We start from the raw sequence: 115343 nt of genomic DNA, 5'->3' as shown, positions 1-115343 counted from the left end.
TGCTCATTCTTAGGTCCAAATATTGTACCTAAATCTTCCCCCTTTAAAAAATCTATCTTTTCTTTATATAAGTCTAAAGTCACAATCTCATCATTTGGATTATTTTTCCTATACTCTTCTATAAATTTATCTGAAATTTTAAAAGTTCGTGACTGCCCTTCTGGTTTATTATTAACCTTTATATACAATACTTTACTCATTTTTTATCTTCCTTTCTTAATTCATTAACATACTCTTATTTATACCTTTTTACACACACTTTCTATAAATAAGTGTGTGTATTTTCACTTATTTATATTATTAAAATATATGAAATTTTTTTAATAATCCTAATTTTTAAGAAGTTAAAATATTATTTACGTTTTAGTTTTAACTATTGTTAATTAATAATAATTATTTAAGAAAATTATACCACATCTTTCTAATTAATGTAAATATTTTTTATTTACATCTCACATCAAATAAGACTCATTCAATATGAGAATAAGTCTTATTTGAGATTTATATTTAAATTAATGATGAGTACTTTTTTATAATTTGCTCATTCTACTGATAGCTTTTAAATTAAAACCTATAACATTGTTAACGTTAAATATTATTTTAACCTTCTAATTAGCTTTCTCAAAATCATGCTGGAATATATTCTTTAAAAGCATATAGAGTTATTTCTAAATTTTTTAAATCTTGAATCTTAGTTCCAGTATCTAGTGCATTGTTAATCACTTCATAACTTGAACTTAATAAAATTATCGTTTTAATCTCTTCTTCCAAAATATTTCTATGATAATAATTGTTTGCCAATTCACTATAGATCCAATAATAACTTGTAAACTGATTTTTATAAAATTCTAAACTTCTATTGTTATCTTTAATTATACTAATTTTATCAGCATATTTGACATTTCTAAATACTAGTTCACAAAGCATTTCTGGTATAAAACTTTTTATTTCGTAAGCTAAATTTAAATCTCCAGTAATTTTATAAATATCATCATTCAATTCTCGGAGTTTTTCCTCTGAGTTACAAACTCCAAGAACCTTAACAGCCCTTTTCGTGAATTCTTTAACAGTTTCTTCTGAGAATTCATATTCACTATACGTTTCACTATGTTGCTTTATTAGAAAATATTGCTTTAAAGAGTAGATATCTCTATTACCCTTCCAAGTTTTTATATACTCCGAAATATCATCACTGATTTCATTATTATAAACTCCATTAATACGGCACTTAGAAATAATTTCACCATTTGAAAATTTGCCAATATATATTTTAATCCAATAAATTTTCTTATTTCCTAATCTAGCTTTTGCTTTTTCTCCAATTATACTCCAAATCCGTATATATTTTTTTTCTTCTTCATCGCTAATACCTTGAATAGAACCTTGAAACAACTGCCAGCCTTTTCTTTTGCCTAAAAAAGTAGTTTCAAAATTTTCGTTGCTTTTACCACTTATACAATTTTTAATAACATAGAGAGGTCCCACTAAGAAATGATCTACACATTGTTGAAATGCTTCCTCAAGATTTTTTCCTATTCCTGTAGCTGATTCTATAAAAGATTCACAAAATAGTTCATGTTTTATGTTAAAGAATAAATCCACTACCTTAGCCAAACTATTATTATCTATTTTTCCTATATGAGGCTCAATCGTCAGCTTATATTTGGATAAATATACACCATTACCATTAATTTTACTGCTTGGAATTGCTTTTTTTAAATATCCCAATATTTTTTCCTCGTTTGTCATAACTTGCTTCTTATTAAATAAAAACATTCATCCTGTGACCCTTTCCGCTTAATATCAAAATTTACAAATAAACTTCGTAATATACCTCTAATGCTAATATTTTATATAATTATATCATATTATTCTACTTTTTTACATTTTTGTTTTTATACAAATTTCTACATAAAAATTAATTTCTTTAATAATAAAAGAATAGCAGTTTCATTAATAACTACTATCCTTCTTCTTTAGTCTAAATTAAATTGTTAGTTATAAACTAATAATATATATCAGAAAATTCTATTTCTGTAGGTTTTATCGCATTTTTAGGTTGGTTAATTTCTTCAGTATTAGGTGTATTTATGGAATATTCAACTGTCGGAAATATTACTTCAAATTCAGACCCCTCATTTAATTTACTATTACAAGTAATAGTACCTTTATGAATTTCTACAAGCTGCTTTACAAGAGATAGTCCAATACCACTACCTTCTGTCCTTCTTGATAAACTATTATCTACTTTTAAAAATCTATCAAATATTTTTACTTTCATTTCATCCGGTATCCCTATCCCATCATCTTTTACGGAAATAGATATGCTGTTTTCACTGCTTTTGCATATATAAACCTCTATGCCGCCATTTTCTTTCCCATACTTTACGGCATTTGACAATAGATTTAACATAATTCTTTCAATTAAATCCGAATCACAACTTACATAAGCTTCCTCAACTTCGGTATCAAATATCAATTTAATTTTTTTACTTTCTGCATATTCAATAATTGACATAGTTATATCTTCTACAACAGAAACAATATTTTCTATTTTACAATTTGGTTTAAAAAAGCTTGTTTCAATTTTTGTAATATCTATAATATTATTAATCAATCTCATAAGTCTTAAACAATTTTGCCTAATAATCTTATTATATTTAAGAATCAATTTTTTAGCACTATCATCTTCTAAATAGTTATTCTCTACTTGGAGTGCTGAATATATTACATTTATTGGAGTTCTCAACTCATGAGATATATTGGCAAAAAAGTCATTTTTCATATTTTCTTCTTTTCTCTTTAATTCTAATAATTGTACTGCCTCCTCAGCCTTTTTTCTATCTTCAATATTCCTTATTGCTGAAATAATGTATTCTCCATCTTCATCATTAACAATTAATGATGTTGTTTCAACCCATTTCTTTCTATTTTTCCAAACAAATTCATACTCTTGCTGCCTCTCTAATACGCCTTTATCTGGTGAATTTATCCTATTCAAAAATATTCCATGATATTGTTTATCAAGAATCTCAATAAAGAGCTTATTTTTTAATTCATTTTCATTATCTATTTCTAACATATCTAAAAATCTTTTATTTGCAGATTCAATTTTTCTATCCCTCACTATCAAAAGCCCATCTGGAATCAAATTAATGAATCTTTCATTCAGTTTCTCTATATTTTGAATTTTATGATTTGCTTCATAAAGCTTTTCATTAACATTTTCTAATTCATAAGCTTTGTTTTCAAATTTTTGAAATAAATTGGTATATGTATCTATTACTATACCTTTTAACGTTGCTTTAAATGCATAATAACATGCTATAAGCTTAAACAAATTTCCTAATATATTACCTGCTCCATAGACATTACCATAAATAACAAACGATATACATGATAATATCTCAAATACTACTGCCATTAATAATCCATATTTATTATTATTTAAAACATTTACCTTACACTTCATAATACCCAGCAAGGTAACAGTAAAGCATATCGCAAGCAATCCTTTACTTATCTGATAAAATAAAGTCAAAAAATATTTATCCATAGAACTTATTATAATAAAGTTAAATCCAATAATGCCTAGAACTATAAAAATTGCTATTATTATATGAAGGTATAACATCTTATGCCAATAAATTTTTTTATTAATATAATTAAAGGATATAATTAACATAACACATTCATAGTATTCATCAAATATATTTAATTGAATACCTATATTATAATAACCTGAAAGTAATATATAAAATAAATTAATTATGCTGCCAAATCCAAAAATAATTGCCAAAATATGAAAGTAATTATTTTCACCAGTTTTAATTGTATTTATGGAAACTACTATTAGCGTAAAACCTAAAATGACAGTCATTATTTCTATAATATTATTAAATAATATGTAATTTTGCTTTCCTATAAAATTCAAGCTCAAAAATAAAAATGCTAAAATAAAAAACTCTATCAGTTTTTTCTGATTAATTGATAAATTATACATAATCGTCCTCCATTGTATATAATTTTATCATCTTATTGCATAAAAGTCTTCTATTAGTCGTATAATAACATTATTTTTATATTACTTTTCTATTTCATTATTTTCAAGTTACATCGTAAAATTATTTTTCCACTTATGTTTTTAAAAATATGCCCCCAAATTTTCGAAACAATAAAATAATAGTACTCTCACCATCAAGATATTTTCTTCAAAGAAATACCTTAACGATGGGAATACTATTATATTAGAGCTCTTAATCATTTAACTTTCCAATCACTATATGGATTTGGAATCAATGAAGCTTTTAGCTATTTCATCAGAATTTAAAATATTTATAAAAATATTTAACGAATAATATATATCATTTTCTCTCCAAACATAGTTCACTTGAGGGATACAACCTTCACTTAAATATTTAAAGACTTGATTATTGCTAATATTTAATTTCTCTGCTTTAATTTGTTGAATTGCATTATCTTCCTTATAAGACATTAATCCATTCTTACTTAGCTCCTCATAAATATTTGATTTTTTTTGTTCCGTAAAAATAATTGAACCATCTTTATTTGAATAAAAATTATTAAGTTTATACTCGGATATATCATCTTTTTTATTGCATTCTTTTGATATTCCAACTATTGCTCCAGTTATTTTTATATCTTCTCCAATATTTAATGGGAATTTAGGGTTAAAATCAAGTAAGGTCTTAGCCTTCTCTAAATCCTCCATATCATAAATATTTAGTGCAGAAATTCCTGTTGAAGCATTTCTAAATAATGAATAATCTAAGTTTTTGACTTTCTCTGGATAGTTTAAAGATTTTATTATATTTATAATATCTTCTTTTGATATGTTAACTAAAATGTTACTATTTTCTTCACTCTTAGAAGTTGAATTATATTCTAAGCTATACCATAACCCTTCATTTTTCCATATATAATAGTTGCTTACTTTTTGGCTTTCTTTTAAATACTTATCCCCTATCTTCCTCGCTGGTAAAGTAGTAATTATTGTAACATTTAATCCATTAATATCTCCTAATTTCAAAGGCTGTTTCTGACCATCAACTTTAATATTCCCAATAGCTTTTGTCCTATTATTTTCTATTTTTTTTAAGGTTTCTACAGGGTCACTTGCTGAAACTAAAAATGAAAAATTACTTTCAGAACCTTCAAATAAAACTCCTACTGCATTATCCTTATCAGATAGTTTTATTATTTCAAAGCCATTTACTTTACCTTCATCTGGTAAAAAATCAGGTACTTTAAACTTTATATTTGCTATTTTCTCTGTCTTTTTTATATTCTCATAAAATTTAATTGGCGGATCAATAATAAAATCATTTTCATTCACCTTATCATTTGAAATAACATTTGAGGAAGCGATATTTATTTCTGTACCTTTAGCCATTAGTCCATTCCCTAATGATATAATTATAATCATCATGCATATTAGTATAGTCTTTGATGGTAACTTAATCGAAGTTATTTTTAACTTCCTTATCATCTTATACCTCCTTTAATTTACTTTAATGCTAAATATATATCTATATTTTATGGAAAATTATTACAATTATTATATCATATTTTTATAACCGCTACCCACTTTTTCTATTCATACTTCTCTTTTTTATTAAGATTTTATATGCCCACGATAAACGTTAAATTTACTCTCAACTAAAAAGAGCTACCGCATTAAGAAATTCAACCACAATATTTTGTCTTAAAATTTAATACAATATCATTGTAGTTTTATTCTTTGTGCGACAGCTCTTTTTAGCTATGTTGCAGTGTTTACCATATCAAGTTCAAACCAAAAATTCACTCCATTCTGTATGTTTTCCACTCCGCAGGCATTATTATGAAGTTCCACAAGAGCCTTTACTATCGAAAGGCCAAGACCATATCCTCCATAAGATCTTGTTCTTGCTTTATCCACCTTATAAAAGCTATTCCATATTTTTTCTAAGGATTCATCTGGTATATGCTTTCCTGTATTAAATACATTTACCCTTACTTTTTCATTAATAACTACTTTATTTATATTAATAACTTTATTATTGTCTAAATGATTAATTGCATTATTAATATAATTAGTAAGTATTTGTTCAATTCTAGTCATATCTCCAGATACAATTATCTCTTCATTATTTTCAAACTGCACTTTAATATCTTTTTCTTCAAAAATTGATCCATATTTATTAATTACATATTCTATTAAGGCTGTTAAATTAAACTCAGTTTTTTCTATATGGAAATAACCCGATTCTATTTGCGAAAGATTTAATAGATCTCTAACTAACTTATTCATTTTATTCGTTTCATTCATGATAACATTACAATAAAAATTTCTATCTTCATCACTTTCGTTTACATTACTTGCAAGACCTTCTGCATATCCTTGTATCAAAGATAGTGGTGTTCTTAACTCATGCGAAACACTTGATATAAATTCCTTTCTCATTTCATCTATCTTTCTTTCTTTTTCTATATCTTCTTCAAGCCTTTGATTTTTTATATTTAATTCCGTAATTGCTCTATTAAGCTCTCCTGATAAATAATTAATGCTTTGGCCAAGCTGGCCGATTTCATCTCTACCACTTATTCTACACTTTTTGCTAAAATCAAATTTAGCCATATTTTGAGCAATATTATTTACTTCAAGTATGGGTTTTGTGAATCTCTTTGAAAACCAAAATGCTACTATACTTCCTAATGCTACAATTATTCCACCTATCATAAGTATAAATCTGTTTGCTACATCCACACTTTCCTTTATTGAAACTAAAGGAACCCTTAAGGTGAGTAAATCACCATTATTTAATTTAGTTACAAGAGTTAAAAAATCTATTTTTAACTGCATATCCCATCTATTTTCAAAATAAAACTTACCTTCATCATATTCATTTGAATCTTTAAGTTTATCCGTATCCTCTGGTGAATTTGGTGGTGGAACTATATTTCCTCTAAATCCTTTTTTCATATTGTCAACCACATTTTTCTCCATTGGTGCTCTTCTTGAAGATTTATAAACAAGCTTCCCGTTTTTATCAAAGATATCAATACTACCACCCGTTATATTAGCTGCCCTATCCAATTCATCTTGAATATCATCAGGATCTCCTGTATACATGCTAACCAAATTTTGTGCATTTTCTTTTAGTATATCTTCTTTATTTTGAATGTAATATTGCTGAAGATACAAATTATTAACCAGCCATAAAACTCCAATAAATAATATCAACAAAACTGTTATTGATAAAAAAAGCTTTGATCTTATTGATCTATTCATCCTCATTCCTCAAATCTATAACCGTAACCACGCACAGTTTGTATGTAATCACTTTTTTCATTTAATTTTATTCTTAGCCTGTTTATATGTGTATCTACTGTTCTTAAATCACCATAGTAATCATAGCCCCATACTTTATCAAGTATTTGTTCTCTGCTTAATGCCTTTCCATAATTTTCCGAAAGATAAGTCAATAGTTCATACTCTTTGGGACTTAAATCAATTATAGAATCATCAATTGCAACTTGATGTGCATTATGATCTATTGTTAATCCATTAAATTTTTTCACATCGTCATTCGTTAAGCTTGTTCTTCTAAGTACAGCATTTACCCTAGCTATTAATATGTTAGGGCTAAAAGGTTTTGAGATGTATTCATCTGCTCCAATATCTAATCCAAATACCTCATCAAATTCTTCTCCTCTTGCTGTTAACATTATTATTGGAACTTTAGATTTTTTTCTTATTTCTCTACATACAGTAAATCCATCATATTCAGGCAGCATTACATCAAGAATTATCAAATCTATATTTTCTTCCTTCCAAAACAATTCCATAGCCCTTTTACCATCTTCTGCCTCAATAGTACTATAACCTTGTTTTTTTAAAAAGTCAGTCACAAGCTTTCTTATTAATGGTTCATCATCTACTACCAATATCTTATTTTCCTTCATCCTATCCCTCCGCAAATTTCAATATATTAATTAATTATAAGTATTTTTTGTTACAACTATGTCACAAATTCTATATAAACGTCTTTTTATAAATATTGATTAAATTTAAGACATATGATTATCACATACGTAATCCCTATTAAAGCCATAATGCATATACAAAAATAAGATTAAATTTCATTTAAATTACCCCATATTTAAACATTATAAAGTTTATATATGAGGTAACTAATTCTTACAATTATATTCTCTTATATTAAAATTTCCATTTTACTCAATTCCAGTCACTGTTACATTTAATAATTTTACCATTTTTGGTCCTTCAAAATTATTATGCTTTTGGACTTCTTTGGATAAAAACATTTCATTTTGCAATTCATTTATATTTCCGGAAATAGAGCCACCTGTAACGGAAGTAGAATTTTCCCCATCGGAATACCAAGCAAGTCTTATCTCCCCACAAAAATCTCCAGTTAGTTCATCTACAGTAAAATCTGAAAATGCAGCTATTTCAATATGCTGTTCATTTTTTAATTCACTGATTGTTTTACTTCCACCCAAAACTATCATATTATCTATTGTTCCAGTCGGTTGTACATTCAAATAATGACCATATCTATTATCCGCAATGTATCTTTTTAATATACCTTTTTCTAATATAGTCACAGACTCTAAAGGAAATCCATCTTCATCAAAGCTTGCCGAACTAGTTGAATTTTTCATAAATGGATCAAGTATCATTGTTATAAGATCACCCGCAACATATTCACCTTGAATCTTGTCACCTATTTTCCATGTAGATTCATTTCTATAAACTGTAATTGCATTACTTTTTGAATAATAAAAAGAAAATATATCTTTAACTGCATCACCAGTAAGTAATACATTTGTTTTCTCAAGCTTAGGGGTGTTTTTTGCTATAGCTTTTTCTTTACATATATTAATTATCTTTTCAACCTCTTTAGCCACTTTATCTTTATCTAACTCAGAAAAATTCAAGCATTTATATAATTCTACTTCTTCACTTGCTTCTTTCCATGTAGTAATAAATTCAACCATACAGTCATAATTTATAGATTCTGTATCTACTCCTTCAGAATTTACAATATGAGTATATACTTTGTTCAAAAAAATTTCACAGGAATTAATTCCACCTTTTTCATAATTATCGTTTCTATAAACTGCTTTTGTTATTTCGCTCATCCAATATGGCAGACTTTCTCTTTCAAATTCACTTGTTTTCATTGTTTTATATTTTGATACTGGTTTCACTAAAGGATAATACGGATTCTTAGCATATTGTGCTGCAAATAAAGCATCATCAACTGACTTTTCTATTTCTTCATGACTCATTGTTGGATGTATATTTGTTGTTGCTGAACCTCTATATGTTTTTCCATTTTCATTAATATCTTTATAAACTGTTATTTTGAAATGATGTACATCTTTAGCTCTATCCATGTCAATATTCTTTTTTACAAAGAAAAGCTCATTTGACTCCACTTTACTTTCAATTATCCTATAGCCATCAATTTCTGTATTATTTATAAGAATTTGCTTTATTCTTTCAAGCATTAGCCTAACCTCACTTTCGCTTTGATGTATGGTCCGCCAGATGAAGTCTTTACAAATTCTTTGTAGCCTTTACCGCAATATCCTGCTCCATCTAGCTGAACCTCTTCAGAGACCATAGAAATTGATTTTAATAAATCAGGAACAAAACCTGTAATTACTACTGGGGATATTAACTTCCCAGTAAGTTTTCCATCTTCAATTTCTCTACCCAAAAGGACTATACATTGAATCCCCCAGTTTTTAGGGTCTTCCATTCCACTAAATACTCCTTCAAGGAGATAACCATATTTTATTGAAGCAATCATATCTTCGACTTTATCATTTCCAGCTTCAAAAAATGTATTTGTCATTCTTGCATAGGCTTTTCTTTCAAAGGACTGTCTCTTACCGTTTCCTGTTGGAATAGTTCCAAGTTTTATTGCAGACAACAAATCTGAGATGCCATTCTTTAATATTCCATTTTCTATTATTACAGTATTTGTTCCTATGGTTCCTTCATCATCAAACAAATATGAGGACATATGCTTAGCTGCTGCTGCTCCATCATGCATAGTAGTTGAAGCAGAAGCTACCTGCTTTCCTATATATTCTGCACCCTTAGCTCTATTCTTCACAAACATATCCATTTCAACCCCATGTCCGAAAGCTTCATGAGCAATTAATCCTGATACATCTGGAGCACATATTACATCATATTCACCAGGTTCTACCGTCTTAGCATCAAGTAACTTTATACTTTGTTCTACAATACTCCTATACTTTTCTTTAAGTTCATCAATTATTTCAAAGCCCTTTAATCCTGAAAAAGATTTATAGCAGTATTTTGTTTTCTCTTCTCTTCTCGCTACAGAAAATATATATCCCTCTCCCAGCATATATGATTGTTCCAATTCTTTCTTATTAGACATAAATAGCTTTGATATATGATAAGTATTATATATCACATCCACATTTACAATTAAATCTGAATAAGCTAAAGCATCATCTTTGATCTCTACTAAGGATTTTATAATCACATCAGATCCTATTTCTTCTGGATTTATCTTAACTTCACCTAAAAGGTTGTCTCTAATCTCGTCTTCTTCTATTATTTCATATGAATTTATAGATATATCCTCAGAAGCTTTATTGAGTTTATTATTAATATTTGTTACAATAGAATCCAATTTTTCCTCACTTAATTCATTAAATGAGTACTCTGAGTAATTTATTCCATTATGTATTCTTATAACAAATCCCCTTTCAACTAACATAGAATCATTCACATCTATTCCTGCTTTTGACACTCTAAAGCTTTTTCCTTTTGTATCTGTTCCAAGTACTGAGACATATTTATAATTTTTAGATAGCATAGTGATTAACTTACTTATAACTGGTTTACTGCTCACTAAAAATTTTGAGTTTGATACCTTCACTAAATCTCCTCCTTTTTTAACCAATCAAAATTTATACTTTAATTTAAAAATATCACAATTTAGTTTTTAATAATCACAATATATACCATTATACATATATTTTCTTAAATTTTATAGAATACAGAAAATTTTTCAAAGAACTCTAGAAAATCTTTTTTATTAGTTATATAAAAAAGGTATCTTTTGATTTTTCAAAAGATACCTCTCTGGTAATCATGACATTATTCTATTAACTGATCCACGCTCCATCTGAACCTACTTTATACCCATTAATTATAGTATTATGGGCCATTGCCCCACTACTAGTATATAAGTAATAATATTTACCATTAATATCTCTAAACCAGCCTGTAAGCATTTTCCCCTGTTTATCCAAATAATACCAACTTCCATTTACAAGTTGCCAGCCTTTTTTCATAGCTCCATCATAGCCCAAGTAATACCAATTTTCATTAATATACTGCCAACCTGTTGCCATATTTCCATCATAATTAAGATAGTAATCATTCTCCCACATATTCTTTACTGGTTTGCCTAAAGTATCATTATATTGCCACTGCCCATTTACTAACACCCATTGATTAGCTTTAATTATAGTTGCAGTTTCATTATTATTTGTACTATTATTATTTGTATTGCCTCTAGTTATATTTAATGTATATGTTCTTTTATTATCATCATCATCTTCAACTGTTATTTTTATTTCATTATTACCTTTATCTAATGATACTGTTTTTTTAAATTTATCATCTTCATCAACTTTTGATCCATCTATTCTAACTGTGTAATCGTCATATTCGTCACTATCACAATCGGGTTTTGCGGCAATTGAAATCTTATTTACTGATTCAGCTACATTTACATTATAGCTTGAAGTATTCTTTGAGAAACTAATATTACCATCACTTAAGGAAAGGCTCTTTAAATACACATCATCATATTCATCATCTTCATCGTCATTTGAAGAAGTCGCAGTGCATTTTACTTTTATAGTATATTGGCTAGTATAAGAATCATCACTATATTTCACAGTTCCAGGATCATCATCATATGTTCTTATAATGAGCGTTGTTGTTGAATCCTTTGACAAATCAATGGAACTACTTATCTTAATCCCTTTCGCTGAATTACTTTTGCTTTTAAATATTCTAACATGGCTTGAGCTAACACCTTTTGTAGTAACTTTTATTGTATCCGATGAAGTTTTTGCATAATAAATTCCATTATCTTCTAATTTATCATCATCTACTTCATTCTTACTTTTATAGTCATCCTCATCATAAGTTTTTATTGTACTTCCATCAGATGTTTTTAATTTTACACTAGTTAAATCTCCACTAGCTGCATATGCCTTTGTGCTAATTAAACCAAAGCTTGTTCCCGGTATAACTGCACCAAATGCACTAACTGTGAGTGCAATTGCAATCACTTTTTTTAAGTTTTTATTCATATTGTCACTCCTCTAACTTTATAAATATCAACTTATCTTATTACTCTTGCACCGGTGACTACTTTATAAGTTTCATTGATATGGTATAACTGTATTTCCACTATATAATACAATATAGAATACCACTTTTGGTACTTTTTTAATAACTCATTAGTAAATCAACTTAAAAATCCCGATAAATCCTGGACCTAGACATATTTTTCTAATTTCATTATAAAATTTTCTCGCATCTAAGCCTTTTTTATTATAAATAATAAAAAACTGCAAATTCATTTTTTTGAATATTGCAGTTTTTTAAGTATATACTCTATTTTAAGAATAATTCGTCTCTACAAATGGTCTTAATACGATTTCATCTAAAGCGACACTCGTATCTATATCCAGTGTCTTTAATATTGTATCTGCAGTATTTTCCGGGCTTAAATAATCCTCTCTTTCCTGAGCTCTAAATGGAGTATTTATTCCACCTGGATATACGGAACATACTCTTATATTATTCTTTCTCGCTTCTTTTCTAAATACTTTAGTCAAACCATCTAAAGCACTTTTAGCTGCCGTATAAGCTCCATTACCTTCATTTGAAAATAAGCAGCATGTTGAAAGTATATTTATAATTACCCCTTCTTTTTTCACTTTCATATATTTATAGCACTCTTCTATAAATACTAATGGTGCTATAGTATTTACCTTTAACATTAAATTCATATCTTCGATTTTAATGCTTTCCACTAAACCTCGTGCAGTGTTTGCTCCAGCACAATTAATTAGCACATCTATCGTACCAAATTTATCTCCTGCATTATTAACAAATGAAATAATCTTATTTTCATCTGCAATATCAAAATTTTCATAAAATATATTTTTTCTATCTTCCTCATTTATTTCATCTAAAACACACTTCATTTTTTCTTCTGATCTGCCACAGAACGCAACCTTAGCTTCCATTTTTATTAACTTTAAAACTAAGCTTTTCCCAAGACCCGAAGTGCCTCCTGTAACAACAACACATTTATTCTTCCAATAACTCATAAATAATCCCCCTTGATTTTTCCTTTGATTTTTTTGCTTCTACTAACGTACATTGGTATTTTTTATGCTATGTAAACTATACCATATTTTTATTATTTATCCTATACTAATAAAAAATTAATATAAAAAATCCACGTACTACTATAGTAATCCGCAGATTTTCTTTTTAAATATAATACTTTCTTACTCTACACTCATCTCTAGAGCTTACTTTTAATTTCTTCTCTTTCCATATTAGTTTCATCTCTTAAGCTCAAAAGATAATTTATAAAACCTTCTCTTAAGTCATCGCGTTTTAAAGTAAACTCTATATTTGCTTTCAAAAAGCCTAGTTTATCTCCAACATCATACCTTTTTCCCTCAAAACAATAAGCATATACTGCTTCATGCTTTGTTAATTCTTTTAACGCATCGGTTAATTGCACTTCTCCGCCCTTACCTGGTTTAGTTACTTCTAATATATCAAATATGTCTGGTGTTATTATGTATCTTCCAAGAATGGCTATGTTAGATGGAGCTTCTTCAATCTTCGGTTTTTCTATCATATCACTAACTTTATACAATCTTTCTTCTATTTCTATTCCCTTAACTATTCCATACTTAGATACATTTGATTCTTCAACTTCCTGTACTCCTAATATAGAAGTCTTGTATTGATCGTAACAATTTATTAACTGCTTAAGGCATGGAACTTCATTATCTACAACATCATCTCCAAGCATTACTGCAAAAGGTTCATTTCCAACAAAAGTTTTAGCATGCTTTATTGCATCTCCAAGACCTTTAGGCTCTTTTTGACGTATATAATAAATATCTACCATATTTGATACATCTTTCACAAGATTAAGTAATTCTTCTTTATGCGCATGCTCAAGCTCATCTTCAAGCTCTACAGACTTATCAAAATGATCTTCTATTGCTCTTTTATTTCTACCTGTAATTATTAATATTTCCTCAATTCCAGAAGCTACAGCTTCTTCTACAATATATTGAATAGTAGGTTTATCTACTATTGGCAACATTTCTTTGGGTTGTGCTTTTGTAGCTGGCAGAAATCTTGTTCCAAGACCTGCTGCCGGTATTACTGCCTTTCGTACTTTCATAGTGCTTCACTCTCCTCTTTTTCAAATCTTAAAGAAAATTTTTTAATAGCATTATCAAAAAGAACTTTTAATAAATATGCAACTAGAAATATATTTAATATCGAAGTAACTTCAAGACAATTGTTAAAAATTGTTGTATTGTTTCTAAATAAAACTGTAGAAATATTGATATAATTAGTGATACTGAATCCTATAGCCAATAGAAAAAATCTTCTGTCTTTCAGGTATATTAATGCTAATATTGCTATTGCTTCTGCTGGAAATAAATATCTTTCATGCATTCCAACTGAAAAGGTAAATACTCCTGATATTTGAAGTAAAGCTATGGCCGAAACATATTTTCTATCATTTCCTTTTATGTAAATGAACCAGCCAATTAATGTTGTTAAAACAATAAATATCATTCCTAGTGTATGATAACTTATCGAAAATAATTCAGTATTATAATCTTTGTAATTTCCTCCAATTAACCCAAAAAAATTAAACGCATTTATTGAAGCATATGGATATTCTGATATAGTCTTTGTGTACAAATTAATAATCCATAAAGGATTTTGAGAGTTTAATGAAAAAGGAATAATTATTATTAAGGCAGTAATAAATGCTGAAATTGCCGAATATACAAAGTTCTTTATTGTTCTTTGCCTTACTAATTCAAAAAAAAGTATTGGAAGAAATATTATTCCTTGTGGTTTCATAAGTATTGCAGCTGCAAACATTCCTGACGATAATATATATTTCTTTTCAGATAATAAATATAATGCTATAACAATTAGCAATGTGAAGAATGAATCGACTTGTCCCCAAAATGTAGAATCAATGAACACAGCTGGATTAAAAATATAAAATGCTCCTAATAAAATACTTATATATACGCTTAAGTATTTCTTTCCAAGTTTATATATAAAATATGATGTAATAATATCTGATATTATTGATGGCATTTTTAGTATCAACGTATAATATGAATTAACACTAGATAAACTTGCAATTTTTCCGATTAGCCCCAAAATATATATATACAATGGCGGATAATCTGCCTGCCTAGCACTAGCATAAAAATTAGAGAAACTATTTGCTGCAGACTGTGCCCAATCTCTAAATAATGCGATATCACCACTAAATCCCTGCATAAGCGTTGCTGCTGCAACTCTTAATAGAAAACCTACTGCTAATACTGTAAATACCAAGAATTTTTCATCTTTTAAATTAATTTCTATCCTTTTACGTCTAAATAGATAATACCCCAAACAAGATACTATTAAAAATATCCCTCCATATATGTTAAGCTCTAGGACATACTTAAAATTTTCACCACTGCCCCTTTGCATATTACCTCTAAACTGTGCTAATTGTCCATTTCCATTATTTCCTCTTTGATTATTATTAAAGTCACCTTGATTGTTTCTATTCTGCTGTGATTGATTATTATTTCTAGATCTTCCTACCCCTGGGATTCTCATATCCTTACTCCCATTTTCTTGGTTGTCCTGCATCTTATTACTACTATCTGTATTTGCTCTATCTGATGTTACAGCTTTATCTCCAGATTCACTTTTATCATCACTAGAAATAGAATTATTTCCGCCAAAATTCACCTGACTATTTTGCATAATTTCATTACTATTATTAATCTTATAATTCTGAAGAGCATATACACATGTAACTATTGATAATGCTAATACAAATATTAAAATAACTCTAAGTATATACTTCTTATATCTTCTATTTTCCATTATTCCTGTTTCCTTTCAGCAAAATTATTAAAATAAGGGGTTAGTTTTTGCTAATTTACTCCTAAGCTATAAGAGTTACAACAAATACTTCCCCTCACTTCAATAGTTTATATTCTAAATATGCTTTTACTTTAAAGTATCTGCTAAATCTTTCAAATCATATAATTGTTCTGAATTATTTCTACCAAAATTCTGCCCATTTGAGTTTGAATTTATGTTATAACCTTTATTATTTGATCTATCAGTACCCAAGTCTTCATTTTGCATATTTGTAGTAGTATCTTTATATTCACTTTCTGGAACCACTTTTCCATTTTCAGTTACCCAGTTCATAATCTCATTACTTCCACCTGGGCCTCCTCCACCTGTTAATACATATCTTACTTCTCCATTCTTAACCAATTCCTTAAATTCATCTAAAGTAAGTATATTATCTGAACCAGAGAAACCTCCAAGCGCCATAACTGATTCACCTGATTGTATTATTATGCTGTCAGCACTTTGTGACGAAGAAACTACAAGTGAATACTTTTCTGTTGTTATATTATTCTTTAAGAAATCAATAAGCTTTGAACTGCTTACATTATTTCCCCCACCAAAAGACATTCCACCCATACTCTTTTCTCCACTTGAAAGAAGCTCTAATCCTGCACAAGGAATTGTACTATTTACACTATGAGTTATTGCTGCACTTGCACCAATAAATGGAGTAACTAAAATCCCTATTGTAGCAATTCCTAGTAATACCTTTTCTAAATTCATATTCTTATTATCATCTAAATTAATATTATTTTTACTCTTAATGAATGTCCTTATATTTAATATTGCTAATATAGCAGAAGCTGCAAAGCATAATATTAATGATCCTAAAATCACATTTCTTATAACTGTTGATAAATTACTTGTGAAATATGATAACATCATCATATGAGTAATACCAGTTATAGCAAATGCTATTGGTAAAAGCCAAGCTTTCCATCTGCCTTCTTTATAAAGTTCCCACATTGTGGTAATTCCAATTCCAGCTAAAGCTGCTGCTGGAGGTGCCATCATTGTTAAATAATATGGATGGAATAACCCTGTTGTATAACTAAAGTATATAAATTCAGGAACTAACCAAGTAATCCATAATACTAGAGACACTTTTCTTTGATTATCTAATCTAAATCTTAATTTTTCTTTTATTGCACCTGCTAAAAATCCTAATAATGCAAGCGGTAAAAACCAAACTATTTGATCTGATAGACTGCTTTTAACGAATAATCTTGTAAGACCTGATTTTACTTGTGATCCAAAAGAACCTTGAATACCACCTTGACCTCCTCTTCCTGGTCCTCCACCTTGACCTGCTCCACCATCTTGACCTCCTGGTCCTCCACTAGGTGGTTGCATATTGCTGCCATCTTGGTTTTCTCCATTTGATGGTGTCCACGACATTCCTTGATTATTCTTATCACCTTGCGCTGCTGTTCTTCCTTGGTTATTTCCATCAGGAGCTCCTTGAGGCATTTGTTGGTTGCTATTATCCTTGCTACTATCGCTTAAATCTGTTGTATCTTGTGTTTGTCTTTTTCCATCATCTTTATTGCTGCCTCCACCAAAACCTTTATTTGAATTATTACTAAGACCAAGTCTCTCTAACCCATTATGTCCAATTATTAGTTCCATTTCACTATTATTTGTACTGCTACCTACATATGGCCTATTCTGTGTTGGCACTAAATCTACAATCATAGCCCAAGAAAAAGATACTGCTATTAATATAACGCTCCCAATAATAAGATGCCCAATCTTCTTCTTAAATGAAATAGTTGACGAAAATAGATATGTAATATAAATAGCTGGTCCAATCATATATGCTTCCAGCATTTTTATATTAAAGCCAATCCCTATAAGCACTAAACTTATGTAAAGATATCTGGCTTTTCCATGCTCTGCTGCCTTTGTAATCGCTAAACATGCAAAAAGTAATGTCACAACAAGTAAATTGTCTATAGTATTATTTCTGCTTGCAGCAACAAAAACTGGAGTTACTGCAAGGCATACAGCTGAAATAATGCCAGCTAGACTCCCAAAGGACATTTTAACAAGATAATATATTAAATATACTGAAATTACTCCTGCTAAGCCTTGCGGTAAAAGTATGCTCCATCCGCTGAAACCAAATATCTTAGCAAAAATAGCCTGTATCCAAAACCCCATTGGCGGTTTATCTATTGTTACAAAACTTCCGGGATCAAAGGACACAAAAAAGAAATTTTTAAGACTCAAAGTCATGCTTTTTACTCCAGCTGCATAATAGTTATTTCCATAACCTTCTATACCTATATTAGCAAAATTTAATATTGCAGATAATATTAAAATTAATGAAACACTTATATTTTCCTTAGTTAATTTTATCTTATTCCTCATTTATCCTCCTACAGCGTCTTTTGTTCTAAGTTAACAATTTTGAACTTTTTATCGCTTCTAGTGTAATTTTTTGTACTGTCAATTATATAAATAGGCCTTCCTTTACTTTCATCGAATATTCTTCCTATATATTGTCCCATTATACCGATACATCCGAGTATTACACCAAACATCATCATGTTTATTCCAATCATTAGTGTAAAATTTATAATGCCATTTTTATTAAAAATATCCTTCACAAAATCTGAAATTATTAAAATAATTCCTAGTATAAAAGCTAAAACTCCTAAATATCCTGCAATTACAAGAGGCTTATATGATAAAGCAGTTATACCATCAGAAGCCAATTTCAGCATTTTTTTCAAAGGATATTTAGTTTCCCCTGCAAATCTTTCTTGTCTTATGAATTCCACATAAGTTTGTTTATATCCAACCCAGCTTACAAGTCCTCTTACATATCTATTCTTTTCTGGAAGCGCAATTAAAGCATCACATACTTTTCTATCTATCAGTCTAAAATCCCCAGCATCTACTGGAACATCAACGCTTGTCATACTTCTTAGAAGTCTATAATACATTTTAGCTGTAACCTTTTTAAAGAAAGTCTCTCCTTCTCTTTTTACTCTTTTTCCATAAACTACTTCATAGCCTTCCTTCCACTTTTCAATCATCTTAAGCATAACTTCAGGCGGGTCTTGAAGGTCTGCATCTATTACTATGACGGCATCTCCAAGTGCTAAGTCCATTCCTGCTGTTATTGCAGCTTGATGACCAAAGTTCCTTGAAAAATTAATAAGTTTTATATTTTCATCATTGTTGCATATTTTTTCCGCTTTTTCTCTTGTCTTATCTTTACTTCCATCATTTACAAACACAATTTCATAATTCTCTTTTGTTGTATCCATAACTTCTTTTAATCTTCTATAACTTTCATCTATAACAAGTTCTTCATTATATAAGGGTACTATAATAGAATAAATTACTTTTCCATTCATTTTTATCACCTCAAATTATGTCATTATTTAAATAGAAATACTATCTCTAGCTTTCTCTAAGCTATATTTGTATTGTAATAGTTAATTGTCACAGTTCTGTTACAGTCCAATTACAACTCCTCTACAATTTTAATGTAAAAATTCAAGATTTGAACTCTCACTTTTTCTTATGAGATTTCTTCAAAAGTTGTTGACGTTGTGAACTGTGCATTGCAAATTGCAATATATATAGTTATCTATGATATAATTATTGAATATAATAATTTCTATATTTATGAAGGTGATATTTTGAAAATTGGTAAATTTGTTGAATCTAACAATCTAACTATAGATACAATAAGACATTATATGGATTTAGGCTTAATAGTTCCTCAAAAACTAGGAGGTCAATATGATTTTGATGAGAAATGTCAGGAGGATTTAGAAGATATACTTTCTTTTAAAGAATTAGGCTTTACTCTTAGCGAGATAAAATCTATTTTTCTATTTAAGCATTTTGCAAAACTCACCCACTACCAAGAAAAAGAATGTTATAAAGAATTATTTATAAACAAAGATAAGCAAATTAAAAATCAAATTAAAGACCTTACTGAAGTAAAGCAAAGACTTGAAGGAAAATTGGATGAGCTTTCACAAATTAAAACTGGAAATGAATCCATCATTGGTATTAATCTAAAATCACTTAATCTTTTTAAATGCTGTAAATGTGGTAGTGATTTAGAGCTAAGTGAAGCAAATATAATAAACAATCAAATTATTAACGGAAAATTATCTTGCCCTTGTGGCGAAGAATATTTTGTTGAAGAAGGAATACTTAAAATCGGAAAAAATACTCTATCTACCCAAATTAAATTTAATCTTAACTACATTATTGAATATATAACTGATACAGATATCCATTACCTCGATAATTTGCACAAAGGAATGGAATGGATATATAAAAAAGTGGATTTTTCAAGCTTCAAAAATAAAGTAATGCTCGAATTAGGCTCTGGTTTTGGCTTCACCCTAAGATATATCTATGACGATCTGCCAGATGACATGACATATATAGCAGTAGACCATGATATTAATAAGCATAAATTTTTAAAGAAAGTCCTTGAAATAGCTAATTGTAAAAAAAATATAGTCTTTATCTGCTCAGACTTTCTTCAAATTCCAATAAAAGATAAATCTGTTGACATACTATTAGATCTATCTGGTACGAGCAATTACAGCTTCTCTAATGAAGATTTCTTATTATCAAAAATAGATGATCTTATAAAAGATACTGCTTATTTTATAGGGGCATATATTCTATTTAAAAACTTTACTTTAAACAGCCTGATAGCTGATAAATATAAAAAGAACTTTATTTTAACTAATATCAAAGTAGAGATTTCTAAACTTAAGTATAATATTTTAGAAGAAAATAAATCTAATTATGTAGAAAAGGGGGGTAAATACGAAAATTATTTTAAAGTTGGTGAAAAAGTATATTCTTATTATATATTAGGACAAAGATAGGGTTACCCCCATCTTTGTTCTATTTTCATAGAATAAATTTAAAATTTATATCTTGATGTAGCCATATGACCATGATTTAGAATTTATTTATCTTTAAAACTAGAGAAATATTCATGCTAAATCTAAGCTATTACTTATTGATTTAGCATAAGTATTACTTTAACTAAAGAAATATTATCTTTTAAGGAATGATAAAATGCTCCAAACAAAAATTAAGTTCAACAAGGTTACTCAAAATAAAGATTTACTAAATATGTCTCTGTTTTCTTTGGCAAGTTCTATTTTCCTCTTTGGAACCTCTGCATATAATTTTGCCATAAGCCTACATGTATTAAAAATCACAAACTCTGGTTTGAATTTTGCAACGACACTTATACTAGGTGTTTTATCAGTCATAGCTGTAACTCCTTTTGCCGGAGTCCTTGCTGATAAGCTCAATAAAAAATTAATTTCTATCACCGCAGATATACTTAATGGCTTTTTACTTATGTTTATATATTTATTAATCAGTAATGGATACACTTTAGACCTTAAGATAATTTACATTAGCACATTTTTCTTAAACTTCTTTTCTACCATATATGGTATAAGTATTGAAGCTGCAAAACCAAACTTGGTTCACGAAAACAAACTTATTTCTTTAAATTCAATAAGTAAAGTTATTGAGTCCTCAGCATCTATATTGGGGCCAATGGTTGGTGGGCTATTTTTTGCGATATTAAATATAAAATATTTTATTTTCATTAATAGTATATCTTTTATTATTTCTGCCGCTCTTCAGCTGCTCATAGATTTCAGATTAAATTACTCTGAAGTTTCTAGTAATAACAAAAAACTTAGTTTTTACGCTGATATAAAGGACTGCTTTATTTACCTAAATAAAAGAGAAGATATTATTAAAATGACTATAATTTTCGTTGCTATAAACTTTTTTATTGGCCTTTCAATAAATATTCCAATGCCTTATATAATAAATAATATAATACAATTGAATACAAAACTTTATGGATTAATTCAATCGACTTACTCAATAGGGGCAATTTTAGGTGCTATTACACTAAAGAAGATTATAAAAAATTTCTCCTTAGAAAAAATAATAAAATCAGCAACTATATTACTGTCAGCCTGCATGATTGCTGTTGGCTTTTCAGTCATAATACAAACCAAAATATCTGATGAGACATTTATATTAATATATTTTGTTTTAGTAACTATTCTAATTGGATTTTCAATTTCATTTATAGATATTCCTATTTTTTATTTTCTGCAAAAAACAATTTCAGATGAATTTAGAGGCAGAGTCTTGAGCTTAGGAATAAGCATAGCAAAAATAGTTCTTCCAATTGCCCTAATTATTTCTGGATACTTGATAAATCAGGTTCCATCATATCTTTTATCTATAGTTGGAGGGATACTACTTTTTATTTTCACCCTACTATTTATTAGGACTGTTTAAATTTATAAAGTACTGCTCTTTTGATTCAAAATTGTAATTGTCTAACTTGTCTATAGTTTATTACAATTTTCAAATTGCCCTTCATTATACTTATGAAATTATACTAATACCACTTATAACTTTAAACAAATCAAGTGCAACTACTACTATTATTAAAATAGATGTAAAGAATTTTGACATAATACCGTCCTGCATTTTATTTGCCTGAAGCCATTTCTTAATGGAACTTCTATAATATAAAAGAAATATAATCAATATAATTAAGCCAATATTTATAAAGCTATAATTTACAAGCTTTTCTGTTTCTGAATTTAAGCCAATAGCCATTTGTGATATAATTTGAACAGAAATATTATTAATAATATGTAGTAATATAGTCAGCTTAATTGAGTATTCCATAGCTAAATATCCTAATACAATTCCAAGTCCTATTGCCATAAATATTTGAAAAAAGTTTCCATGCATTAACCCAAATAATATTGCTGAACCCAAGATGGCAACTTTTTTCCCATACTTTTCAAGACTCCTAAGAATTGCTCCCCTATAAATAAATTCTTCAATTACTGGCCCTAGTATGCATGAGTAAATAATCATTGGAATCGCTAATTCATTTAAAGATTCTAAATCTTCTAGAGCTGAATTAGCACTTAATCCCATAAAATTAAGTCCTAATTCTAGTATATCTGAAAAAAACACCAATAAGCTATTTGCTGATAATACTATAACTAGTCCTATTATTACAGTTTTCATTGTAAAATCTTTGTTTTTTATCTTCAAGTCATATTCAAAAAACTTTCTTCCTCTATAGATTAAGAATGGAATGAATGAAAGCATAACTGCAACTATACTCATTACTCCGCTATAAGTTCCATTGTTTAAAATCCCAGTTAATTGGTCATAGCTAGTATTGGGATTTCTTGCGGTCTGCACTGCCATAACAATCATTGCAAATACTATAGCAACTATATATACAATTATTTCTTTCATTAAAATTGTAAGTCCAAGTTTATTAAAATCTCTTTTAATTAATTTTTTGATTATTTGGGGTTCATTACTCACTTATGTCACTCCATTTCTTTTACTTAATTCAAATAAATTATATTCTGGAGATGACTAATAAATTCTTATTTTCACCTAAAAAAATAGATGATTTGAAATCATCTATTTTATAAAATAAAATTTAAAGTTTACTATTTTTCATTTAAAAATCTTTTAAATATATCCTTCCATACTCTCGATTCGCTTATATGAATTTTCTAAGATCTCTTTTGGATAACCTACATACTCTAAAAGTTTAATTGCATTTCTCGTTTTAGATATACCTCTTTTTAGTTTATAATCGAACTTAAGTCCATTTTTCTCATCAATTTCTTCACTAAAATAATAAAAATCATAATTTTCCTTTAGCATTTCTGAAAGTTCTCTATCATGAGTTGCAACAATACATATTGCTTTTCCTTTATTAATATAATTAAGAATCTCAGCTGAAGAAGAAATTCTTTCAAGAGGATTTGTTCCTCTAAAGATTTCATCAATTGGACAAAAGACAGGAATTTCTTTTTCTGATGCCTTAATTATTCTTAAAATCGCTTCTGCTTCTGCTAAATAATAGCTCTTTCCATGGATAATATCATCTTTTGGGCTAATAGATGATACAATATTTAATAAACAACCTTCATATTCCTTCGCTAAAGCAAAATTGAAAGTTTGTGCCAAAAGTATATTGGTGCTTACCATTCTTAAAAATGTAGATTTTCCTGACATATTTGTACCTGTTAAAACAATTCCATTTTTTGCTATATCAATAGAATTTCCAACAGGTTTCTTAAGAAGTGGGTGTATCCCATCATTTATTTTTAATGATGTTTCTTTAATAAATCTAGGACTAGTACACTTTTCTTTATTTTTATTTTCATAAATAGCAATAGAAATTAGTGCATCAAGCTCTCCAACCAGATAATATAAATCTAGTATTTTATCTTTCCTCTCCAATAACTTTTCATTAGTTTTATAATACGTAATTTCTTCTATCAAAAACGGAATGGAAATTAGTTCAAATAATCCATCAAAGGAATTTACTATACTAATTAAGCAAGTAGACTTATCAATACTTTTTATTTCTCGTAACACTTCTCTAATCCTAGTTATATATGATTGAATTTCCTCATTTTCAATTTTGGATAATTTCTTTGCTGCACTAATTAAATCTCTTAAATATATAAGACCAATAGCATTTATATTTTCATGCTCTTTTGTATGAATATATATTTGAACAAAAATATCTATCATTACCAACATCATTAAATCTGGTTGTTTAAGAATAATGGCAGCTGCTATCAATAAGATAGGCAATACACCCAAAAAAGAATAAATAAAGAACTTTGATTTATTCACGTGAATGATTCCATTCATCATTTCTATTAATCTATTTTTTTTATCATAAACCATATTACAAAATATCCTTCTTATCTCCACTGTCAAATCAATATTTTCTTTAAATATATCTATTAATTTCCCTCTTTCTTTTAATTCCATTTCATCTATAAGTGGATTTCTAAGCATTGTATATAATACAGATTCTCCTTCTGCTGAATAAGTTCTATCTAATTTATAAAATACTTCATCCATAATTAAGTCATCCCAAGTTTGATTATCTAAAGTAAATTCATTTTTGGCCTCTATATCAAATAGTGTTCTTATTTTATCAATATCTCTTTTTTTATTTTTATCTGCATTAAGATCCTTCTGTATAAAACTTCTACTAACATTAATATTCATCTCCTACTCTTTTCCCCCCTTATGTAAACTATATACCAAATTTAATCCAACATTATCTTCAAATTAAAATATAATATAATCCTTAAGCATTTCTTTCAATCTTCTTTCGTTTTTTATATTTATAGGTCAAACATTTCTTAATTATAGTTTTTATTCATAAATATGTCAATTTTAATGTTATTTCACTTTTTTAGTTTCTCAAAACAAAAGGACCTAATAAAATAGATAACTTTTTGTTTTCTATCTTATAGGTCTTTATAAGAATTTAAGAATTGTACTCTTCCAAAATCTTAATTAACAAATTAAACTATATTTATTCTCTTTCAACTACTAATGCAGTTCCTTGTCCTCCACCAATGCACAAGGTAGCAAGTCCTTTCTTTGCATCCCTTTTCTTCATGGCATGTAATAATGTAACTAATATACGCGCACCAGATGCTCCTATTGGATGACCTAAGGCAATAGCCCCTCCATTAACATTTACTTTATTCATATCTAACTTTAAATCTCTTGCTATTGCTATACTTTGTGATGCATAGGCTTCATTTGCTTCAATTAAATCTAAATCTTCAGCGTTTAAGTTTATTTTATCTAAAGCTGCTTTTGTTGCATGGAATGCACCATATCCCATTATTGCTGGATCTAGTCCTGCTGAACCATAAGAAAGGATCTTTGCAAGTGGTTTTATACCTAACTGTTTAGCTTTATCTGCACTCATTATAACTAAGGCTGCAGCTCCATCATTAAGACCTGACGCATTTCCTGCTGTTACTGTGCCATTTTCTTTGAAAATTGGTTTAAGTTTTGATAAAGCTTCAATTGTATTTCCGAATCTAGGAAATTCATCTGTATCAAAAACTACTTCACCTTTCTTTGTTTTTACAACTATAGGAACTATTTCTTCCTTAAATTGTCCACTTTTTATTGCTTCCTCAGCTTTATGTTGAGATGCTAATGAAAATTGATCTTGTTCTTCTCTTGTTACATTCCACTTTTCAGCTACGTTTTCTGCTGTCATTCCCATATGATAGTTATTAAAAGCGTCCCATAATCCATCTTGAATCATCTCATCTACAAATTCTCCATGTCCCATTCGTTGACCCCATCTTGCATTTTTCACTAAAAATGGAGCACCAGACATATTTTCCATACCACCAGCAACAATTATATCTGCATCTCCTGCTTTTATAATTTGAGCCGCTAAACTAACTGCTCTTAAACCTGATCCACATACTTTATTCAATGTTAAAGCTGGAATTTCTATAGGTAGTCCTGCTTTAACTGCTGCCTGCCTTGCAGGATTTTGACCCAACCCTGCTTGAAGAACATTTCCAAAGATAACTTCACCAATTTCTTCTGATTTTATATTTGCTCTTTTGACTGCTTCCTTTATTACTGCTGCACCTAATTCTACTGCTGGTACATCCTTTAATGTTTTTCCATATGCTCCTATTGCAGTTCTTACTGCACTTACTATTACTACATCTCTCATACTATTATTCCTCCATAATTCATGCTGATATTTTTAATAAATATTAATAGACTAGTTTGTTTATTTTTTATTTAAAAAAATATTTTTTTCTTCTTCACAAGATAAATATTAGACCAGTTCGTCTATTTTGTCAACTAGTCTAATAAATTTATTTATAATTATAAGAAGCTTTTATATCCTCTACACTAATTGTAAGTAACCCTTCTCTATCTCTTATATCATCTTTAATGATTCTATCTGCTTGTTTCATTTTTATTTTTTCATAATATTTTCTGACCAATCTTCCATTTCCAAAGTTCTTATCTTTATTACTATACTCCTCTTGAAATATACCCTTTAAATTTTCTTTCGCTTCATTCGAAAGAATATAGCTTTCTTTTTCGCATAATCCTTCGAATATTTTCATTAATTCATCAGGATTATAGTCTGAAAATTCTACTGCGAATTTCACTCTACTTTCCATTCCAGGATTTAAATTCACTAAATCTTCCATTTCCTTTGTATATCCAGCCATTATCACTACAAGTTTGTCTCTACTATCTTCCATCTCTTTTATCAATGCTGCTATTGCTTCCTTTCCGAAGTCACTACTAGTGCCCCCAATTAAGCTATAAGCCTCATCAATAAATAATATCCCTCCATAAGCTTCTTTTATTTTATTTAAAGTTTTAGGTGCAGTTTGGCCAACATATTCTCCAACTAAATCTGCCCGTGTAACTTCAACCATATGACCTTTCTTTAACACACCAATAGCTTTAAGAATTTTCCCTATAATTCTTGCAACAGTCGTTTTTCCTGTACCAGGGTTTCCCGTAAATATCATATTTAATGAGATATCCTCAGTATTTATTCCCATTTCCTTTTTTCTATGTTGAAGCTCCAAAGTATTTATTATTCCTTTTAAAATACTTTTCACATCGTCAAGTCCAACAAGCGCATCTAATTCATCTTGTAATTCTGACATTTTATCACGTGCGTAAAATTCAAGATTTATTCCAAAATCCTCAGGAGTAAGCGTAACTAATTCTTCCTTTGAAACTTCACTATCTCCAATTCTAAATGCTTTCTCCCTTATTGCAGACTCTAATATATTTCTAGCTGCTCTTGCATTAGAAAAATTATCATCTACCTTCTCTATCTTTATTTTTTCTAAAAAGGCTTTTTCTCCGTCTTCATTTATTTTATAATAATTTTCATTTGCCATACTTTTTACAATTTCAACCAATTCGACATCATTATAATCTTCAAATTCAATTTCTAAATTAATTCTGCTCCTAAGCCCTGGGTTTAACTTCATTAGATTTTTCATTTCTCTTGTATATCCTGCTAGAATGACAGTAAACTTAGCTCTGCTATCTTCCATTGCTTTAATTAATACTTCTATGGCCTCTGCGCCATAATCATTACTGCCTTCTCCCCCCTTTGCTAAGGAGTATGCTTCATCAATAAAAAGTACTCCCCCCATAGCTCTATCTATAGCCTTTTTTGTGAGTTTTGCGGTTTCGCCTATAAAACGCCCTACAATTTCACTTCTATCTACCTCTATTAATTGACCTTTTTCTAAAATCCCCAGATAATAAAATATATCTCCAATCAGTCTGGCAACGGTAGTCTTTCCAGTTCCTGGATTACCTAGAAAAGCAAAATGATAACTCTGATTGATATTCTTTTCGATTCCTAAAACGTTTGCTCTGTTGTTTTCATATTTAATAAGTTGCACAATTCTTTTTATTTCAGCTTTGACAGTATTTAATCCAATCAAAGCATCAAGTTTATCTAAAGCTTCCTGCAATAAAACTGAATTTTTATTTTTATCATCCTTCTGAACAATTTCTGCATTTGAAAAATTATTTTCTATATTTCGTTCTAAATTAACAGCTTTATCTTTCTTATATTCTTCCTCATGATTTTCACTTGTCTCATTTAAATCTTCATTTTTCAATCCCATATCTATAATATCATCTATTGATGATTTTACTCTGCTTTCATTAATTTGAAAGTCTTCACCAATACTAGGTTCGTTCTTATCTTGTTTACTATTAAGGACTGCCCCTTGACTAAGTTTAGCTTTATTAAGAACTTTTTCATATATTTTTGATACATATTTTGCCGCCTTTTGAGCAATATAGGAATCTGAATTTTCAACTATACTTTTCCTACACTCTTTTAAGCATTCAAAATAATCACCATTAATATATAAAAACTTTATTATATCAAATTCAAGTTCATCATCATTTCCTAAGGCTCTAGCTTTGTTTAATAACTTTAGAATCTCACGTTTATTTTCTCCTTGAGCTATGCAGCATTTACTTAATAATCTTATAGCTTGAAAAGTTTGGTTATCGATATTTACTGCTAAAGTTGCATACTGAAATGCTTCATCAAAGTTATGTCTGCGCAATTCAATCTTACCAAGAGTTATTATTGCATCTAAGTTATAATTATCAAGTTCATAGGCTTTTTTTGAATAATTATAAGAGTTTTCAAAATCATTTATCTCAAAAAAGCAGCATCCTATAAGACCTAGGTATTTATTATTATTTTCATCATAATAAATAGCTTTTTTTAAGCACTCCGTTGCTTTTAAATATTCCTTGCAATTATAATAAGTCAATGCTAGAAGATAATGTAGACCTGGATGATCATTAAAACAATTTATAGCATCAAGTAATATTTTAGTGGATTTATCATAAAAACAATTATTATTATATTGTTGTATTTCACTTTGAAATTTATGAAATTGCATTTTATCATGTAAGTTTGTAAATTCCATATTTCCCTCCTCACTAAAAAGCGTACTTATGTTAAATCAATTTAAATTTCCTCATCTCCAAAATTATATCATAAGTCCATATTTTTTCATATTCTTCCTTTAAACTTGATACTTTTTTGTAATGCTTCGTACATCTATTCAAATATTCATAGCTTTATATGATTATTGGAAATTTCTCTGCTTAAGCATTTTTATATTTCTATTAAGATAATATTTAAATAAACAAATAGGAAATTACTTTTTTCTTCATATAAAATAAGACCATAACAAGGACTTATCCCCCACTATGGTCACAATATACAATATTAATTATTTTTACTTTTTATTAGCTATAGGAAAATAAATAACAAATCCAAAGTTGTCATGGATATTTTTTCATCAGGCAAATAGACAAAGTGCCCTCCCAGCTGGTGTGTTAGGGAACATTGCTGCCACAGTATGACGAAAAGCAGTCTAACAAATTGACTTATTATTTTTTGATTTTGCCTTAAATCTATTATAGTTTTTTAATTTTTTAGAGAATTTATAGATAATGTTGATTTTCATTTATTATTAAAGAACTGTAAATATAGGAATTAATAACTACCGGATTAAATTAATATTCTATAATAATAAATGCCCTAAAAAATCAACATTATCTAATTTATAACTGACTATTATAAACCCCTTAACCAGTTATAAAAATCCTTTACCATAAAATCTCTCTTTACAAGAATTATTATACTTTAACATAATGAAGAAGTATATTATACAAAAGTATAATATTTTACGATTTTTAATTAAATTTTATACTAAAAATAAAGTACATATCCGAGCTATTTTCTTTTAAAAACACCAATACGCATATCTATAGTAATAATCATTGAATCATATGCTTCTAATTTTTCTTTGTTTTCCTGGGTGGACTTCCAATAATGAGGTGTCATCTTTAATAAGCTTAATATTTCCTCTTTGTTTAAATTAACATCAAAGGTAACATTTGCTTCCTTAATATAGTCATTATCCTGCTCGTCTGCTTTATACACTTTATCATTTAAATGCACTTCTGAATATATAATATTTCTTAACTGTATTAAATGATTTGTTCTAGGCAGTACTCTGACAAAAATTCCATTATTCTTTAGTACTCTATTACATTCATTTATATCTATAGGACTAAATACGGAAAGAAGGCAGTCTATGGATTTATCATCTACAGGTATATTAAAATTATTTCCGACTACAAAGATACATTCTTTATTAGCTTTACTAGCATACCTAACAGCCTCTTTGGATACATCCATGCCATAGAAATTCGCTTCTATACTTCCTTTATTCATATAATTTTTCAAATTAGTTAAATAATAACCTTCCCCACATCCTAAATCCATAACATTAAAACTATTATCATCAGATTTTTCTAAAGTTTCAACAATGATTTCATTAATTTTATCAGAAACTGGCTTATAATATCCTCTATTTAAAAATTCTACTCTCGATAGTACCATTTCTTTAGAATCCCCTGGATTTTTACTTCGTTTTTGATTACTGATTAATAAATTTACATAGCCTTCTCTTGCTATATCATATGAATGATTGTTATTACATCTATATGTCTTTTTTAAATCATCCTTAATTATTTTATCCTTACAAATAGGACATAATAATAATGCCTTATTATAAATATTATTCATAATGAATAAACCTCCTTGCCATCTATTCCAGTCTTTACACTATACACTTTTTATGCTTAATTCGCAACTTCTTTGCTTCTTAGATTCATATTAAAACATTTTTCTTAAATTAATTAAAATTTCTATATATTAATATAACTAACTGAAATAGCAGAAACCTCCTGTATTTCGGTTAGTTATTAAAAATTTAAACTTCACATAACTTTTATATTAATGCTGCATCTACTAAAATTACTTGACATATTCCGTAACTAAATCTGTAAAAAGAATTCCATCTAAATGATCTATTTCATGACAAAAACATTTTGCTAAATCCTTAGTTCCTGTTAGTATAATTTTCTTACCATTTTCATCAAGTGCTTCTACTGTTACCTTCTCTGGTCTAATTAATTTTCCAAACACATTAGGATTACTTAAACATCCCTCTATAACTTCCTGCCTACCTTCTGCACTTATTATCTTTGGGTTTACTAATTTTATTAATCCTTCCCCCATATCTATCACAACAAGCCTTCTTAATACTCCTATTTGTGGTGCCGCAAGACCACCACCATTTTCAGTATTATACATTGTTTCAGCCATATCATTTAGAATTTGTCTTATCTTATCGTCTACAACTTCGACTTCCCTGCTTTTTTTTCTTAATATCTCATCACCAAAAAGTCTAATTTTTCTTAATGCCATTTAAATCACACCTCTGCTTTGCTGTGCTCTTGATTTTCTTTCACTTTCTTCAAAAAGAAATATTTCTTCTATTTGACAATGAAATATTTGTGATAAATCGTAAGCCAGCCATATTGATGGTTCATATTTTTCAGTTTCAATAGCATTAATTGCCTGCCTTGAAGTTCCCACAAGCTCTCCCAATTGTTCTTGAGTTAAGCCAAAAGACTCCCTTAATTCTTTCAATTTATTTTTCATTAAACCAACTCCTGTAATGTTAACCTTACATAATTAATATAAACTTTTATTTTTTTCATGTCAAGTATACCTTACATAATGAAAAATTATTAAACTATACAGTTTTTGCATCATAATCTAGATGATTAGTATCATTTAATCCTATTAATGATGGACCTAACTCTTTATTAAAAACAATTGTGTTAATACATGTGTTTCCAAGTGCAATCTTATGATACATAGTCATATCCCACTCAAATATTCCTATAAGGCCTGCCTTAATAATCCCTCCATGAGCAACAATTACTATCTTTTCTCCTTTATGTTTTGAAACTATATTAAGTATGCAGTTTCTAGCTCTATTAGAAGCATTAAGAATACTAGAGTCTCCTCCACAAATTTTGCTTTCCTTTTTATCAGTTCTCCAAGTCTTGAAAACTTCTGGATATTTTTCTCTTATATCCTTCACTGTAAGACCTTCCCACTCCCCAAAATTAATTTCTCTTATTTCAGGCGCTATTATCACTTCTTTACTGGTATTTCCTACTAATATATTAGCTGTCTCAAGTGCTCTGCTTAACGGACTTGCATAAATACAATCGAAATTTCCCCTAATCCTATCATTTAACAATCTAGCTTGTTTAATACCATTCTCAGATAACGCGATATCTGTACATCCTTGAAACTTGCCTAAAGTATTCCATTCTGTTTCTCCATGCCTTATAAGCAGTACTGTTGTTTTCATATGTTACCTCTTTCTTTTAAATAATTTATATACATTATAGCTTTCAGATATAATTGTATAAATTTGATCCTTTATATTAGCTTTGTAATCTTCTTTAAAAATAAAGCTTTTTGTTAAAAGATGCTCAAAAAGCTTGTACATACTATAATTATACACACTATAAAAAAAGCGTACCATTTTAATGTATATATGTCAAACTACGCAAATATCTTTATATTTATAAATTAAAAGTGATAAGTATAGAATAAAAGATTAAATTACAAAAGCAACTCTCGTTAAATCCATTTATTCTTAAACCTATCACTTATTATTTCTAATTTATAAATAATTATATATTATCCTTCTTGAGGTGGATATTCTTTTTGTATTGATTCTCCTTTTTGTTCTGATAGTAGATCATCATAATACACAGTAATTATCTCTTGAATGGACTCATCGTTTGTTTTATAAGCTTTAGTTCTTATTTTATTTGCATATTTTCCACTCATGCCATCAAGATATATATTTTTTATAGCTTCTAATATTTTAGGATTGGCTCCTTTCATTTTATTAACATCATACCCCTCCATTCCACTCCATATTGCTATTTGTGTCGCGAAATATGCTTCATTTTCATTATCTAGATTTAATTCAGCTACAGACCTGTTAGGATATCCTGCTGCAACTATATTATTAATATTTTCACTAAGGGCCTCAGGCGTATTAAAAGTTTGACCTGATGGGTAATTCTTATTTATCTCTAAACAATATACAACATTATTACTTCCTTCTATTCTAATTCTTCCAGCAGTGAGATCATATCCATCATATTGAATTGTATATAATGGAGTCTTATCTGTAATAACTTTAAAAGATTCTTGGACATCAGCTCCAACTATAATTCCCATGAGTATAGTAACGCTTATTAAATAACTTAAAAATTTTATAAGTCTTTTCATAATATCATTTCCTCCTATATATCTATTTAGAAATAGTTTTCGTTTAAATTGTTCAATATATTCAAAATTAACTTAAAAAGTTAATTATTTATAATTTCGCTATACATTTTAGTTTTGTCTATTTATAAATTTACTTAATAATAAAATACCCTGTATAGTCTATTTAGCTTCTCAGCATAAATTTAATCGACTTTACAGGGCATCTTTATAAAAGGTTTGAAATTCATGAGAGTGAACTATTTTAAATTTTAAAATACTTCTTTAGTATTTTATCTCACAAATTTCACTAAGTTATGTCATTTCAAAGATACCTGGCATCTTTAAATGCTTCTAGTACATTTTTTGGAGATTTGGCTTATCAACCTAGGTTTTTATAGGCCTTGTTCGTAACTTTCTATCATTCTTTTAACCATTTCTCCTCCAACACTTCCATTTTGCCTTGAAGAAAGGTTTCCTTTGTCTGTGCTTTCATAGTTTGATAATCCTATTTCTGAAGCAACTTCAGTCTTTAATCTGTTTAAACCTGCCTTTGCTTCTGGAATTAAAGTTCTGTTATTATTTGAAGCCATATCTATCTTCCTCCCTTAAATTTAATTTTGCCTGGCAATAATATATTAACCATCATTTTTTAAAATACTCTATTAAAATATTCCCAAAAGTGACATTAAAATGTGATATTAGATTCCTTTAGACAATATTTCTTTATAAAAAAGAGAATATGCAACATCCTGCATATTCTCTATAAATCCTAATAATTTAATTTTATTAAATTATAAACTACATTATCTTATGATAAAGTACAGATATTTTATTCTGCTTCATTCATTATTCCTAATTTATCGAAAATCATAAAACATATACTTAGTACCATGGCCACTAAAGTAGCTAGTCCCATTCCAGTTATTTCAGTACTTCCTAAAGTTAATTTTATTCCACTTAACCCAACAATAAATATTATTGATGTAAGTATTAAATTTCTAGATTTAGAAAAATCAACTTTTTCTTCAATAAAAGTTCTAAGACCTGAAGTAGCAATTGTTCCAAACAATAGCAGACTAATCCCTCCTATAACAGGCGTTGGAATTGTACTAATAAGCGCTGACATCTTACCCGAAAATCCTAAAATTATCGAAATTAATCCTGCCCCACAAATTATATATACACTATATACCTTAGTTAATGCTAAAACTCCAATATTTTCACCGTAAGTTGTTGTAGGTACTGAACCAAACATTCCTGAGATAATAGTAGATAATCCATCTCCAAGTAAAGATCTATGAAGACCTGGATCTTTTGTTAAATCCTTTCCCATAATGCTTCCAGTAACTTTCAAGTGTCCAACATGTTCCGCTACTACTACAAACGTAGCTGGTATTATTGTTAAAATTGCATTTATATCAAAATGAGCAATTTTAATATTAGGGAGTAAAATGAAACTCGCATTGTTTACTGTGCTAAAGTCAACTAATCCCATGAATAATGCTGAAATGTACCCTACTACTACACCTATTAATATAGGTATAATCTTTAAAAAACCTCTCAATAAAACATTGCATAAAACTACTGTAACTAGTGTTATCATAGATACAATTACCCAAGGAACGTTTAATGTCTGAGTATTGCTTCCTCCTACTGGAAAACCTGCCATATCGGCTGCAGTATTGGCTAAACTTAAACCTATTATAGTTATTATAGCCCCCATTGCTGCTGGTGGAAACAATTTATCAATCCATCCTATTCCTGCATATCCAATAATTAATGCTATTATTGAGAAAAGTACACCTACTGCCACAAAGCCACCTTGTATGGTCTCGAAATTATAACCTTGGCTATATAAAAGTAACACTGGTGATATAAATGCGAAACTTGATCCTAAATAAGCTGGAATTTTCTTTTTAGTAAGAAATGCATATAATAATGTCCCTATACCGTTAAAAAACAAAACAGTCGCTGGGTCAATTTTAAAGATAAGGGGCACTAGAACCGATGATCCAAACATTGCAAACATATGTTGAAAGCTTAATGGTATTGCCCTCTTCAAAGAGATATTTTCTGTAAGTCCTATAAATTCATTTTGCTTTTCTAATACTTCATTATTTATCATTTTTTTCCCCCTTCTTAGTTTCTCTGAACTAAATTAAAAGTATGCCTTACACAAGGTAACATAAATATATAGACTTTGTCAATAACATTACGAAAATATTAAGTAATATCTTTAATAGTGCAAAATCATGTAATTTTACTAAAATTTTATTGTTATAATTTCTCTTAATATTGACATCGCTGGAATATTGAAGGTATAATATAATTGAAAAGTAGTTAAATATTATTTACCCCTTATTAACTTACTTTTTTTGAATGACTTATTCCCCTAAGTAAGTCATTCATTTTTTATACAATTATTTATTATCTAATACAAATTTACTCAAAGATGTATAAAACTAAAATACACAATGATTTGAATAAACACATCTATTAAAACCTACTTATATTTTCTTAACTTCCCTATATATAAGTATTATCATTCTTGATAATTAATTTTTAATTTAGTTTTGAGATTATAGAAAAATCAATAATGATAGAGATGTAAAGTGAATAAAGCTAGGGACTATTGAAACCCTAGCTTTATCTTTTCAGAAAGATGAGTGTACTTATGGGACTTTAAAATTATTTTCGGAGTAATCCTAGAATATTATTATTAAAATCATTGTCCATGAGAATCACCTCTTTCATAATTATTGTGTGCAAAACAGAATAAAATATACCTATAATCAATCATAATTATAATTTCTTATATTTAAATGTTATCTAAAGCTTAACATATTTTTTATCTTATCATAACAATTATATTTTATAATTATCTACATGATAAACTTTTTTCATTTATATTTCCTATTAGAAATATTTATATGTAACAGCTTATTACCCCAATAAGCTGTTTTTTATTAACCATTTGAATTATAGACATACTAAAACACTCAAACCTTAAATATCTTTTCGTATAGTTTTTACAAGCAATTTACTATAATATTATTTATCATTTTGATTTTGTTAAAATTTTAAGTAACAAAAAAACACTTTTAATATATTGGTTAAAAATCAAAAAATCAATATATTAAAAGTGTTTCTATTTACATATTTATAGGTTTAAAATTTATGCTTTCATATTCTGATACCAATAAACTAATGACTTTATTGGTATATTGCTTAAAGACGAATTTCATAACCACTCGGTCAAATTAGATGTCTTTATTCTTAAGTCTTAATTTCTCAGCTATTATAGCTATAAATCCACTATTTGGGGGCTTGCCTTTATAATTATGAATTGTATATCTAAACAATCTGTTAGTTTATCCCATTCGTTTTCTTTCCCATGCTTACTAGGTTTTAAAACTTTTAATAAAACAAATTTATTATAATTTTATAGTAATTTTTCTTAATAAAACTGAACTTGATCAGTTGGTTTCAAATATATCACTTTGCTGGACATACTTTTTATGTAATACTATATCTTTGTTTACTACAGTAATAAATTGCTGCATTATAAATATATTTCCTTTTCACTTCTCATTTCTTCACTAACTTCTTTTAATATCCTATTATTCATTTCTACAACCTGTTCTTTGGTAAGCCCCTTTCTTTTGATAGCATTAACAAAAGCATTTGTTATTTGTTCCCAATTATTAATATTATCCGAATGTAATTCGATATCTTTTAATAGTTCATAAATATTTTTATCCATTATTATCTTGCCCCCTATTAATTGAATATTATATACATCATTATAGCGAACTTATGTTCTTGTGTAAATATAGAAATAAAAAAATAAGGGTAATAAACAATATTTCTACTGTCTACTACTCTTAAAAATAATCATTGAGCTTGTAAGAATTCTTCATAGCTTTCTATCTTATCCTCTACATTTGTTTTCTTTAACCAACTGTTATATTTTTTAATGACTTCTTCTACTGTCTGTAAATTAAGTTCATTTTTCTTTTTACTTTCGTATTCAGCATACAAGTTAATCTTCATTAAATTTCCCATATCTATTTCACCTCACTTTATCAATAATATATTATTTTATGTAAATGATATCAGCTTCACTTTTAAAATAAGGATAGTAAAAATTTTGCTTTTAACTATCCTTATTTAAATTTAATGTTTAAGAAAAAATATATTGTAATTATCTTAGGAGTCTAACGCTATTGCTGTTAGCTTAATGTGTAAATTAATATTATCATAAATTCATATTTTATACAATACTGTTTTTATCGGATTTATTGGTTTTTTTAAAAATAGGAGCAATAAAGATTCCACGCTACTCCTCTTACTTTGTAAATATAGATGTTTTCTAATAGACTTAGGAATGCTCATTATTATTACTAATTTCATTTATGCAATAATATACCATTATTAAATATTTAATATATACTAATAATGATTATTAATTCTTTCAAATTAAATTAGAATCCTTTTCAAATAACAAAAGTTTTATTTTCAAATAATTTCTCTAATATTTCAATTTTATTATCATACTTATCAACTTTACGATAATGTTCTTCTATCTTTTCTGCTATTAAATCTTTTTCTCATTTATTAATCTTCATTAATAAACATGACATAATTCTCATGATAACTTATTACTCCCTGATAAGCTATCCTTTTTTTATTTATTTTTTAATATAAAGTTTATATAAATTTAACGAACTTATTATAATACCGTAACAATTGTCTCTTATAATAAGACTATAATAATGATTTAGTTTTTTCATCGTTATTTTTCCCTTAACACACACAGTACAGTAAAAAGGATAGCTCTTTTAATGGGTTATCCTTTTTATTTATAATTTAATATTGAATTAATATATTTGTCATAATACTGTCACAAACCAATAATATAATGAAATCATAAAATATTTAAGAATTATTATTTCCCCTAAAATAATAATATATATAACACAGTATTCAGGATGGCTTGTCAAGAAACAGGTTGTCCTTTTTATTTCTCAACCATTTGCTGTAACTTTTGAATTAAACTATATTAAGTTTTAACGTATAACTTAATTGTTTTAACAGCTAAATTTTTGTAACTCCAATAATCAAAAAAATCTTGAATTTAATCCATTATTTGTTTTGATTTTTTTATAATTCTTGGCAAACAAAAATACCTTTTGTATATTAGTCTTTAAAACAATATACAAAAGGTGTTTACCTAATAATTCAATTTAATAGTTATATACATAGATCAGTAAAATTTATAGCGATTTTTATTATGTTTATCGACATAAGATTTCTGCTAAATGGTACCATGAGGTCAAATTAGCTAACTTTATTCTTAAGTCTTAATTTATCAGCTATTATAGCTATAAATTCACTATTTGTTGGCTTGCCTTTATCATTGTGGATTGTATACCCAAATAGTCTGTTAATAGCTTCTATTTGGCCTCTGCCCCATGCTACTTCTATCGCATGTCTTATAGCCCTTTCAACTCTTGAAGCTGTTGTATTATACTTTTTAGCTATTGATGGATATAATTCCTTTGTTACTGCTGATAACAGCTCCATATCGTTTACTACCATAGTTATAGCTTCTCTTAAGTACATGTATCCTTTTATGTGTGCCGGAACACCTACTTCATGTATTATGTTTGTTATTTCTGTTTCTAAATCTACAGGTGCTTTTGATTTAGTTTCTGATACTGAAGACATCATTGTTGATGATTGATATGAACTTCTAATTGACGTTTCTCTAGTTATATTATTACTGAACATTTCTCTTATTCTCTTTGTAAACACTTCCATATCAAAAGGCTTTACAGTATAATAATCTGCACCAAGAGTTATTGCTTGTTGAGTAATCTTATCTATTAAATTTTTCACTCTAAAATTATATAGTTTTTCCTAATATTAGTTGGTATAACTTATAGATATTAGTTGCTATTATTATATAGCTTTTTTATAAGTAATTCAACTGATAAACTACCAATATATCTATTTTTATATAAATTAAATTCCGAATAATTCCACTAACTAATATTTCTTATTATTGCTATATTATAAGAGCAACTAATACAGCTTCTTAGGATAAAATAAAAAAGAACCTAGTAAAACTTATACTAAGTCCTCTTGCCATTTTCCTTTATCTATTTTTCACTCTTTATTCTTTCCACTGATTCAAGCCAATCATGCCAAGATGCCGTGTCTGCTGTTATCCCTTCACCTATAAGCATTATATCTCCTAATAACCCACCAATATCAACTGAATTAGTTCTTTGATAATATTTCTCTAAAAAATTCACCATTGATTTATAAGCTTCTTCAATTGTTAAATTCATATTATCTTTGTTCACATCTATAACCACCTTTTCTAGGTAATTCATTTTCAAAATCACATGAAGCAACAGCCTTATATCCTATTGACCATAAATTTTCTAGTAGGATTGCTATTCCGAAAATATACTCTTCTTGTTCTATGTTTTCCTTTGGTTCTATATCAAGATAATACCTCGAATAAAAGAAACCATCTTCTTTTCTTGATATTTCCCTTTTATTAAATTCTTCATTTTTTCTTAATTCTATTTCCATTGACTCTGAAATAATCGTCCATCTTTCTATAGCACCAGAAACAATGTCTTTAATTGAATTAAGTACCTTTTCCCTCTCTTCATCAGTATCAATAAATATCTTGCAGTATAAGTTATCATACATACTCATATTGTTATACCTCTATAATTATAATCATATTTTCATATGTTATCTAAAATCCCTTGTGAAATTTCAACTTTTATTTGATTTCTTCTTCAATCTCAATCCCTTTACATATAATATCGTACATACCATATTCATCAAAATATAACCTATAATGTTTTATCTTTTCTACTTCTCCGCCAAACGCTTCATCAATAGGTCTATTTCTTAATTGCCAAGATGTTAGTAAATCACTTTTCATTTTTGAATTATCAACTTCTATTAACCCAAAAGAATAATCCAAAGTATTTATATACTCGCATTCAGTATATGTGAAACTATAGACTGTTTTGAATTTAATTGACACTAGACTACTTATCTCTTCAAAGTCATCTTCATATAAATACTTAATTATAACTTGACTATTTTTCATCTCAATATGCGGTTGTTCGTTACATTGACTTGTTGATTTAGGTAATTGAATTTTCTTCATGTAAATTCCCCTTTTTAAATTTGAAGCGAGTTAATCTTGTCCAACTAGATAACACTCATATATCCATTTCATATATTTAAAACTAAAGAATTTCTTTTGAAAAACAAAACTTGTATTAGTTGGCAACAAAAATTCACATTCATTTAACAAATGATACTTGTCATAGAAATCAATATATGCTCCTTTTGTTCCTTTTGGTAAGTACAGCTTTAGTAAACAATCATACTTACGGCTTTTAGCAAAATTTTCAAGCAAATCAGATACTAGTGTTGTGCTCATAAATGCCTTATCTATGAAAGTATGACCCTTTTTAATTTTAGCATTCTCAAATAATTTTTTAAATTCATTTTTGGAAGTCCAACGCCACACTTGAATGTTTTCTTTAAGTTTCAATTTTGATATTGCATTGTTAATTATATTAATGTTTTCTATAAACTCTTTACTTTGGCTTTTAGGAAATTCTCTCTTTCCTCTTAACATTTGATTGTATACTCTATCCATATTTCCAGAATAACCAGATAATAAATCACTAACATTTTTACTTGCATAACTATATTGGGTTATTTGAATCTTTTCTAACCACTGACCATAATTTTCGTTTACCCACTCCTTAGCTTCATCTTCTGTTGAAAATTCTTTAAATGCTTTGTTATTTAACAATAACACTACCTCCGAGTTGAATATATTTTTTATGACAACCTACTTATAAAATTAAACTTTTACGAGTTCATATGCCTTTTTCATATGAATATTTAGCTTTTATTTATTTCATATCACTTTTTATCAATTTATCTATCTCATATAAAGTTATTTTTCCATCTAAATAACTCCTATTGACCTCATCATTAACAATATTACTGTTCTCTGTTTCCAATATAACTTTTAATCTATCATACTCAGATTGATTTATGTTTATAAGTTTGCTATTGGTCTTAATTTTAAGTCCTCTTTCATAATTGTATGGTGTTTTAAACTGTATTATCTGTATCAATTTTTTCGCAAAAATTATAATTGTCTCAAGTTCATTTTCTAATTGTTTAATATTTAATTTACTACTAATATTATTTTTCATATCATTTATGTTAAATATTAGCATTTCAAGTTCTCTTAATATAATTTTTTCATTTCCTTTAATTGTATCTCGTGTAAGAGTATAGCTATAATCATAAGTATTACAATATGCGATTTTAGAATGAGATAATGCTCTTATATATTTTTTCAAAAAATTCAAAAAACTTTCTTCACTATTTAAATTCCCTACTACTTCTAATTTATTGAATTTCCCCAAAATATGAATATACTCGCTTTTTGTTATTAACGGGCAATAATTCATAGTTTCAATAAACTCAACACTAATTTCCCTTATATTTTCAACTTCAAAATATAAATCTATCAGCCTAATTCGATTTTCTTCACTTACCTCCTTGAGATTAAACCCTTTGAATAATTCAATAAACCATGAAACTCCAAATAATTGTGTAGTTTCGTTATCAACTTCATCACTATCCAAATGAAACATATATTTTCTAAATTCCTTAAACGCACTAACTCGTTCATCTTCATCTCTAAGCAACACAAAATTAATCAATTTATTTGATTGATTTTCATAATTTGTATATTTTGATTTACCACTCTCTAATAAATTCCAAATAACTCTATCTTTTTCTTCATTTTCTATTCTTTCTTTAAAATTTTCAATTGGTTCATTATTTATTAATCGTAAACGTTCCTCGTCGCTATCCGAATCCATTGTTTCTTGTATATTGTAATTAAATATCCTCAACACAAAATAATTTAACTGATTTTGGTAGTTATTAACTATTTTTTCAACTTGATTTTCATCCAATAAATGCGAATTATACATTGATATTAATTCTAAAATTGTATATTCATCTTCTTCAAATTTAAATTTAATTGTATCTAAAACGCTAAATTGCACATTAAATTGTCTATATATCTCAATAAGAAAATGCTTTACAAAAAACAAACCTATTACAGTTTCTTTTGCTCTGCTATAAACATAGTCATTTAAAGCTATACTTATTTCCCCTATGAAATGTTCAATTTTTCTAATGCTAAAATTATTCAATTTGGAAATAGTTAATTCATTAAAATTAAATTTATCTCTTAAAATTATAAATCTACTTATTTGATTATATTCTTTTAGAAAATCAAAATCATTTAAACTCAATATCTCTTCATCTATATTACTTTCATTTAATTTAAATTTTAGAATTTCAAAAAAATTCATTTCAGTTAAATTCATTTTATACGGCATGTACTTCTCTAAATAATTATCCTTAAATCCAATTTTTTCTAAGTTTTTTTCATCATATTGGTATAAAATTTTTATGTTCTTACCAGAAAGTTTTTCTGATAATGCAAATATATTTTTTATAATTTTTTCATCAGAAATTCTATCTATATCTTCATATATTATAAGTATTTTTTTACTTAATTTATTTAATTCAACGCCAAATCCTTTTATTATTTCAGAATAAGAGAAATTTTCTGAGAAAGATATACTCCAAACTTTTTGGAAGCTTACTTCTTTACTCAAAAAATCCTTTAGTTTTTTTGAATACTTAGATAAAATTCTATTCTTATACATAATTTTTTCAATTTCATTTATTAAAATCAATTGCAATTCATTAAGATTACAAGATAAAATATCTATTTCAATAATTTCATACTCATCAGCTACACGTTTTTTAAGTTGATTTACCAAAAAAGATTTTCCATCTCCCCACTTTGAATTTATACTTACAATATTAAATGTATTTAAATACTTCAATAATCTTTCTAAATCAGCTTCTCTTTTAGGCATTAATTTTCTATTATCTGTATCTTCATCTCTGTTTATATATAATACACAAATAGCCACTAATGCACTTATAGTAATCGCTACTAAAATACCTAGCACTATGTTATCAATTAACGACAAATCATAATTAGAACTAAAATATTTTTTTATTATTACAAATGAGATTATATTACCAATTATGATTGATATAAGTGATTTATACATATCTAGACTTTTTTTAATACTAAAGTTTATAAATATTAAAAAATATACTATAGATATACAGATAAAATATCTAATTGTATCTATAGTATTTCCTAACATAAAAAAAATAATTGATGATATAAATGTAGATATAATCATTTTATTAACATATGGTCTTAATTTGTTTAATTTTCCCATGATATATTATTCCTCTCACTTCTAGAAATACTCAATTTTCAAAGTTAAACAAGCCATGTTTCTTCAACAATTATTGTATCATATTAGTACATAAATGCAATTTCATAAATTTTAATACATAAAAAAGGTTCTATCCTCTACAATATAAATATAAATTATAAACTAAATTAATAACATCCCTCAACCTTAAATAAACTTTATCGAAAAAACTTCATCACCTATAAGAATTTCATAGGTATCATCATCTACTTTTTTTATAAAATCTATATCTTCACTTGTTAAAAAACATTGTAATTCTATTGTATCAATGTATTCATAATTTAATAATAGTTTTGCTTCTTTGTTATACTTCTTATATTCTGTATCTAATTTCATTGTTCTATCAAATATTTCATTCCATAATTTTTTAACTTCATTGTCTAATGAATCATAAAACTCTTTATAAACCTCATCTTCAAATTTACTATTTACCTCCAATAAGTCTTCTGTCATTAACTCGTGGCTAGTATTCTCGATATATTCTACTTCTATTGGTTTTTCGTTTATTACTACATTATTATTCTCACCAAAAATAATGTTTAGTTTCACATAATTTTTGCTTTCAACTGAAATTTTCAAATCAATTTTCATGTAGTCTTTAAACTCTTCTTCTTTTCTTAATAACTTGTTATTCATTTTTATTCCTCCTAAATTGTTTTTAATAATTTATTTATGCGTTTGCTTTTCTTTGATATATAAATCAAAGAACACATCAGAAATAGATTCTGATTATGTATATCTATTACAATCTAGTTAGAAGAACAACTTTTTATTTTTCGCTTAACGTTCAATAATTTTTTATTGACTTTATGAAATATTAATAATATACTTAAATTAAGTGTATATAATTTTACTTTTTAGAATATAGTTGATATTATAACATAATATTTACAATTATCAAAGCTTTATATGTTCATAAATTTATTCATTTTTACTTATCATACGTAACTATCTAGTTATTTCTTAAATTCTTAGTATATTTCCTTTTATTTTTACACTTTCTCTTTGTTAGAATTAACCATTTTATTACATACATAAATTAATACTAGTTAAATTTATGAACCGATTCTGAAATATTACATCTGTTTTTAAATATAACAAATTATAGAAAATACCTAAAACTATTCATACCTATATTGTATATTTCCAAGCATAATAAAAGCACCTTCATGTTTAAAGGTACTTCTAACTTATTTATTCTTAATTTCAAATTTGCCACTTCTTCAATTATAATCACTTTTTACAAGTTAATTTTATTATCATAGATACATTTATCATTTTTAATATCAAAATCTGCTAATTTTACGTTACATACTCCTTTATCTTTTATAAAATCTGCAACCTCTTTCGCATAACTTATGTTTAAATTTTTCTTAACCAAATTATATATCTCACTTCCTATTGTGGTAAACTTTGCTATAGGAATATTTATCCTCTGTTCTGTACTTTCAATACAAATCACCTTATCTCCACAAACAAGATAAATTTCTTCATTTGGAGCTAGCTCAAGGCGTAAATTAAATTTAGCTATATTTAATTCCTCTAGTAGTATTCTATCAAGAAATTTAATACCTTTTTTATCCCCAAAATTGTCATCGCCAACTATGCAAGCTATCTCTTTACCACCAAAGCCTAATTCACAGAACTTGGTAACTAGCTTCGCCTCCTCCTTAGATAAATTCCTTATAGCCTCTAAAGTTCTTAATGAATATGATTTTGGCTCTTCAACCTCATCGGACAATATTTTAGCCCATAAATTCTGCATTTCCTCATCAGAAACATCCTGCGCTATATTAAAAAATCTTGTTGCCCAATCTTGGTCAACTGGTTCTGCTGAAACACTTTCTTTTTCTTGAATAAAATCTTGTGCTTTCACTAAAACATTTTCTATATTATCTTGTTTTTTTACTTCTCTAGCCATCATAGTTTCCAAGCTTCTTACTTCTATATTACTACTATCAAAAGCAATTTCTAATTCACCTTTCTTAATTACACAATTTCCTTTAAGCCCCTTCATAGCATCACTTAAAGTTCTTATCTCATCTCCAGTTGCTTTCGCCACTCTTCTTGTTTGCCAAGGTTCAAATGCACACCCCAACGCATTCGAAACAACTTCAATGAGTTTAGTCATCGGCGCGCTTAATCCTCCCAAATCAGATATCAATGATTTTTTTGTTTCTTCATCCATAACCTTATCCCCTTTTTTTATAACATTCTTCTATATTTCTAAAAGACCTGTCCTATCCTTAAATAAATCTATGCATTCATCAGATGTTATTTCATGATTTTTAAACATTTCAAATAGCTTAAGTAATGTATAAGTATCTATAATCAAACTTCCATTTCTAATAGCTAATGCAATTTGGTCTTTATTAATAGGTTGTCTATCCTTATATTCATAATTTCTTTGATGATTCATAATTAATAATGCTTTTACATTCTCATTTATATTTTGTTCTTCAAGTGTATCTTTATAATGATGTAAATGAACATCTAATTGAGATACATGTTCATACTTTACATTAGATGTTACACCTTTGATTTCTCCAATAAAAGTTATATCATCTTTTTTAATTAGAAAATCTTCTTTTTTTTCGTCTTTAAAATCAGATAAATCACAATCTATTAACTGTTCAAGCATCTCAAATACTACTTTTACTAATCCATCACTGTTTGTATGCAAAACTGATTTATATTCATTATTTTTTTTCATACTCTTCTTAGCATTCTCTATTTTCACCTTACATTCTTCTATAGCAATCGTATTAGCTTCAATAACTTCTTTCTGTTGAACATCATCAAACATTTCTAAGTCAGAAATCCATTGAGGAACATCACTTGTATCTTCTACAAATTTTGCAATTTTAAATAAATCTATCATCTCCTCATATGTCTTCAAATTCAATGTTGTTAGCAAAATGTCATTGTCAGTCATACCCTTATACATAATAGAAGTAGTTTTCGAACTTGCTTTTGATTTAGTTACTACATCATAAGTACTGAAAAAGTAAAAAGCCGACTCTATTTCTTTTCCATTAATATCTGTTCTTGTATTTTCATATATAACTCTACATATTTCAAAACCTAATAATTCATATAAAATATTTTTAACTAGTTCATCTAACATGTTTTTTAGTTCTATATAAGAAGAAGAACCATTTCCAAATACTCCATAGTCTCGAATTATAAAGCGTAAATCTTGTGGTAAAATTACAACTATTTTTGTCTTTTCAGAATTTTGTATCATTTTTCTCAAATTTTCAAAATCTGTTATACAGTCAATAGTATTATAATTATTATTACTATTTTCCCAAATTTCTTCTGAACTCAAATCAATAATATTTATTGAAAACTCATCGAGTGATTGTGGTTTTTCAAAACTACTAATCTTAATATTTTTACTATTAATTGAACTTTCTCCACCATAATTCATTAATTGAAACATAATACCACCCCTATATACATAATTATACATTATATCACTAAAAAACCAATTAAAAAATACTATTATGTATTCTAAATAGATTAATACCGTTGACACTCTTTCAAATCAAAATCTCTTTTTAAATTAATTTACAACAATTTTATTCTGGTGCACTTCTAATACACAAACTAAAAAAGATGCTATCTCCAGCATCTTAAATTTCAAAATTAAACTTTTATAGCTAATAAGTTATAAGTGTATTCAATTGATACGGTTCACCGTATCATTGGCAAGTGATATATGTTATTTATATTTCCTCTATTATATCCATTTGTTTCAATTTATTTATTAATTCTAATATTTCAGCTACATCAAAATTATCTGTAGGATATATTATTCGTATTCTTATGTCTTCTTTTGTATGCACTCCACTTCCTATAACCTCGTTCTCAATTACAAATTCATACTGTTTATAATTAAAACCTCCTAATCTTCTTTTACTTATTGAAAATTCACGATTATTTATTATTTTAGAAGAAACTTTAATAACATCGTTTAGTAATTTGTAATTATTTTTCGTTCTAACAATAATAAAATGTGAATCCTTTTCTTCATAACACATTTTTATAATATCATTTACTAAAGCAAATTGTTTAAAAAATCCTATTGCATCCATTTTAAATTCTAATTGATTTGATTGGTTATTAAGATATAGCTTTAATCCATTTGCTAAAACATTATTATTTTCACTAACAAATTCAACATTTTTTTCAGCTAAATAATCTTTAATTTGTTCAAACAACTTTTTGCAATCTATAGATACCTCTTTGTCTATAGTTTTATATGAAAATACGTTGGTAGTAATATAATCAACCGAATCTTTAATTCCTATTAAAGATTCAGTTTCATCACTTCTATAGTTAATTTGGTTAAAATCAGCTCTTGAAAAATTAGCTTTAATTGAATAGTCAAATTTCTTATTAATTATATGAATAATATTATTTATGCTTTCTTCTGATATTAAGTTAAATCCTTGTAGTAAGCTAATAGGTGGCTTAATGCTTCCAATATCTATATTTATTCCTATTGGGATTACTTCTATTCCCTTTGAATATGCATACCCAGCTTCAAAATATATCCATCCTGTATCTATCGACTTAGGTGTTACAAAAACGAACATTATTTTCGCATCTTTCAATCCTTCTTCTATCTTATACATCCAATTACTACCAAACGGAATACTTTGTCCATCGCTTGACATGAATATGTTTATTGTTCCACCAGTTTTTTCTTCAATTAATTCCCTTAATTTCATTAACGAATCTCTATCCTTAGATGAATGACTAAAAAATATTGTTGGTTTCATATGTAATCCCTCCATAAATATACTCTAATTATCTGTATCCCACATCTTAAATATCTAAACTACATATATTTTATCATATATAGTTATTTGAACCATAACTATATACAAATTTTTATATTTACAAGATTTATCATCAACATTCTTCTTGAAACAACAGAAAAAGGAGAACTTCCTCCATCTGGACTTGGTTCTCCTCCGTTGCTTAGATACATTATTAAGTTTTATTAATTCAATTTAATCTATTACAATAAAGCTTAATTTACCACCTATCCTTTATTTTCTCTATAATAGGCTCTATATTTTGCCCTAATTCATTTAACTTTGTTACTATCATTGTTGCTATTCCTATGTTCTGAGGAAGTTTAGTTATAAATCTTTTGATACCAGAGTATGCTTTTTTTAACTTTATATACTTTGGATTTTCGCTTTTAACTTGTTCTTGTATTACATCTAAATCATCCATTACTTCTTCTTTACTATCTTCTTCTATTTCATTAATTTCTTCTATATTTTTCTTTATATCTGATATCAAATTAATGATATCCTGTATGCTATTTGCATTTGAATTATTTATAGAGTATATGTCTCTTTCTGCAATATTAGCTGTTCCATAGTTATTATTTATACTTTGGTGTATGTGTGTTTCATTTTTTCCAGGTTCCATCGCAATCATCTCCATTGATAAATTATCTACAATAAAATCTACTAGCGGCTTAAACATCATATCTAAATATGACCTAACAATATCATTCCATGTATTACTGCTATGTTGAAAACTTGAAGCTATTCCTCTTAAATCTTTTTCTTCTTTTGTTATGTCAATTAAATAGTCATACATAGCCTTAATATGTTTAGACTCGTCTATTGGAATATTTATATAATTCCAATAATCACCATCAGGGCAGATTATAAAATCTTTTTTATAATCATATTCTATATCTTTAATCTTTTTACTTATTATTCTACTAATTATTTTATCTTCTTGGATAAACATCCTAAATCTTATTAACTGTATATTTCCTTCTTTGCAATCTGTTGTCAACATATTAGAAGCTACTCTTCTAAATGCAAGGCTTGTCTTTCTATATTCTATAATATCCATTATATATCTACCCCACAATATGAACAAAATACTTTAGATAATCCTGTACAATACAAAACTTTTTCATGGTTATTGCAAATAGGGCATTTCATTATTTGCTCTACAGTATCTACATTTTTTAATTCTTTTATATTAACTTTTTCCAACTTCTTATATTTAACTTTTACAAAATTGCTGCTAGTTGTATTTCGTGCAATTTCTCCAAACATTCTATTTAACTCATCAGCAATATAATTTTGGGCTATTACCTCTACTTGTTCCATTACTTCTTTTGTATAAAATGTACTAGTTTCATTAATCAATCCACAATATGGACAATATAATTCTGAAATTTCATTATCTTCATTTTGAAATTCATCAGCTTTTAATTTAAAATCAGACCCGCAAAAAGGACATTCAAAAGCAATATACCCTTCACTATCCCCTTCTATTCTTATTTCAAAACTTACATTACTCATAATATATCCCCCTTCAAATCCTTTTTATAATATATTTATCAATTATAAACATACAAAAATCTTATTATTTTCAGCTACACTATTATTTATGTATATTAATAATTTTTTTGTGTATCTCATTTAAATCATTTATGAAATCTTCCTTATATCTGTCATTGATATCTTTATTTGATATCTTACTTTTTAAATTACTAATTAAATCTAAAATTTCTACATTGTTATCCATATTTATTATATTCCCTTGTGCTACATTTACAATTCCATCATTATTACCTATATTTTGATATATATTAGTTTGATTATTTCTTGATTTAATTATATTTAATGGTTCTACCCAAAACCAAAGCTCTCTCTCTACAAAATTAAATATTAAGTTATTCTCATTTCCAGGTCTAAGTTCTTTTGTACAACTTGTAATTACATATTCATATTTATCATAATGTATAATTCTATTTTGTGGGTACTCGCTTCTAGCCGTACAAGCTTTTTTCGTTTGCCATATATAATATGGTATACTGAAATATTTCTTTTCTCCAAACCTATTAATACTACCCAGAGCTATATGTGTATATTCTTTTTTCTTATCAATATAACTTGATACTGCAATTAAAATTATAATAATAAATAATACAACTAGTATCTCAAACATATTTCTCCTCCAAATCAATGACTATTTATTACATTTTATCACATTATATCCCTAAATACATATTTTTATATTACAGGATTTATCATCAACTTTTTCCTACAAACAAAATAAGAAGTAGAACCTCCCCCAGTTCCATCTGGATTTGGTTCTCCTCTATTACTTAGGTAACTTATTAAGTTATCATTTATATTAAACCCCATTAATTCTATATCTCTAGTTTTGTATATGATTATTTAAGAAATTACTATATTGTATAAACTATCAATTTTATCATATAAGAAAAAGAAGAGGTATTAATCCTCTTCAATATTTCTAATCATTAATTAACTTTTATTGACAATATGGTTAATTGTAATTACTAAAATGTTTTTTTAATACCTATAAACCTGTAGATTTGAAAATATAATGTTATAATTTAAATGAAAATTCAATAAAATCACAAAAAAATTCACTAAGCATACTATATAGATACCATCTTTCTTCCATAGTTTATTTATATCCAATTTAACTCTATATAGTGTTGTATGTATTGGGATTAATTCACATTAAGTTCAGGAATATGGAATTTTTCAAGTGACTCGTCCCAGTTCGCACTTATAAAGTCTAAAACGCATTTTAATGTAGTATAACTAGAATTAAAATGTGGGTCATCATAATGAACATGCAAATGTTCTATATTCTTTTTAGGTGGATTCTTTTTTTGTACTTCTCTATCATATCTAAAGTAATAACACTCTATATTTTTATCATAATCCCATATTCCAAAATGATAACTGTACTCATATAAATATAACTCTTTTTCTTCTGCATCATATAACAGTAATTCTTTAATAGTAAAGTAACTTTCATCATTCAACGCAAGTCCAGCTGGCTTAGCTTTTTTTTCTTCAAGACTAGGTTGGCATATAAGTGTCGCTAAAAAATGTCTATCTTCAATCTTAACAGGATTTTCTTGAACATACATAGGTAACTTTGATTTTCCACTTACGCATGGCTCTAATTCCAACTTACATTTAGATATAATATCTGAGAGATTATTTAGATATTTATTGGGAATTATTCTTCCAAGTGAATGTAATTCAGAAATCTTTACATCTGCAACATCCTTCTGACTTAGAAAACTCTTCATATGTCAGCCTCATTCCTATTTTTTATAATCATTGCCCATAGCTGCTGTTCAACATTAACTTCCCCATTTTTATTTTCATAAATTTCTATAAATTCTTGACTATTCATATTATAAACAGTTTCACAATGTTCTATAAAATTTTGAGTTTCTATCTCTGAAATATCCTGTGCATCTTCAAGAATTAACTTATATGCTTCATCAAATAATTCCTTATTATATTCTTTTTTATCCATATCCAATACCTCATCATATATTATTCTTATAGGCATAGGATTGACATCTTTTTTATATTCTAAACAGCTATCATCATAGAAGTTATAAATATCCTGATTATTAAATAATAATTTATTCAATAATTGTTCTTTTTTTCTTCTATGACTTTGTAATCCTATACTATTCCATTTATATGAAGTAGGTATATCTAAAAATGACTCTTTATAACAAAAGTCCATTAATTTAATTTTAAAATTTCTTAATGCATAATCTTCCTCAGCACAACTTGTCTCGTAGTCATACTCACAATTATCATGAGCTAAGTTATTCATAAAAATCACCTTCTAACAATATCTGATATTATAGGAATTAATCTTGTATTTACACTTTTTCCAAGTTGAACAACACTATTTACTAAATCTAGTTTATTATCTAAATTTAAATTAGTTTTTATATTAGCAAATAATTTTTGCTTTTGTGGCACAATTGTAGTATACATAAATATATCATTTATACAATGTTTAAATCCAAAAGTTTCTACTTCAATATCCTCAGGTAAATACTTAAATAAATTATTAAAATTATGTTTTTCGTCTTCTAATTCTAATCTAATTGAAATAAGATTACTCTCATAAATAAGCTTGTCCTCAAAAAGAATTTTTTTTATAAATTCTTCAAACACTCCCATATTATCTAAAGATTTAGTTTTGAAAACTACATATTCTTCATCAATCATAATATTAAACTTATTATCTTTCTCTACTAAAAATGCAAAATTATCTTCTATGTGTATTTCATTAAATAAACTAGTTGCTGGAGATAATAACTGTTTTAATAAATCTTTTTCTTCCATTTGATAATTATGCTTTATTCGAAAAGTAAAGTTTACAATTTTCATAAATCCCACTTCCTTTCTTTTTGGTTATATATGTTATAATATACCACAATATGAAAATTACTTAAACATAACTTTCAAACATTATTACTTTATTTATTGATACCATACATAAATATTTTAATACGCTGTATTTATAATACGATATATTATATTAAAATGGATATAAAAACAAGAGGCTTTTATACTTACTGACCTTCAACAAATCCACCATTCCATATGTAAATATCCTTAAATTAGTTTATTGAACATGCCCTAAAAAACTTAACTTTGAGTTTTTTAACGTCAAGTAGAAACTGCTAAAATTAAATGTAATCTTTAAGATACCTTTAAAAGTGATTCTCTGAGGTTTTAAAATATCGATTTTATTGCATATAAAAAGAAGAGGGAAAGTCCTCTTCAACTATTTATCCAGTATAAATTTATATATATTTTGTATATTCTACTTATTTCACTAAATACATTTATTTAAAATATTTTTCACGAAGCCTTCTATCTACTTGAAGCCTAATCGACTCCATTTTTTTTAATCTCTCACTTATTTCCGAATCCCAAACCCCATCCTTTAAATATCCTATCCATTGTGCTGTAGTACACTTAGCTAATCTTATTCTCATATTATACTCAAATGGTTTTAAATTCTCTGGAATACTTTTGATATATGGGTCAACAATTATAATCTTTAACTTATTATTTATAAGCATGGCATTATAAATCCTATCATTTATATGTCTATCACCAAATCCATATCCAAATATAGTTAGCTCATCAACTTCATTTAATATTTCACTAAATAATTGTATTTTTTCCTCTCCCTCTTTAGGATTTAACGTAATACTATATTTATATCCTCCACTTAAAATAGAAGGTGTTAAAAACTGCATCTCTTTATTATTATCACTTATAACTATTTCATATTCATCCCTAATGGGATTACCATTTATAAAATACTGCATTTTATGCATAACTGTATCAATTTTCTCTAAATAGTCAATAGGTGTTTCGCATTTCTCCATGTCAATAAATAATATTCTTTTATCATCATCAAAACTAAATTCATTTAATCCTCCATGTATCTTCAAGAGATTGATACCTTTTTCATTCTTATAAAAATTCATATCATTCAACTTCATCTTAACTCTATCATGCATTAACAAACTAATCTTATTTGATAGTTCTATATTATTAATTGGAAACTGTATTTCTTCCTTAGTTCCAAATGTGAATGGAATTTTATTTTCAATACACATAAGCTCAATATTAACATCATGATTTAATGATAATACCCATAATTCATTTTGAGAATATTCTTTTAATAACCAACGATACATATCTAAATTTTTTTCTAAGATGTTATAATTTTCTTTTTGATATATCCAAAAAAATTCATTCAATATACTATTAAACTTACTTAATATATAGTTGTATGTATCACGATAATCTTGATTATTTCCACGTTCACGCTCATTCTTTTGCAATAACTTTATAAAATCCTCATAATTATTCATATCAGTTTCAATAAAATTACTATATAACTGCAAAAAAGTATCAAAAGCAGACTCATTTATTGGTCTATCATTTCCATAAGGGTTTGCTTTTTTCCACATAGATACAAACTTATCCATCTTACTTTTATTAAAAAACGAAAATAAATCCTTAGTCAATCCTTTTCCTAACGGAAATCCTAAATCATATGAGAATCCAGCTCCTATAAGAATCGCTTTCTTCAAAATTTCATCCCCCTCATTTATTACACTTCCATAATATCAATTAATTTATATAAAATATTGTATTACTTGTAATAAGTTTACGCCTTTTTTAATACTTTTTAAACCTTCTATTTCATTAAAAATTTCTCACTGTATCTCATTAAAATATTTTCTTATAAGATTTATACAACTCAAAATAATCCTCATATTTCATCACTCAACCACTGTTGAGGGATGCTGGTGGGTTTTAAGAAGCTTTGCTTCGAAAACACAGCTGAACAGGTATTGTAAGTTGTAATGAAGTTTATTAACTTAGATATTTACTTATAAAACAATGATTATAAAAAAGTTGACCATTACTGTATCCAGATAAAATAATATATTTGTAAACAGTAAAGGTCAACTTTTTGAACTAATCTATTTGGTTTAATTCTTCTAGCAATTCTTGCTTTATTTGCTCTTCTATCAACTTAACCTTTAATACCTTTTTCACTATATATTCAGCCGTTTTATCGATAGTTATATCAGCAATATTACGAATATCATTCAAGTATTTATCTTCACTTCTATAACTATATTTGCCTTTGCTATTATTAGCTTTACGTTTCTTAGCATTCTCTGTAATCCTCTTTTTTATGGCTTCATTCAGTTCAACTACATATTCTTCTTTAGATAGCTTATCAATCATATATTCTTCACAAGATTTTTTACCCTGTTCTATTAATTGCTTATCAAATCTAACGACATAAGTTGGATAATAACTAACCACATTATCATAGACAGTCATTTCTTTAAACTTTTCTATTGTTTTTTTATAAAATTCGCCTAGCTTACCTGCTTTATATACTACCCCTAAGTTATCTTCATTTTCCTTAATAAATCTAAGGTCAATTAAAGTTAATCTCTCACAATTTCTCATAATATTTTCTTCATCTTCGTTCAATTCAATGTGAGTTTCATTTATCTCAAAATCAACACTAGCTTTACGCTTTGTATTACCTTCAAAATCAGTTTTATCTATACTATCCCAAGCAATATTAACCATGTTACCAGTAATAATATTATAGCCCTTATGCCAAGATATTAATTTAGAATCAACTAAGCTATTTAATGCCTTTTCCAAGTTTTTTCTTATCATATCACGTGTACTATTCTTAAAATCAAAAACATTTTCAACTTTCAAATCTTCACTTTTTGCAAATTTATATGGGTGTTTCATACATTCATTATAATTAAAGTTCACAATATCAAGTTCGCTTAATAATCTACTTTTACTTAAAGCAATCTTTTCTTTGTCAGAACTAGCCAACTTATCCATTACAAACAGTTTTATAATTCTTACATAATCAACATTAGAACCTTTTCCAATGGTAGTTATCTTCTTAACTTTAAACACTTCATCAATAATAATCTTTTGCCCTTCTTTATGACATCTACATATAGAATTGAGTTCCTTTTTTCTAGCATCCATATAGTTTCCTCCAGTTGTTTTCCATCCCATTTCTTCACATAATTCTTTCCAGTTTTTATATTCATTCTTTGATAATGCCATGATATCATCATCCTTTCATCTTTAGTAGTTTATACAATTTGTTTTTTCATTTTTTACTGTATACTGTACAGTACATAACTATTCTGCTTTTTAGGTACTTTTTTACCTGTATTTTACAATTTTGTTTAAATAATTTTAGTTATCAAGAATCAATATATACTTAAACGCTATTTAAGGCTCTAAAATCTTCAAGAGCAACTACATTATTAAATCCTAAAGCCTTAATATGAGCCTATTAAATCATAACTACATAGCGTTATCTAACCCATCAAGGCTCAAGCATTTTTTTGTATTTTCCACTCTTAATAATAACTTTAAATATTCTTTTAAATCTTCGCTATTCTCAGGACTTATATTGTCTTCTAGCCAATCTTTCGTAAATTTGCTTATGCTTATATCTTTATCCTTTTCTAAAGCCATATGATAAGATTGATGCAATTGTTGATTATAGAACACCCATAAATTGCTTATTGAATTATTATGCTTATCCCTGTCGATATGATGTATTATATACTTCCCTAGTGTTTCCATAGGTATATTAAAAGCTTTATGCACATAATACTGATGCAGGTATACGTTTGCATAATGAATATCATTGGGACTTATTCTTTTATGACCATGCATTTCTGTTAGATATGTTGCTTTAGAATGTAGTATATATTCATCTGCAATATTTAAATCTTTTTTTATATACTCCATAATTTCGTATAAAGCGTAATGCTCTGTAAGGTCTAACGCCAGTAACCTCACTCTTATTTTATCCTTTCCTTTTATTTGTTCTTTGCAATAGTTATTAACTATCGCTTTGTCTTTGGTATTTAACATAGTTTATTTCCTCCTAATTTGGAGGACAATACATAATTGTTTAACTTGTTGTGTTAATTTTTAAATATTATCCTCCAGTTCATAAATTTTTTTAATTTAAATTCATTTACTTTTATAGCTTTCATAATAAAACCTCCTACGCTCCATTTAAGCGTTTAATATAACTTATATACCCTCTACAAGGCTAATTTTCACATTGTAGAGGTTTATACATTTATTATTGCTCCAATAGTTCTCTTTGTTCATATTCTCGCTCTTCCCTACTTTTAACACTTATCTCCATATATGTGCCATCATCATATAAGCAAGTAAATGTTTGACCCTCTTCTGACTCCAGTATTTGATATAATTGCCACTCGTTTTCTTCATATTCCTTTAAAAAGTCGTTAACGTCTTCAAGTTCACTATTGATAAATATTCCTTGCACCTCATATTTCTTTAATATTTTGATTAGTTGATTTAAATTTTTGTTCATTATAATTTTCCTCCTTGGTTTTTTATTAGTATTTTACTATCATTATTGTAAACGTTTACAATAATCAGCAGAATCCAGTTCGATTATTTTACTGCCTAATACCATTATAGCACGATTTTACTGATTTTGCCAGCAAATTCTGGAAATTTTTCAGTTATTTTGTAAATAATTGTTGATTTCATTAGTAAATATATAGTGAAATTTTTTTATAAATTATTAAAGCCATTTTTTGAAACTCAAGAACCAAAAAAAGTTTAAAACACTAACTTAAAACTCTACTCGTAGTTTTTTAATTCTGTGAGGTGTATGTACTACTGATAGCAATATTAATGCCAACCTTAAATTTATTCCAAAACGTTCACATCCCCCCCCTCCCACCATAAAACCTTTAGGCAATGTTTTATCTTACATTAATCAAAACTTTCTCTGCAACCTCAGAAGTCTATCAGAATTGATTTCAAATCACCATGTTGAGTAACTATATCATCTTGGAATTTTTAAGCCAACATTAATAGCCTTTAATATAATTTACTCGCTTTTCGCCACTTTTTACTTGAAAATTTTATTGGAATTGGTACTCTTGCTATTAAAAACATTTATATTTACTAGCTTTTGTATTTTCAATATTCACTATAAAATTTAGGTTTTAAAGGTATCAAAAAAGGCGGTATCTCTTAAATACCACCTTATCCTATTCTATTTTAATTCTTATATTTATTTCAAATATCTCTATTTACAACATAAATATAATTATTATTAAAACATTGTTGTTATAAATATTTTATATAACTTATCATCAATTTCTAACAAACTTCTTTTGCCATCAGTAAATTCAACTGCAATTAAATAAACACCTTTTGATTTTGCGGATAATCCAGCTAACATTCCAACAGGGCCTAGTAACATTGCACCTACTGCTCCCCTACTAACGGCACTAACGGCACTTTTTTTTGATGATTGGTCTATCACTTCATAATATTTCACCTTAGATTTAGAAATAGGCACATCATTTACTGTGCCATAACCAATACATAAAATATTTATAAATTCTTTTACTGGCATTCCAGAATAATCGCCTTGAATAACTTTATTTTTTGCTCCCATAATATTCACTCCCATTTTATATTAATTTATTCTAGTTGACTTTTTAATATTATTTAGGCATTAACCTAAAACCTATTTAACTTTACGCTTGTTATTTTCACGTACTAATGTACTTTTAGATATCCCTAATAGTTCGGCAACTTCATTGTAACTCTTATCACCACCATTAATAGTAAGCATTGATAAAGCATTATCTAATTGCTTATCTGTATATGCTTTTGGTCTACCTTCTTTAAATCCTTCTTTAGTCCTAGCTATTGCCTTACCTTCTTGAGTTCTTTCAACTATCATATCACGTTCAAACTCTGCAAAACTAAAGAATATATTTCTAATTAGTTTACTAGATGCTGTATTATCCATAACACCAATATTTAATATATTTACCTTTATTCCTTTTTCAATCAACTCATTTACCAACTCACTACCCTGTGTCATACTCCTAGCAAATCTATCTAACTTAGTTACTATTAATGTATCACCTTTCTCTAATTTATTTAGTAACTTATTAAATTCTGGTCTATCTGTCTTAGTTCCCGTAAAGCTATCTTCATATATTTCTATTGCCCCATTTTGTTTTAATATTTCTTTTTGACTTTCTAAACTATTTCCATCATGTGCTTGACCTTTTGTTGAAACTCTTGCATATCCATAAATCATAACTTAAACCACCTTTTTTACAGCTTTGTTTTGACACCAAGTTTTGACACCTCGTCACACCTTTATTATATGTCATGGTTTTATCGGTGTCAATATTCAAAAGTTATGATACCAAAGACTAACAAATGCAAATTATACATAGAATATTTTTTTAAAACTACAAAAGAAAAGGCTATGTTTTAATATAGTGTTGAAATATAGCCTAAAAAAATTATAGGTAGAATTGTCCACCTATAATGCTCAATATAAGAAAACTGTTATCTTAATTCATTAAATTGCATTAGTATCTTTTCCATATTTTCAATGGCATTTTTATCATCAATAGGCGAAATATTTTCTGTATTATGTGAATATGCTACTCCAATTGATTCAGCATTCATTTTATGTAGTAAACATTCTGCTGTATCTGTAGCTTTTTTCATAGAACCATCTCCACCTCCAACTAATAATATCCCACCTTTCTTTATTTTATCTATTGGGTTTACATTTCTAAAAAATCTTGCACACCAATAAGTTTGTAATCTACTCATTATTGCTAATAATTGCCCTGTCAGTTCAGAAAAATATATCGGTGAAGCTATTAAAATATTATCGCATTCTTGTATATAGTTATATACTTCCTGCATCTCATCATTCTGGCAACATCCATCATTTTTCCAACAGTATCTGCAATCAATACAAGGTTTTATATTACAATTATACGCATTTACAATTTTATATTCTCCATCTAATTGCTTAATAAATTCATTTACCCAAGTCATAGTATCACCATTCTTTCTTGGTGAACCATTTAATATAAGTGTTTTCATTTAATTTCCTCATTTCTTAAACATACCCTTTATTTCGTTATAATTAACTATTGTTCATTTGATTATAGTTTTTAATAACACTTATTATAACATGCTTTACAAAATATCACATATGCTTACATATATTAGCTCTCTATTTTTTAAATCTTTTACTTTGATATATGAATGTGTTACATTGCTGTGAACCATAAAGCTCTTAGCCTTTATTGTCCCTTTATCTGTATCAAATATCTGAAGCCATTTGAACCATTTAATATAATTACTGATATATTTTGTTGCAACACCATTAAACCTATTCATCCATTTCTTTAAATTGCTATGAAGAGCATTAATATGTTGAATATGATATAATCCTTCTTTATTTTTACCTCTTTTTATACGTTTGTGTTCTAATGATAAATCATTTGCAAATTGAATATAACTTTTATGGCTATCAGTACAAAGTATAGAAGCGTTTGCCATATGTCCATCGTATAAACTTTTTCTAATTCATTAGATGTAATTCTACCTTATAGTCACTTTAAATTTCCTTTTGTAACCCTACTAACTAATATCAATTATTGAAAACATTCTAGTGGTGCATACCACTTTTCACCATTAACTTCGATTTCAGTTGTAATACCAATACTTATTATATTTACTTTTGTACCCTTTTTTAATATAGTTGCTTGTCCACTAATTAACATCTGGTTTTCACCATCTTTATTTTTTTTATTAATATATGACATTAATTTATCATCATTTTCTTTTGATGACGATACTAATGTATCAGCTTTTAACGTCACACTTTGTCCTGAATGTAATTCTTTGCTACTAGTAGAATAATTGCTGGTTTTACTGCTAGAATCACAACCACCAACAAAGATTGATATTACATACACCCAAGTTACTATAATAACACCTAGAATTATGAATCCTAGTAAGTTGAAATCAGTTATCTTTTTCATTATCAATACCCCCCCTATTTTTTAACACTAAGGTTATATTATTCAAATTTGACTAGTACACCATATTTAATATTATCCCACAGGTATTGATGATTTAAATCTCCCATAACAGCTATATAATAAGTTCCAGCAGAAATGTTGTATTTTGATAAAAATTGATTAGTTTCCCCTTGAATTATATGTGGACTTGTTGCCGCAATAACTTTTCCATTCGAATCAAGAAGTCCTATTTTCATGATTGATGTCAGACCAAGTGAATCATCTTTTACATTTCCAGCTATACTAATCATTTTATCTGAATCAATAGTAAATTTATAATAATCTAAATCATTACTGTTTTCTATTGTACCTATTAGAAATGATTCACTATTTTGGGTTAATGGTGTAGCACTACTAATCCAACCATTATTTTCTTGTTCATAAACAAGATTTTCAATTTTCGCACTACTTTGAACATTGTTTTCAATCCACGCACCATCAGAACCTAAAATATACCCATCTATTGTAGTGTTTTTGACCATATATCCATTTGAATCCAAGTAGTACCATTTCCCATCAATTTGTCTCCATCCAGTAGCCCACGAACTTCCTTCTTTATACCACCATCCAGCACCGTCATAATGCCATTCAGCACTTGCACCTATTGGATTTAATACCAACACTGAAGCTACTAGCAATACACTAGCAACTAATTTTGTTAATCTTGATTTTTTCATTGTTATTATCCCCCTTGTACATTTAATAAAATATAAAAGGACTACAGTAAAAATATGTAATACATTTAAACCGTAGCCCTGATAACTGCGATTTCTCAATAGTTCCCTCTAGTAACAGCGTAAAAACATCATTACTAGAGTTCCCTTTTGAGAAATCAAGAACAAGGTTAAGTATGCGTCCACACTTAACCTTGTCTTTAAAAATATATATATACAAAGGTTAACAAACCTAATCTTCAATCGCCACCATAATACTATATTGAAATTGCATAGTAACTCAGCTATAATATTATATGGGTGTATCGCAGACTAGTCTGTATTGTGTGGTGGTTGTGACACCATGCCTTGCCTGTTCCTACGCCAATAGGGACAGGTGGTACACTCTCTCTTATTACGTTCTTGATTTCTTCACTGTCAATTTTAGCATACAAAAAAAGTAATATCAATAATTACATTCTAATTTTAATAATCTTCTCTTAAATAAGAATATTTACTCGAATATTTTAAACTTCTTGCTTTTCATATATATTAATGTATTTATATAATGTACTTCTTCCAATTCCTAAAGTCTTTGCAAATGAACTAGCAGACATCTTACCATATTCACCATCTTTAAACTTCTTATATTCCTTAATAAATTCCTTTGGCAATTCAGCTTGTGGTCTACCTAGTGTTTTTCCTTTAGACTTTGCAACTGCTAATCCTTGATTTATTCTAGCAACTGTCTTTTCGCGTTCCTGTTGTGCCATGTGTGCCTTAAGAGTTATAAATATATCCGCTATCATATTATAAATTGAACTATCTTGAACCTTTTCCCACTCATTTAAATATGGAGTATCTAATGCTATTATTCTAATATCTTGAGCCTTTAACTTCTTAAATTCTATTATAATGTCATCTGCGTTTCTTCCAAGCCTATCAATATCAGTTACGATTAATATGTCATTTGCTCTTAATTTATCCTTTAACTCACTAAATTGTGGTCTACTTTCAGCTTTAATTGTTCCACTTATACGTTCTTCGACTATTTCATCAAACTCAAATTCATTATCTTTTGCGTATTGCTCTAATGTAATTCTCTGACGGTCTGTTGTTTGCTTTTCCTTTTGTGTGCTTATTCTCATGTATCCAAATATCATAATTATTAATTCCTCTCAATTAACTTATCTTATGATATTATTCTACCATGTTTTAGATTTTTTGTCTACGAAATCACATTTGCTTTATGTAGACATGTTTTGAATATATTTTGACCATAGAATGCTACTTATAGCTATTAAATTGTCTATGATTTTACGTCTATGTAATCATATGATTTATAGATGTAAATTTTTCCATAAAAAAGAGCCCTATTTCTAGAGTTCTTAAATTCCTACTATAATGAACTGTTTTCTTCTCTTTGAAAATGTTCTACTCTATACCCGCAATATGGACATTTAGAAATCATATCTAAATTTACATATGTTTTTTCAAATTCCTCTGATATACCCTTTGCTACAGCCTCTGAATTTTTATTTTCCTCAAATTCAAAAGTCTTTTTGCATATTCTACACTTTGTCATTCCTACCAAATTACCATCTTCATTTTTCTTAATCTCAAAATCGCTCATTTTAACCATAACTCTCACCTCCTTTCATATAACTAATTATACAAAAAGAGGTAAATCCCTTTAATTAATAATTTTTTGTGTCATAACAGTTCCTCTAATATTATAAGTGATTATTTAAGTATTCTTCTAATTCTCTATTTAATATTTGTTTTACAAAATTAAATTAATAATTATTATTAATCAATATTAACAATTGTTATTAATTGAGATATAATAAATATATAATATTAATGGGAGTGATTTAATATGATAAAATTTTTAAAAGAAGCATTTAGTAAAGATAATATAATAAAATCATTATCTAATTCGACACTTTACTCTTTCCCATTTTTTATTTATTATAAATACACTGAAGATGCTGAAGATAATGAAAATGTGTAATAGAATACAATAGGGCTTTATGGTATAAATATTAACTATAAAGCCTTATTTGTTTTTATAAGAAGAACCCTATTTTTAGAGTTACTTTATTCCTGATTTATTATTACTTATTTATTAAAATTTTAGATTTTATTATATTCTTATCTGAAACTCTGTATTTTTGTGCAATATCTACAATTAAATCTTTGAACCATTTAGGAACAAATGGGCTTATATATATATCATTAATTAGTATATTTAAGTCTACACCTAATGAAATTTCTGTGTCTTTTGACATATCTAAATATACTGCTCTTACCTCTTCTTGCATAATTGTCACCATATTGCATTATTATAAGTATACCAGTATGTCACCCATGTTTTCCTACAATAAGCAAAATATTTTGTCATCGTGAAATATAGCGCAGAGCATTTAACATTACAATAATTTTAGATATTTTTCTTACTATGTTTTTTTTCAAATATATTTTCTTGATGATATTTTATATATTTCTTTTGCTTTTCTTCTAATACTATCTTTATATTTTTATTTAATTCTAATTTTTCAATATCTTCATTATCTTCATTACATAATTCTTTAGATATAATAATATTACCCTCAGTATCAAATGTTATTAAACCTTTATCTATTAAATAATCATGATTACAACATAATAACAGTACATTGTTAATATCGAATATTTCAGCTATAGTCCCCTCTTTTTTACTAATATGCTTAGGTTTTAAATGACTTTGTCTTAATAATCTATTATTGCATATCCCACAAATCTGACATTGTTTATACTTTTCTATTAAAGCTTTTCTCAAAGCAGGTAAACTGTTATATTTTTTATCTGCTTCATTCTTATTTTTTGGTGTATTTTCTTGTATATTTTTCTTATATTTTAATATATTTATTTTTGCATAATTTACATTTATACCATATGACCATTTGAGATAGTCTAATATTACTAAAATATTATCTGCTATTGAATCCAAACTTGAGTTAAACCGTAATAATTTCCTAATTATTTTTTCTATATCATCATCTAAAGATATTCCATTATCCTTAAAATACTTTTCTAAATTCTTATCATGTTTTTGCAATAGAAATAATCCATCTTCTACATAATTAGAAAATATTAAATGATAAATGAAATACTTACTATCAAATAATGGTTTAAGTTTTACATCTGATGCCCACTCTAAATATTGTTCTTCAGTTGATTTTAACATATTCTCACCTCATTAAATTTAAATATTAATAATATCATAAGTAATTATTTAAGCAATCCTATTAGCTATATAATTACTATACCAGTAGTCTTTAAATCTATCGTAATAACAATCGTAAACATACGCAAAATACTATTTTTATCATACATAATAACTCATAAAAAAGGTCTATATTGTCGCATCGTTCAGCTCGAATTTTGAGGTGGATATTTAACTCCTAAAGCATAAATAGTAAACTCCTCTTATTGTTTATATTCAATCCTAATTAGTCATTTACCACTTCTTTATATTTTCCAATGGACTATATTTTTGATAGGCATTTCTTAAATCTTCATCTGATAAGTCTAAATATGCCTTTTCAGTAACAGTTACAGAACTATGACCTAGTAGTCTTGATAGTGTATAAATATCACCCTTAGATGCAATTAAAAAACGTCTAGCAAAATTATTTCTTAATGAATGAGGTGTAATATTTTTATTTAATCCTATTCTTGACATATAACCTCTAAAATTTCTTTCAAAATTAGGTGCTGTAAGTATGCTGTTAGTTCTTTGAGTTGGAAATAGTAATTCAGTACTTTGCATACTATCTTTAAATCTAAGCCATTTTTGTAGTATCTTTGTCATTATTGGACTATAGAAAACTACTCTATCCTTTTTACTTTTATTTATTTCAGCTGGTATTAATATACTTCTTCTATCTAAATCAATATCATTTATTGTTAAATTAATGCACTCTGTTAATCTCATTCCTGTATCTAAAATTAAATTTGTTATTACATAATCTCTATATTCATGGAATTTTGTTAAATCCATAGCTTTTATAAGAGCTTTCCATTCATCATCTGTTATTTGGTCTTTAGCTTTTCGTTTTACTTTTAAAAATTTTGCTTTTGATACAGTATTAGTTTTTATAATTTGATTTTCCTCCAGCCAATTAAGAAACACCTTTATATTTCTTAAATAGCAATTTATTGTTACTGGACTAATTTCTTTACCTAAATCCCTTCTATTCTGTTGAAAATTAATCTCTAAGCTTTTGTCATTTGCAACATATGAATATTTTCCTCTTTCCTTAGTAAATTCTAAGTATTCTTCTACAATATTTTTATTAACTTCATCTACTTTTGATATTTGTTTTTCTTCCTCTAAATACTTACTAAATAGAGCCAATGTTTGATAATAACTTTTTATTGTTTTAATCGATAAATTTTTAAGTTTGCAGTAATCTAAGAAATCTTGAATATAGATATTAAATTCCTTTTTTGTTTTAATTTTTGGCATAAAAATAACCTCCTATTAATTAGATTGTTACACCCAACTAATAAAAGGTCTTAGTCTTACATAAATTTAGAGTATTAATTGTTATGAAAAACTATTAGTTGCTATTAAAATATACATGGAAGACATTTCCAATAACCTCCAACTTAGCTTTTCATCTAGCTTAAAAGCAATTAGCTAACTTTATTCTTAAGTCTTAATTTATCAGCTATAATAGCTATAAATTCACTATTTGTTGGCTTGCCTTTATCATTGTGGATTGTATACCCAAATAGTCTGTTAATAGCTTCTATTTGACCTCTGCCCCATGCTACTTCAATCGCATGTCTTATAGCCCTTTCAACTCTTGAAGCTGTTGTATTATACTTTTTAGCTATTGATGGATATAATTCCTTTGTTACTGCTGATAACAGCTCCATATCGTTTACTACCATAGTTATAGCTTCTCTTAAGTACATGTATCCTTTTATGTGTGCCGGAACACCTACTTCATGTATTATGTTTGTTATTTCTGTTTCTAAATCTACAGGTGCTTTTGATTTAGTTTCTGATACTGAAGACATCATTGTTGATGATTGATATGAACTTCTAATTGACGTTTCTCTAGTTATATTATTACTGAACATTTCTCTTATTCTCTTTGTAAACACTTCCATATCAAAAGGCTTTACAGTATAATAATCTGCACCAAGAGTTATTGCTTGTTGAGTAATCTTATCTTGACCAACAGCTGATAAAATAATTATTCTTGGAACCTTTTCTAAATCCATGGTATTTAATTTTTCAAGAACACCTAATCCATCTAAATGTGGCATAATAATATCTAGGATAACTAAATCCGGCTTTTTCTCTACTATTAATTCTAATGCTTCTCTACCATCCTTGGCAATTCCTGTAACTACAATATCTCTTTGGTTTAATAAGTAGTCATTTAATATGCTGCAAAATTCTTTGTTATCATCTGCAATAAGTACCGATATTTTTGAATCTTCCATAATTCTTTCTCTCCTTTTGTCCATTCTTTTTTATGTTTAGTATTTAATATATAATTTTAACCCTTCTAACCACATCTTATTCAGTAATTATATAATCATATTCTGTTACATTATTGCTTGTGTATTTAGCTAAGACTTCGTTTCATTATCAGGGTATGTACTAAGGTATTAATAATACATAATAAATCCTATTAATATATTTCTTTTTACATAAATCTTACTACATATAATTATCATAATGCAATTATCTTCCACTATTTGTAAATTATACACTTTTTTTCTCGTAAAGTAAATACTTTATTAAAAAATACTTTTTAGGCGTTCTTTTATAAAAATGCAACTATATTTTTCCTTAGCTATCAATTATTAAATTATTATATATTTATTATATAATTATATTTATTTTTCTACAATGTATATAGTGTTTTTATTTAAGAAGTTTTATCCAAAATTCACTTTTTTTATTTTAACTATATATTTTTAATAATATTTCATAATAAATAAAAAAATGCTGTAATAAAAGCATATTTTTATATCTTTAATATCAAATATATTTAAAAATAAGGCAAGATGGAATTTTATTAAATTCCACCTCACCTAACATTACTTTATTATTCCTGCATCTTGAAGCATCCATTCTATATATATCCCATATCCTGTATCAGGCTTATTAATTAGTACATGTGTCACTGCTCCTATTATTTTATTATTTTGAATTATAGGACTTCCACTCATTCCTTGAACGATACCTCCAGTTTTTTGTAATAATCTTGGATCTGTGACCTTTATCACCATACTCTTAGAATTTGGAACAGATTGATTTAAAACTTTCTCAATTTCAATATCAAATTCTTGCGGTCCATTTTCATCAATAGTTGTAATTATCTTTGCTTTACCTACATATATTTCGTCTCTAAATCCAACTTTAAGTGGCTTTGCACTTTTATTTAGGTATTCTGTGTTCGTAACTTCTCCAAAAATTCCACTTTGAGTATTTTTTTCAATTGTTCCACTTGGATTATTTTCGTTTAAGAAAATGCCTTTTAGTTCACCTGGCAGTCCTTTTTCGCCCTTCCTAACGCTTATTATAGAAGATTCCAGCATATCTCCTTTTTTAATTAAAAACGGCTCATTTGTATCACAATCTGTAATTGGATGTCCTAATGCACCAAATGTTTTAGTTTTATCATCGTAAAATGTCATTGTTCCAACTCCAGCTGTAGAATCTCTAATCCATAACCCAATTTTATAGTCTTTACTATTTTCTTTCTTTAAATGAATTGTCTTTGTAAGATTTTTTCCGCTTCTTAATATATTGACCTTTATATACTCATTATCAGATTCTTTTATTGTTTTTAGTAAATCAAGAGAGTTTTCCATATCTTCACCATTGACTTTTAAAATCACATCTCCAATTTCAAGACCACCAGCTTTTCCCGGACTTTCTTCTTTTTTGTTATCAACTTCAATATCAGAATATCCAACCACAAGCACACCTTCACTATTTACCCTCACACCAATAGGATTTCCACCTGGACATATCTCTAAGTCTTTTATTTTTTGAACTTCTACTGATTTTAATGGAATCATTCCTAAAAATTTTATTTCATATTCATTTCCAACATTTCCGATTTTTTTGATTGTATTTCCTATAGGTGCAATAGACTGAACCGTTTTATCATCTTTAGTATATATTTTGCTTGGCAATTTTCTTATACTAATTGTAGTAATTAAAATCAAAATAAAGATTGGAGTTATAATTAAACCAGTTGTACATAAAAGTTTTTTCTTCATATTTCTCTCCTCCTTTACTTTCTAATTTTAATTTTCCCACTAGATTAATGTCTTATCCTATAGGAAGTCTGTTATTCTAGACAAAAAATTTAGCATATACTAAATTTTTAATGTATAATAATTTTATTTCTTTTATATAAACAAAACTTCTTTAATTTACGATAAAAAAATAAAACCATGCATCACTCACATGGTTTTATTTTTACCAATTTTTTATTGTATATGTATTTATTTTTTAATTTCTATTTTTTTTTGCTCGCTTATTTCTATCATTTCTCTTACATTATTTAATGTTGCTTCTGTCACGCTATCTCCTGCTAACATTTTACATATCTCAAATTCTTTTTCCTCTTTTGATAAAACTTTTATTTTGGTAAATGTCTTATCGTCTCTTACCTTTTTAGCAACAAAATAATGGTAATCAGACAATACTGCTATTTGTGGCAAGTGAGTAATACATAAAACTTGATGTGTTTTTGACAATTGATACATTTTCTCGCCAACTCTTTGAGCAACAGCTCCGCTTATTCCTGTATCTATTTCATCAAATATCAAAGTCGGTATTTCATCCTTTTCAGCAAAAACGCATTTTAATGCTAACATTATTCTCGATAGTTCTCCACCCGATAGCACTTTTTCCAGCGGCATAAGAGGCTCTCCAGGATTTGTTGAAATTAAAAAGCTAACCTCGTCAAATCCTCTGTCATTAAAATCTTCTTCGCGGATAACTTTTATCTCCATCCTTGATTTTTCAAGTCCTACAAACACAAGTTCTTTTAAAATTTTTTCTTCCAATAACTTACCTTTGCTTACTCTAAGTTCATGAATAATCAAAGCCTGTTTTTCCATTTTAGATAAGATTTCTTTTTCCTTTTCCTTAAGTTCTTCTATTATTTTCTCAGAGTTAACTATTTCATTATATTGTTTTTTTATTTTCTCATGATATTGTAATATTTCCGGAACAGATGGGGCATACTTTTTCTTATACGTATTTATTTCATAGATTCTTCCATTAACTTTGTCTAAAGCCTCTTGATCAAAGACAACCTCTTCAGCCATATCACGAATTTCATGACTAGCTTCTTCTATTGCATAATATGCCTCTTCTATTGCTTGTTTATTTTTCTTTATCCTCTCAAAATGGCCTTCAACACTTGCGAGTTCTGCAATAACCTTTGAAATTGAATCAATCACACCAAATTCTTCATTTCCATTCAATATTCCATAAGATATTGCCAAACTATTATTTATCTTTTCAGCATTTGCTAATATATTATACTCTTCTTTTAATGTTTCTTCTTCATTTTCCTTAAGCTTTGCCTTTTCTATATCTTCAATTTGAAATTTCAAATAATCTAATAATTTTTCTCTATCTGAATTTCCATTAATTCTTTTGATTTCTTCTCTAATTTTAATTAAATCTTCTCTTAAGCTGCCAAACTTATTTAATGGACTTTGTATTTCATTTCCTATAAATCCATCTAAATATGATATATGAGTATTTCTTTGCAAAAGTTCTTGATTTGCATGCTGGCCATGAATGTCCAAAAGTTTTGCTCTTATTTTCCTAAGCTGAGATGTAATTAAGCTTTTTCCGTTAACCTTTATTAAATTTTTGCCACTGACATGACTTTCTCTTGAAATTATTAATATATCTTCATATTCAATATCTAGTTCATCTAAAACTTCGCTTACTTTAGACTTATCAAGAGTAAATAAAGCTTCCACATATGTTTTTTCTTCACCTGTTCTTATTAAATTTTTAAAAAATTTTCCGCCAAGAACAAAGTCTATTGCATCTATCATAATAGACTTTCCTGCTCCCGTTTCACCTGAAAGTATATTAAATCCTTCACTAAAGTTTATAGTTATTTCCTCTATTAATGCAAAATTTTTAATATTTAATTGAATTAGCATTTCATCCCACCCTTAATATCTATGATGACATTCTTTTTCTAATTTTATCTACTAAATCTTCAGCACTTTCAATGCTTCTTACTAAAATAAAAATAGTATTATCACCTGCTACAGTGCCTGCTATATCAGCACTTTCCAAATTATCTATTGCTTCAGCTGTAATTGGTGCTGAACCTGTTATAGTTTTTATAACAACCATCTTATCTACATTTTCTACTGTAAGTACAGTATTAGCTAAAATATTACTCAACCTGTCAATAATATTCTTTTGTTCTCCTGCTGATACAGCATACTTAGATTTACCGTTAGATGATTGCATTTTTATTAATTTTAAATTTTTAATATCTCTAGATACAGTTGCCTGAGTTACATCAAATCCTTCTTTCTTCAATGCTTCTGCTAGTTCCTCTTGAGTTTCAATTTCTCTTGAACCTATTATTTCAAGTATTTTTGTATGCCTTTTTGATTTCAAAGTTCATCACCATCACATTCTTTAGAATTATTTAAAACCTTGCTTCTTAACACTTTAAAATAGTCATAATCGTCAAATAATAGTAATTTTACATTTTTATTATTCTTACTTAATTTTATTGAAGTATCGTCATCGACTTTAATTGATTTCTGACCATCTACTGTTAAATAAATATTCTCATCCTCATGGTCTGCACATACTTCTATAACACTATTACCATTTAATATAATAGTCTGCATGCTTTTAGTATGTGGACATATAGGAGTTATTGATATAAGTTCCAAATCCGGATATATAAATGGTCCTCCAGCAGAAAAAGAATATGCTGTTGAACCAGTAGGTGTTGCTATAATAAGTCCATCACCTTTAAATGTAGAATATATTTTACCATCTACATATATTGTGAATTTTACCATTCTCGATAAAGTTCCTCTAGCTATTACTACATCATTTAATGCTCTAATATCCTCTTTGTATTCTTGCGATTCAACTTTACAGTTTAACATCATTCTTTCCGCTATGTTATATTTGCCTTCTTCTATATTATCAAGAGCCACATCAATATCAGATATATCAATACTTGTTAGAAATCCCAAGTTTCCTATATTTATCCCCAAGATAGGCGAATGGAAAGTTTCATTTAAAGCTCTTGCTATTCCTAAGAGAGTTCCATCTCCCCCTAATACAACAAGTAAATCAATACCTGTCAAGTCTTGTATTTCCATATCGTAAGCATTAAATACAAAAATATCTTCTAGCTCAAACCTATCTCTGAATTTCTTTATAACCATATCTAATATTCTATTATCTTTATCTTTTAACGAATTAATTGCAAATCCAATCCTTTTCATAGCCCCTCCTAAAGAAGTTAAATTTCCACATGCGATGCTTCAACTACCTTATCAATATCTTCATTTTTAAAATTGCTTTCTTTATTTTTATCCTTTGTAAAATACACTAAATATTCTATATTGCCTTCTGGACCCTTTATAGGAGAGTATCCTACGCCTAAGATATTTAATTCTTGTTCAATTAAAAAATCTATAATACCATGAACAACCTCTTTATGAGTACCTATTTCCCTTACAACACCTTTTTTGCCTACTTTTTCACGTCCTGCTTCAAATTGTGGCTTTATTAAAGCTACAACTTCACCATTTTCATTTAAAAGATTTAAAGTCGCCGGCATTATTTTTTTTAATGATATAAATGATACATCAATAGAAGCAAAATCTAATGATTCTCCTATATCTTCAAGAGTTACATATCTTATGTTCGTTCTTTCCATGCAGACTACTCTCTCATCAGTTCTAAGCTTCCAGGCAAACTGTCCATACCCCACATCTACTGAAAATACCTTTTTAGCCCCATTTTGAAGCATACAATCAGTAAATCCTCCTGTAGATGCACCTATATCCATACATACCTTACCTTCTAATGAAATATTGTATGTGTTCATTGCCTTCTCTAATTTAAGTCCACCTCTACTGACATACTTAAGAGTATCACCCCTATATTCTATATTAGCACTAATACTTACCTTCTCTCCTGCCTTATCTACTTTTTGGTCATCTACATATACTTTACCTTCCATAATGCAGGCTTTTGCTTTTTCCCTAGAAGTAATTATGCCCTTTTCAACTAAAAGTATATCAAGTCTTTCCTTTTTTTCCGCCATTTGTTTCTCCTTTTAATCATAAAGCTCTATTACAGCTTTACTTATGTTTTCGCAATCTAGTTTATATGTTTTGTATAAAATTTCCACATTTCCTTGAGGAATAAACTCATCGTCATATCCAAGACACCTAATAGTTCCTCTGTATTTTATTTCACTCAAATAATCTTTTATAGCCGAGCCTAATCCGCCTTTTAAAATATTGTCCTCTATTGTTAAAATATTGTATCCTTCTTTGTTAATGCTTTCCAGTAAGTTTTTATCAATTGGTTTTATAAATGTTGCATTTATTATAGTTGGATTAAGGCCCTTTTCATATAATATATCTTTAGCAAGCATTGCATGCTGAACCATTTTACCTGTTGATATTATACATACTTTAGAACCTTTGTTTATTATCTCCCATTTTCCTTCTTCAACAGCTTTAATCGGCGATAAGGTATTAATAATATTTCCACCTCTTGGATACCTTATAGCAACCGGAGCATTCTTATCAATAGCCCATTTTAATAAAACATCAACTTCTTCTAAACATTTTGGTGCAACTATATGTATATTAGGCATCATAGATAAATAGGATAAATCATTAATGCCCTGGTGTGTTTCTCCATCTTCCCCAACTATTCCAGCTCTATCTATTGCAAATACCACTGGAAGGTTTTGAATACAGACATCATGCAATACTTGATCAAAAGCCCTCTGTAAAAATGTAGAATAAATTGCAAACACAGGTTTTAATCCATTACTCGCCATGCCTGCTGCCAAAGTAACTGCATGCTCTTCTGCAATACCAACATCGAAAAATCTATCTTTGTATTTAGTTGAAAAACACTTAAGTCCAGTACCATCAGGCATTGCCGCTGTAATTGCAACTATTTTCTCATCCTGTGCTGCAATATTAACTAACGATTTTCCAAAGGCCTTTGAATAACTGTTTTTAGGTGACACTTTTAATTCTCCACTTTCTAAATTAAAAGGACCCACTGCATGATATTTACTTGGACTCTCTTCAGCTGATGCATATCCTTTTCCTTTTTGAGTTAATACATGTATTATTACTGGGCCATTAATTTCTTTTGCTTTTAAAAATACATCTGTCATTGCATCTATATCATGACCATCAATAGGTCCAATATACTTTATTCCTAAGTTTTCAAAGAACATAGATGGAACAACTAATTGTTTTATACTATCCTTAACCTTAGATATTTTTCCTGCAATGTTTTTCCCTAAGTTCGATGTATCTAGTGATGCATGTATATCTGTTTTAAGCTTATTATAACCTGGTGCTATTCTAAGCTTATTTAAATATCTTGATAATCCACCAACATTTTTTGAAATAGACATTTGATTATCATTTAATATGATTATTAAATTCGTTTTTCTAAAACCAACATCATTTAGCGCTTCAATTGCCATTCCACCAGTTAATGCACCATCACCTATAACTGAAATAACATTATAATTTTCTCTCTTTATATCTCTTGCCCTTGCAATTCCAAGAGCAGCTGATATAGAGGTACTGCTATGACCTGTGTCAAAATAGTCGTACTTACTTTCATTTCTTTTGGGGAATCCGCTCATTCCTTCAAACTGCCTAAGTTTTTTAAACTTATCTTTTCTTCCCGTTAATATTTTATAAATATAGCTTTGGTGTCCTACATCCCAAACAATTTTATCTCTATCAAAATTAAAAGCCTTAAATAAACTTAATGTAAGTTCTACAACACCTAGATTGGATGCCAAGTGTCCACCTGTTTTTGATACACTATCTATTAGAAATTCCCTAATTTCATCACTTAAGACATTATAATCATTTCCATTAAGCTTTTTTAAATCTTCTGGGAAGTTCAATTTATCTAATAATTTCACAATAATCATTCCCTCTATTAATTTTCTCTATTTAAAAGATTGTATGTTAAGCTTATTAAGCATTCTGAATTAACACTTAAATTCTTGAGAGCTAAGACACATTCTTCCGTTAACGAATCACATAATTCATTGCATTTTTCAATTCCAAAAACCGATATAAAATTAGTTTTATCATGTTCTTCATCAGTATGGATGTTCTTTCCAAGCTTTTGTGCATCACCAATAACATCTAATATATCATCTTTAATTTGGAAAACCAATCCCAGTTTAGCTCCATATTCCTCTAATATTTTCAAATCTTCTTTTGGTGCATTAGCCAAAATTGCGCCAGCAACTATTGATGCCTTTATTAAAGCTCCAGTTTTCTTTGAGTGCATATATTCAAGTTCATCTTTTGAAATTTTCTTGCCTTCAGACATGACATCTACTACCTGACCGCCAATCATTCCTTCTGCTCCAGCAGCAATGGCTATTTCATGCGCAGCTTCTAATGCATTTTCTTTATTCTTCAAAGCATAATTCATCATGATTATCATTGATTCATTTAATAATGCATCTCCTGCAAGAACTGCTATGTTTTCTTGAAATTTAATATGATTTGTAGGCTGACCTCTTCTTAGGTCATCATCATCCATGCATGGAAGATCATCATGAATTAAAGAATACGTATGAATCATTTCTATAGCTGCTGCCATTGGCATTACTTTTTTATATTCTTCTTTATAAATATAATAAGTCAATGCAAGTAATATAGGTCGAATTCTTTTGCCTCCTATATTTAAACTGTAACTACATGAATCATATATAACCTTGTTATATGTTCCTTTTTCTTTAAAATATTCTTTTAAATATTCATCAATATCTTCTTTTAATTTATTTATCTCCATAATTTTCACTAAACTCCACTTCTCTATCATCTTTAATTACAGAAACTTTTGATTCATATGAATCTAAAATCTTGTAAATCTTATTTACAAGTTTAACTCCTTCTTCATAAGATTTCATTGAATCCTCAAGATTTATCTCATCAGTTTCTAAATTATTTAATACTTCCTGAAGTTTAGCTAACATATCCTCATAACTTTCTTTCTTAGCCATAATAAAAACTCCTTATACTAACAATAAATAAATAATTACACCAGCTCATTTTATTTCATATGCCCTAAAGGTGTGAAGTTTCCATTAACTTCCCCATCTTTTAAAATAATTTTTAAATCTTTGATTTCCTTTAATTGTTCTTTTGATGTTATTAGATTTTTTTCATCATCTTCTATTATAGCATATCCTTTTGATATTACATTAATAGGGTTATGTGCAAAAAGAAGATTATTTAGACTTTTTATTTTATTCTTCTCATCCCTAATCTTTGCCTTTATGATGAAATTTAATCTATCTTGTAATTTATCTATTTCTAAATATGAATTAGATATTTTAGTTATTGGAGAGTGAAGCTTTAAAATTCTTTCTGCAGAAATTAAATTATTTTTGCATTCGCTCATTTTATCATCCATTATCTTATCTAAATCTTTAGATATCTCAAAAAGCTTTTCTTTTATAGTATTGCTTAACGGAACTGCTATTTCAGCGCCTTGAGATGGTGTTGCCGCTCTAACATCTGATACGAAATCACATATTGTAAAATCTATTTCATGTCCCACGGCTGAAATTATGGGTATTTTTGAAGCAAAAATAGTTTTAGCTAATTCTTCTTCATTAAAATTCCATAATTCTTCAATGGAACCTCCTCCACGGCCTACTATTATTATATCTACGGATCTCTTTTTATTAAAATAATTGATACCACTAATTATTTCCTTATATGCATCTATTCCCTGGACTTTAGCTGGATATAATACAAGATCGACTAAACTGCTTCTCCTAGTTGATACATTTATAATATCTCTAATTGCTGCTCCTGTAGGTGATGTAACTATCCCTATTCTCTGTGGATATTTAGGCAATGATTTTTTATGAGCTTCATCAAAATAGCCTTCCTTAGATAATTTTTCTTTAAGCTTCTCAAATTTAATAAATAAATCTCCAAGGCCTTCTTTTTGTATTTCATCACAATAAAGCTGAAAGCTTCCTGTTGCTGGATATATTGATGCCCTGCCTTTAATTACAACCTGCATTCCTTCTTCTAATGCAAAATCCAACAAAATTGCATTACTTTTAAACATAACGCAATTTATTCTGCCATTACCATCTTTAAGAGTAAAATAAATATGTCCGCTGCTGTGATATTTCAAATTAGAAATCTCCCCTTTTACAGAGAGATTACTTAAAATAAAATCATTGTCCAGCATTCTTTTAATATAATTGGTGACCTCAGAGACTGTTAATGTTTTAATGTTCATCTTCTCTTAAAGCCTCACATGCATTTTCTATTAAAAGAGTAGTTGTAAGCGCTCCAACTCCTCCTGGAACAGGTGTTAAAAACTTGCATTTATTTATAACCTTATCAAAATCGACATCACCAGTTATCTTTCCTTCAAAGGATGAAGTTCCAACATCTATTACAATAGAATTTTCATTAACATAAGTTTCATCAATAAATTTTGGTCTTCCAATTGCAACTACTAATATATCTGCCACTTTACAAACTTCTTTCAAATTTTTAGTCTTTGAATGGCATATTGTCACTGTAGCATTTTCATTTAATAATAGCTGTGCTACTGGCTTTCCAACTATATTGCTTCTACCTAGAACCACTACATTTTTACCTGTAATATCGATATTTAAACTTTTAATCAATGTAACTACAGAATTAGGTGTACAAGGCAAAAATCTTGGTTCTCCCATATATAACTTTCCTTGGCTTTCAAAAGTAAGACAGTCAATATCTTTACTTGGAGATATTTCTTTAATGATTTTCTTTTCATTAAATTTCTTAGGAAGAGGTAATTGTAAAATAATACCTTGAATATCATTATCATCATTTAATTTATGTATATCTGCTATTACATCCTCATCACTGCAACTTTCAGGCAATATTACCTTTAAAAACTCCACTCCTAAAGATGTAGCTACCTTTTCCTGGCTTCCCATGTAATAAATTGATCCGCCATCATTTCCCACTAATATAGATGCAATTTTAGGTATTTTTAAATTTCTTTCTTTTCTGTTATTAACAAAATATTTAATTTCCTCTTTTATTTTTAATGCTACTTCTTTACCACTTATAATTTGCCCCATTATAACACCTACCTACTTTATTTAGTTATGAGTTAAAAGTTATCAGTTAAGAGTTAAGGAAGAAAAGCCGCTGGCTTTTCTTAAATAAAAATATTTTTTAGAAATTCCTTTAGGAATTTCATCCTCAACTTATGACTTTTTACTCTCAATTTGTAACTTCAACTTATCTCTTACCACCTATTACTTTTATTTATTTGCTATATATATTATTATTTTTCCTTTTTACAAAAATATATATCATACTTTAATCTATGGTAATGTATACATTATGTAATTCTGTAATATATATAACTAGCTTTCCTTAATCTTGTCTAATACTCCATTTATAAATGCTACACTTTTTTCATCTGAATATCTTCTAGCAATTTCTAAAGCTTCATTAATTGCAACATTTCTTGGAACTTCCTTATCGTACAATACTTCATATGTTGCAAGTCTTAATATACTTAAATTTACTTTAGATATTCTATCTATCTTCCAATTATGTAAATTAGCCTCAATTACTTTATCAATTTCTTCTTTGTTATTTTCAATACCAATTAATGCTTGTTTTACATAAGTCAAATCGATTTCTTTTATATTTTCTTCGTAATTTTCTACAAATCCTTCTATTACCTCTTCTATTGTATCTTTACTCAAAGTCATTCCAAATAATAACTCCATAGTTTTTTCCCTTGATAACTTTCTATTCATATATTCCTCCTAAAACACGTATCATAGTTACTATGTACGTTTATAATTATACACATTTTTAATTTCTTTTAAACCTATTTAACACATTAAAGAGATTAACATTCAAATATATCATGATTATTTTTCAGCATGCAAGAAGATAAATTATCTTCATAATAATATCCTATTAAGACAGTCTGCTGACAAACAGTAACTTAATAAGTATAAATATGCCAATTGAGCTTCCTCAAGTAAAAAATAGGCCGCTAATTTTGAATGCGCCTCACATAGAAACACCCTCTGAAAGCTTCAGAGGGCGAAAATCAAACTAGTTAGATTCACTTTCTTCCTTTTTAGGTAAGTAAATATTCTGAACACAAATGTTAACTGCCTCTACATATAGTCCAGTCATTGCCTCAACAGTTTTTTTCACATTATCTTGAACCTGAGATACAACATCCATAATTTTTCTTCCATACTCAACTGATACATTCATATCAATAATTGCTCTGTCCTCTTCCAATGTTACTTTACTTGCTCTGGCAGTATTTTTTTTACCTTTAAATATGTTTGTTAAGTTATTTGTAACACTCATTTGACCATCTAATATTCCATCAACTTCCTGTGCCGCGATACCAGCTATGACACTCACCACTTCATCAGAAATTTTAACTACTCCAATGTTCTCTTCCCTAACTAAATCTTCCATGTTGCGTAACCTCCTAGGTTTTGTAATAACAAAACATGATAATCTTGTGTTTATTATATCAAATATAATTTAACATTACAAATACATTATGGTTTTTTTGCTATTTTTGAACTTGTATTATTACATCTTTTATTTTTGATATATCTTGAACAATTTCCTGTATAGCTACAGTTTCATTTTCTTGTAACTCTGTTGCTGATTTAACGATTACTGTGGCTTTATTCGAATCTAATCTGCATAAAGCATCTTCATATCCCTTATTTTTAATACTAAGCTCTATTCTTCCTTCGTTGTCTTTTGTCATTGTCTTTTGAGTTAATTCTTTTGTAGCTTCATCCTTTTGCTCTTTTGATGTATTAGCATCTGAAATTATGGAATTTAATGTTTGAATCGTAGCTGAATCCTGTTGATCTCTTTGGCTTTTAGCATCATAAAAATTATTTTGTTGATTTAATGCCTCTGCATCCTGTTCACTAGTTGATTTATCAGCAGATAAAACTTGACTTAAATCTGTTGGATCATTTAATCCTCCATTATTAAGTTTTGCAGCTAGCATCCCTACACATAGTATTAATGCTAATAATGTAAAAATAATCCCACATTGTTTCTTTGTCATAATAAACTTCCTCCCATTCTTTTTCTATAAAATTATATGCTACTTCTTCATGCTATATACATTAACCTTATCTAAACTTAAGTTATATAGTTTAGATACTGCTTGCTCTATTTCATATTTTATCTTGCTATTTTCAGCTCCTTCAGCAAGTACTATAACTCCAACAATTTTAGGTTTATATGTTTTTAATATGAATGGCTCATTATTTCCATCTGATGTTGACATAACAATTTTTGATGAATCTGTATCTTGATTATTTACTCTCTTCCCACCTTCTGTATCAGTTTCCTCTGTAGTTGATTTTTGAACATTTTTATCATATGCCGGAACTTTCTCTTCTCCATTTTCAAATGTCATCATTACCTCAACGTCACCAACTCCATCCATCTTTTTTAATATATTCTTTAAGTCTATCTTCTGTTTTTCTTCATAATTTACTTCTTCTTCACCACTTAACTTAGTTTTATCTCCACTATCTGCAGTTGTTATAGCCTCTGATTTATTATTATTAATTAAGTTCTTATTACTAGATGTTAATACATTCATAGCTATCAAAATAAAAACCAAAACTAAGCATATTATTATTAAATTTCTAAAATTTTTTTGTCCCAATATTTTATCAATTTCTTTTTTCAAGTTATTTTTATCCATGTTTTACCTCCTATTCTTCTTAATCACAAACAGTGTGTATATAAGCATTTAATCTTTGAATCAACTAATTTGAATCCTTTTTCATTGGATATACCTCTATCTTATCTTTTGAAATATCTAATTCATCAGATATATAATTTACTATTTCTGTATATTTTTCATTTTCATCTTTTGCATTTTCATTACTGTTATCGCTTATCACAATTTTTTTCACCTTGTTTACCTTGTTATCAGCTACACCTATCTTTAGTTTTTTTACATTAAAAGTTATATTAGAAAAATCTATATCACAGTCAACTTCACTTTTAAAGTCCTCATTTTTAAATTTATTTCTGAGTAGATTATCACAATTTTTATTAAAGTTATTTACAAAAGCTTTTTTCCTGCTATTTTCATTATCATCTTTTGTAAATGTGTCTGCATTATCAGAATTGATTTCATTTTCTTCCCTTGAAAAGACTTCTTCATAATTTTTGATATTGCTTATAACATCCCTTCCTCCATTTGATACAAACTTTAGAATCGGATTTAAGATCGCAGTTATTAGTATTAATCCTAATACAAATTTAATATATTTTTTCATCTTGTTATCGGGAGCCATAAGCTCTACTGCACTTATGAATATAAGAACAGTAACAAGATTTATCACAATGCTCTTTAAAGTTTCTATAAACATAAGCTATTCCTATCCTCCAACTATAAATCTTCCAGAAGACGCCATAATGCTAATGAGAACAAAGAAAACTAAAGTTACAGTAAGAACACATGAAATTATTAATACCATTGAACTCCCTGCCGCTTCTATAGATTTTGTTATCCTCGAATCACTTATTGGCTCAATCAATGCTGCTGATAATTTATATATAAATGTAATAAGTATTAATTTAATAAGAGGATGCAATAGAATTAAAATAATAACAACTAAGCCTATTGAACTTATTGCATTCTTTATGATGAGTGAATATCCTGCAACAGAAGCGATAGCATCTGAAAATGCTTTCCCCACTATGGGAATAAAATTATCTACTGCAAATTTTGCTGTCTTTAATGTAACTGCATCAATTGTAGTTGATGTTATTCCTCTAATTGTTAATAATCCTATAAAAATTGTAACTAGTATTCCCTGAAACCATACTATAACTTGCTTAAATAACTTGCATAGATTTGTTATCTTGTGTTCTGTCGAGATATTATTAGCAAATTCAAGAACAAAGCCCATTAGTATCATTGGAATTATGACATTGGAATATATTTTTGGAATGAATACCACCGCACCAAGTACGATAGGATCCAATGTTGCAGCCTGGCTAATCCCTCCTGCAAGTGAAATCATTGTAATAAGTACTGGAAGCAAAGCATTCATAAAATTCGAGACATCACTTATTACATCCTTTGCAACTGAAATTGAAATAATAAAACTTTTTGACAACAATACTATAATTAGAGAGTAACAGGCGTAAAAAGCAATCTGTGATATACTTTCACTCGAAAACGCTTCTTGCAGGTTCTTAAGCAGTGAACATATTATTGCTATTGTAACTATTGAGATTATAAGTGCTAAAACGCTCTTAACTTCTTTAAAAGTTATGCTTAAAACAGCCTTTAAAAGTGTATCAAGAGAAAGATTTCCCTTTCCTTCTTTTATATATGTCTTTATATATTCTGCTGGATCTAAGTTGTCCATAAGTTCTTCATCGCTTTTCATCTTGCTAATGTAATCATATAGCTTATAAATTTCTTCCTTAGCACTCCCGTCCAATTGCCCTATATTATCATCTGTGTTTTCTGTAACTTGTTTATTCTCTTCTGACTTATTATCATAGTTTGAATTGAAATTAGATTTAGCATTCGTATCCTTATTACCATTTTCTTCTGCTGCATAAACCGTATTTATTTTTAAAACTTCAGTACCTGGAATAAATGAGACTGAGACAATAATATTTATTGCAAGACTCATTATTAATAGAAGTGTAACTCTTTTTATTATCTTCATAATCTACACCTACATTATTTGCAATATAGAATTTAACACAGCCATAAGTATTGGAATTGCAAGTAATAAAATCATTATCTTGCCTGAAAAATCAATTTGTGTTGCAAGACTATCGGCATTAGCATCTTTGCAAAGTGCACTTGAAAATGATGCTATATATGCTATTGCCAAAATCTTTAATACAATTCCAATATAAACTGTATCAATGTTTGCTTTATCAGCAATTTCCTTTATAAAGTCAACTATTTCTTTAAGCGGTTCTATCATAATAAGAAGGATTAACGCACTCGCTCCTATACAAAGTAGTGGTCCAATTTCACTGCCAGATCTTCTAATAAGTACTAGAATAAATAATGCTGTAAAGGCTAATGCTACAATTTTTAATATAAGCATAATATCACCTACATCACAAACATCGTCTTAACAGTACCGAATAAATCACCAATAAGTGAAACTATCATAAGGAGAATTATTACAACTCCTGCTATGTTAGTAATAGCTGCTATTTCAGCTTTTCCGCTACTAGTTAACACCTTATCTAAGACCACTAAAAGTATCCCCGCGCCGCCAATTTTAAATAGAATACTTATATCATGCATTCATCTTCCCCCAGTCATATCATATTAGAATTCATTATCATCATGTTTTATATTATAAATATAATTATCATTGCCCCTAAGCACATTCCAAGATATCTATACAACTTTATATTTTTTTTAGCGCTATCATCAGCATCATTTAAATTCATTCTTATACCTTCAATAGCTAAAAAGAATATCTTTTCTTGACCATACACCCCAGATTCCCCAAGAGACTTAAAAAAATCCTCCATAATTTTTTTATCATCTTTATTTAAATAAAATTCTTTATCTAAACCCTTGAATTCTTCCACTGCACCTTGATGAACGCTTTCAACATTGCCCTTTGTTAGCCTGTTTGCAATAGCTTCTGTAAAACTACTTAGTGGACTGCATACTTTATATGAAAGATTTTCTAGTGCTTCTGGTAAAGGGGTCGTTCCATACATAACATCATTTTCAAGAATGGTTAATGCTTTTAATATTTCCTTAAGTTGATTCTGTCTTTTTCTGAAAGTTTCTCCATATGCAAAGCCAATATAAGTGCTTAAAATAAATATGCATATTGATAAGCTCAATTTAAGCACATGTTGTCACCTCCTTTTAGGCTATACACTTTTTCTATGGTTCCAACACCATTTCTATTGCTTAATATTATCACTCTCTCTAATATTTCATTATCAAGTAAATCACCTAAAACTTTTCGTTTGTATAAATCCTCAATAGTAAATCCATGAATTGTAGTAATTATATTAACTCCAGAATTAAAAGCCATAATAAGTGCTTCAATATCTCCTTTAGTTCCTATTTCATCACAAATCAAGACTTCTGGAGAAAGGCTTCTAATTGCCATAATAAGGCCTTCTCTCTTTAAGCAATTATCTAATACATCAGTTCTTATTCCCAAATCACTTTGTGGAACTCCAAAATGACATGCTCCTATTTCACTTCTTTCATCTATTACTACCACTTTTCTTCCGTTTAATCCTAAAGAAGATACTCCATTCGATATATTCCTGGCGATATCTCTTAAAATTGTTGTTTTACCACATTTAGGAGGTGATATCACTATTGTGTTATAAATTCTATGGGAAGAAGCTATATATTTCATTACCTTATCTGAACATCCTATAACTTCTCTGCAAATTCGCACATTAATAGATGAAATATTCCGTATAGTTTTAACTTCACCCTTTTCCATAACACACTCACCTGCTATACCTATTCGATGTCCTCCTTTAATCGTAATAAAGCCCTGCCTTATATCTTCTTCATATGCATATAATGAATAACTAGAAATCCTCTGAATCATGCTTTTCATATCTTCTTTTGTTGGAAAATAATTTACGATACTTTCTCCATACTTTGAATAAACTAAAATTGGTTGTCCAATCTTAAGTCTAAACTCATGAATTTGTTCATTTAAAAGCCTCTCCCTAAGTAATTCTCCTATTTTAAGCGGAAAAATTGCCACGATTTCCTCTTCACCTATCAAACTTCTCACTGCCTCCTCCACTGTTCTTTTATTTAATTAATATGTAATGTTATTCTAAAATATTACTTAATTATGTCTAGATAAGAATAGTTTATTTAGAAATTATAATTTTAGAATTTATATTAAGTTGTCACTCTATTTCTTTGTAAATACAAAAGGACTACCTTAACTTTTTTGTTAAGATAATCCTTTTTGTATTTATATTATTAAACTAATTATATATTATGTACTAAAAGCAACCACTAATATATAGTTTTATCCCTTGATGTTTTTATTACAATATGGACATGGAATTTCTTCGTTATTGCTTAGAGCAGATTGTTCTATAAAAATTTGTTTATGACAATGAGCACAATTTATTTCTTTATATTCATCTTCCATATCATTTAATTCATCTATCGATAATTCCTCAAACAATTCATCTTGAATATCAGATAAATCATCATCCATAAACCTTATATTCTCTTCAATGGCTTCTTGATTTATGGTTAATTCTTCTAGTTTTGCGGTCATTAATTCTAAAATAGACGATATATTACTAAAATATTCTTGATATTCTTTGTTTTCTATTCTAGATAAACTCTTTTTTAAGTTTTCAACCTCTTTGCTAAGCTCTTCCATATCTTTTCACTTCCTTCTCTATATTTGCAGTTAAATGTTTGGCATACACATCATACATATATAAATAAAGTTGCCAAGCTTCATGCTTAGCAACCTATGTATGCCTAAACTCTTTCCATATATTCGCCAGTTCTTGTGTCTACTCTTATAGTATCTCCTTCATTAACAAACATAGGAACATTTACTACTGCACCTGTTTCAAGTGTTGCTGGTTTCATTGCATTAGTAGCTGTATTTCCTTTAACACCTGGTTCAGATTCTGTAATTAATAATTCAACAAAGTTTGGTGCATCTACTGAGAATGCTTCACCCTTATAGAATTTAATTGTTGCAAACATATTTTCCTTTAAGAATCTTATTGCATCAGCAACTTTTTCGTAATTTAAAGGAATTTGTTCATATGTTTCTTGATCCATAAAGTAATACAATTCTCCATCTGAATAAAGATATTGCATTTCCTTTCTTTCAATTACAACATCTTGTAATTTTTGAGTTGGATTAAATGTTGTATCTGTAACTCCACCTGAAATTACATTTCTAAGTTTAGTTCTTACGAATGCTGCTCCTTTTCCTGGTTTAACATGTAAAAACTCTACTACTGTAAATACTTGTCCATCCAATTCAAAAGTTACACCTTTTCTTATATCTCCTGCTGTTATCATTAAAGATCCCTCCAAATTTATAAAACTAATTACACTATAACTATATCCTCAAACATTAAGCTTAATACACTTAACCGTTGACATAACACTCATATTTTATCAAAAGACGATAACAATTGCAATCTTTCTAATTATTTTATAGTAAAAATTTATAATTTTATCATTATTTAAACACTTTCTTTAGCACTTAATTCCAACTCTACATATTTTTCTTTTTCATTTTTATTCACTATAAAATTACTTATATCATAATCTTTTAGTTTAGATAATTCACTTATCAGCTGATCTTTATCACCATTTATTCGTACTTTTACATGCCACTTTCCACCAGTATATGTCGCAGATACAATTGTTTTATCATTTATGTAACTTAAATCATTTGTAATCTCAGTTATAGTTTTATTTTTATATTTATAATTCTGTGCATTGAATGCATTAATATTGTTCTCTCTTTCTATAGCATTTATACAAAATATTTGCACAAAAACTAACATAATCAATAATATTATTATACAATATTTACATAATTTATTCATTTAAGCTTACTCCTAGCTTATACCTGTTATCATTATCCAAACTCACATCATTTATATTTATTGAATTATCTAAATTTAAATAATTAATTTTATCAACACTTTCTACTATAATTTCTCCATTATTATTGTTAACATATGCTTCTTCAATATCATCTTTAAATACGTTTCTTATCCATATATTAACATTATTATAATTAATATTATTTTGTTCTGTAGTACTATGCGTTATAGGCTGCTTATGATAATTTTTTCTAATATCCTTAAAAGTTGTTGAAAACAAAGATAAATTTATAAGTAAAAATAAAATTATAACTCTTCTTTCATTTTTCCGCTCTTTTAATTCCATTTTATAATAAAATTTTTCCGGAATAAAATTTTTGTTTTTCATATATTTTTTCATTAATTAAATCTCCTATGTTTAATTTTATTATCTTAATCTTGTTCTTAGAAGAAAATATATCAAAAACATTATTGTCTATGTATATTTCCTCAGAATCATTAATTTCATTTAAAATTAACTCCTCATTATCATTAACAAAACCATAATTAAATAATCCTTTTTTAAAGCAAGTAAAGTAATAAAATTCATTAAGCTTAACTACTACATCTGCATTAAAATTATTCCGTTTTAAGATTTTTTGCATTACTTCTTTTATTATAAATTGGATTGGCTTAATCTCCAAAAAGCTCGAAGCTATTGATAACTTCTCTATTCTTTTAGCACCCTTTATAGAATATATAACAATAATGTTATTCTTCTTTTCAAAATCGTATAATAAATCTCCTGTTTGAGGAAAATTATTATTAATTTTATTATTTACTAATTCGTACATCTTGTGCTTTTTAACCTTATCATGGAATTGCTTCACATAAAGATTTTCTTCTAATATGACTATTTTTAACCTAGGTTTAAATAAATCAACTACTTCATTTATTCTATCGAAATTATATTCTTGATTATTAAAGACAAAAGAACTTTTATTAATTAGTATTATAGATTTTTTCATATTTTCTCCTAAATTCAAACTTATAATTATTATTCCCTTTTTTATAAATTTTTATTCATCCTCATTCATAAATTTATATGTTGGGATTAAAATTATCTCATCTTTTTTAAAGATATATAAAATCTCCCGCTTTCTAATTCTGTCATTTCTATTTTTAGTATTCAAAAAAATTTTATCGTCTTGAGCTTTATAATTGAGACTGCTGTCATCATCTATTTCTATATCAAAATCATTTAAAAACATGCTTTCCGCCTCATTTAATTGATTTTCTTTATATTTATCATTTAGTTCTTGCATGCCTTTATAAAGAACCTCTTCTTCATCTTTATCCAAATCATATATATCTTTATCAAACTCATAAACACTACGTAATTCATTATTATTTCTCATCATTTCAAATATAAGACACCCGAGAGTAGTCATCAAAGCTAGGATTATTATCGTACTTATTAAAACTGTTCCTCTTTTCTTCAGATACACTTTATAAATTCCTTTCCTTCTTTATCACGCACTATTAGATAAATTAACTTTCCTTTCTTTCTCACTTCAAGATTATCTATATCTTTAATTATTGTATTTATAGTTTTTGTAACATTCCCATCTACGTATTTCACAACAATCGCGCCATTATATGACTTAATTATTTTATCTGAATCCTCTACATCACTATTTTTCAATAACGTAAGACTATTATTATCTACCATTATCTTTTCAAAGCGTCCTCTGGATATTATGTTATCTAAATTTATAAAAAAATCCTGACAGTTGTCATATTTAATAGATAAATTAACATCATCTATGTATGATTTATAAATTGAAATATATAAATTTATTCCTTCTGATAAAATTATTGTTGTCAAAAAAATATATACTAACGATTCTATAATTGTGAATCCTTTCTTTTTCTTATACCTCATCCATCCACCAGCTTTTAGTAAACTCTTTTTCTAAAACAACTTCTTCTCCATCAGAATTAATTTTTGCTTCAATTTTTAGTTTCACTCCCATGTTATTTTCACTTAATCTGCTTATTTTAATATCATCTCCGCATTCAAGATCCTTAACATCTGTATCAACTAATTGTCTCGATAAATCTTCGCTATATTTCAGCCCTATCTTATCATCTTCTCTACTTAGCATGTCTTCTATTTCTTCTTTAGTTAAGTTATATTTAAACTCGCTGATCAGATTACATATAGTCCGACTTACTTCTTCCTGCAAAATTCTTTCTTTCAACATATTTCTGCTTTGTATAATCGTACTCACCATAAATGTTGTAGTCAGCATCAGAATCATAGCAGCTGCTATTACTTCAATTAAGATACTCCCTTGTTTTTTCATATAATAATCTCCACTATCCTCACGCTTCAGTCTACTCCTACATTAATTGTTATATCATGTCTTTCTCCTAATCCATCAAGTATTTTTATTGTATATCCTCTTGTTATTTTTCCAGTAGGTGTTAGCATTAAACTAATATCATTACTGATTATCCTCATTCCACTTGGCAGCTTAATAATCTTTTCTATACTATCCCAGCCCTCTATAAATCGTACTTCATTTTTGCTCCCCGTTATAGTAATCTTCCCATATCTATTTTTTTCTCTGCATACAGCTTTAGCATATGAAAGTAAATCTTGTATCTCATAACTATATCCTATTCCCTTCATACTATAGGATATTTTATTGTTTAATCCACTCAAAGAACTTCCTACACTAAATAAAAGAGTCAATATAAATATACTTGCCATTGTCTCTATTAATGTAAATCCACGCCTTTTCATCATCTAATTCCATTTTGCAGATTATTAAATAGTGGCAACACAAATACCAATAAGAACACAACTATAAATCCTGCCATTATCAACATAAAAGCAGGATTTATACACTTCAAATATTTTTTTATCTGCTCTGATAATTTATATTCTAAATCTTGTGATAATTCCTTAAACCCCTGTTCAATTGTCCCACTTTCCTCTCTAATTTTTATTATAGCTAGTGTATGCTTAGAAAATATTCCACTTAACATCAAAGATTCTGTTAAAGTCTTGCCTTTTAAAATATTTAAATTTATCTCCCCTGTCTTTTTTCTCAGATAAGCAGAATTTATACTACCTTCACAATATTCAAGGGCGTGAGATATATTAATTCCAGTACTTGTTATTATTGAAAAAAGTAAAACCATCATATACTCAAAAAAACCTTTTACTATTGGTATTCTGCTAAATTTATCTATAGAAACTTTTTTAGAACACTCTTTTAGAATAATTAATATAACTGACATCCAGCATACTATTGTTGTCCCAGTTATTAGTGGATCATCTCTCATATTATTATTTATATCATATAGAATTTGGCATGCTGCAGGTAATTTGACATTCATAGATTTATATATTTCACAAAAGTTAGGAATTACTGTATTCACAAAAAATATACTTAATGCAACTAAGGATATAAGTACAAATATCGGATAAATGCATGCATTTTTGATTTCGGTTTTAATAAACATCAATTTACTATAAAATTCACTAAGACCTCTTAACACCTGATATAGCTTACCAGTATTTTCTCCTATTGCAACCATTCCCACAAATAAATACGGATATAACTCTTTATATTGTCCAAAACCTTGTGATAAACTCTTTCCTTCTTTAATATGTATTAATATATTATATAGACTGTTTTTATATACTCTGTTTGAAAGAATATCAATTACTAATTCCACAGCCATAGCAATGGGTATTCCTGCCTTGTACATTTGAGCTAAATTTTCAGCAATAAAAGCAAGTTGTTTTTCATCTGCTTTTTGTTTAAATATTCCTCTTAATCTGAATTTCTTAAAAACTGAATTTTCAAATATTTCACCACTTTCTTCCTTTGAAAAATAATTTCCACTAAAATTCATTTAATCTCTCTCCTTCAATGAATTCTAAATAATCCTCTTTTGATATTTTGCCTTCATATAGCAGTTTTTCTAAATCGTGCTTCATATTCTCATTTGATAAATAGCTATTATCTTCATGAAGCTCCTCAATTTTCTTTTTGTTCTTTTCCTCTAAAAAGTGAACTGCACTAATAATTTCTCTTCCCCCATATCCAGAGTAATTGCAAATTTTACATCCGCATTTCTTATATATTTTTCTCCCATGAACTGAGTTTTCCTTATCTAGTTCCTTACATCTCTCGCACAAAGTCTTTATTAATCTTTGAGAGATTATACCTACTAATGCATCGCTTAGTAAATAAGGTTTAACGCCCATGTTTTCAAGCCTTATGTATACTTCTCTTGCAGACCTACAGTGAATTGTGCTATAAACCTTATGACCTGTAATTGATGCTCTTACTGCCATATTGGCAGTCTCTTCATCCCTTATTTCCCCAATCATTATCACATCTGGATCTTGTCTTAAAATACTTCTAAGACCATTAGAGAAATCTATATTTAATTTTTTGTTTAAGCTCATCTGGTTTACATTTGGCATGACAATTTCAACTGGATCTTCAAGAGTCGTAATATTTTGAGCTTTAGAGTCAATTTCTTTTAATATTGTGTAGAGAGTAGTAGTTTTGCCACTTCCGGTCGGACCGCAAGTCAAAAATAATCCATTCTTTAAAGATATAATTTTTCTAATAAGTTTAATTTCATTTTCAGAAAACCCTAAATCTTCAAGGCTGTAATCAAAATTATCACAGTATAGTATTCTTATTACCAGCTTTTCCCCGTAAACTACTGGGATAGATGATATTCTTAAATCATATTTTAGATTTTTATAATTAACCATTATTTTTCCATCTTGTGGTTTCCTCTTTTCAGTTATGTCCATGTTTGCTTTTAATTTTATTTTTGACGCAAGAGTAGTATACTCATTTGAGTCAATTTTGTGAACCAAAACCAAGCTTCCATTTATTCTGTATCTTACAAAGACGCAGGTTTTCTGTGGCTCTATATGAATATCACTGGCTTTATCTCTTATTGCATTGAATATTAATACATCTTCTAAATTTTTATTATCTTCGCCAAAAATAATATTTTTTAGATGTTCAAAGTTGCTTTCTTCTACAGTATCGATAACTATATCTTTATTATAGATAAATTTCAAATATTCCTTTGCTTCTTCAGTAGCTTCATATGCTAAAACTATTATCTCGTTTGTTTTTTCCTTTATCGGTATAATCTTATACTTTTCGCAAATTTCTTTTCTTAAATTTCTTGCCGTCTTTAAATCTACATCTTCAATTTTATATTCTTTTATTTAAAAACACCTTCTTTTATGAATTTAAATTCACTTATATTATAAATTTTAGACTTGGTCATGGAAAAATATTCATAATTTTTGAGATAAGAATGAAAAAAGGAGGTTAAAATAAAAAATGATTTATAATAGTAGCTAATTTTAAAGATAATTAACGCATTTAAAGAGGCTAAATCTATTATTTCAAATTCCTTGCTATACATCTTGTTATATTACATTTTTATTCATACTTTAATAAAAATGTAATAAATTCACTCTCAGAACAGTATAATACCAACAATTAATTTTAAATCCTATTCCCATTAGTGCCCAACCTCAAGAAACATTTTCTCAAAGTATTTATAAAATAAGTGATTTAAAATTACTTTTAAATGTTGAGTACGCTGTTCAAAATGTTCACCAATTGCACAGAATTTAATATTTCTCTTATGATACTACGAACTTTTTTAATATGATGCATTAAAAAAACCGCAATTCAAATATCTTGAATAATGCGATTTTACAATTTAGTATTTAATTTTATTAATTCATAATTTAATAAAATGCCTCACCAATTGCCTTGCAATGCTGGTAATTGTAAATTTATGAATTAATCGTATATTACATTTTTTCCTTCATCATTTAACTTTTTTAAGGATGAAAGCATATGATTTATTTCTTCATCAGAATGTCTTTCCCATGAACCTAATTCAGCTATTATTTTCAAAGGAGATTTAGACCTATAAGAGCGTGTTGGATTTCCAGGAAATCTCTTATCAGTTAAATTCGGATCATTTTCAAATTCACCTAATGGTTCTACAATATAAATTCTTTCCTTTGATTTAGATGCCGCTAATTCAGCACCCCATTTAGCAGCATTTAATGTTGCAGTAAAATAAATGTAATTAGATTTTTTATTTTGGTAATTTGATAAGTGTTGTGGTCCTAATAAATCTCCAATTTTTAGTTCTGCTTTAGTACCATGAAAAAAAGGACCATTATCTAAAACATCTTTTTTGCTATTCATGCTGATACACTCCTTTTATATTTTTAAATTTGTGTACACTATATAGTATTCAACTTATAAAAAAATTGATGAACAATATCTTATCGCCTTGAGTAAATATAGGCGTCACCGCCTATACTCCTCCATGGAACCGTACTTGCCCTATTAAGGCATACGGCTCTTCACATCATATTTAATTATCTATAGAGTCAGCTTCGACAATGTAGCATACTTTGTGATATTGGACATCCTCTACACTTCTCGTATTGCCTGATGACAATTTCTGTTAGGTCTAAAACCAAATGATTCATTATAAAATTTCGGTTCATACACAATCGTTAATATCTGCGATATTACATTTTCGATTAGTTTATCTTCATAGCATGATATTCCTAACGGGCGCATTTTTTTGCTACCATCCTTTGGTATATATGTTCTCCTTATGGTATTGGGTTTATAACTACCGTTTTTCATTCGTTTTACCAAATCAGTTACATTATCTTCTAGTTTTTTTAGAATAATTATCCTTGGTAACTCCATCAATTCCTTTGGCCTTTTTCCTATCCATTTGTTTATGGCTAGCTGTTAACGTATCTACATTGATGTATGTCGCAAGGTTTTGAACCTTTCCATCTAGTCTAGCCTTTTCTATATTAAATTGTATTCCAAGTAACTCGCTAATCATGTTCTTTCAGCTCTCCTGTCTGCAAAATTTCAAGTTTACTTGAAGCTATGTTGTGCTAATCCCTTCCCTCCGCCTGCTTTCGCCGGGTTCTACGGTACTATTAATTAGTCGGACTTCCTATAATACTTCTGCTCATCTTACTCGTTTCCTTACTTGATTTCACATACTTACTTCTCAGATACTATAGCACCTCAGCTATTCTAATAATATACTTATCATCAAACTCGCCAATCCCTCAGACCCCGGAAGAGTTCTATAATTCTCACCGTTACGATTTATAGAATATTGTCTGCGACCTACATAACAGCATCGACCTCTTCGTTTATATAATTATTTTGTGGCTCAATAGCTTCACTTGCGTTTCGGCTCCCCTGTCCTACGCTTAAATCTAACGTTACCGTTTCGACTCCAAGGACTTGGTACAGGCTACTGGTTAGGCATTACCTGGTAGGGTTTCCCTACTATATATTAATAGCTTACTAATGTAGTCAGAATTACTTCCATCTACAAGAGGAAGTGTCACGCATCTGCGTGCTACTTCGCAGCTCGCACTATGAATTCATTATAACATACATTGAAACTATCACATTATTCAATTTTCAAAAGCACTTTTTTATTAATTACTGCACCAAATTTACATATTATAATTGGCCAATGTGTCACCCTCCTGACACATTGGCCAATTATAATAAAGTTACAAAGTTAATAATAATTTCTTCATTAGTATTTACTCCACAAGTAAATTTAATATAAAAAGAGCAACATTCATATTTCTTTATGATATGTTGCTCTTTATCACATTTTAGCCATTCTTTAATTCATGTATTGTTTAATATTATGGTACAGTTCGATTCATTATTTTTCTTTCAATTTAACAATTTCATCTTCAATTATTATTTGAGCAGTTTCCTCTAAATAGTTCAAAGTAGGTTCCATGAGCTCCATTGGTCTTAAAAGTGTTGATCCGATTAAAATTTTATTATAAGTTGCAAAACAGACTTCATTTAATTCATGAAAACTCATACCATATGGTTTTATTTTAAGATTCATAACAACTCTTTCTATTGCATTCATAATTCTCACCATCCTCATATAATTAATTATACGAAAACTGGTAATTTCCTTCCATATACAATAAATTTAATTACCCTATAACTCTTATTTCGTCCATTGCTACTCAACAAAAATATCACAACATCATTTCAGTTCTAGGTTAGTTTTTATAAATCTATATTTAATAATGTTTTTGATTTACTGCTAATGGGTCAATATTCTCATTAACAATATAATCTATCACTCCTCTGCAGCCTTCATATATTTCATCATAGGTTGTATCAAAATCACCACTATACCAAGGATCTGCAATATATTTTGTTTTATTCATAAAATCCAAAAGCTTGTACATTTTATTTTCAGTATTTTCTTTTATAAGCTTAAATATATTCCCTATATTCCTTTTAAGGCTGTAAATATTCCGATTGGAGTTTCATATAGATTTAAAAACATTCTTGCAGCAATATCAGCATAAATTAAAAGAACTGCTCCAAGTAAAAATGAACAAGGTATATTTATCCCATAGTCTTCTCCTAAAATCTTTCTTACAATCTGCGGTACAATAAGTCCCTCAAAACCAATGTTTTTACCAACAACTGCTGCTGTACACATTGGTATCATAATAAATAAAAAAGCTAGAAGCTTTTTTATCTTCTAGCTTTTATTGTTTACTTAAAAATTTTCTTAAACAATTTGAAATCAAACATATTAGGTACTCGTTTAATAGCTCTATTTAAAGTAATAAATCATTACTTATTAAGACTTAAGTATACTCAATATTCTATATAAACCTTGATAATTAATTTAGATTGTATTTTCCTTATTATCGCTTAATTTTGTCTCACCACCTGCAGTTTCTGCTGGCAATGACATAGTTAACACAAATCCTAATGCTAAGAATACTACTAAACTATATATCCCAACATTTGAATTAAATCTATAAGTTAACCATACAACCATATAAGGCCCTATAAATCCTCCCAAGTTCCCTAATGCATTTATAACCCCTCTGGCACCAGCTGCCATGTCTGATGAAAATAAAATTGGTGGAATTGTCCAAAATATACTTGATGCAGATTGCAAGAACACTCCACATCCTGACAAAAACGCAAATGATACCCAGATATTGTTTTGAGTCTGTACAGATAAAACTAAGCATATAGCAAACCCTAACATTGGTAATGCAGTATATAATCTTCTATTCATCGTTCTATCAGATAGCTTAGCAAAGATATATAATCCTGCTATTGCTCCTATATATGGAACAGTTGATAGCAAGCCTACTCCTCCCATTCCTGAGTGGGTTAATGATTTTAAAAGCGTTGGAAGCCATAATGAAAATCCATAAATCCCCACTTGATAAAAAAAGTATAGAAATATTAATTTCCATAATCTAGGTTTTGATAGCAACTCACTAAGTGATACTTTATTTGTTTCATTACCACCTATGGATTCTTGTTCGTCACGTATTTTCATATTAATATATTCTTTTTCTTCTTCAGTAATCCATTTTGCATCATCTGGACGATCACTAATAAGTGGTAACCATATAAACATTAATGCAAGAGATATTATACCCTCTGCAATGAATACAGCACGCCAATCGTAAACAGTTATAACCCATCCCGAAAGAGGACCTGTAATAATCGAAGCAATAGGAATGTTCATCAAAAAGTATGCATTTGCTCTACCACGTTCTTCATTTGGAAACCAGTGACTTATAATAGTAAGTACTGCTGGCCATACTCCACCTTCAGCAACCCCTAAGAAAAAACGAGTTAAAAGAAGCTGTGTCGTATTTTGTACAAAACCTGAAATAATTGCTAATGCACCCCAAGCAAGAATTGTATAGGCTATAAATTTTTTGGCACTCCCACGTTCAGCTATTCGACCCCCAGGAACTTGAAGAAATAGATATCCCACAAAGAATATACCAGCAGCAAGTCCTGAAGTGCTGGCTGTCATACCTAACGCTTTATCCATTCCTCCTGCCATAGCAAAACTAATATTAGTACGATCCATAAAAGCAACTATATATACTAAAATTGTTGGCGGAATAATATGAAGCCAACGACCATTTGGAACATTTTTTGATAAATCTGTATTCATAATTCTATTTTCCTCCTATAAATATTAATAATAATCAAGAATTTGAATTTTGAAGTTTTCTGATTTATAATGTTATAGACTAACAGTATTAAGCATAATTCTTATATTTATGATATATATTTAAGCTGCAACTTTTATTTAACATAATATAAGGAATTATGCTTTGTTTAATATAAAATTAATACGTTATCATTAGTGATTATGAATTATAAAAATAGTAGCAATTATTTATATTATTCTAAATAAGCTCCTTTCATAGCTGAGGTAGCTTTATCAGTATATCTTTTAAAAACGCCTTTTCTTGGTTTAAATTCTGGGAGCTTCCAATTAGCTTTTCTTTTAGCTAATACTGTTTCCACTTCACTCAATTCGCAGCGTTTTCCTTCAAAACCTACGATATTTAATTTACGATTTTCTATATCCATTTCTATTAAATCCCCATCTTCTACAAGGGCTATTGGTCCTCCTGAAGCAGCTTCTGGAGATATATGTCCAATAGCAGGTCCTCTGGTAGCACCTGAGAAACGTCCATCAGTTAATAATACTGTTGAGCCATTTAGTCTGTTATCGCATACTATAGCCTCTGTTGTCATAAGCATCTCTGGCATTCCTGAACCCCTAGGTCCTTCGTATCGTATGATTAAAACATCTCCTGGATTTATCCTATCTTCTATTACGGCATTATAACAATCCTCTTCACAGTCAAAAACTCTTGCTTTCCCCAAATGATACATCATCTCTTTTGATACTGCAGCATATTTTATGACAGCACCTTCTGGAGCTATATTTCCCTTTAATACTGCAATTGAACCCATTTCCTTTGTTGTTTCAATTGGCTTTATTAATTGTTCACGCCTCAATCCATAATTATGAAGATATCCTTCAATTCTATTAAAGAAACCGTCATTTTCCATATCCTCAAGGTTCTCACCTAATGTTTTTCCTGTCACCGTTAATACATCAAGATTTAAATAATCTTTAAGCATTAGTTGTACCCTTGGAATTCCTCCAGCAAACCAGAAAGCTTCTGTTGGGTATTGTCCACTCGGATAAATATTTCCTATATGTGGAATCTTATGATTAATCTCATCAAATAGTTCAGGCTTTAGTTCAATTCCTAATTCATGAGCAATTGCTGGAAAATGAAGCATTGCATTAGTAGATCCACCAATAGCCGCATGAACTACAATTGCATTATAAAAAGCCTCTGGAGTAAGTATGTCCTTTGCAGTTATTCCTCTTTTAATCAAATTCATAACTTGTCTCCCAGCCTTTCTGGACATAGCTGTAATATCACGCATTGTTGCAGGTATAAGCGCACTTCCAGGCAAAGCCAATCCTAGAGCTTCTGCTACACACTGCATAGTGCTTGCAGTTCCAAGAAATTGACAAGCTCCAACTGATGGACATCCAGTTAGCTTAAAATCACGAACTTCCTGTGCTGTAATTGCATCTTTTTTCTTTTCTCTTAAAGAAATATCTCCTGCCTTAATTGAAGTAGACATATCTGGAGCTGGTCTCATACTTCCCCCTGGCACAAATATAGTAGGTAACCCCATGCGAGCTGCTACTTTAAGATGTGCGGGAATTGATTTATCACAAGAAGAAATTAGAACCATACCATCCCAGGATACAAAAGATCCGTGAATTTCTACCATATCTGCAATAACTTCTCTTGAAGCTAATACAAAGTTCATTCCGTCATGTCCTTGAGCACAGCCATCACATATATCTGTTACATGAAATTGTCCTGGTCGTCCTCCTTTTTCATATACTCCAATGCTTACCTGATGAGTTAATCCCATAAGATGGCTGCTTCCAGGATGACTATCTCCAAATACATCGTCAATAAGAACTTGAGGTTTTTTTATATCCTCTTCATCCCAGTCCATGCCCATTTGAAGAGAATCAAATTGTGACCAGAGTTTGCGTTCTGAAGTACTTTTTGGTGTTATAAAATTATCTTTCATATTAAAACTCCTCTCTATTTATAATAAATTAACTTTTTTAAGTATAGCTTTAACTTTCTCAACCTGATCTTTATCAAGTGTGTTTAATGGTTTGGTTGATACTGTTTCTATATCTCTTCCAGTTAGACTCACTGCTGTTTTTAGAACTGGAATAAATACTTGAGCTATATCATATAGCTTCATCAAATCGTTTACTTTACACTGCAAAATATTTAATGCCTTAAAATCCTTTTCATTATAAGCTTTATAGATTTCAGCAAATAATTTTGGAGCTACATTTGACAATCCCCCAATTAACCCGTTTCCTCCTGATAATAAGTTTGGAATAAAATATTCATCAAAGCCTGAGAACACTGCAAAATCTTTTAACTGTGATTTAACTGTTTGTATTAACTTTCTAGTATGACTCATACTATCAACTGTATCTTTAATTCCTACTATGTTATTAAAATCAACTGCTAATTTTAACACAAGCTTAGGATCAATATTTACTGCTGTTCTATCAGGAAAGTTATAGATAATAATCGGAAGTTTTACACTCCTAGCAACCTCTGCATAATATTCGTATAAACTTTTATCATCTAGTTTGAAATAATAAGGACAAACAACCACTGCAGCGTCAGCACCTTTATCTTCTGCATATTGAGTCAGTTCTATAACTTCATCAACTATAGTCCCCCCAGTTCCAATTAAAACTGGCACTCTTTTATTTACAGTCTTTATCACGAAACTTATAAGTTTCTTTTTTTCCTCCATAGGCATACCGAAAAACTCACCAGTACTTCCTAGAAATAAAATACCATTAACTCCACCATCTATTAAGCTGTTGATAATAAGTTCATTTCCTTTTAAATCAACTTTTCCCTCCTTATCGAATACTGTTATTATTGGTGTAAAAATTCCTCTAAACATATAAACCTCCTCTTTTTTGTTTCATATTTGGAACGACATTTCATATACCGATTAATTTTTAAGATGACTTTTTACGTCATCTTAAAAATCAATATAAACTTTCTTTGGTAAACCCCATCTTTCTAGAAATATCTAGTGATGCCTTTATTGCATTTTCCTTAAACAATATTATGCGTTCTGCATTAATTTTTGTCTTTGGGCTTGAAACAGATAAAGCTGCTATTACTTGTCCTGCTCTATTATATATAGGAACAGCTATACAAAACAACCCCTCTTCATTTTCCTCATCAGAGATAGAATATCCTCTTTCCCTAATTTCATTTAAATTTTTAATCAAAGTTTCTTTGTCTATAATTGTATTTTTTGTTTTAGGAACAAACGCAACTTTTTCGAAATAATTTTCCAACTGTACCCTATCATAGGCAGCTAAAATAGCCTTTCCCAAACTTGTAGAATACATAGATGTTCTAGAGCCCAAATTTCCTGTTGACTCTCTTTTATCTACGTATACAAGCTCATTGTTATTTACTACTGCTAAAAATACAGTTTCACCAACATCGTTAGATAATCTTTCTAAAATATTACCGGCTATATTTGTTAACTCAATTTTATTTAAATATAAGCTTCCAAGTTCAAAAGCTCCAATTCCTAATTCATAGCTCTTCAATCGTGCATTATTTATGGCGAGAAACTCTTCACTTATCAATGCATTTACAATATTAAATACGCTAGTTTTGGGTATATTAAGTTGTTTACTTATTTCGGCTATTGTTACAGGCTCCTGGCTATTCCCAACAAACCTTAAAATTTCTATTCCTCTTAAAATTGCTGTATTCAAGCACTCCACCATTCCTTATATGGAACATCATTCCAAATTTCAATTACATTGTATTGCATTTATTCGTTTGAGTCAAGTAAAAGTTGGCAAGAATTTTATTTGATTAATTATCTATTATTTTACATTTTTTAGATTCTTTATTTGTTTGAAATACTGTTAATGACAATTTTGTAACTACTGTATAAACAACATTATTAAGAATAATATTTCTATAGATTTTATCCACAGTATCAAATAATCTATTCTGATGAAATTCCTTACGATTTACTAAGGAATATCCTTCTAATTCTTTAAGGTAACAGCTTAATGTCTTATGTGTAATAAATAGAATATCTTTTTTAAGCTCTTCATATCTTTTCACCCCATCTGTATATAATAACCACAGTATTGTCTATTTCCATCTGCCACTAGCAATTTCTAATGTATATAATATGTTACAATCATATTAAGATCAGCCTCTATTTTAACTTTGTATTCTATAAAAAACATATAAACTGTGGTATAATGTAAAAATTATATAATGAAGATTACGGAGGTCTCTTTATGGATAAAGGTATAATAAAGATGGTAATTATAGTAACAATTATAGCAATTACCTTGCTGGTTGGCAGTTTATGTATAGCAATGCGTTATGGTGGATTAATGATGCGATCTATGAATACATCAAATCAAACAAATCAGGATGGCGGAACTGGAATGTCGTATTCATCAAATCCTGGAAATCAAAAATCTATATCACCGAACAAATAACAATTTGACAATTAACATGTAATGTATTGTAAAGCATTATCTATAATAATTACAAATCTTATCATGTTAAAAATTTAAAGTTAGATTGCATCTTGGTGCCCAAGTATGTGAAATTTTTCTGTAAATAGCTTTCTATTATAATAAGATACATGGCTAAATCACACTCCATATATCTTATTTTTTATATTAACTTGCTAGTGAAGCCACAAAAATCTAAATTATGGATTTTTGTGGCTTCACTTTTAAAATTGACTACTAGATTTTACTTTAAAATATCTGCTACAGCCTTTAAATCATACAACTTTTCAGAGTTATTACCGCCAAAACCTCCTGAATTTTGTTTTCTTGAATTTGAATTTTGACCATCACTTTCATCTGAAGTTGGTGAATTTATATTGGTTTCTTCACTACTTGTCACAGTGTTTTTGTATTCACTTTCTGGAATTTCTGTACCATTTTCAGTAACCCAATTCATAATTTCGCTGTTTCCGCCCATACCCATTCCTCCTGTCAGTACATATCTAACTTCTCCATTCTTAACCATTTCTTTAAACTCATCTAATGTAAGTATATTATCATTTGAAAAACCGCCAAGGGCCATTACTGGTTCACCTGTCTGAATTATTATATTGTCAGCACTTTGTGATGAAGATACTACAAGTAAATATTTCTCAGTTGTTTTATTACTTTCTAGGAAATTAATTAACTTTGAATTCTCACTGCTGCTTGCTTCCCTACCAAAACCAAAGCCCCCTCCTTGATTATTTGAAAGAAGTTCTAATCCAGCAGTAGGAATAGTATTATTTACACTATGAGTTATAGCAGCACTTGCTCCAATAAATGGTGTTACTAAAATAGGTATCGTAGCAATTACTGTTAATGCTTTCTTTAATTTTGTACTGTTATCTGAATCCACATTATCCTTTTTCATGATAAAAGTTATTATATTTAGAATAAAAAGTATTGCTAATACTACAAAGCACACTGTCAATGATACTAAAATTATATTTCTTACAACAGTTGATAAACTACTTGTAAAATATGATAACATAATCCCATGAATTATTCCTTCTATAGCAAAAGCTATTGATAAAAGCCATGCTTTCCATTTACCTTCTTTATAAAATTTCCACATTTCAGTAATTCCAATTCCTGATAAAGCTGCTGCTGGAGGTGCCATCATTGCTAAATAATATGGATGGAATAATCCAGTTGTATAACTAAAGTATATAAATTCAGGAACTAACCATACAAACCATAATGCTAATGATGACTTTCTATTATTATCTAATTTAAATCTTAATTTTTCTTTTAATGCACCAGCTATAAATCCTAATAATGCAAGCGGTAAAAACCAAACTATTTGATCTAATAAACTACTTTTAGTGAATAATCTTGTAAGACCTGCTTTTACCTATGCTCCAAATGTACCTTGAAGACCGCCTTGACCTCCTGGTCCTCCACCTTGTATTCCTCCATTAGGTGGCTGCATGTTATCATCTCTTTTGCTATTTCCACCATCTTGGCTTGTGCTATCAGTAGGTCCACCTTGCAATGCTTGTTGATTTCCATCTATTCCATTACTTGATATTTCTCCTCTGTTGTTTCCACCAGGAGTACCTTGAGTTGACTGCTTACTATCACCGCCTAGACCTCCATTTGAACTACCACTAAGGTCAAGTCTTTCTAATCCATTATGTCCAATTATTAATTCTAATTCACTATTATTAGTACTCCTACCTACATATGGTCTATTTTGAACTGGTACTAAATCTACAATTGCTGCCCACGAAAAAGATACTGCAATTAAAATGACTGATCCTATTATAAGATGGCCTATTTTTTTCTTAAAGGATGTTGTTCCAGATAAAAGGTATGTAATATAAATAGCCGGAGCAATCATATATGCTTCTAACATTTTTATATTAAAACCAATACCTACAAGTAACAAACTTATATAAAGATATTTTAGCTTTTCCTGCTTCTGCAGCCTTAGTGAGAACTAAACAAGCAAATAGCAATGTTACAACAAGTAAATTATCTATGGTATTATTTCTACTTGCAGCTACAAATACTGGAGTTACAGCAAGACGTAATCCTGAGATAAGCCCAGCTACGCTGCCAAACGATCTTTTTACAATATAATATAAAAGATATACTGAAACAATTCCTGCTAATGCTTATGGCAACAGTATACTCCATCCACTAAATCCAAATATTTTAGCAGATATCTCTTGTATCCAAAATCCCATCGGCGGCTTGTCAATTGTTACAAAGCTGCCCGGATCAAAAGATACAAAGAAAAAGTTCTTAAGACTTAACGTCATGCTCTTTACGCCAGCTGCAAACATAACTATTTCCATATCCCTCAATACTTATGTTTGCAAAATTAAGTATTGCTGATAATATTAAAATCAATGATATACTTATCGTTTCTTTAGTTAATTTAAATCTCTTCACAATATGTCCTCCTCTTTATTTATTGGTTTAAATCCCCCGTATATACTGATATATCAACTATTGTTATACTTCTTAACAACCTACAATACAGTTTTAATTTAAACTTTTCATATTATTTTTTTGAATCAAGTCTTGAGCTCTGTAAGCTTTTGAATCTATACTGGTATTCTATCTATTAATTATCACAGCCTTGTTACAGTCTAATCACAAATTATGTACAATTTGAATAATGAATTATAAACATAAAAATAACCCACGAAATCCATTTTTCAGATTTCATGGGTCTTGTTATTGTGGAACACACTCTTTAAAATTAGGCAATAAATTTTAATTACATAGTTTTCTTCATCATTTGTGTGATTACTTAAATACTTTAATACGTTCTTCTAATGGCTTAAATTCTTTTTCACTTGGCTCTGCTGTAGGTTTTCCAAATGGCATTTGTCCAATAATCTTCCAACTATCAGGTATGTGCCATTCTTTCTTCACATCTGATTCAATAAGTTCATTATAGTGTTGTAATGATACTCCAAAACCTTCAATTTCTAAAGCTGTCCAAATGACAAATTGATGCATTCCACTTGATTGCTGCGACCAAATTGGAAAATTGTCCTTGTAAAGCGCAAATTTTTCTTGAAGAGACTCTATTATACTCTTATCCTCAAAGAATAAAACTGTGCCATATCCACTTTTAAAAGAATTTATCTTATCTTCAGTATCCTTAAACTTGTCAGCTGGCACGATCTTTCTTAAAGCCTCCTTTGTAATGTCCCATAATTTATCATGTTCCTTGCCGAGCAATAAAACTATCCTTGCACTTTGTGAGTTAAATGCTGATGGAGTATGTTTAACAGAATGCTCTATAATTTCTTCAATCCTTTCATCCGAAACAACTGTTTCCTTACTTATTCCATAATACGAACGCCTATCTGCTACTGCGCTTAAAAAATCCTTTGACATAAATCATTCCTCCTCATTTATAAAACATATTTATAATAATTTTTAATTAAATGTAAACTATTATTCTTTTCTCATTTCTAAAACTAAAATATGAGAATTTTCCTTTGCTTTAATTAGTATATCTTCTTCAACTATTTCTAGTCCATCTTGAACATTTAATTCTATATTATTTATTTTAGATTTTCCCTCTATCTGAACTAAATACGCTTGCCTTTTTTCACCTACCAAAAACTTAATTTCATTTTCTTTCTCAAGTTCTAAAGAATAAATATTTGTATCTTGATTTATTTTTATTGGAGCCTCTCCCTTTTTACTCGAAACCATATGAAGCCATTTGTTTTCCCTGTCATTCCACTTGAACCTATAGTCTCCATAATCGGGATTATACCCTGACTTTTCCGGTAATATCCATATTTGTAACAATCTTAATCTTTTTTCACCATAATTAATTTCACTATGATATACTCCTGTCCCAGCGCTCATGTATTGAACATGTCCTCGAGTTATTGTGTTTTTATTCCCCATACTATCTTCATGTGTAAGATCACCATTAATTACGTATGTTATTATTTCCATATCTTTATGAGGATGTGTATCAAATCCTGTGTCAGGTTCAATTAAATCATCATTTATAACCCTTAAAGTTCCAAACCTAATATTAAATGGATTATAATATTCTGCAAAAGAAAAATGAAATTTACTTCTTAACCATCCCAGATCACTACTTCCCATGCTCGTACTATCAATCTTTCGTAACACTTTACATCCCTCCTATTCATTATTATTAATATATAATCAAAATATCCCAAATCTTTCTATTAAATTCACTAAACTTACGAAAACTCACTCAAACAATTTAATATAGTTCATTACTTTTAGTAACTAACTATATATAAATTATAATACACTTATTATTGCTGGTCAATAATATTTAAAACTATTTTTCTAAATATCATTTTTAATAAAAGATAAAAAGCGGCTACCTCAAATTTATTTTGATTAAGCCGCTTTCTTATGCTTTTTATAATATATTTAACTAAGTCCATTTTTCTGCCCATTTTTGAATTTCATCCATAGCGCTTTGAAGATCTCTTCCTTTTTCCGTCAACTCATATTCTATTCGTACTGGAGTTTCTGGATAAACCTTTCTTATAATAATTCCTTCCTTCTCCAATTCCTTAAATCTTTCTGTAAGCATACGAGCACTCATATTAGGAATTGCTTCTGCTATATCTGAAAAACGATTTTGATCATTCAATAACGTTCTTATAATCAAACCGGTCCATCTTTTCCCTAGTAGTTCAAAGGCATTTTCAAACTTTGGACACATATGAAACTTTTCCATTTTCAATCACCACCTTTAGTTATTTTATCACACTTACTTTATAATAGTAAGTACGTTATTTTATTCTTAATCTTTGATTATAATTAAACCACCTTTTCTGATGAAAATTATATTTGTAAATCAATTTTACATCAGAAAAGGTGGTTTTAATAATATAAATTTAAATTTTAATATATTATAATCTTATTGTTTCTCCACATTTAACTTCCACAGCTTTATTGTCTACGCTAATCCATACTGTTATTGCAGTCGGATTATATACAATATCTCCTTTTGCAGAGAATTCAAGTTTTTTTAATGCCTTAATATATCTCATTACCTCAATGTTGCTCGCAAACCAAATTTCTTTATTTTTATAAACTAACTCACAAAAATTCTCAATCAAATTCCAGTTATTATTTCTTTCAAACTCAAAGCTATGTCCCCAAACATACATTAGTTTTAATTTTCCATTAAATTCATAATTCGAAAATTCTTGTCCAAGCTCCATAAGGTTATCATCATGATGACAAGTTGCATTCCAAGCCAAGAAATTTTCTGGAATATAAAAATCATGATGTGAAACTACAGTTCTTGAGTACTGAATTCCAATACTCTCAAGCGTTTTTATAATCTTTCCATTAAAAGCTCCATAAGGATACGACATTCCTTTTATAGGATAACCAACTAAAGACTCTAAGCATTTTCTGTCTTCAAATATTTCTTCTATGATACCTTCAACTGGTATGCAGTCTAGAAATGGATGCATTTTTGCATGCAGGGAAACCTCATGACCTTCATAAAGCCTTGCAACTTCAGCTTTAGTTATAAAGTTCTCCTTATCTAGGATTCCTGAGTTTAAATGAAACGTACCTTTTATTCCATACTTATTAAATATGCTTATTAATCTCCTATCAAAAATTTGTCCATCATCATAACTCATGGTTAATGCTTTTGTTTTTCCTTCTGGAAATAAATCAAAATTAATATTCATACCTTTCACCTCAAATTTTATATTTTTAACTCAGTAAAAAACAATATACCAACGCTATAACATATATTTATTCTTAATCATTCCCCTTGACTAAATGCTCTTTGGAACAGATTCAACTAAACTTAACTACAATATAAAATTTCATCTAAAAAGTCTAATTTGTCTTATACATATGACTTTAACTTTTTGCCCTCATAACCTTATTTCCACATAGAGTTGTTGGGATATGGACAATCTTTCTCCTGCTGCAAGGCTCTAACCTGCACAATACATCCACATTCTCTGCAGGTTGTATTATACTCTAGATATTTACAGCTTTCGCATTTCTGAAGTCTTCTACTATACACTTCCTCAGATACTAAATTAAAATTTTTGCTATTAATAATACTTAAGATCATTGCTTTTATATCCTCTGGTGGAACCTTGACACTTGCCGAGCACCCTTTACAGTTATCTATATATGCCATCTAATTACGTTAGCTCCAATGTAACTAAGGACATAGCAGGAAGTACTGCTGTAAGTCTTCCTTCTGCTATACTTGCAGCATCAAATGATTTTAGTGATACTTTATCTGGATCTTCAAAGGTATTATGAGCATTCATTGCATCTGCAGTAAGTATAGTTCCTGTCACCTTATCCATTACTTTCCCTCTAAGCTCGCACTGAATATCAGCGGATTTTATAGGACTTAAATTACATAAGGATACATGAAGCTTACCATCCTTGTCCATCGAGGCAGTAGCAGTTACCTGTGGTATCTTATCTTCACCAAAAATATAGTCACCTGATTCAATATTTAGATCAATTAATTCAGCATCATGGTGAACCTTATACATATTAAAAGCATGATAAGTTGGAGTTAATATCATCTTTGAACCTTCTGTAAGTATAACAGCTTGAAGTACATTTATGGTCTGAGCTATATTCGCCATTTGCACTCTATCACAGTGCTTATGAAAAATATTAAAATTTACTCCGGCAACTAAAGCATCCCTTATTGTATTTTGTTGATACAAGAAGCCTGGATTTGTTCCTGGTTCAACATCAAACCAAGTCCCCCATTCATCCACTATTAAAGCAACTTTCTTCTCTGGGTCATATTTATCCATAATTGCTGAATGCCTCGTAAGAAGCTCTTCCATCATCATTGATTTTTTTATAGTAATAAACCATTCTTCTTCACTAAACTCCGTAGCAGAACCTTTACCAATCCAGAAATCCCCTGGTATTGTGTAATAATGCAAGCTCATTCCGTCCATAAATTTGCCTGCTTCTCTCATAAGCACTTCAGTCCAGTTATAATTATAATCATTAGGACCACAGGCTATTTTGAATATTTTATTATCCCCGAAGTTCCTTACGTAGGTTGAATATCTTCTATATAGATCAGCATAGTATTCTGGACGCATATTACCACCACAGCCCCAGTTTTCATTTCCAACCCCAAAGTATGTAAGCTTCCAAGGTTTCTCATTACCATTTTCTGATCTTAAATTTGACATTGGTGATTCTCCATCAAAAGTCATATACTCAATCCATTCTCTCATTTCTTGAACTGTTCCGCTTCCCACATTACCACAAATATATGGTTCTGCTCCTAACAGCTCACAAAGTTCAAAAAATTCATGTGTACCAAAGTGATTGTTTTCTGTAACTCCACCCCAATGTACATTCACCATCTTAGGCCTTGACTTTGGATCACCTATACCATCTTTCCAATGATATTCATCAGCAAAACATCCTCCTGGCCATCTAAGAACTGGAATCTTTAACTCTTTTAAAGCTTCTACTACATCTTTTCTTATCCCATTTATATTTGGTATTTCCGAGTCCTTTCCTACCCAAAACCCACCATAAATACATCTCCCTAAATGTTCAGCGAAATTACCATAAATATTCTTATTTATTTTTCCTTTTTTAATATCTGTATTAATAATTATCTTTGCCATTTTACACCTCTCAAAACTAATTTTTAGTGCACAGAAATAAAAACAAATTACTACTAAACAACCATTTTTTAACTATACATCATACAAAAGCTTTATATTATTCCTTTACTGCACCAGCAGTAAGGCTTTTTTGTACTTGATCACTTAAAAGTATATATATCACTATTGTTGGTATTGTTGCAATAACAAGGCCTGCACCTATATCTCCCCATTTTGTTACATAATTACCTACCATAGACATAATGCCTACCGTAAGCGTTTTAAATTCAGTTTTATTTATAAAGGTTACTGCAAACATCAACTCATTCCATGAAGACAGATATGTGAATATTGCTACAGTAGCCATAGCTGGTCTTATAATAGGAATAATTATAGAAAAGAATATTCTAAAAATGCCACATCCATCTATTACTGCCGCTTCTTCCAATTCCTTTGGAATCCCTTGTAAAAATGCTGCTAATATAATAACTGCCATTGGAATAGCAAAAGCTGTGTAAGGTATGATTAAAGCCCAATATGAGTTTAACATTTTTAAATTTTTTAGAACCATAAATAACGGCAATAATGCTGCATGAATTGGAACCATCATTCCTATTAATATTATTATCAAAGTAGGTTTACTAAATTTCCATTTCATGCGGCTGATTGCATAAGCTGTCATAGAAGACAACAAGAGCACTAAAGCTATAGTGATTACTGTAACAATTACACTGTTAAAGAAATATTTCATGACATTAGCCTGTTTAATAGCACTTTCATAGTTTTCAATACGCCACACATGTGGAAGGCCAGCAATGTTACCACCAAATATCTCACCATTATCTTTAAACGAGAATAGAACCAACCATACAAGTGGATATATCTGTATTATTGCAACAATAATGAGAAATATCTGTATAGGTATTTTACTTATATTCCTTTTACCGTTTGAAGAACTTTCAAGCATTTTCATCTAAACTCACTTCCTTCCATTTTTTACTCTGTTTTAATAAGTCTATCGAGCATTACTGTAAGTATCAAACATTCTATTATGATAAATACCGACATTGCACTTCCATAGCCGTATTTATAATTATCAAAAATAGTAGTATACATCAAGGTACTTGGAACTTCTGTCGAGAAAAATGGCCCACCATTAGTTAATACATAAATCAAATCAAATACCTTCAACGCACCAATCAACGAGAAAGTCATACAAACCTTTAAAATGGGTTTTAAAAGTGGAATAGTAATATACCATGCTGTTTTTATAGGAGAAGCTCCATCTATCTTTGCTGCTTCGTTAATATCTGAAGAGATTGACTTTGCTCCAGCATACATAATCAGCATATGATAGCCCACATACTGCCATAATATAGGAATAAAACAACTTATAAGAGCTGTATCTTCTTTTCCTACCCAGTCATGGGCTAATTGGTTTAGTCCAATAGCTCTAAGCATAGTATTTAGTAGTCCATAATCAGCATTATATATTTTAATCCAGAGTTGTCCAATTACAACAGTAGAAATAATTACAGGTATAAAATAAACTGTACGATAAAACTTTTCAAATTTAACTCCTGAAGCCAAAATCAGCGCTAAAAGAAGAGATATAGGTAGTTGAATTACTATGGAAACAAATGCAAATAATAATGAATTCTTAACTGAATGCAAGAATCTTGCGTCCATAAACATATTCTTATAATTATCTAATCCAATAAATGTTCCGCTTCCTACACCGCCCCAATCAAGCATACTATATTTTACCGATAAGATAATCGGAATAAATATAATTGTAAACATTATTATTAGCGTTGGAAGCACAAATATACAAATTGTTTTTTTGTTTGATAAAATAGAATTTATGATAATCACCTCTTCAATAAAGACTGTGGCAAAACATTTTGTTTTACCACAAATCCTATGCTGTTTTACTTTTCTCCTTCTACTTTGGACATTTTATCGCAGAATTCTTCTGGAGTAATCTTCTTCCCTAAAAGTTCTGCAATGAGATTCTTATGTGTCTCTGAAGAATCTGCAGGGAGTATATTATCCCACCAGTTAATAAATGATGTACCTGTTGCCATTAGCTCTGCTGATTTCTTTGTTAAATCAGAAACTGTAGAGGTATCCAATCCTTTTGTATCCCAGCATGGTAGACCTGCATTTGCTAAATAACCTTCTTTACCTATTTTTTCGCTTAAGTAAATTAAGAATTGAGCAGCCTCCTTAGGATGTTTTGTATTTGCATTAGCATAGAAACCGTCTACACCACCGCCATAAAACTCTGTTGCCTTACCCGCACCATCCTTAAATAAAGGAAATGGCACTGCTACAACTTTTCCGCTACTAGCTGCTGATTTATCTTCTATTGGTGAGTTTACCCAATTCGCTTGAAACATCATTGCAGAATTACCTCCTGTGAAAGCACCTAACATTTCATCGTAACTCATACTAAACATGTTATCGTTAAAGGCTCCAGCATCAGCCATTTCCTGAATCTTTTTTGCAGCTTCTATGAATTGAGGCGAATTAAATTTTGATGGATCTTTTAGTGCTGCCATAGCTGCATCATTTCCTGCCTGACGCATAGCAAAGATATCAAACCAATACATTCCAGGCCATCTATCCTTTTCTCCTAGTGCTATCGGAGTAATATTAGCTGCGCGTAACTTCTTTACAGCATCAAGCAATTCATCATATGTGGTAGGTATTTTTGCTCCAGCCTTATCAAATAACTCTTTATTACAATATAAGCTTGCTATAAATGAATACATTGGCAAACTATAAGTCTTCCCATCAACTACGCACCCATCTATAGTACCTTTAACTAGCTTGTCTTTAACGTCTTGAGTAAGATATTCATCAAGAGCCAGCATATTTCCTGATTGTATATAAGGTTTAACAAAACTTCCTCCATACATATACTCTATATCAGGCCCCTCATTTGCTGCTATAGCTGTTTTAATCTTTGTTTTGTATTGCTCCCCTGTAACTCCATCTTGTTCTACAATTATATCTGGATGTTCTTTGTTCCACTCTTCAACAGCTTCTTTTAGTAATTTTGAAGTTGGATCAGTATCGCCAACAGATTGATGCCACATTGACAATTTAATTGTTCCATTTCCTCCGCTAGAACTATCTACACTTGTTGAACTTGAACATGCAGTGAAGGAAAGCGCCATTGCACTAACAAGTGTAGCAGTTATTATTTTTAAGACATGTTTTTTCATTAAAGATCCCCCTTATATATGTTTTTTTACTTCTCTTAATATTCTAGAAGTATCTGATATTGTTTACAATTCAATATCTGCACATAAATATTCAAAAAAACAACATGTTATCTAGACTTTTTTAAACTTTCTAAATTCATTAATGCAAAGTCCTGTATGCTTTTTAAATAGAATGCTTAGATAATGGGAATCACTTATTCCAACCCTTTCACTAATCTGAGATCCATTTAAATTTGTTTCCAACAAAAGTTTTTGAACTTTTTTAATTCTTATTTCAGTAAGATACTCGATAAAAGTCTTAGAAGTTTGCTGTTTAAATAGACGTCCCAAATGTCCTGAGCTTATAAAGAATTCTTTTGCAACACTAGATAGTGATAAATCTTGATTGGAAATATTATTATTTAAATATTCCTTTACATTTTTAATAAATGTATTCGCTTTTACTGCATTCGATTTTTGCATCAATCCAGTAATGTCTTCTACACATTCTCTCATGCACTGTTTTAGTTCTGGCAAATTATCAGCTTTTAAAATCAATTCATTTATTTTTTCATGGCTTTTCCAAATGTCTGTAGGAGTAATTTTCTGTTCACTAGCAATGCGTTGACAGGCAAATAACACATCTAAAGCCTGTAATCTCGCTTTTTTCATAGTTTCCAGATAACCAATAGCTGAAATGGTAAATATCTGTTCTAAAATTTCTAAAGCATTTTCCTTTGCTCCTGCATTAATAAATAAGCTTAACTTCCCTATCTTATCTTCATCTCTGTTATGAAAAATATTTTCACCTACATGTATGTCAGTGTAACTTATAACCTGGTTCTTTCCAGCAATAACTTTGTAGTTCACCGCTTCTATGGCCTCTTTGTAAGAAAATCTGATATTTTGAGCCTCTCCTTTTTTCATACCAACTCCCAAACTTACAGAACACTCTAACCTGTCTATAATTATTTTTTTTAGCAATTCACAACTTTCTATTAAATCTACCTTTTCACTATTTGATAATATTGCAATTCTTCTTCCATTATCAAAAAATACAAAAACATAATTATCTTCTTTAAAAAAATTTTGTATAATATTAAAGCACTGCATAGATAGCAAAATTTTATTTTCTTCTTTTCTCTCATCTTTTATTAAATTATCCACTTCTATCAATGCTATCTGGAATACATTATAGTAAAGATCTACATTAATCTTAAAATACTCAAATTTACTCATGATCTCTTCCGACGTTAGCTGATCAAATAAAAGTTCATTCAAAAACTTCTCTTTTAAAATTGGTAAACTTTCATGAACCTGCTTTTTCAATTGATTATATTCCTCTTCATGATTTCTTTTTGAGTTTATTATATTTCTAAGCTTGCTTAAGGTCTCCATAAGTTCAGATGAATTTATAGGTTTTAAAATAAAATCATATATTCCAAGTTTAATACCACTTCTTGCATATTCAAAATCATCATAACCTGTAACAATAATAATTTTAATATCCGGATATTTTTCTATTATATTCTTACTAAGTTCAATTCCATCCATAGAAGGCATGCATATATCAGTAAATATAATGTCTGGATTTAATTTATCTATCAATTCTAAAGCTTGCTCTGCATTTCCTGCTTCTCCTACGACTTCCATATTTACGTCTTCCCAATTAACCTTCATCTTTATGAGATTTCTAATTAAATATTCATCATCTACAATAATAACCTTTAATATACCTTTCATTTTTATAACCATTCCTTTCTTGAAGCATAAAGCATTATGAAATTATTTCTTTCAGACTTCAATAGTCTTTGTGCTCGATGTTTATATACAATAAAATTTTTGTGCCTCCCCCGAACTTGCTTTCAATTTTGCACGCTTCATCATCCCCATAAAAAATTCTAATTCTTTCAAAAGTTCCCCTAAGTCCAAAGCTTTCCTTAATACTTTTATTATTATTGCTTATAATATCTTCTATTTGCTTCTCACTCATTCCAGCACCATCATCTTCTACTGATATAATAACAATTCCATTGTTCCTATGAACACTAATTTTGATAGTTCCATTTTTCCCATTTTCTCTAATTCCATGATATAGTGCATTTTCAACAAGTGGCTGCAAAATAAGCTTAGGAATCTTATAATCTAGGCAGCTTGCTTCAATTAAATATTCTGCTTTGAATAAATCTGGATATCTTATCTTTTGAATTTTGAGATAGTTTTTAACCATTTCTATTTCTTCTCTAATGGTTATAATTTCCTTGCCTTTGCTAACGCTTGTCCTATAATAATTACCTAAAGCTTCTACTAATTCGCTTACCTCTTTATTGCAGCCTGAAAGAGCCAGTGAATTAATTGAATCTAACGTATTATATAAAAAATGAGGTTTAATCTGAGCTTGAAACGTATACAGTTCTGCTTTTCTGATTGTCTTTTGTTCTTCTATAACGTGAACAATAAGCTTTTTTATTTCTGCTATCATTATGTTATAGCCGCTGCAAAGTTTCTTCAGTTCATAACCATAAGCCTTAATATGTACCTCATTGAATACGCCTTTTTCTATAT

General features: G+C 28.5%; 114 protein-coding genes and 5 pseudogenes (2 of these 119 cut by a window edge). 4 read left to right on the top strand and 115 right to left on the bottom strand.

Going from position 1 to position 115343, the window contains the following annotated elements; translation table 11 throughout:
- From CDLVIII_RS15930 to CDLVIII_RS15865, 14 genes are all read right to left on the bottom strand, one after another.
- Positions 1 to 200, bottom strand: partial view of an FMN-dependent NADH-azoreductase gene (locus CDLVIII_RS15930; protein ID WP_009170475.1) — the 5' end (the start) only. The gene continues 397 nt to the left of window position 1, outside the view; only the first 200 of its 597 coding nucleotides appear in the window; its start codon is at positions 198 to 200; its stop codon lies beyond the left edge, outside the window.
- Between the two features lie 427 nt (positions 201 to 627).
- Positions 628 to 1749 carry a DUF6348 family protein gene (locus tag CDLVIII_RS15925; protein WP_144005382.1) on the bottom strand — a complete coding sequence of 374 codons (1122 nt, stop codon included), beginning with the start codon at positions 1747 to 1749 and terminating at the stop codon, positions 628 to 630.
- Between the two features lie 256 nt (positions 1750 to 2005).
- On the bottom strand, positions 2006 to 4003 hold the full coding sequence (locus tag CDLVIII_RS15920) for an ATP-binding protein (RefSeq protein ID WP_009170473.1): 1998 nt from the start codon (positions 4001 to 4003) through the stop codon (positions 2006 to 2008).
- Between the two features lie 276 nt (positions 4004 to 4279).
- The gene (locus tag CDLVIII_RS15915; RefSeq protein ID WP_009170472.1) at positions 4280 to 5509 is read right to left on the bottom strand and encodes a hypothetical protein; all 1230 of its coding nucleotides are present in this window, start codon (positions 5507 to 5509) and stop codon (positions 4280 to 4282) included.
- A gap of 273 nt (positions 5510 to 5782) precedes the next feature.
- Positions 5783 to 7294 carry an ATP-binding protein gene (locus tag CDLVIII_RS15910; protein ID WP_009170471.1) on the bottom strand — a complete coding sequence of 504 codons (1512 nt, stop codon included), beginning with the start codon at positions 7292 to 7294 and terminating at the stop codon, positions 5783 to 5785.
- A 2-nt stretch (positions 7295 to 7296) separates the two neighbouring features.
- Positions 7297 to 7968, bottom strand: a complete 672-nt coding sequence (locus CDLVIII_RS15905; RefSeq protein WP_009170470.1) for a response regulator transcription factor — start codon at positions 7966 to 7968, stop codon at positions 7297 to 7299.
- Positions 7969 to 8238: 270 nt separating this feature from the next.
- Entirely contained in the window at positions 8239 to 9543 is a 1305-nt protein-coding gene (locus CDLVIII_RS15900; RefSeq protein WP_009170469.1) for a metallopeptidase TldD-related protein, read from the bottom strand.
- The gene (locus CDLVIII_RS15895; RefSeq protein WP_009170468.1) at positions 9543 to 10958 is read right to left on the bottom strand and encodes a TldD/PmbA family protein; all 1416 of its coding nucleotides are present in this window, start codon (positions 10956 to 10958) and stop codon (positions 9543 to 9545) included. Before CDLVIII_RS15895 ends, CDLVIII_RS15900 begins: the two co-directional genes overlap by 1 nt.
- Before the next feature lie 229 nt (positions 10959 to 11187).
- On the bottom strand, positions 11188 to 12408 hold the full coding sequence (locus tag CDLVIII_RS15890; RefSeq protein ID WP_009170467.1) for a cadherin-like beta sandwich domain-containing protein: 1221 nt from the start codon (positions 12406 to 12408) through the stop codon (positions 11188 to 11190).
- A gap of 312 nt (positions 12409 to 12720) precedes the next feature.
- Complete coding sequence (locus tag CDLVIII_RS15885) at positions 12721 to 13437, bottom strand: SDR family oxidoreductase (protein WP_009170466.1); 717 nt, start codon at positions 13435 to 13437, stop codon at positions 12721 to 12723.
- Between the two features lie 200 nt (positions 13438 to 13637).
- On the bottom strand, positions 13638 to 14540 hold the full coding sequence (gene galU, locus CDLVIII_RS15880; RefSeq protein ID WP_009170465.1) for a UTP--glucose-1-phosphate uridylyltransferase GalU: 903 nt from the start codon (positions 14538 to 14540) through the stop codon (positions 13638 to 13640).
- A complete protein-coding gene (locus CDLVIII_RS15875) occupies positions 14537 to 16276 on the bottom strand; it encodes a glycosyltransferase 87 family protein (protein ID WP_009170464.1) in 1740 nt (579 codons plus the stop codon). The genes galU and CDLVIII_RS15875 overlap by 4 nt, the downstream gene beginning before the upstream one ends.
- Positions 16277 to 16402: 126 nt before the next feature.
- On the bottom strand, positions 16403 to 18688 hold the full coding sequence (locus tag CDLVIII_RS15870; protein ID WP_009170463.1) for a glycosyltransferase family 39 protein: 2286 nt from the start codon (positions 18686 to 18688) through the stop codon (positions 16403 to 16405).
- 8 nt (positions 18689 to 18696) lie between these two features.
- Positions 18697 to 19683 (bottom strand): glycosyltransferase family 2 protein, encoded by a 987-nt coding sequence (locus CDLVIII_RS15865; protein WP_009170462.1) that lies wholly within the window; start codon positions 19681 to 19683, stop codon positions 18697 to 18699.
- Between the two features lie 288 nt (positions 19684 to 19971).
- On the opposite strand from CDLVIII_RS15865, the gene CDLVIII_RS15860 reads away from it, so the two are divergent.
- The gene (locus CDLVIII_RS15860; RefSeq protein ID WP_035302371.1) at positions 19972 to 21189 is read left to right on the top strand and encodes a MerR family transcriptional regulator; all 1218 of its coding nucleotides are present in this window, start codon (positions 19972 to 19974) and stop codon (positions 21187 to 21189) included.
- Positions 21190 to 21385: 196 nt separating this feature from the next.
- Entirely contained in the window at positions 21386 to 22645 is a 1260-nt protein-coding gene (locus tag CDLVIII_RS15855) for an MFS transporter (RefSeq protein ID WP_009170460.1), read from the top strand.
- A 90-nt stretch (positions 22646 to 22735) separates the two neighbouring features.
- Here CDLVIII_RS15855 and CDLVIII_RS15850 read toward each other — a convergent pair whose 3' ends face one another.
- The 43 genes and pseudogenes from CDLVIII_RS15850 to CDLVIII_RS15655 form a co-directional block, all read right to left on the bottom strand.
- Positions 22736 to 23704 carry a type II CAAX endopeptidase family protein gene (locus CDLVIII_RS15850; RefSeq protein ID WP_009170459.1) on the bottom strand — a complete coding sequence of 323 codons (969 nt, stop codon included), beginning with the start codon at positions 23702 to 23704 and terminating at the stop codon, positions 22736 to 22738.
- A gap of 153 nt (positions 23705 to 23857) precedes the next feature.
- Complete coding sequence (locus tag CDLVIII_RS15845; RefSeq protein WP_009170458.1) at positions 23858 to 25423, bottom strand: DNA mismatch repair protein MutS; 1566 nt, start codon at positions 25421 to 25423, stop codon at positions 23858 to 23860.
- 313 nt (positions 25424 to 25736) lie between these two features.
- A complete protein-coding gene (locus CDLVIII_RS15840; RefSeq protein ID WP_009170457.1) occupies positions 25737 to 26915 on the bottom strand; it encodes an acetyl-CoA C-acetyltransferase in 1179 nt (392 codons plus the stop codon).
- A gap of 148 nt (positions 26916 to 27063) precedes the next feature.
- A complete protein-coding gene (locus CDLVIII_RS15835; protein ID WP_009170456.1) occupies positions 27064 to 29688 on the bottom strand; it encodes an AAA family ATPase in 2625 nt (874 codons plus the stop codon).
- 815 nt (positions 29689 to 30503) lie between these two features.
- Positions 30504 to 31361 carry a putative RNA methyltransferase gene (locus CDLVIII_RS15830; protein ID WP_009170455.1) on the bottom strand — a complete coding sequence of 286 codons (858 nt, stop codon included), beginning with the start codon at positions 31359 to 31361 and terminating at the stop codon, positions 30504 to 30506.
- A 231-nt stretch (positions 31362 to 31592) separates the two neighbouring features.
- Positions 31593 to 32045, bottom strand: coding sequence for a peptide deformylase (def, locus tag CDLVIII_RS15825; RefSeq protein ID WP_009170454.1), 453 nt, complete (start codon positions 32043 to 32045; stop codon positions 31593 to 31595).
- The gene (locus tag CDLVIII_RS15820; RefSeq protein WP_009170453.1) at positions 32046 to 32282 is read right to left on the bottom strand and encodes a helix-turn-helix transcriptional regulator; all 237 of its coding nucleotides are present in this window, start codon (positions 32280 to 32282) and stop codon (positions 32046 to 32048) included.
- Between the two features lie 94 nt (positions 32283 to 32376).
- Positions 32377 to 33006, bottom strand: a complete 630-nt coding sequence (locus tag CDLVIII_RS15815) for a histidine phosphatase family protein (protein WP_009170452.1) — start codon at positions 33004 to 33006, stop codon at positions 32377 to 32379.
- Between the two features lie 335 nt (positions 33007 to 33341).
- Entirely contained in the window at positions 33342 to 33944 is a 603-nt protein-coding gene (locus CDLVIII_RS15810; protein WP_009170451.1) for a thioester domain-containing protein, read from the bottom strand.
- Positions 33945 to 34315: 371 nt separating this feature from the next.
- Positions 34316 to 34513 carry an alpha/beta-type small acid-soluble spore protein gene (locus tag CDLVIII_RS15805; RefSeq protein ID WP_009170450.1) on the bottom strand — a complete coding sequence of 66 codons (198 nt, stop codon included), beginning with the start codon at positions 34511 to 34513 and terminating at the stop codon, positions 34316 to 34318.
- 239 nt (positions 34514 to 34752) lie between these two features.
- On the bottom strand, positions 34753 to 36048 hold the full coding sequence (uraA, locus tag CDLVIII_RS15800; protein WP_009170449.1) for a uracil permease: 1296 nt from the start codon (positions 36046 to 36048) through the stop codon (positions 34753 to 34755).
- A 1135-nt stretch (positions 36049 to 37183) separates the two neighbouring features.
- Positions 37184 to 37321, bottom strand: a pseudogene (locus CDLVIII_RS32080) (sporulation initiation factor Spo0A C-terminal domain-containing protein); the annotation flags it as partial.
- 164 nt (positions 37322 to 37485) lie between these two features.
- Positions 37486 to 37686 (bottom strand): hypothetical protein, encoded by a 201-nt coding sequence (locus CDLVIII_RS15795; protein ID WP_009170448.1) that lies wholly within the window; start codon positions 37684 to 37686, stop codon positions 37486 to 37488.
- A gap of 131 nt (positions 37687 to 37817) precedes the next feature.
- Entirely contained in the window at positions 37818 to 37988 is a 171-nt protein-coding gene (locus CDLVIII_RS31375) for a hypothetical protein (RefSeq protein ID WP_009170447.1), read from the bottom strand.
- A gap of 1275 nt (positions 37989 to 39263) precedes the next feature.
- Positions 39264 to 39809 (bottom strand): annotated as a pseudogene (gene spo0A, locus CDLVIII_RS15790) (sporulation transcription factor Spo0A); the annotation flags it as partial.
- A gap of 278 nt (positions 39810 to 40087) precedes the next feature.
- A complete protein-coding gene (locus CDLVIII_RS15785) occupies positions 40088 to 40294 on the bottom strand; it encodes a hypothetical protein (RefSeq protein WP_009170445.1) in 207 nt (68 codons plus the stop codon).
- Positions 40281 to 40658 carry a 1,4-dihydroxy-6-naphthoate synthase gene (locus CDLVIII_RS15780; RefSeq protein ID WP_009170444.1) on the bottom strand — a complete coding sequence of 126 codons (378 nt, stop codon included), beginning with the start codon at positions 40656 to 40658 and terminating at the stop codon, positions 40281 to 40283. Before CDLVIII_RS15780 ends, CDLVIII_RS15785 begins: the two co-directional genes overlap by 14 nt.
- 70 nt (positions 40659 to 40728) lie before the next feature.
- Complete coding sequence (locus CDLVIII_RS15775) at positions 40729 to 41124, bottom strand: hypothetical protein (RefSeq protein WP_009170443.1); 396 nt, start codon at positions 41122 to 41124, stop codon at positions 40729 to 40731.
- A gap of 30 nt (positions 41125 to 41154) precedes the next feature.
- Positions 41155 to 41784, bottom strand: a complete 630-nt coding sequence (locus CDLVIII_RS15770; RefSeq protein ID WP_009170442.1) for an ADP-ribosyltransferase — start codon at positions 41782 to 41784, stop codon at positions 41155 to 41157.
- 103 nt (positions 41785 to 41887) lie between these two features.
- Positions 41888 to 44329 (bottom strand): hypothetical protein, encoded by a 2442-nt coding sequence (locus CDLVIII_RS15765; RefSeq protein WP_009170441.1) that lies wholly within the window; start codon positions 44327 to 44329, stop codon positions 41888 to 41890.
- Between the two features lie 186 nt (positions 44330 to 44515).
- Positions 44516 to 45004, bottom strand: a complete 489-nt coding sequence (locus CDLVIII_RS15760; RefSeq protein ID WP_009170440.1) for a hypothetical protein — start codon at positions 45002 to 45004, stop codon at positions 44516 to 44518.
- A gap of 604 nt (positions 45005 to 45608) precedes the next feature.
- Positions 45609 to 46556 (bottom strand): DUF2806 domain-containing protein, encoded by a 948-nt coding sequence (locus CDLVIII_RS15755; protein WP_009170439.1) that lies wholly within the window; start codon positions 46554 to 46556, stop codon positions 45609 to 45611.
- A gap of 30 nt (positions 46557 to 46586) precedes the next feature.
- Positions 46587 to 47813 (bottom strand): hypothetical protein, encoded by a 1227-nt coding sequence (locus CDLVIII_RS15750; RefSeq protein ID WP_035301816.1) that lies wholly within the window; start codon positions 47811 to 47813, stop codon positions 46587 to 46589.
- A 286-nt stretch (positions 47814 to 48099) separates the two neighbouring features.
- Positions 48100 to 49158 (bottom strand): toll/interleukin-1 receptor domain-containing protein, encoded by a 1059-nt coding sequence (locus CDLVIII_RS29365; protein ID WP_009170437.1) that lies wholly within the window; start codon positions 49156 to 49158, stop codon positions 48100 to 48102.
- A 259-nt stretch (positions 49159 to 49417) separates the two neighbouring features.
- Complete coding sequence (locus tag CDLVIII_RS15740; RefSeq protein ID WP_009170436.1) at positions 49418 to 50260, bottom strand: hypothetical protein; 843 nt, start codon at positions 50258 to 50260, stop codon at positions 49418 to 49420.
- Positions 50260 to 50718, bottom strand: coding sequence for a hypothetical protein (locus CDLVIII_RS15735; RefSeq protein ID WP_009170435.1), 459 nt, complete (start codon positions 50716 to 50718; stop codon positions 50260 to 50262). The genes CDLVIII_RS15740 and CDLVIII_RS15735 overlap by 1 nt, the downstream gene beginning before the upstream one ends.
- Positions 50719 to 50800: 82 nt before the next feature.
- On the bottom strand, positions 50801 to 51367 hold the full coding sequence (locus tag CDLVIII_RS15730) for a hypothetical protein (protein WP_009170434.1): 567 nt from the start codon (positions 51365 to 51367) through the stop codon (positions 50801 to 50803).
- 65 nt (positions 51368 to 51432) lie between these two features.
- Complete coding sequence (locus CDLVIII_RS32585; RefSeq protein ID WP_009170433.1) at positions 51433 to 51567, bottom strand: hypothetical protein; 135 nt, start codon at positions 51565 to 51567, stop codon at positions 51433 to 51435.
- A gap of 335 nt (positions 51568 to 51902) precedes the next feature.
- Positions 51903 to 52496, bottom strand: a complete 594-nt coding sequence (locus tag CDLVIII_RS15725) for a DUF6516 family protein (RefSeq protein WP_009170432.1) — start codon at positions 52494 to 52496, stop codon at positions 51903 to 51905.
- The gene (locus CDLVIII_RS15720) at positions 52493 to 53041 is read right to left on the bottom strand and encodes a hypothetical protein (protein ID WP_009170431.1); all 549 of its coding nucleotides are present in this window, start codon (positions 53039 to 53041) and stop codon (positions 52493 to 52495) included. Before CDLVIII_RS15720 ends, CDLVIII_RS15725 begins: the two co-directional genes overlap by 4 nt.
- Positions 53042 to 53046: 5 nt before the next feature.
- Positions 53047 to 53607 carry a hypothetical protein gene (locus CDLVIII_RS15715; RefSeq protein WP_009170430.1) on the bottom strand — a complete coding sequence of 187 codons (561 nt, stop codon included), beginning with the start codon at positions 53605 to 53607 and terminating at the stop codon, positions 53047 to 53049.
- A 461-nt stretch (positions 53608 to 54068) separates the two neighbouring features.
- On the bottom strand, positions 54069 to 55334 hold the full coding sequence (locus CDLVIII_RS15710; protein WP_009170429.1) for a hypothetical protein: 1266 nt from the start codon (positions 55332 to 55334) through the stop codon (positions 54069 to 54071).
- A gap of 391 nt (positions 55335 to 55725) precedes the next feature.
- Positions 55726 to 56865 carry a hypothetical protein gene (locus CDLVIII_RS15705; protein ID WP_009170428.1) on the bottom strand — a complete coding sequence of 380 codons (1140 nt, stop codon included), beginning with the start codon at positions 56863 to 56865 and terminating at the stop codon, positions 55726 to 55728.
- A 246-nt stretch (positions 56866 to 57111) separates the two neighbouring features.
- Positions 57112 to 57690 carry an HNH endonuclease gene (locus CDLVIII_RS15700; protein ID WP_009170427.1) on the bottom strand — a complete coding sequence of 193 codons (579 nt, stop codon included), beginning with the start codon at positions 57688 to 57690 and terminating at the stop codon, positions 57112 to 57114.
- 217 nt (positions 57691 to 57907) lie between these two features.
- Entirely contained in the window at positions 57908 to 58165 is a 258-nt protein-coding gene (locus CDLVIII_RS15695; RefSeq protein ID WP_009170426.1) for a hypothetical protein, read from the bottom strand.
- Positions 58166 to 58921: 756 nt separating this feature from the next.
- Entirely contained in the window at positions 58922 to 59269 is a 348-nt protein-coding gene (locus CDLVIII_RS15690) for a hypothetical protein (RefSeq protein WP_009170425.1), read from the bottom strand.
- A gap of 72 nt (positions 59270 to 59341) precedes the next feature.
- On the bottom strand, positions 59342 to 59926 hold the full coding sequence (locus CDLVIII_RS15685; protein WP_009170424.1) for a recombinase family protein: 585 nt from the start codon (positions 59924 to 59926) through the stop codon (positions 59342 to 59344).
- 257 nt (positions 59927 to 60183) lie between these two features.
- Positions 60184 to 60735 (bottom strand): flavodoxin family protein, encoded by a 552-nt coding sequence (locus CDLVIII_RS15680; protein WP_009170423.1) that lies wholly within the window; start codon positions 60733 to 60735, stop codon positions 60184 to 60186.
- 96 nt (positions 60736 to 60831) lie between these two features.
- Positions 60832 to 61244, bottom strand: a pseudogene (locus CDLVIII_RS15675) (IS1595 family transposase); the annotation flags it as partial.
- A gap of 48 nt (positions 61245 to 61292) precedes the next feature.
- Positions 61293 to 61682 (bottom strand): hypothetical protein, encoded by a 390-nt coding sequence (locus CDLVIII_RS15670; protein ID WP_009170422.1) that lies wholly within the window; start codon positions 61680 to 61682, stop codon positions 61293 to 61295.
- Between the two features lie 38 nt (positions 61683 to 61720).
- Entirely contained in the window at positions 61721 to 62398 is a 678-nt protein-coding gene (locus CDLVIII_RS29360; RefSeq protein ID WP_050816274.1) for a hypothetical protein, read from the bottom strand.
- 503 nt (positions 62399 to 62901) lie between these two features.
- The gene (locus tag CDLVIII_RS15660; RefSeq protein WP_009170421.1) at positions 62902 to 63537 is read right to left on the bottom strand and encodes a recombinase family protein; all 636 of its coding nucleotides are present in this window, start codon (positions 63535 to 63537) and stop codon (positions 62902 to 62904) included.
- A 236-nt stretch (positions 63538 to 63773) separates the two neighbouring features.
- Positions 63774 to 64016 (bottom strand): hypothetical protein, encoded by a 243-nt coding sequence (locus tag CDLVIII_RS15655; RefSeq protein ID WP_009170420.1) that lies wholly within the window; start codon positions 64014 to 64016, stop codon positions 63774 to 63776.
- Between the two features lie 237 nt (positions 64017 to 64253).
- Here CDLVIII_RS15655 and CDLVIII_RS32580 point away from each other — a divergent pair, with 237 nt between their 5' ends.
- Positions 64254 to 64388, top strand: a complete 135-nt coding sequence (locus CDLVIII_RS32580) for a hypothetical protein (RefSeq protein WP_009170419.1) — start codon at positions 64254 to 64256, stop codon at positions 64386 to 64388.
- A gap of 103 nt (positions 64389 to 64491) precedes the next feature.
- Here the strand turns inward: CDLVIII_RS32580 and CDLVIII_RS15650 are convergent, their stop codons facing one another.
- The 46 genes and pseudogenes from CDLVIII_RS15650 to CDLVIII_RS29345 form a co-directional block, all read right to left on the bottom strand.
- Positions 64492 to 64698, bottom strand: coding sequence for a hypothetical protein (locus CDLVIII_RS15650; protein WP_035301815.1), 207 nt, complete (start codon positions 64696 to 64698; stop codon positions 64492 to 64494).
- A gap of 119 nt (positions 64699 to 64817) precedes the next feature.
- Entirely contained in the window at positions 64818 to 65603 is a 786-nt protein-coding gene (locus CDLVIII_RS29355) for an HNH endonuclease (RefSeq protein WP_009170417.1), read from the bottom strand.
- Positions 65604 to 65876: 273 nt separating this feature from the next.
- Positions 65877 to 66887, bottom strand: a complete 1011-nt coding sequence (locus tag CDLVIII_RS15640) for a tyrosine-type recombinase/integrase (protein ID WP_009170416.1) — start codon at positions 66885 to 66887, stop codon at positions 65877 to 65879.
- 170 nt (positions 66888 to 67057) lie between these two features.
- Entirely contained in the window at positions 67058 to 67879 is an 822-nt protein-coding gene (gene spo0A, locus CDLVIII_RS15635; protein WP_009170415.1) for a sporulation transcription factor Spo0A, read from the bottom strand.
- Positions 67880 to 68482: 603 nt separating this feature from the next.
- Positions 68483 to 69673: a SpoIVB peptidase gene (gene spoIVB, locus CDLVIII_RS15630; protein WP_009170414.1), complete on the bottom strand. Its 1191-nt coding sequence runs from the start codon at positions 69671 to 69673 to the stop codon at positions 68483 to 68485.
- Positions 69674 to 69901: 228 nt separating this feature from the next.
- The gene (recN, locus tag CDLVIII_RS15625; RefSeq protein WP_009170413.1) at positions 69902 to 71590 is read right to left on the bottom strand and encodes a DNA repair protein RecN; all 1689 of its coding nucleotides are present in this window, start codon (positions 71588 to 71590) and stop codon (positions 69902 to 69904) included.
- Positions 71591 to 71609: 19 nt separating this feature from the next.
- Entirely contained in the window at positions 71610 to 72062 is a 453-nt protein-coding gene (locus tag CDLVIII_RS15620; protein WP_009170412.1) for an arginine repressor, read from the bottom strand.
- Complete coding sequence (locus CDLVIII_RS15615; RefSeq protein ID WP_009170411.1) at positions 72059 to 72913, bottom strand: NAD(+)/NADH kinase; 855 nt, start codon at positions 72911 to 72913, stop codon at positions 72059 to 72061. Before CDLVIII_RS15615 ends, CDLVIII_RS15620 begins: the two co-directional genes overlap by 4 nt.
- 17 nt (positions 72914 to 72930) lie before the next feature.
- Positions 72931 to 73740: a TlyA family RNA methyltransferase gene (locus tag CDLVIII_RS15610; RefSeq protein WP_009170410.1), complete on the bottom strand. Its 810-nt coding sequence runs from the start codon at positions 73738 to 73740 to the stop codon at positions 72931 to 72933.
- Between the two features lie 12 nt (positions 73741 to 73752).
- The gene (gene dxs / locus CDLVIII_RS15605) at positions 73753 to 75609 is read right to left on the bottom strand and encodes a 1-deoxy-D-xylulose-5-phosphate synthase (protein WP_009170409.1); all 1857 of its coding nucleotides are present in this window, start codon (positions 75607 to 75609) and stop codon (positions 73753 to 73755) included.
- A gap of 17 nt (positions 75610 to 75626) precedes the next feature.
- On the bottom strand, positions 75627 to 76496 hold the full coding sequence (locus CDLVIII_RS15600) for a polyprenyl synthetase family protein (RefSeq protein ID WP_009170408.1): 870 nt from the start codon (positions 76494 to 76496) through the stop codon (positions 75627 to 75629).
- Positions 76483 to 76707, bottom strand: a complete 225-nt coding sequence (locus tag CDLVIII_RS15595; protein WP_009170407.1) for an exodeoxyribonuclease VII small subunit — start codon at positions 76705 to 76707, stop codon at positions 76483 to 76485. The genes CDLVIII_RS15600 and CDLVIII_RS15595 overlap by 14 nt, the downstream gene beginning before the upstream one ends.
- Positions 76708 to 76757: 50 nt before the next feature.
- Positions 76758 to 77966, bottom strand: coding sequence for an exodeoxyribonuclease VII large subunit (xseA, locus tag CDLVIII_RS15590; protein ID WP_009170406.1), 1209 nt, complete (start codon positions 77964 to 77966; stop codon positions 76758 to 76760).
- A complete protein-coding gene (locus CDLVIII_RS15585) occupies positions 77956 to 78804 on the bottom strand; it encodes a bifunctional methylenetetrahydrofolate dehydrogenase/methenyltetrahydrofolate cyclohydrolase (RefSeq protein WP_009170405.1) in 849 nt (282 codons plus the stop codon). Before CDLVIII_RS15585 ends, xseA begins: the two co-directional genes overlap by 11 nt.
- A 291-nt stretch (positions 78805 to 79095) precedes the next feature.
- Positions 79096 to 79497 (bottom strand): transcription antitermination factor NusB, encoded by a 402-nt coding sequence (gene nusB, locus CDLVIII_RS15580; RefSeq protein ID WP_009170404.1) that lies wholly within the window; start codon positions 79495 to 79497, stop codon positions 79096 to 79098.
- A gap of 307 nt (positions 79498 to 79804) precedes the next feature.
- Positions 79805 to 80185, bottom strand: coding sequence for an Asp23/Gls24 family envelope stress response protein (locus CDLVIII_RS15575; protein ID WP_009170403.1), 381 nt, complete (start codon positions 80183 to 80185; stop codon positions 79805 to 79807).
- A 100-nt stretch (positions 80186 to 80285) separates the two neighbouring features.
- Complete coding sequence (locus CDLVIII_RS15570; protein ID WP_009170402.1) at positions 80286 to 80801, bottom strand: SpoIIIAH-like family protein; 516 nt, start codon at positions 80799 to 80801, stop codon at positions 80286 to 80288.
- Positions 80802 to 80840: 39 nt separating this feature from the next.
- Positions 80841 to 81452, bottom strand: coding sequence for a stage III sporulation protein AG (gene spoIIIAG, locus CDLVIII_RS15565; RefSeq protein ID WP_009170401.1), 612 nt, complete (start codon positions 81450 to 81452; stop codon positions 80841 to 80843).
- A 64-nt stretch (positions 81453 to 81516) separates the two neighbouring features.
- A complete protein-coding gene (gene spoIIIAF / locus CDLVIII_RS15560) occupies positions 81517 to 82128 on the bottom strand; it encodes a stage III sporulation protein AF (protein WP_009170400.1) in 612 nt (203 codons plus the stop codon).
- Between the two features lie 9 nt (positions 82129 to 82137).
- Positions 82138 to 83445: a stage III sporulation protein AE gene (spoIIIAE, locus tag CDLVIII_RS15555; RefSeq protein WP_009170399.1), complete on the bottom strand. Its 1308-nt coding sequence runs from the start codon at positions 83443 to 83445 to the stop codon at positions 82138 to 82140.
- A 9-nt stretch (positions 83446 to 83454) separates the two neighbouring features.
- A complete protein-coding gene (gene spoIIIAD, locus CDLVIII_RS15550) occupies positions 83455 to 83838 on the bottom strand; it encodes a stage III sporulation protein AD (RefSeq protein WP_009170398.1) in 384 nt (127 codons plus the stop codon).
- 8 nt (positions 83839 to 83846) lie between these two features.
- Positions 83847 to 84044, bottom strand: coding sequence for a stage III sporulation protein AC (gene spoIIIAC / locus CDLVIII_RS15545; RefSeq protein ID WP_009170397.1), 198 nt, complete (start codon positions 84042 to 84044; stop codon positions 83847 to 83849).
- Positions 84045 to 84091: 47 nt separating this feature from the next.
- Complete coding sequence (spoIIIAB, locus tag CDLVIII_RS15540; protein ID WP_009170396.1) at positions 84092 to 84610, bottom strand: stage III sporulation protein SpoIIIAB; 519 nt, start codon at positions 84608 to 84610, stop codon at positions 84092 to 84094.
- On the bottom strand, positions 84598 to 85518 hold the full coding sequence (gene spoIIIAA / locus CDLVIII_RS15535) for a stage III sporulation protein AA (protein ID WP_085959798.1): 921 nt from the start codon (positions 85516 to 85518) through the stop codon (positions 84598 to 84600). The genes spoIIIAB and spoIIIAA overlap by 13 nt, the downstream gene beginning before the upstream one ends.
- Before the next feature lie 255 nt (positions 85519 to 85773).
- Positions 85774 to 86139, bottom strand: coding sequence for a CD1247 N-terminal domain-containing protein (locus CDLVIII_RS15530; protein ID WP_009170394.1), 366 nt, complete (start codon positions 86137 to 86139; stop codon positions 85774 to 85776).
- Between the two features lie 104 nt (positions 86140 to 86243).
- Positions 86244 to 86801: an elongation factor P gene (efp, locus tag CDLVIII_RS15525; RefSeq protein ID WP_009170393.1), complete on the bottom strand. Its 558-nt coding sequence runs from the start codon at positions 86799 to 86801 to the stop codon at positions 86244 to 86246.
- Between the two features lie 167 nt (positions 86802 to 86968).
- The gene (locus CDLVIII_RS15520) at positions 86969 to 87337 is read right to left on the bottom strand and encodes a hypothetical protein (RefSeq protein WP_009170392.1); all 369 of its coding nucleotides are present in this window, start codon (positions 87335 to 87337) and stop codon (positions 86969 to 86971) included.
- Complete coding sequence (locus CDLVIII_RS15515) at positions 87330 to 87737, bottom strand: hypothetical protein (protein ID WP_009170391.1); 408 nt, start codon at positions 87735 to 87737, stop codon at positions 87330 to 87332. The genes CDLVIII_RS15520 and CDLVIII_RS15515 overlap by 8 nt, the downstream gene beginning before the upstream one ends.
- On the bottom strand, positions 87685 to 88344 hold the full coding sequence (locus tag CDLVIII_RS15510; RefSeq protein ID WP_009170390.1) for a hypothetical protein: 660 nt from the start codon (positions 88342 to 88344) through the stop codon (positions 87685 to 87687). The genes CDLVIII_RS15515 and CDLVIII_RS15510 overlap by 53 nt, the downstream gene beginning before the upstream one ends.
- Before the next feature lie 51 nt (positions 88345 to 88395).
- A complete protein-coding gene (locus CDLVIII_RS15505; RefSeq protein ID WP_009170389.1) occupies positions 88396 to 88824 on the bottom strand; it encodes a hypothetical protein in 429 nt (142 codons plus the stop codon).
- Positions 88815 to 89261 (bottom strand): hypothetical protein, encoded by a 447-nt coding sequence (locus tag CDLVIII_RS15500; RefSeq protein WP_009170388.1) that lies wholly within the window; start codon positions 89259 to 89261, stop codon positions 88815 to 88817. The genes CDLVIII_RS15505 and CDLVIII_RS15500 overlap by 10 nt, the downstream gene beginning before the upstream one ends.
- On the bottom strand, positions 89251 to 89685 hold the full coding sequence (locus tag CDLVIII_RS15495; protein ID WP_009170387.1) for a hypothetical protein: 435 nt from the start codon (positions 89683 to 89685) through the stop codon (positions 89251 to 89253). The genes CDLVIII_RS15500 and CDLVIII_RS15495 overlap by 11 nt, the downstream gene beginning before the upstream one ends.
- Before the next feature lie 26 nt (positions 89686 to 89711).
- Positions 89712 to 90131, bottom strand: a complete 420-nt coding sequence (locus tag CDLVIII_RS15490) for a prepilin-type N-terminal cleavage/methylation domain-containing protein (protein ID WP_009170386.1) — start codon at positions 90129 to 90131, stop codon at positions 89712 to 89714.
- Positions 90128 to 91249: a type II secretion system F family protein gene (locus CDLVIII_RS15485; RefSeq protein WP_009170385.1), complete on the bottom strand. Its 1122-nt coding sequence runs from the start codon at positions 91247 to 91249 to the stop codon at positions 90128 to 90130. Before CDLVIII_RS15485 ends, CDLVIII_RS15490 begins: the two co-directional genes overlap by 4 nt.
- Entirely contained in the window at positions 91239 to 92537 is a 1299-nt protein-coding gene (locus CDLVIII_RS15480; RefSeq protein WP_242836002.1) for a GspE/PulE family protein, read from the bottom strand. The genes CDLVIII_RS15485 and CDLVIII_RS15480 overlap by 11 nt, the downstream gene beginning before the upstream one ends.
- Before the next feature lie 649 nt (positions 92538 to 93186).
- The gene (gene arr / locus CDLVIII_RS15475) at positions 93187 to 93603 is read right to left on the bottom strand and encodes an NAD(+)--rifampin ADP-ribosyltransferase (protein WP_009170383.1); all 417 of its coding nucleotides are present in this window, start codon (positions 93601 to 93603) and stop codon (positions 93187 to 93189) included.
- Between the two features lie 231 nt (positions 93604 to 93834).
- Entirely contained in the window at positions 93835 to 94056 is a 222-nt protein-coding gene (locus CDLVIII_RS15470; RefSeq protein ID WP_186005505.1) for a reverse transcriptase domain-containing protein, read from the bottom strand.
- Between the two features lie 22 nt (positions 94057 to 94078).
- A complete protein-coding gene (locus tag CDLVIII_RS29350; protein ID WP_050816272.1) occupies positions 94079 to 94267 on the bottom strand; it encodes a hypothetical protein in 189 nt (62 codons plus the stop codon).
- A gap of 855 nt (positions 94268 to 95122) precedes the next feature.
- Entirely contained in the window at positions 95123 to 95341 is a 219-nt protein-coding gene (locus tag CDLVIII_RS15465; RefSeq protein WP_009170382.1) for a hypothetical protein, read from the bottom strand.
- Positions 95342 to 95501: 160 nt separating this feature from the next.
- Entirely contained in the window at positions 95502 to 95651 is a 150-nt protein-coding gene (locus CDLVIII_RS31370; RefSeq protein ID WP_186005504.1) for a hypothetical protein, read from the bottom strand.
- A 62-nt stretch (positions 95652 to 95713) separates the two neighbouring features.
- A pseudogene (locus CDLVIII_RS15455) lies at positions 95714 to 95950 on the bottom strand (iron chelate uptake ABC transporter family permease subunit); the annotation flags it as partial.
- 174 nt (positions 95951 to 96124) lie between these two features.
- A complete protein-coding gene (locus CDLVIII_RS15450; protein WP_009170381.1) occupies positions 96125 to 97429 on the bottom strand; it encodes an MFS transporter in 1305 nt (434 codons plus the stop codon).
- Positions 97430 to 97662: 233 nt separating this feature from the next.
- Positions 97663 to 99399: a dihydroxy-acid dehydratase gene (ilvD, locus tag CDLVIII_RS15445; protein WP_009170380.1), complete on the bottom strand. Its 1737-nt coding sequence runs from the start codon at positions 99397 to 99399 to the stop codon at positions 97663 to 97665.
- An 18-nt stretch (positions 99400 to 99417) separates the two neighbouring features.
- The gene (gene dapA / locus CDLVIII_RS15440; RefSeq protein ID WP_009170379.1) at positions 99418 to 100311 is read right to left on the bottom strand and encodes a 4-hydroxy-tetrahydrodipicolinate synthase; all 894 of its coding nucleotides are present in this window, start codon (positions 100309 to 100311) and stop codon (positions 99418 to 99420) included.
- An 88-nt stretch (positions 100312 to 100399) separates the two neighbouring features.
- Complete coding sequence (locus tag CDLVIII_RS15435; protein ID WP_242836001.1) at positions 100400 to 101158, bottom strand: IclR family transcriptional regulator; 759 nt, start codon at positions 101156 to 101158, stop codon at positions 100400 to 100402.
- A gap of 94 nt (positions 101159 to 101252) precedes the next feature.
- The gene (locus CDLVIII_RS29345; RefSeq protein ID WP_050816271.1) at positions 101253 to 101510 is read right to left on the bottom strand and encodes a winged helix-turn-helix transcriptional regulator; all 258 of its coding nucleotides are present in this window, start codon (positions 101508 to 101510) and stop codon (positions 101253 to 101255) included.
- 182 nt (positions 101511 to 101692) lie between these two features.
- Between CDLVIII_RS29345 and CDLVIII_RS15425 the strand changes: the two genes are divergently transcribed.
- Complete coding sequence (locus CDLVIII_RS15425; protein ID WP_009170377.1) at positions 101693 to 101899, top strand: hypothetical protein; 207 nt, start codon at positions 101693 to 101695, stop codon at positions 101897 to 101899.
- Between the two features lie 262 nt (positions 101900 to 102161).
- Here the strand turns inward: CDLVIII_RS15425 and CDLVIII_RS32575 are convergent.
- From CDLVIII_RS32575 to CDLVIII_RS15365, 12 genes and pseudogenes are all read right to left on the bottom strand, one after another.
- Positions 102162 to 104359, bottom strand: a pseudogene (locus CDLVIII_RS32575) (glycosyltransferase family 39 protein).
- Between the two features lie 360 nt (positions 104360 to 104719).
- Positions 104720 to 105319, bottom strand: a complete 600-nt coding sequence (locus CDLVIII_RS15415; RefSeq protein ID WP_009170376.1) for a nitroreductase family protein — start codon at positions 105317 to 105319, stop codon at positions 104720 to 104722.
- A gap of 60 nt (positions 105320 to 105379) precedes the next feature.
- Entirely contained in the window at positions 105380 to 106078 is a 699-nt protein-coding gene (locus CDLVIII_RS15410; RefSeq protein ID WP_009170375.1) for a pirin family protein, read from the bottom strand.
- A 277-nt stretch (positions 106079 to 106355) separates the two neighbouring features.
- Entirely contained in the window at positions 106356 to 106664 is a 309-nt protein-coding gene (locus CDLVIII_RS15405; RefSeq protein ID WP_009170374.1) for a helix-turn-helix domain-containing protein, read from the bottom strand.
- A 175-nt stretch (positions 106665 to 106839) separates the two neighbouring features.
- Complete coding sequence (locus CDLVIII_RS15400) at positions 106840 to 107637, bottom strand: polysaccharide deacetylase family protein (protein WP_009170373.1); 798 nt, start codon at positions 107635 to 107637, stop codon at positions 106840 to 106842.
- 200 nt (positions 107638 to 107837) lie between these two features.
- On the bottom strand, positions 107838 to 108104 hold the full coding sequence (locus CDLVIII_RS15395) for a DUF6171 family protein (protein ID WP_035301812.1): 267 nt from the start codon (positions 108102 to 108104) through the stop codon (positions 107838 to 107840).
- 4 nt (positions 108105 to 108108) lie between these two features.
- Positions 108109 to 109587, bottom strand: coding sequence for an alpha-N-arabinofuranosidase (locus CDLVIII_RS15390; protein WP_009170372.1), 1479 nt, complete (start codon positions 109585 to 109587; stop codon positions 108109 to 108111).
- A 97-nt stretch (positions 109588 to 109684) separates the two neighbouring features.
- Positions 109685 to 110539: a carbohydrate ABC transporter permease gene (locus tag CDLVIII_RS15385; protein ID WP_009170371.1), complete on the bottom strand. Its 855-nt coding sequence runs from the start codon at positions 110537 to 110539 to the stop codon at positions 109685 to 109687.
- A gap of 23 nt (positions 110540 to 110562) precedes the next feature.
- Complete coding sequence (locus CDLVIII_RS15380; RefSeq protein WP_035302351.1) at positions 110563 to 111432, bottom strand: sugar ABC transporter permease; 870 nt, start codon at positions 111430 to 111432, stop codon at positions 110563 to 110565.
- 65 nt (positions 111433 to 111497) lie between these two features.
- Positions 111498 to 112799 (bottom strand): extracellular solute-binding protein, encoded by a 1302-nt coding sequence (locus CDLVIII_RS15375; protein WP_009170369.1) that lies wholly within the window; start codon positions 112797 to 112799, stop codon positions 111498 to 111500.
- A gap of 111 nt (positions 112800 to 112910) precedes the next feature.
- A complete protein-coding gene (locus CDLVIII_RS15370; protein ID WP_009170368.1) occupies positions 112911 to 114521 on the bottom strand; it encodes a response regulator in 1611 nt (536 codons plus the stop codon).
- A gap of 58 nt (positions 114522 to 114579) precedes the next feature.
- A protein-coding gene (locus CDLVIII_RS15365; protein ID WP_035301811.1) for a sensor histidine kinase crosses the window boundary here: on the bottom strand, positions 114580 to 115343 show its end. It continues 1045 nt past the right edge of the window; only the last 764 of its 1809 coding nucleotides appear in the window; the start codon falls outside the window, past its right edge — the gene reads right to left on this strand; it ends in the stop codon at positions 114580 to 114582.

The sequence above is a fragment of the Clostridium sp. DL-VIII genome (assembly GCF_000230835.1).
In the GTDB taxonomy this organism is placed as follows: domain Bacteria; phylum Bacillota; class Clostridia; order Clostridiales; family Clostridiaceae; genus Clostridium.
Note: the sequence above shows the minus strand (reverse complement) of the source record. Positions and strands in the feature narration are given on the sequence as shown.

What these genes read in the sequence shown, in the direction of transcription:
- CDLVIII_RS15925 (WP_144005382.1), bottom strand. Translation starts at nt 1,749, where the DNA reads ATGACAAACGAGGAAAAAATATTGGGATATTTAAAAAAAGCAATTCCA.
- CDLVIII_RS15920 (WP_009170473.1), bottom strand. Translation starts at nt 4,003, where the DNA reads ATGTATAATTTATCAATTAATCAGAAAAAACTGATAGAGTTTTTTATT.
- CDLVIII_RS15915 (WP_009170472.1), bottom strand. Translation starts at nt 5,509, where the DNA reads ATGATAAGGAAGTTAAAAATAACTTCGATTAAGTTACCATCAAAGACT.
- CDLVIII_RS15910 (WP_009170471.1), bottom strand. Translation starts at nt 7,294, where the DNA reads ATGAATAGATCAATAAGATCAAAGCTTTTTTTATCAATAACAGTTTTG.
- CDLVIII_RS15905 (WP_009170470.1), bottom strand. Translation starts at nt 7,968, where the DNA reads ATGAAGGAAAATAAGATATTGGTAGTAGATGATGAACCATTAATAAGA.
- CDLVIII_RS15900 (WP_009170469.1), bottom strand. Translation starts at nt 9,543, where the DNA reads ATGCTTGAAAGAATAAAGCAAATTCTTATAAATAATACAGAAATTGAT.
- CDLVIII_RS15890 (WP_009170467.1), bottom strand. Translation starts at nt 12,408, where the DNA reads ATGAATAAAAACTTAAAAAAAGTGATTGCAATTGCACTCACAGTTAGT.
- CDLVIII_RS15885 (WP_009170466.1), bottom strand. Translation starts at nt 13,437, where the DNA reads ATGAGTTATTGGAAGAATAAATGTGTTGTTGTTACAGGAGGCACTTCG.
- galU (WP_009170465.1), bottom strand. Translation starts at nt 14,540, where the DNA reads ATGAAAGTACGAAAGGCAGTAATACCGGCAGCAGGTCTTGGAACAAGA.
- CDLVIII_RS15875 (WP_009170464.1), bottom strand. Translation starts at nt 16,276, where the DNA reads ATGGAAAATAGAAGATATAAGAAGTATATACTTAGAGTTATTTTAATA.
- CDLVIII_RS15870 (WP_009170463.1), bottom strand. Translation starts at nt 18,688, where the DNA reads ATGAGGAATAAGATAAAATTAACTAAGGAAAATATAAGTGTTTCATTA.
- CDLVIII_RS15865 (WP_009170462.1), bottom strand. Translation starts at nt 19,683, where the DNA reads ATGAATGGAAAAGTAATTTATTCTATTATAGTACCCTTATATAATGAA.
- CDLVIII_RS15855 (WP_009170460.1), top strand. Translation starts at nt 21,386, where the DNA reads ATGCTCCAAACAAAAATTAAGTTCAACAAGGTTACTCAAAATAAAGAT.
- CDLVIII_RS15845 (WP_009170458.1), bottom strand. Translation starts at nt 25,423, where the DNA reads ATGAATATTAATGTTAGTAGAAGTTTTATACAGAAGGATCTTAATGCA.
- CDLVIII_RS15840 (WP_009170457.1), bottom strand. Translation starts at nt 26,915, where the DNA reads ATGAGAGATGTAGTAATAGTAAGTGCAGTAAGAACTGCAATAGGAGCA.
- CDLVIII_RS15835 (WP_009170456.1), bottom strand. Translation starts at nt 29,688, where the DNA reads ATGGAATTTACAAACTTACATGATAAAATGCAATTTCATAAATTTCAA.
- CDLVIII_RS15830 (WP_009170455.1), bottom strand. Translation starts at nt 31,361, where the DNA reads ATGAATAATATTTATAATAAGGCATTATTATTATGTCCTATTTGTAAG.
- def (WP_009170454.1), bottom strand. Translation starts at nt 32,045, where the DNA reads ATGGCATTAAGAAAAATTAGACTTTTTGGTGATGAGATATTAAGAAAA.
- CDLVIII_RS15820 (WP_009170453.1), bottom strand. Translation starts at nt 32,282, where the DNA reads ATGAAAAATAAATTGAAAGAATTAAGGGAGTCTTTTGGCTTAACTCAA.
- CDLVIII_RS15815 (WP_009170452.1), bottom strand. Translation starts at nt 33,006, where the DNA reads ATGAAAACAACAGTACTGCTTATAAGGCATGGAGAAACAGAATGGAAT.
- CDLVIII_RS15810 (WP_009170451.1), bottom strand. Translation starts at nt 33,944, where the DNA reads ATGAAAAGACTTATAAAATTTTTAAGTTATTTAATAAGCGTTACTATA.
- CDLVIII_RS15805 (WP_009170450.1), bottom strand. Translation starts at nt 34,513, where the DNA reads ATGGCTTCAAATAATAACAGAACTTTAATTCCAGAAGCAAAGGCAGGT.
- uraA (WP_009170449.1), bottom strand. Translation starts at nt 36,048, where the DNA reads ATGATAAATAATGAAGTATTAGAAAAGCAAAATGAATTTATAGGACTT.
- CDLVIII_RS15795 (WP_009170448.1), bottom strand. Translation starts at nt 37,686, where the DNA reads ATGGATAAAAATATTTATGAACTATTAAAAGATATCGAATTACATTCG.
- CDLVIII_RS31375 (WP_009170447.1), bottom strand. Translation starts at nt 37,988, where the DNA reads ATGGGAAATTTAATGAAGATTAACTTGTATGCTGAATACGAAAGTAAA.
- CDLVIII_RS15780 (WP_009170444.1), bottom strand. Translation starts at nt 40,658, where the DNA reads ATGAGTATGTATGATAACTTATACTGCAAGATATTTATTGATACTGAT.
- CDLVIII_RS15775 (WP_009170443.1), bottom strand. Translation starts at nt 41,124, where the DNA reads ATGAAGAAAATTCAATTACCTAAATCAACAAGTCAATGTAACGAACAA.
- CDLVIII_RS15765 (WP_009170441.1), bottom strand. Translation starts at nt 44,329, where the DNA reads ATGGGAAAATTAAACAAATTAAGACCATATGTTAATAAAATGATTATA.
- CDLVIII_RS15760 (WP_009170440.1), bottom strand. Translation starts at nt 45,004, where the DNA reads ATGAATAACAAGTTATTAAGAAAAGAAGAAGAGTTTAAAGACTACATG.
- CDLVIII_RS15755 (WP_009170439.1), bottom strand. Translation starts at nt 46,556, where the DNA reads ATGGATGAAGAAACAAAAAAATCATTGATATCTGATTTGGGAGGATTA.
- CDLVIII_RS15750 (WP_035301816.1), bottom strand. Translation starts at nt 47,813, where the DNA reads ATGTTTCAATTAATGAATTATGGTGGAGAAAGTTCAATTAATAGTAAA.
- CDLVIII_RS29365 (WP_009170437.1), bottom strand. Translation starts at nt 49,158, where the DNA reads ATGAAACCAACAATATTTTTTAGTCATTCATCTAAGGATAGAGATTCG.
- CDLVIII_RS15740 (WP_009170436.1), bottom strand. Translation starts at nt 50,260, where the DNA reads ATGGATATTATAGAATATAGAAAGACAAGCCTTGCATTTAGAAGAGTA.
- CDLVIII_RS15735 (WP_009170435.1), bottom strand. Translation starts at nt 50,718, where the DNA reads ATGAGTAATGTAAGTTTTGAAATAAGAATAGAAGGGGATAGTGAAGGG.
- CDLVIII_RS15730 (WP_009170434.1), bottom strand. Translation starts at nt 51,367, where the DNA reads ATGTTTGAGATACTAGTTGTATTATTTATTATTATAATTTTAATTGCA.
- CDLVIII_RS32585 (WP_009170433.1), bottom strand. Translation starts at nt 51,567, where the DNA reads ATGGGGTTTAATATAAATGATAACTTAATAAGTTACCTAAGTAATAGA.
- CDLVIII_RS15725 (WP_009170432.1), bottom strand. Translation starts at nt 52,496, where the DNA reads ATGAAGAGTTTTCTAAGTCAGAAGGATGTTGCAGATGTAAAGATTTCT.
- CDLVIII_RS15720 (WP_009170431.1), bottom strand. Translation starts at nt 53,041, where the DNA reads ATGAATAACTTAGCTCATGATAATTGTGAGTATGACTACGAGACAAGT.
- CDLVIII_RS15715 (WP_009170430.1), bottom strand. Translation starts at nt 53,607, where the DNA reads ATGAAAATTGTAAACTTTACTTTTCGAATAAAGCATAATTATCAAATG.
- CDLVIII_RS15705 (WP_009170428.1), bottom strand. Translation starts at nt 56,865, where the DNA reads ATGGCATTATCAAAGAATGAATATAAAAACTGGAAAGAATTATGTGAA.
- CDLVIII_RS15700 (WP_009170427.1), bottom strand. Translation starts at nt 57,690, where the DNA reads ATGTTAAATACCAAAGACAAAGCGATAGTTAATAACTATTGCAAAGAA.
- CDLVIII_RS15695 (WP_009170426.1), bottom strand. Translation starts at nt 58,165, where the DNA reads ATGAACAAAAATTTAAATCAACTAATCAAAATATTAAAGAAATATGAG.
- CDLVIII_RS15690 (WP_009170425.1), bottom strand. Translation starts at nt 59,269, where the DNA reads ATGGGAGCAAAAAATAAAGTTATTCAAGGCGATTATTCTGGAATGCCA.
- CDLVIII_RS15685 (WP_009170424.1), bottom strand. Translation starts at nt 59,926, where the DNA reads ATGATTTATGGATATGCAAGAGTTTCAACAAAAGGTCAAGCACATGAT.
- CDLVIII_RS15680 (WP_009170423.1), bottom strand. Translation starts at nt 60,735, where the DNA reads ATGAAAACACTTATATTAAATGGTTCACCAAGAAAGAATGGTGATACT.
- CDLVIII_RS15670 (WP_009170422.1), bottom strand. Translation starts at nt 61,682, where the DNA reads ATGAAAAAGATAACTGATTTCAACTTACTAGGATTCATAATTCTAGGT.
- CDLVIII_RS29360 (WP_050816274.1), bottom strand. Translation starts at nt 62,398, where the DNA reads ATGAAAAAATCAAGATTAACAAAATTAGTTGCTAGTGTATTGCTAGTA.
- CDLVIII_RS15660 (WP_009170421.1), bottom strand. Translation starts at nt 63,537, where the DNA reads ATGATATTTGGATACATGAGAATAAGCACACAAAAGGAAAAGCAAACA.
- CDLVIII_RS15655 (WP_009170420.1), bottom strand. Translation starts at nt 64,016, where the DNA reads ATGGTTAAAATGAGCGATTTTGAGATTAAGAAAAATGAAGATGGTAAT.
- CDLVIII_RS32580 (WP_009170419.1), top strand. Translation starts at nt 64,254, where the DNA reads ATGATAAAATTTTTAAAAGAAGCATTTAGTAAAGATAATATAATAAAA.
- CDLVIII_RS15650 (WP_035301815.1), bottom strand. Translation starts at nt 64,698, where the DNA reads ATGCAAGAAGAGGTAAGAGCAGTATATTTAGATATGTCAAAAGACACA.
- CDLVIII_RS29355 (WP_009170417.1), bottom strand. Translation starts at nt 65,603, where the DNA reads ATGTTAAAATCAACTGAAGAACAATATTTAGAGTGGGCATCAGATGTA.
- CDLVIII_RS15640 (WP_009170416.1), bottom strand. Translation starts at nt 66,887, where the DNA reads ATGCCAAAAATTAAAACAAAAAAGGAATTTAATATCTATATTCAAGAT.
- spo0A (WP_009170415.1), bottom strand. Translation starts at nt 67,879, where the DNA reads ATGGAAGATTCAAAAATATCGGTACTTATTGCAGATGATAACAAAGAA.
- spoIVB (WP_009170414.1), bottom strand. Translation starts at nt 69,673, where the DNA reads ATGAAGAAAAAACTTTTATGTACAACTGGTTTAATTATAACTCCAATC.
- recN (WP_009170413.1), bottom strand. Translation starts at nt 71,590, where the DNA reads ATGCTAATTCAATTAAATATTAAAAATTTTGCATTAATAGAGGAAATA.
- CDLVIII_RS15615 (WP_009170411.1), bottom strand. Translation starts at nt 72,913, where the DNA reads ATGAAAAGGATTGGATTTGCAATTAATTCGTTAAAAGATAAAGATAAT.
- CDLVIII_RS15610 (WP_009170410.1), bottom strand. Translation starts at nt 73,740, where the DNA reads ATGGCGGAAAAAAAGGAAAGACTTGATATACTTTTAGTTGAAAAGGGC.
- CDLVIII_RS15600 (WP_009170408.1), bottom strand. Translation starts at nt 76,496, where the DNA reads ATGGAGATAAATAAATTAAAAGAAGATATTGATGAATATTTAAAAGAA.
- CDLVIII_RS15595 (WP_009170407.1), bottom strand. Translation starts at nt 76,707, where the DNA reads ATGGCTAAGAAAGAAAGTTATGAGGATATGTTAGCTAAACTTCAGGAA.
- xseA (WP_009170406.1), bottom strand. Translation starts at nt 77,966, where the DNA reads ATGAACATTAAAACATTAACAGTCTCTGAGGTCACCAATTATATTAAA.
- CDLVIII_RS15585 (WP_009170405.1), bottom strand. Translation starts at nt 78,804, where the DNA reads ATGGGGCAAATTATAAGTGGTAAAGAAGTAGCATTAAAAATAAAAGAG.
- nusB (WP_009170404.1), bottom strand. Translation starts at nt 79,497, where the DNA reads ATGAATAGAAAGTTATCAAGGGAAAAAACTATGGAGTTATTATTTGGA.
- CDLVIII_RS15575 (WP_009170403.1), bottom strand. Translation starts at nt 80,185, where the DNA reads ATGGAAGATTTAGTTAGGGAAGAGAACATTGGAGTAGTTAAAATTTCT.
- CDLVIII_RS15570 (WP_009170402.1), bottom strand. Translation starts at nt 80,801, where the DNA reads ATGACAAAGAAACAATGTGGGATTATTTTTACATTATTAGCATTAATA.
- spoIIIAG (WP_009170401.1), bottom strand. Translation starts at nt 81,452, where the DNA reads ATGGATAAAAATAACTTGAAAAAAGAAATTGATAAAATATTGGGACAA.
- spoIIIAF (WP_009170400.1), bottom strand. Translation starts at nt 82,128, where the DNA reads ATGTTTATAGAAACTTTAAAGAGCATTGTGATAAATCTTGTTACTGTT.
- spoIIIAE (WP_009170399.1), bottom strand. Translation starts at nt 83,445, where the DNA reads ATGAAGATAATAAAAAGAGTTACACTTCTATTAATAATGAGTCTTGCA.
- spoIIIAD (WP_009170398.1), bottom strand. Translation starts at nt 83,838, where the DNA reads ATGCTTATATTAAAAATTGTAGCATTAGCCTTTACAGCATTATTTATT.
- spoIIIAC (WP_009170397.1), bottom strand. Translation starts at nt 84,044, where the DNA reads ATGCATGATATAAGTATTCTATTTAAAATTGGCGGCGCGGGGATACTT.
- CDLVIII_RS15530 (WP_009170394.1), bottom strand. Translation starts at nt 86,139, where the DNA reads ATGGAAGAGCTTAGCAAAGAGGTTGAAAACTTAAAAAAGAGTTTATCT.
- efp (WP_009170393.1), bottom strand. Translation starts at nt 86,801, where the DNA reads ATGATAACAGCAGGAGATATAAGAAAAGGTGTAACTTTTGAATTGGAT.
- CDLVIII_RS15520 (WP_009170392.1), bottom strand. Translation starts at nt 87,337, where the DNA reads ATGAATAAATTATGTAAATATTGTATAATAATATTATTGATTATGTTA.
- CDLVIII_RS15515 (WP_009170391.1), bottom strand. Translation starts at nt 87,737, where the DNA reads ATGAAAAAATATATGAAAAACAAAAATTTTATTCCGGAAAAATTTTAT.
- CDLVIII_RS15510 (WP_009170390.1), bottom strand. Translation starts at nt 88,344, where the DNA reads ATGAAAAAATCTATAATACTAATTAATAAAAGTTCTTTTGTCTTTAAT.
- CDLVIII_RS15500 (WP_009170388.1), bottom strand. Translation starts at nt 89,261, where the DNA reads ATGAGGTATAAGAAAAAGAAAGGATTCACAATTATAGAATCGTTAGTA.
- CDLVIII_RS15495 (WP_009170387.1), bottom strand. Translation starts at nt 89,685, where the DNA reads ATGAAAAAACAAGGGAGTATCTTAATTGAAGTAATAGCAGCTGCTATG.
- CDLVIII_RS15490 (WP_009170386.1), bottom strand. Translation starts at nt 90,131, where the DNA reads ATGATGAAAAGGCGTGGATTTACATTAATAGAGACAATGGCAAGTATA.
- CDLVIII_RS15485 (WP_009170385.1), bottom strand. Translation starts at nt 91,249, where the DNA reads ATGAATTTTAGTGGAAATTATTTTTCAAAGGAAGAAAGTGGTGAAATA.
- arr (WP_009170383.1), bottom strand. Translation starts at nt 93,603, where the DNA reads ATGAATAGCAAAAAAGATGTTTTAGATAATGGTCCTTTTTTTCATGGT.
- CDLVIII_RS15470 (WP_186005505.1), bottom strand. Translation starts at nt 94,056, where the DNA reads ATGAAAAACGGTAGTTATAAACCCAATACCATAAGGAGAACATATATA.
- CDLVIII_RS29350 (WP_050816272.1), bottom strand. Translation starts at nt 94,267, where the DNA reads ATGATTAGCGAGTTACTTGGAATACAATTTAATATAGAAAAGGCTAGA.
- CDLVIII_RS15465 (WP_009170382.1), bottom strand. Translation starts at nt 95,341, where the DNA reads ATGAATGCAATAGAAAGAGTTGTTATGAATCTTAAAATAAAACCATAT.
- CDLVIII_RS31370 (WP_186005504.1), bottom strand. Translation starts at nt 95,651, where the DNA reads ATGAATAAAACAAAATATATTGCAGATCCTTGGTATAGTGGTGATTTT.
- CDLVIII_RS15450 (WP_009170381.1), bottom strand. Translation starts at nt 97,429, where the DNA reads ATGAATACAGATTTATCAAAAAATGTTCCAAATGGTCGTTGGCTTCAT.
- ilvD (WP_009170380.1), bottom strand. Translation starts at nt 99,399, where the DNA reads ATGAAAGATAATTTTATAACACCAAAAAGTACTTCAGAACGCAAACTC.
- dapA (WP_009170379.1), bottom strand. Translation starts at nt 100,311, where the DNA reads ATGTTTAGAGGAATTTTTACACCAATAATAACAGTATTCGATAAGGAG.
- CDLVIII_RS15425 (WP_009170377.1), top strand. Translation starts at nt 101,693, where the DNA reads ATGGATAAAGGTATAATAAAGATGGTAATTATAGTAACAATTATAGCA.
- CDLVIII_RS15415 (WP_009170376.1), bottom strand. Translation starts at nt 105,319, where the DNA reads ATGTCAAAGGATTTTTTAAGCGCAGTAGCAGATAGGCGTTCGTATTAT.
- CDLVIII_RS15405 (WP_009170374.1), bottom strand. Translation starts at nt 106,664, where the DNA reads ATGGAAAAGTTTCATATGTGTCCAAAGTTTGAAAATGCCTTTGAACTA.
- CDLVIII_RS15400 (WP_009170373.1), bottom strand. Translation starts at nt 107,637, where the DNA reads ATGAATATTAATTTTGATTTATTTCCAGAAGGAAAAACAAAAGCATTA.
- CDLVIII_RS15395 (WP_035301812.1), bottom strand. Translation starts at nt 108,104, where the DNA reads ATGGCATATATAGATAACTGTAAAGGGTGCTCGGCAAGTGTCAAGGTT.
- CDLVIII_RS15390 (WP_009170372.1), bottom strand. Translation starts at nt 109,587, where the DNA reads ATGGCAAAGATAATTATTAATACAGATATTAAAAAAGGAAAAATAAAT.
- CDLVIII_RS15385 (WP_009170371.1), bottom strand. Translation starts at nt 110,539, where the DNA reads ATGAAAATGCTTGAAAGTTCTTCAAACGGTAAAAGGAATATAAGTAAA.
- CDLVIII_RS15375 (WP_009170369.1), bottom strand. Translation starts at nt 112,799, where the DNA reads ATGAAAAAACATGTCTTAAAAATAATAACTGCTACACTTGTTAGTGCA.
- CDLVIII_RS15370 (WP_009170368.1), bottom strand. Translation starts at nt 114,521, where the DNA reads ATGAAAGGTATATTAAAGGTTATTATTGTAGATGATGAATATTTAATT.